This is a genomic window from Paenibacillus sp. J22FR21, assembly GCF_056269135.1.
The window spans coordinates 1-115,343 of the sequence record NZ_JBWDNJ010000001.1; the positions used below are offsets into that span (position 1 = coordinate 1).

At 51.2% G+C, this 115,343-nt stretch carries 96 protein-coding genes, 1 rRNA gene, 1 pseudogene, 1 riboswitch and 1 other annotated feature (1 of these 100 running past the window's edge); of the genes and pseudogenes, 87 read left to right on the forward strand and 11 right to left on the reverse strand.

The window, feature by feature from the left end; translation table 11 throughout:
- The 9 genes from AC0YNS_RS00005 to AC0YNS_RS00045 all read left to right on the forward strand — a co-directional run.
- Nucleotides 1–104, forward strand: a 23S ribosomal RNA gene (locus tag AC0YNS_RS00005); the annotation flags it as partial.
- Between the two features lie 217 nt (nt 105–321).
- Nucleotides 322–1,569, forward strand: coding sequence for an MFS transporter (locus AC0YNS_RS00010; protein WP_475779066.1), 1,248 nt, complete (start codon nt 322–324; stop codon nt 1,567–1,569).
- 188 nt (nt 1,570–1,757) lie between these two features.
- Nucleotides 1,758–3,569 carry a type 2 periplasmic-binding domain-containing protein gene (locus AC0YNS_RS00015; RefSeq protein WP_475779067.1) on the forward strand — a complete coding sequence of 604 codons (1,812 nt, stop codon included), beginning with the start codon at nt 1,758–1,760 and terminating at the stop codon, nt 3,567–3,569.
- 90 nt (nt 3,570–3,659) lie between these two features.
- Nucleotides 3,660–4,556: an ABC transporter permease gene (locus AC0YNS_RS00020; protein WP_475779068.1), complete on the forward strand. Its 897-nt coding sequence runs from the start codon at nt 3,660–3,662 to the stop codon at nt 4,554–4,556.
- A gap of 12 nt (nt 4,557–4,568) precedes the next feature.
- Nucleotides 4,569–5,447, forward strand: a complete 879-nt coding sequence (locus AC0YNS_RS00025; RefSeq protein ID WP_475779069.1) for a carbohydrate ABC transporter permease — start codon at nt 4,569–4,571, stop codon at nt 5,445–5,447.
- Nucleotides 5,448–5,492: 45 nt separating this feature from the next.
- Nucleotides 5,493–7,259 carry a histidine kinase gene (locus AC0YNS_RS00030; protein WP_475779070.1) on the forward strand — a complete coding sequence of 589 codons (1,767 nt, stop codon included), beginning with the start codon at nt 5,493–5,495 and terminating at the stop codon, nt 7,257–7,259.
- Nucleotides 7,260–7,266: 7 nt separating this feature from the next.
- A complete protein-coding gene (locus AC0YNS_RS00035; RefSeq protein WP_475780063.1) occupies nt 7,267–8,874 on the forward strand; it encodes a response regulator in 1,608 nt (535 codons plus the stop codon).
- Nucleotides 8,875–8,992: 118 nt separating this feature from the next.
- Nucleotides 8,993–9,949: a 3'-5' exoribonuclease YhaM family protein gene (locus AC0YNS_RS00040; RefSeq protein ID WP_475779071.1), complete on the forward strand. Its 957-nt coding sequence runs from the start codon at nt 8,993–8,995 to the stop codon at nt 9,947–9,949.
- Between the two features lie 76 nt (nt 9,950–10,025).
- A complete protein-coding gene (locus tag AC0YNS_RS00045; RefSeq protein ID WP_475779072.1) occupies nt 10,026–11,012 on the forward strand; it encodes a Gfo/Idh/MocA family protein in 987 nt (328 codons plus the stop codon).
- 64 nt (nt 11,013–11,076) lie between these two features.
- Here the strand turns inward: AC0YNS_RS00045 and AC0YNS_RS00050 are convergent, their stop codons facing one another.
- Complete coding sequence (locus AC0YNS_RS00050) at nt 11,077–11,949, reverse strand: helix-turn-helix domain-containing protein (protein WP_475779073.1); 873 nt, start codon at nt 11,947–11,949, stop codon at nt 11,077–11,079.
- Nucleotides 11,950–12,104: 155 nt separating this feature from the next.
- Between AC0YNS_RS00050 and AC0YNS_RS00055 the strand changes: the two genes are divergently transcribed.
- The 5 genes and pseudogenes from AC0YNS_RS00055 to sigK (AC0YNS_RS00075) all read left to right on the forward strand — a co-directional run bounded on the left by AC0YNS_RS00055 (nt 12,105) and on the right by sigK (AC0YNS_RS00075) (nt 15,842).
- The gene (locus tag AC0YNS_RS00055) at nt 12,105–12,431 is read left to right on the forward strand and encodes a UxaA family hydrolase (RefSeq protein ID WP_475779074.1); all 327 of its coding nucleotides are present in this window, start codon (nt 12,105–12,107) and stop codon (nt 12,429–12,431) included.
- Complete coding sequence (locus tag AC0YNS_RS00060; RefSeq protein WP_475779075.1) at nt 12,428–13,591, forward strand: UxaA family hydrolase; 1,164 nt, start codon at nt 12,428–12,430, stop codon at nt 13,589–13,591. The genes AC0YNS_RS00055 and AC0YNS_RS00060 overlap by 4 nt, the downstream gene beginning before the upstream one ends.
- A gap of 23 nt (nt 13,592–13,614) precedes the next feature.
- Nucleotides 13,615–14,721, forward strand: coding sequence for a Gfo/Idh/MocA family protein (locus AC0YNS_RS00065; RefSeq protein WP_475779076.1), 1,107 nt, complete (start codon nt 13,615–13,617; stop codon nt 14,719–14,721).
- Nucleotides 14,722–14,892: 171 nt separating this feature from the next.
- Nucleotides 14,893–15,090 (forward strand): annotated as a pseudogene (locus AC0YNS_RS00070) (RNA polymerase subunit sigma-70); the annotation flags it as partial.
- Nucleotides 15,091–15,140: 50 nt separating this feature from the next.
- Nucleotides 15,141–15,842 carry an RNA polymerase sporulation sigma factor SigK gene (sigK, locus tag AC0YNS_RS00075; RefSeq protein ID WP_475779077.1) on the forward strand — a complete coding sequence of 234 codons (702 nt, stop codon included), beginning with the start codon at nt 15,141–15,143 and terminating at the stop codon, nt 15,840–15,842.
- A 61-nt stretch (nt 15,843–15,903) separates the two neighbouring features.
- Here the strand turns inward: sigK (AC0YNS_RS00075) and AC0YNS_RS00080 are convergent, their stop codons facing one another.
- Entirely contained in the window at nt 15,904–17,439 is a 1,536-nt protein-coding gene (locus AC0YNS_RS00080) for a sulfatase family protein (protein WP_475779078.1), read from the reverse strand.
- Between the two features lie 106 nt (nt 17,440–17,545).
- On the opposite strand from AC0YNS_RS00080, the gene AC0YNS_RS00085 reads away from it, so the two are divergent.
- From AC0YNS_RS00085 to AC0YNS_RS00140, 12 genes are all read left to right on the forward strand, one after another.
- Nucleotides 17,546–18,424, forward strand: a complete 879-nt coding sequence (locus AC0YNS_RS00085; RefSeq protein ID WP_475779079.1) for a helix-turn-helix domain-containing protein — start codon at nt 17,546–17,548, stop codon at nt 18,422–18,424.
- 63 nt (nt 18,425–18,487) lie between these two features.
- Complete coding sequence (locus tag AC0YNS_RS00090) at nt 18,488–18,646, forward strand: hypothetical protein (protein ID WP_475779080.1); 159 nt, start codon at nt 18,488–18,490, stop codon at nt 18,644–18,646.
- Between the two features lie 73 nt (nt 18,647–18,719).
- Nucleotides 18,720–20,321: a recombinase family protein gene (locus AC0YNS_RS00095; protein WP_475779081.1), complete on the forward strand. Its 1,602-nt coding sequence runs from the start codon at nt 18,720–18,722 to the stop codon at nt 20,319–20,321.
- 136 nt (nt 20,322–20,457) lie between these two features.
- Nucleotides 20,458–22,224, forward strand: a complete 1,767-nt coding sequence (locus AC0YNS_RS00100) for a sensor histidine kinase (protein ID WP_475779082.1) — start codon at nt 20,458–20,460, stop codon at nt 22,222–22,224.
- Between the two features lie 4 nt (nt 22,225–22,228).
- Complete coding sequence (locus AC0YNS_RS00105; protein ID WP_475779083.1) at nt 22,229–23,803, forward strand: response regulator transcription factor; 1,575 nt, start codon at nt 22,229–22,231, stop codon at nt 23,801–23,803.
- A 151-nt stretch (nt 23,804–23,954) separates the two neighbouring features.
- Entirely contained in the window at nt 23,955–24,833 is an 879-nt protein-coding gene (locus tag AC0YNS_RS00110) for an ABC transporter permease (RefSeq protein ID WP_475780064.1), read from the forward strand.
- A 19-nt stretch (nt 24,834–24,852) separates the two neighbouring features.
- Nucleotides 24,853–25,758, forward strand: a complete 906-nt coding sequence (locus AC0YNS_RS00115; RefSeq protein ID WP_475779084.1) for a carbohydrate ABC transporter permease — start codon at nt 24,853–24,855, stop codon at nt 25,756–25,758.
- Between the two features lie 67 nt (nt 25,759–25,825).
- Nucleotides 25,826–27,424, forward strand: a complete 1,599-nt coding sequence (locus tag AC0YNS_RS00120) for an ABC transporter substrate-binding protein (RefSeq protein WP_475779085.1) — start codon at nt 25,826–25,828, stop codon at nt 27,422–27,424.
- 122 nt (nt 27,425–27,546) lie between these two features.
- A complete protein-coding gene (locus AC0YNS_RS00125) occupies nt 27,547–29,985 on the forward strand; it encodes a family 78 glycoside hydrolase catalytic domain (protein ID WP_475779086.1) in 2,439 nt (812 codons plus the stop codon).
- Between the two features lie 6 nt (nt 29,986–29,991).
- Nucleotides 29,992–30,522 carry an RNA polymerase sporulation sigma factor SigK gene (sigK, locus tag AC0YNS_RS00130; protein ID WP_475779087.1) on the forward strand — a complete coding sequence of 177 codons (531 nt, stop codon included), beginning with the start codon at nt 29,992–29,994 and terminating at the stop codon, nt 30,520–30,522.
- A 319-nt stretch (nt 30,523–30,841) separates the two neighbouring features.
- Nucleotides 30,842–31,945, forward strand: a complete 1,104-nt coding sequence (locus tag AC0YNS_RS00135) for a polysaccharide deacetylase family protein (protein ID WP_475779088.1) — start codon at nt 30,842–30,844, stop codon at nt 31,943–31,945.
- Nucleotides 31,935–32,159, forward strand: a complete 225-nt coding sequence (locus AC0YNS_RS00140; protein WP_475779089.1) for a hypothetical protein — start codon at nt 31,935–31,937, stop codon at nt 32,157–32,159. The genes AC0YNS_RS00135 and AC0YNS_RS00140 overlap by 11 nt, the downstream gene beginning before the upstream one ends.
- A 164-nt stretch (nt 32,160–32,323) precedes the next feature.
- Here AC0YNS_RS00140 and AC0YNS_RS00145 read toward each other — a convergent pair whose 3' ends face one another.
- Nucleotides 32,324–32,956 carry a hypothetical protein gene (locus tag AC0YNS_RS00145; protein ID WP_475779090.1) on the reverse strand — a complete coding sequence of 211 codons (633 nt, stop codon included), beginning with the start codon at nt 32,954–32,956 and terminating at the stop codon, nt 32,324–32,326.
- A gap of 57 nt (nt 32,957–33,013) precedes the next feature.
- Nucleotides 33,014–33,164: riboswitch (SAM riboswitch) on the reverse strand.
- Nucleotides 33,165–33,295: 131 nt separating this feature from the next.
- On the opposite strand from AC0YNS_RS00145, the gene AC0YNS_RS00150 reads away from it, so the two are divergent.
- Nucleotides 33,296–34,273: an aldo/keto reductase gene (locus AC0YNS_RS00150; protein ID WP_475779091.1), complete on the forward strand. Its 978-nt coding sequence runs from the start codon at nt 33,296–33,298 to the stop codon at nt 34,271–34,273.
- Between the two features lie 68 nt (nt 34,274–34,341).
- Here AC0YNS_RS00150 and AC0YNS_RS00155 read toward each other — a convergent pair whose 3' ends face one another.
- Entirely contained in the window at nt 34,342–35,280 is a 939-nt protein-coding gene (locus AC0YNS_RS00155; protein WP_475779092.1) for a helix-turn-helix transcriptional regulator, read from the reverse strand.
- A gap of 95 nt (nt 35,281–35,375) precedes the next feature.
- Here AC0YNS_RS00155 and AC0YNS_RS00160 point away from each other — a divergent pair, with 95 nt between their 5' ends.
- From AC0YNS_RS00160 to AC0YNS_RS00195, 8 genes are all read left to right on the forward strand, one after another.
- A complete protein-coding gene (locus AC0YNS_RS00160) occupies nt 35,376–36,152 on the forward strand; it encodes an SDR family NAD(P)-dependent oxidoreductase (RefSeq protein WP_475779093.1) in 777 nt (258 codons plus the stop codon).
- Between the two features lie 49 nt (nt 36,153–36,201).
- Nucleotides 36,202–37,209, forward strand: coding sequence for a sugar phosphate isomerase/epimerase family protein (locus AC0YNS_RS00165; protein WP_475779094.1), 1,008 nt, complete (start codon nt 36,202–36,204; stop codon nt 37,207–37,209).
- Nucleotides 37,206–38,012 carry an SDR family NAD(P)-dependent oxidoreductase gene (locus AC0YNS_RS00170; protein WP_475779095.1) on the forward strand — a complete coding sequence of 269 codons (807 nt, stop codon included), beginning with the start codon at nt 37,206–37,208 and terminating at the stop codon, nt 38,010–38,012. Before AC0YNS_RS00165 ends, AC0YNS_RS00170 begins: the two co-directional genes overlap by 4 nt.
- A complete protein-coding gene (locus tag AC0YNS_RS00175; RefSeq protein ID WP_475779096.1) occupies nt 38,009–38,770 on the forward strand; it encodes an SDR family NAD(P)-dependent oxidoreductase in 762 nt (253 codons plus the stop codon). Before AC0YNS_RS00170 ends, AC0YNS_RS00175 begins: the two co-directional genes overlap by 4 nt.
- A gap of 51 nt (nt 38,771–38,821) precedes the next feature.
- Nucleotides 38,822–39,814, forward strand: a complete 993-nt coding sequence (locus AC0YNS_RS00180; protein WP_475779097.1) for an aldo/keto reductase — start codon at nt 38,822–38,824, stop codon at nt 39,812–39,814.
- A 134-nt stretch (nt 39,815–39,948) separates the two neighbouring features.
- Nucleotides 39,949–42,000: a molybdopterin-containing oxidoreductase family protein gene (locus AC0YNS_RS00185; protein WP_475779098.1), complete on the forward strand. Its 2,052-nt coding sequence runs from the start codon at nt 39,949–39,951 to the stop codon at nt 41,998–42,000.
- Nucleotides 42,001–42,015: 15 nt separating this feature from the next.
- Nucleotides 42,016–42,903: a helix-turn-helix transcriptional regulator gene (locus tag AC0YNS_RS00190; RefSeq protein ID WP_475779099.1), complete on the forward strand. Its 888-nt coding sequence runs from the start codon at nt 42,016–42,018 to the stop codon at nt 42,901–42,903.
- Nucleotides 42,904–43,002: 99 nt separating this feature from the next.
- Nucleotides 43,003–43,881 (forward strand): phytanoyl-CoA dioxygenase family protein, encoded by an 879-nt coding sequence (locus AC0YNS_RS00195; protein ID WP_475779100.1) that lies wholly within the window; start codon nt 43,003–43,005, stop codon nt 43,879–43,881.
- Nucleotides 43,882–44,330: 449 nt separating this feature from the next.
- Here AC0YNS_RS00195 and AC0YNS_RS00200 read toward each other — a convergent pair whose 3' ends face one another.
- On the reverse strand, nt 44,331–45,197 hold the full coding sequence (locus tag AC0YNS_RS00200; protein WP_475779101.1) for a helix-turn-helix domain-containing protein: 867 nt from the start codon (nt 45,195–45,197) through the stop codon (nt 44,331–44,333).
- A gap of 124 nt (nt 45,198–45,321) precedes the next feature.
- Here AC0YNS_RS00200 and AC0YNS_RS00205 point away from each other — a divergent pair, with 124 nt between their 5' ends.
- The 3 genes from AC0YNS_RS00205 (at nt 45,322) to AC0YNS_RS00215 (ending at nt 48,028) form a co-directional block, all read left to right on the forward strand.
- Nucleotides 45,322–46,386: a Gfo/Idh/MocA family protein gene (locus tag AC0YNS_RS00205; RefSeq protein WP_475779102.1), complete on the forward strand. Its 1,065-nt coding sequence runs from the start codon at nt 45,322–45,324 to the stop codon at nt 46,384–46,386.
- Nucleotides 46,387–46,407: 21 nt separating this feature from the next.
- Nucleotides 46,408–47,247, forward strand: coding sequence for a sugar phosphate isomerase/epimerase family protein (locus tag AC0YNS_RS00210; protein ID WP_475779103.1), 840 nt, complete (start codon nt 46,408–46,410; stop codon nt 47,245–47,247).
- Between the two features lie 208 nt (nt 47,248–47,455).
- Nucleotides 47,456–48,028: a nitroreductase family protein gene (locus AC0YNS_RS00215; protein WP_475779104.1), complete on the forward strand. Its 573-nt coding sequence runs from the start codon at nt 47,456–47,458 to the stop codon at nt 48,026–48,028.
- A gap of 48 nt (nt 48,029–48,076) precedes the next feature.
- Here the strand turns inward: AC0YNS_RS00215 and AC0YNS_RS00220 are convergent, their stop codons facing one another.
- Both AC0YNS_RS00220 and AC0YNS_RS00225 read right to left on the reverse strand, forming a co-directional pair.
- A complete protein-coding gene (locus tag AC0YNS_RS00220; RefSeq protein ID WP_475779105.1) occupies nt 48,077–49,342 on the reverse strand; it encodes a helix-turn-helix domain-containing protein in 1,266 nt (421 codons plus the stop codon).
- A gap of 184 nt (nt 49,343–49,526) precedes the next feature.
- Nucleotides 49,527–52,697 carry a beta-galactosidase gene (locus tag AC0YNS_RS00225; RefSeq protein WP_475779106.1) on the reverse strand — a complete coding sequence of 1,057 codons (3,171 nt, stop codon included), beginning with the start codon at nt 52,695–52,697 and terminating at the stop codon, nt 49,527–49,529.
- 151 nt (nt 52,698–52,848) lie between these two features.
- Between AC0YNS_RS00225 and AC0YNS_RS00230 the strand changes: the two genes are divergently transcribed.
- The 17 genes from AC0YNS_RS00230 to leuS all read left to right on the forward strand — a co-directional run bounded on the left by AC0YNS_RS00230 (nt 52,849) and on the right by leuS (nt 69,981).
- The gene (locus tag AC0YNS_RS00230; protein WP_475779107.1) at nt 52,849–53,955 is read left to right on the forward strand and encodes a LacI family DNA-binding transcriptional regulator; all 1,107 of its coding nucleotides are present in this window, start codon (nt 52,849–52,851) and stop codon (nt 53,953–53,955) included.
- A 381-nt stretch (nt 53,956–54,336) separates the two neighbouring features.
- The gene (gene spoVAC / locus AC0YNS_RS00235) at nt 54,337–54,804 is read left to right on the forward strand and encodes a stage V sporulation protein AC (RefSeq protein ID WP_475779108.1); all 468 of its coding nucleotides are present in this window, start codon (nt 54,337–54,339) and stop codon (nt 54,802–54,804) included.
- Nucleotides 54,791–55,807 carry a stage V sporulation protein AD gene (gene spoVAD / locus AC0YNS_RS00240; RefSeq protein WP_475779109.1) on the forward strand — a complete coding sequence of 339 codons (1,017 nt, stop codon included), beginning with the start codon at nt 54,791–54,793 and terminating at the stop codon, nt 55,805–55,807. Before spoVAC ends, spoVAD begins: the two co-directional genes overlap by 14 nt.
- A gap of 26 nt (nt 55,808–55,833) precedes the next feature.
- Nucleotides 55,834–56,184 carry a stage V sporulation protein AE gene (gene spoVAE / locus AC0YNS_RS00245; RefSeq protein WP_475779110.1) on the forward strand — a complete coding sequence of 117 codons (351 nt, stop codon included), beginning with the start codon at nt 55,834–55,836 and terminating at the stop codon, nt 56,182–56,184.
- A gap of 184 nt (nt 56,185–56,368) precedes the next feature.
- On the forward strand, nt 56,369–57,325 hold the full coding sequence (locus AC0YNS_RS00250; RefSeq protein ID WP_475779111.1) for an AAA family ATPase: 957 nt from the start codon (nt 56,369–56,371) through the stop codon (nt 57,323–57,325).
- Between the two features lie 5 nt (nt 57,326–57,330).
- Complete coding sequence (locus AC0YNS_RS00255; RefSeq protein ID WP_475779112.1) at nt 57,331–58,587, forward strand: DUF58 domain-containing protein; 1,257 nt, start codon at nt 57,331–57,333, stop codon at nt 58,585–58,587.
- Nucleotides 58,587–60,824, forward strand: a complete 2,238-nt coding sequence (locus AC0YNS_RS00260) for a transglutaminase-like domain-containing protein (protein WP_475779113.1) — start codon at nt 58,587–58,589, stop codon at nt 60,822–60,824. The genes AC0YNS_RS00255 and AC0YNS_RS00260 overlap by 1 nt, the downstream gene beginning before the upstream one ends.
- A gap of 104 nt (nt 60,825–60,928) precedes the next feature.
- On the forward strand, nt 60,929–61,483 hold the full coding sequence (locus AC0YNS_RS00265) for a YqeG family HAD IIIA-type phosphatase (RefSeq protein ID WP_475780065.1): 555 nt from the start codon (nt 60,929–60,931) through the stop codon (nt 61,481–61,483).
- The gene (gene yqeH / locus AC0YNS_RS00270; RefSeq protein WP_475779114.1) at nt 61,480–62,604 is read left to right on the forward strand and encodes a ribosome biogenesis GTPase YqeH; all 1,125 of its coding nucleotides are present in this window, start codon (nt 61,480–61,482) and stop codon (nt 62,602–62,604) included. The genes AC0YNS_RS00265 and yqeH overlap by 4 nt, the downstream gene beginning before the upstream one ends.
- 44 nt (nt 62,605–62,648) lie before the next feature.
- Complete coding sequence (gene aroE, locus AC0YNS_RS00275; protein ID WP_475779115.1) at nt 62,649–63,509, forward strand: shikimate dehydrogenase; 861 nt, start codon at nt 62,649–62,651, stop codon at nt 63,507–63,509.
- Between the two features lie 125 nt (nt 63,510–63,634).
- Nucleotides 63,635–63,925: a ribosome assembly RNA-binding protein YhbY gene (gene yhbY, locus AC0YNS_RS00280; protein WP_090980029.1), complete on the forward strand. Its 291-nt coding sequence runs from the start codon at nt 63,635–63,637 to the stop codon at nt 63,923–63,925.
- Nucleotides 63,926–63,963: 38 nt separating this feature from the next.
- A complete protein-coding gene (gene nadD, locus AC0YNS_RS00285) occupies nt 63,964–64,551 on the forward strand; it encodes a nicotinate-nucleotide adenylyltransferase (protein ID WP_475780066.1) in 588 nt (195 codons plus the stop codon).
- On the forward strand, nt 64,541–65,116 hold the full coding sequence (gene yqeK, locus AC0YNS_RS00290) for a bis(5'-nucleosyl)-tetraphosphatase (symmetrical) YqeK (RefSeq protein WP_475779116.1): 576 nt from the start codon (nt 64,541–64,543) through the stop codon (nt 65,114–65,116). Before nadD ends, yqeK begins: the two co-directional genes overlap by 11 nt.
- A complete protein-coding gene (gene rsfS / locus AC0YNS_RS00295; RefSeq protein WP_475779117.1) occupies nt 65,113–65,460 on the forward strand; it encodes a ribosome silencing factor in 348 nt (115 codons plus the stop codon). The genes yqeK and rsfS overlap by 4 nt, the downstream gene beginning before the upstream one ends.
- The gene (locus tag AC0YNS_RS00300; RefSeq protein ID WP_475779118.1) at nt 65,457–66,395 is read left to right on the forward strand and encodes a CvfB family protein; all 939 of its coding nucleotides are present in this window, start codon (nt 65,457–65,459) and stop codon (nt 66,393–66,395) included. Before rsfS ends, AC0YNS_RS00300 begins: the two co-directional genes overlap by 4 nt.
- 2 nt (nt 66,396–66,397) lie before the next feature.
- The gene (locus AC0YNS_RS00305) at nt 66,398–67,159 is read left to right on the forward strand and encodes a class I SAM-dependent DNA methyltransferase (RefSeq protein ID WP_475779119.1); all 762 of its coding nucleotides are present in this window, start codon (nt 66,398–66,400) and stop codon (nt 67,157–67,159) included.
- Between the two features lie 68 nt (nt 67,160–67,227).
- Nucleotides 67,228–67,458 (forward strand) — a binding site (T-box leader).
- Between the two features lie 81 nt (nt 67,459–67,539).
- Nucleotides 67,540–69,981 carry a leucine--tRNA ligase gene (leuS, locus tag AC0YNS_RS00310; RefSeq protein ID WP_475779120.1) on the forward strand — a complete coding sequence of 814 codons (2,442 nt, stop codon included), beginning with the start codon at nt 67,540–67,542 and terminating at the stop codon, nt 69,979–69,981.
- Nucleotides 69,982–70,053: 72 nt separating this feature from the next.
- On the opposite strand, the gene comER is transcribed toward leuS, so the two are convergent.
- Nucleotides 70,054–70,893 (reverse strand): late competence protein ComER, encoded by an 840-nt coding sequence (gene comER, locus AC0YNS_RS00315; protein ID WP_475779121.1) that lies wholly within the window; start codon nt 70,891–70,893, stop codon nt 70,054–70,056.
- A gap of 177 nt (nt 70,894–71,070) precedes the next feature.
- Between comER and AC0YNS_RS00320 the strand changes: the two genes are divergently transcribed.
- The 3 genes from AC0YNS_RS00320 to AC0YNS_RS00330 all read left to right on the forward strand — a co-directional run bounded on the left by AC0YNS_RS00320 (nt 71,071) and on the right by AC0YNS_RS00330 (nt 75,156).
- Nucleotides 71,071–71,610 (forward strand): ComEA family DNA-binding protein, encoded by a 540-nt coding sequence (locus tag AC0YNS_RS00320; RefSeq protein ID WP_475779122.1) that lies wholly within the window; start codon nt 71,071–71,073, stop codon nt 71,608–71,610.
- Nucleotides 71,611–71,826: 216 nt separating this feature from the next.
- Nucleotides 71,827–72,357 carry a deoxycytidylate deaminase gene (locus tag AC0YNS_RS00325; RefSeq protein ID WP_475780067.1) on the forward strand — a complete coding sequence of 177 codons (531 nt, stop codon included), beginning with the start codon at nt 71,827–71,829 and terminating at the stop codon, nt 72,355–72,357.
- A gap of 150 nt (nt 72,358–72,507) precedes the next feature.
- On the forward strand, nt 72,508–75,156 hold the full coding sequence (locus AC0YNS_RS00330; protein ID WP_475779123.1) for a ComEC/Rec2 family competence protein: 2,649 nt from the start codon (nt 72,508–72,510) through the stop codon (nt 75,154–75,156).
- 71 nt (nt 75,157–75,227) lie between these two features.
- Here AC0YNS_RS00330 and AC0YNS_RS00335 read toward each other — a convergent pair whose 3' ends face one another.
- Nucleotides 75,228–75,545 carry a hypothetical protein gene (locus tag AC0YNS_RS00335; protein WP_475779124.1) on the reverse strand — a complete coding sequence of 106 codons (318 nt, stop codon included), beginning with the start codon at nt 75,543–75,545 and terminating at the stop codon, nt 75,228–75,230.
- Nucleotides 75,546–75,694: 149 nt separating this feature from the next.
- On the opposite strand from AC0YNS_RS00335, the gene AC0YNS_RS00340 reads away from it, so the two are divergent.
- The 4 genes from AC0YNS_RS00340 to holA all read left to right on the forward strand — a co-directional run bounded on the left by AC0YNS_RS00340 (nt 75,695) and on the right by holA (nt 79,929).
- The gene (locus tag AC0YNS_RS00340) at nt 75,695–76,654 is read left to right on the forward strand and encodes a D-2-hydroxyacid dehydrogenase (protein WP_475779125.1); all 960 of its coding nucleotides are present in this window, start codon (nt 75,695–75,697) and stop codon (nt 76,652–76,654) included.
- A gap of 332 nt (nt 76,655–76,986) precedes the next feature.
- Complete coding sequence (locus AC0YNS_RS00345; protein WP_475779126.1) at nt 76,987–77,535, forward strand: RNA polymerase sigma factor; 549 nt, start codon at nt 76,987–76,989, stop codon at nt 77,533–77,535.
- Nucleotides 77,532–78,659, forward strand: a complete 1,128-nt coding sequence (locus AC0YNS_RS00350) for an anti-sigma factor family protein (protein ID WP_475779127.1) — start codon at nt 77,532–77,534, stop codon at nt 78,657–78,659. The genes AC0YNS_RS00345 and AC0YNS_RS00350 overlap by 4 nt, the downstream gene beginning before the upstream one ends.
- Before the next feature lie 253 nt (nt 78,660–78,912).
- Entirely contained in the window at nt 78,913–79,929 is a 1,017-nt protein-coding gene (holA, locus tag AC0YNS_RS00355) for a DNA polymerase III subunit delta (protein WP_475780068.1), read from the forward strand.
- 65 nt (nt 79,930–79,994) lie between these two features.
- Here the strand turns inward: holA and rpsT are convergent, their stop codons facing one another.
- Nucleotides 79,995–80,267: a 30S ribosomal protein S20 gene (gene rpsT / locus AC0YNS_RS00360; protein ID WP_090980003.1), complete on the reverse strand. Its 273-nt coding sequence runs from the start codon at nt 80,265–80,267 to the stop codon at nt 79,995–79,997.
- A gap of 189 nt (nt 80,268–80,456) precedes the next feature.
- Between rpsT and gpr the strand changes: the two genes are divergently transcribed.
- From gpr to AC0YNS_RS00460, 20 genes are all read left to right on the forward strand, one after another.
- Entirely contained in the window at nt 80,457–81,464 is a 1,008-nt protein-coding gene (gpr, locus tag AC0YNS_RS00365) for a GPR endopeptidase (protein ID WP_475779128.1), read from the forward strand.
- Between the two features lie 234 nt (nt 81,465–81,698).
- Nucleotides 81,699–83,030 (forward strand): stage II sporulation protein P, encoded by a 1,332-nt coding sequence (gene spoIIP, locus AC0YNS_RS00370; protein WP_475779129.1) that lies wholly within the window; start codon nt 81,699–81,701, stop codon nt 83,028–83,030.
- 25 nt (nt 83,031–83,055) lie between these two features.
- Nucleotides 83,056–83,538, forward strand: coding sequence for a hypothetical protein (locus tag AC0YNS_RS00375; protein ID WP_475779130.1), 483 nt, complete (start codon nt 83,056–83,058; stop codon nt 83,536–83,538).
- 66 nt (nt 83,539–83,604) lie between these two features.
- Nucleotides 83,605–85,422: a translation elongation factor 4 gene (gene lepA, locus AC0YNS_RS00380; RefSeq protein WP_475779131.1), complete on the forward strand. Its 1,818-nt coding sequence runs from the start codon at nt 83,605–83,607 to the stop codon at nt 85,420–85,422.
- Nucleotides 85,423–85,536: 114 nt separating this feature from the next.
- Nucleotides 85,537–86,694 (forward strand): radical SAM family heme chaperone HemW, encoded by a 1,158-nt coding sequence (gene hemW, locus AC0YNS_RS00385; RefSeq protein WP_475779132.1) that lies wholly within the window; start codon nt 85,537–85,539, stop codon nt 86,692–86,694.
- Nucleotides 86,695–86,802: 108 nt separating this feature from the next.
- Complete coding sequence (locus AC0YNS_RS00390; RefSeq protein ID WP_475779133.1) at nt 86,803–87,264, forward strand: N-acetyltransferase; 462 nt, start codon at nt 86,803–86,805, stop codon at nt 87,262–87,264.
- Nucleotides 87,265–87,456: 192 nt separating this feature from the next.
- Entirely contained in the window at nt 87,457–88,389 is a 933-nt protein-coding gene (locus AC0YNS_RS00395) for a C40 family peptidase (RefSeq protein ID WP_475779134.1), read from the forward strand.
- 276 nt (nt 88,390–88,665) lie between these two features.
- On the forward strand, nt 88,666–89,691 hold the full coding sequence (gene hrcA / locus AC0YNS_RS00400) for a heat-inducible transcriptional repressor HrcA (RefSeq protein ID WP_475779135.1): 1,026 nt from the start codon (nt 88,666–88,668) through the stop codon (nt 89,689–89,691).
- Between the two features lie 63 nt (nt 89,692–89,754).
- Nucleotides 89,755–90,321, forward strand: coding sequence for a nucleotide exchange factor GrpE (grpE, locus tag AC0YNS_RS00405; protein WP_475780069.1), 567 nt, complete (start codon nt 89,755–89,757; stop codon nt 90,319–90,321).
- A gap of 57 nt (nt 90,322–90,378) precedes the next feature.
- Nucleotides 90,379–92,223 (forward strand): molecular chaperone DnaK, encoded by a 1,845-nt coding sequence (gene dnaK, locus AC0YNS_RS00410; RefSeq protein WP_475779136.1) that lies wholly within the window; start codon nt 90,379–90,381, stop codon nt 92,221–92,223.
- Between the two features lie 125 nt (nt 92,224–92,348).
- On the forward strand, nt 92,349–93,491 hold the full coding sequence (dnaJ, locus tag AC0YNS_RS00415; RefSeq protein ID WP_475780070.1) for a molecular chaperone DnaJ: 1,143 nt from the start codon (nt 92,349–92,351) through the stop codon (nt 93,489–93,491).
- Nucleotides 93,492–93,573: 82 nt separating this feature from the next.
- Nucleotides 93,574–93,726, forward strand: a complete 153-nt coding sequence (locus AC0YNS_RS00420) for a YfhD family protein (RefSeq protein WP_475779137.1) — start codon at nt 93,574–93,576, stop codon at nt 93,724–93,726.
- Nucleotides 93,727–93,742: 16 nt separating this feature from the next.
- Nucleotides 93,743–93,934, forward strand: a complete 192-nt coding sequence (locus AC0YNS_RS00425; RefSeq protein WP_475779138.1) for a hypothetical protein — start codon at nt 93,743–93,745, stop codon at nt 93,932–93,934.
- 136 nt (nt 93,935–94,070) lie between these two features.
- Nucleotides 94,071–94,406: a cupin domain-containing protein gene (locus AC0YNS_RS00430; protein WP_475779139.1), complete on the forward strand. Its 336-nt coding sequence runs from the start codon at nt 94,071–94,073 to the stop codon at nt 94,404–94,406.
- Nucleotides 94,403–95,428, forward strand: coding sequence for a Gfo/Idh/MocA family protein (locus tag AC0YNS_RS00435; protein WP_475779140.1), 1,026 nt, complete (start codon nt 94,403–94,405; stop codon nt 95,426–95,428). The genes AC0YNS_RS00430 and AC0YNS_RS00435 overlap by 4 nt, the downstream gene beginning before the upstream one ends.
- 138 nt (nt 95,429–95,566) lie before the next feature.
- Nucleotides 95,567–96,547 carry a 50S ribosomal protein L11 methyltransferase gene (gene prmA / locus AC0YNS_RS00440; RefSeq protein WP_475779141.1) on the forward strand — a complete coding sequence of 327 codons (981 nt, stop codon included), beginning with the start codon at nt 95,567–95,569 and terminating at the stop codon, nt 96,545–96,547.
- Between the two features lie 93 nt (nt 96,548–96,640).
- Nucleotides 96,641–97,291 carry a site-2 protease family protein gene (locus tag AC0YNS_RS00445; RefSeq protein ID WP_475780071.1) on the forward strand — a complete coding sequence of 217 codons (651 nt, stop codon included), beginning with the start codon at nt 96,641–96,643 and terminating at the stop codon, nt 97,289–97,291.
- A 143-nt stretch (nt 97,292–97,434) separates the two neighbouring features.
- Complete coding sequence (locus tag AC0YNS_RS00450; RefSeq protein WP_475779142.1) at nt 97,435–98,214, forward strand: 16S rRNA (uracil(1498)-N(3))-methyltransferase; 780 nt, start codon at nt 97,435–97,437, stop codon at nt 98,212–98,214.
- Nucleotides 98,215–98,219: 5 nt separating this feature from the next.
- On the forward strand, nt 98,220–99,605 hold the full coding sequence (mtaB, locus tag AC0YNS_RS00455) for a tRNA (N(6)-L-threonylcarbamoyladenosine(37)-C(2))-methylthiotransferase MtaB (RefSeq protein WP_475779143.1): 1,386 nt from the start codon (nt 98,220–98,222) through the stop codon (nt 99,603–99,605).
- Nucleotides 99,606–99,725: 120 nt separating this feature from the next.
- A complete protein-coding gene (locus tag AC0YNS_RS00460; protein WP_475779144.1) occupies nt 99,726–100,163 on the forward strand; it encodes an NUDIX hydrolase in 438 nt (145 codons plus the stop codon).
- 1 nt (nt 100,164) lies between these two features.
- On the opposite strand, the gene AC0YNS_RS00465 is transcribed toward AC0YNS_RS00460, so the two are convergent.
- Nucleotides 100,165–101,148 (reverse strand): Na/Pi cotransporter family protein, encoded by a 984-nt coding sequence (locus AC0YNS_RS00465; protein WP_475779145.1) that lies wholly within the window; start codon nt 101,146–101,148, stop codon nt 100,165–100,167.
- Nucleotides 101,149–101,251: 103 nt separating this feature from the next.
- Here AC0YNS_RS00465 and AC0YNS_RS00470 point away from each other — a divergent pair, with 103 nt between their 5' ends.
- From AC0YNS_RS00470 to AC0YNS_RS00490, 5 genes are all read left to right on the forward strand, one after another.
- Nucleotides 101,252–102,667: a class I SAM-dependent rRNA methyltransferase gene (locus AC0YNS_RS00470; RefSeq protein ID WP_475779146.1), complete on the forward strand. Its 1,416-nt coding sequence runs from the start codon at nt 101,252–101,254 to the stop codon at nt 102,665–102,667.
- 356 nt (nt 102,668–103,023) lie between these two features.
- Nucleotides 103,024–106,563: a helicase-exonuclease AddAB subunit AddB gene (gene addB, locus AC0YNS_RS00475; protein ID WP_475779147.1), complete on the forward strand. Its 3,540-nt coding sequence runs from the start codon at nt 103,024–103,026 to the stop codon at nt 106,561–106,563.
- The gene (addA, locus tag AC0YNS_RS00480) at nt 106,563–110,693 is read left to right on the forward strand and encodes a helicase-exonuclease AddAB subunit AddA (protein WP_475779148.1); all 4,131 of its coding nucleotides are present in this window, start codon (nt 106,563–106,565) and stop codon (nt 110,691–110,693) included. The genes addB and addA overlap by 1 nt, the downstream gene beginning before the upstream one ends.
- Nucleotides 110,694–110,717: 24 nt before the next feature.
- Nucleotides 110,718–111,932 (forward strand): exonuclease SbcCD subunit D, encoded by a 1,215-nt coding sequence (locus AC0YNS_RS00485; RefSeq protein ID WP_475779149.1) that lies wholly within the window; start codon nt 110,718–110,720, stop codon nt 111,930–111,932.
- A protein-coding gene (locus AC0YNS_RS00490; protein WP_475779150.1) for an AAA family ATPase crosses the window boundary here: on the forward strand, nt 111,929–115,343 show its 5' portion. The gene runs 44 nt beyond the window's last position; the window shows 3,415 of its 3,459 coding nt (coding positions 1–3,415); its start codon is at nt 111,929–111,931; its stop codon lies off the right edge, out of view. The genes AC0YNS_RS00485 and AC0YNS_RS00490 overlap by 4 nt, the downstream gene beginning before the upstream one ends.

Below are 115,343 nucleotides of genomic sequence, written 5' to 3' on the forward strand. Positions count from 1 at the left end.
CCAGTATGTAAGACCCCTGGAAGACGACCAGGTTGATAGGTTCGAGGTGGAAGTGCAGCAATGCATGCAGCTGACGAATACTAATCGGTCGAGGGCTTATCCTACGAACATTCGCTCGGATGTTCAACTTCGGACAACAATCAGCTAATGATGACCTTCGCAAAGGTTCGTATCCAGTTTTCAAGGCGCAATACGCCATACATAATGAACCGACCAGAAGCAACTGGTCGGTTTTTTGTTGTGCAAAAATGAAGGATATGGTACCTTGATCTTCGAATACATGACGTTATGGAGAACGCTTACAGACAATAGATCAAGGGGATGCTGCGTGTGTGGAGAAGGATTCAAGGGAATGCAAGAAACTGCTTGCTCTATGAGCCGCTGTTTCTGATCCCATTTAACATGTACATGACCTACGCCTCGATCTATATGCTTGAACTGGGGGTAAGCGAAACTCAGATTGGGCTCATTACATCAATCGGGATGACGATGCAAATCTTCACTTCTTTAATCAGCGGTCATTTGACTGACAAAATGGGCAGGCGGCGTGCGCTGCTCGTTTATGATGTCATTAGTTGGAGCGTCGCGACCTTGATCTGGGCAGTTTCACAGAATTTCTGGTTCTTCCTGGTGGCCGCGGTCGTGAACAGTTTTCAACGTGTGCCGACTACCGCTTGGTACTGTCTGCTCGTGGAAGATACCGATCCAAAGGATCGTTCCATCGTGTTTACCATTCTTATGTTTATCGGCGTTATTGGAGGGTTGTTCGCGCCGCTTGGCGGCTTGTTTGTGAGTCAATTCACATTAGTGCCGGCAATGCGCATTATGTATGTGATTGCTTTTGTAGGGATGACTATCATGATGATTGTCCGTCATTTAACTACGCATGAAACTGCAATAGGCATTAAGAAGATGGAAGAAAGCTCGACAGTCAGCCTTTCGGATACGATTACCGAATACAAAGATGTCATGAAGATGATCGTAGCGAATAAAGCACTGATGATTATTTTCGGCGTGTACATTCTATTCAATTTTCAAATGACTCTCCGGAATACGTACTTGTCTGTATATTGGGTGGATGCCCTGCATATCAATGATTCGGTGATCTCGATTTTCCCGGCGATTTCATCTGCTGCTATGATCTTATTCCTGATGGTGGTTACACCAAGACTTAAGGAGCGCCTCGCCAATCGATACATGATCGTGGGTTTTCTGATTTCAGCGGTGTCGTTCGTCATGCTGTTGACAACCGGGCCTGAGAACATTACGGCGACGATTATGAGTACGGTTCTGATGGCCATCGGCGGACTGCTGGCAAGCCCTTATTTGGAGTCTTCCATACAGAATGCGATCGATGACCATAACAGAGCGAAAGTCTTCTCCATTCTTGGTGTACTCATTCTGATTTTCACGTTTCCTGCAGGTATACTTGGCGGATGGACGTATACGATCAATGCAAAGTTTCCGCTAGTCTTTATCGTCGTGGCGTTTCTGGTTAGTGTAATTATGATGGTCCTTTATGCAAGAAGAACCTCGCGTACAGCCGTTCACAGCTCCATCTCTGGTTAGTAATATTTGTTAGTAAAAGGAAAAACCGTGCTGCTGATGAGGAGTCAGAGCATGGTTTTTTATGTTTTTGCGCGAACAGTGTCAATGTACAATTTGCGATATGAAGTAAAGAATGGAATATATAAACATCAAATGGCCGCCTCTATAATTAGCCTTGTAAGCACCACTACAAAGTAAAGGGGTAGGACATGAAACGGTATGCAAAGCTAGCAAAAGGCGTTACGCTCTCACTCGTCCTTGGCATGCTTCCAACGCTTGCTGCTTGTTCCGACAACAACAACAGCAATCAAGAAGCATCGAACACCAAAGCAACGGCGACGAACAATCAAGCTGCAAACAATGGTGCAGCAGCAACCGATGAGAAGCCGGCGGCTGATATTTGGAACCAGAAATTCGATCCTCCGATTACGATTACAACTGCGGTTGTAGATGATGGCGCTTCCAGGGGGAATGCCTTCAAGCCCGGAGAGTCGATGGAAGACAACGCTCATACCCGCTGGATGAAGGAAAACATGGGGATCGACATTAAGTTCGATTTTATCGTAACGAAACCGGAAGATTATGATACGAAAATTCGACTGCTGCTCTCCAGCAACGGCAAGCTGCCGGATGTATTCTCGGCACCAGGCGATTCGGTTCAGAATCTGATTTCTGCAGGTCGGGTAATGCCGCTTGATGAAGCGATAGAGAAATATGCGCATCCGGAATATAAGAAGATTCTTGAGAAATACAACTATGCACTGGGTGGAGTAAAACGTGACGGTAAGCTTTACGGACTCCCAAGCTTCTTCATGGGCGATGAAGGAACGGTCATGTGGGTGCGTAAAGATTGGCTGGATACACTTGGTTTGCAGCCGCCTAAAACGATCGCTGAACTTGAAAACGTTCTCAAACAATTCACCGAGAACGATCCGGACGGCAATGGCAAGGCGGATACATTCGGCTTGGCAGTACCGTTAAAAGAAGGTCCATGGACGTGGATGGGTCAAACGGACGCGATTGTCGGCGCATTTACGAAGCAAATGATCAATACGTACGACGTGACAAGCTACTGGAACTTAGGCGATGACGGTAAACTGAGCTACGGTGCGATTAATCCGGATGCGAAGAAGTACCTGACAACGATGAGAGATTGGATGAGCAAGGGCTACATGGATAAAGAAGCTGGGATCAAAGATCCAATGAAAGCTTCCGAGATGGCTGCAAGCGGCAAAGCAGGCGTAATGTTCGGACCGTTCTGGATGGGCGACTGGCCGCTTAGCGATGTAACCAAGCTGAATCCAAAAGCAGATTTCGAGCCATTCGAGCTTCCGGCCGGCGCTGACGGAACGGTTGGCCGCGCTGAGAAATCGATCACGGGCGGCTTCACGATGTTCAACAAAGACTTCAAAGATATCGAAGCATGGTTTGCATACTTCAACAAAATCTTCGCTAAAAACCTGGAGCAAGAAGGGGATCCGTACTTCGATCCACGCTTCAAGGACGGTTATCACGAAGGTTACGATTATGTGAATATGGACGGTAAAATCATCAAAGGCAACTACAAGGACGAAGGCGTTCCGGAAGACAAATGGCCGCTGAAAGACGGCAGCCGGATGGATATGCGTTTCATGATCGCAAGCATCATTGGCGGTACGACAACAATTCCGTTCTCCAATGACGCTCCGATCAAGAAATTCCTTGCAGATCCGAACGCAGAGCCTCTGACAACAAGAGAGTTCGACGTGAAACAGATGGCGAAGAAACAAATCGTTGCCGCAGGTGTCCGGATGAACCAAGGCATCGAAGAAGGTAAAAACTATTTCACCGGTCCGATGACAGCTACGATGAAATCCAAGGGCGAGCTGCTGAAGAAACTCGCTACGGAGAGCTACTTGAAAATTATTTACGGCGAGAAGCCGCTCGAGTTCTTCGATGAGTTCGCTAAGCAATGGCTGGACAATGGCGGCGAGAAGATTACCGAAGAAGTGAATGAATGGTACGCCGATAGTATCAAATAACGAGCATGAAGTGACAGAGTACAAACGGGGGAGAGGCTGCTGCAAGCTGTCGCCGATCCCCCGTTTTTCTATGGAAAGGAAGGATGCAGCGTGGCGTCATATTGGAGGAAGACATGGCCGTTTCATTTACTGGTGTTGCCTGCGTTAGTGTTATGTATCATTTTTAATTACATTCCGTTATTCGGCGTCATCATAGCCTTTGAAGACTATCAGCCATGGCTTGGCATCACCAAGTCGGCATGGGTCGGACTGGAGCATTTCCGCACCTTGTTTGAATATCCGGACAGTAAGCAGGTCATCTGGAACACGCTAATAATTGCATCGTTTAAACTAGTCATTAATTTGTTTATCCCGATTATTTTTGCGCTTCTGCTTAACGAAGTTGCCAAAACCTACTTCAAACGAATTCTACAGACACTTGTTTATTTGCCACACTTCCTATCTTGGGTAATTCTTGGCGGGATCATGATCGATATCCTATCTACGGATGGCGGGATCGTGAATAGGCTGATCGAAGCGTTTGGCGGCAAGAGCATATTCTTTCTAGGTAACGGCCAATGGTTTCGTTTTACGGTCATTGTAAGCGACGTGTGGAAGGAATTTGGCTTCTCGGCGATAATTTTCCTGGCTACGCTCGTTGGCATCAATCCGGCTTTATATGAAGCGGCAGAGATTGACGGGGCCACCCGTTGGCAGCAAGTCATTTACATATCCATACCACTCATACTGCCTATCGTTATCGTAGTAGCAACATTGTCCCTTGGGCGTATCTTGGATGCGGGATTCGATCAAATCTTAAATCTCTACAATCCGCTTGTATTCTCGCACGGTGACATTATTGATACGTTTGTGTATCGCGTTGGCTTGAACAATGGGCAATTCAGCTTTGGTACGGCCGTGGGGCTATTCAAGTCGGTGATCGGCTTCATCTTGATTATTGTCAGCTACAGATTGGCGTACAAGCTAGCCAACTACCGAATCTTCTAAAGGAGGCCCGTAATGAAATTTCGCTCCCGAGGTTACGCTGCGTTTGCGATTTCTAATAACATTCTGCTGAGTTTACTTGGCATTCTCTGTATTCTTCCATTGATCCACGTCTTTGCGGTGTCCTTCAGTTCTCGTGCAGCTGCTACAGCTAATATCGTCAACTTCTGGCCGATCGGCTTTACATTGGACGCTTATGCGAAGACATTGGCCAATGAGAAATTTCTATTGGCGATGTGGATCGGCGCAGAGCGTACGATACTGGGTACGGTCATTTCCATGGCTGTCATAACGATGGCGTCCTACAGTTTGTCGAAAACAAGCCTTCGCTTCCCCGGGCGTCAAGTGTACACGTGGATCTTCGTCTTCACGATGTTATTCTCAGGAGGCCTCATTCCTTCGTATATCGTCATCAGCAAGCTTCATCTGCTAGATAGCATCTGGGCGCTCGTATTGCCCGGAGCGGTAAGTGTGTGGAATATGATCCTCATGCTCAACTTCTTCCGAACCATTCCACAGGACCTTGAAGAAGCGGCCTATATCGATGGTGCAGGTCATTTACGCGTACTATGGAGTGTTTATTTACCGGTATCCATGCCATCTATCGCTACATTGTCACTGTTCACGATGGTATCGCACTGGAACTCTTGGTTTGATGGCATTATCTATATGTCGAAGCCGGATGGCTACCCGCTAGCCTCGTATCTGCATTCCATGATTGTCAGCGACAACTTATCCCGTATTGGCGTATCGACGGAGTCGATTGCCAACTTCTCGAACCGAACGGTCAAAGCAGCGCAAATCTTCATCGGCGCACTGCCGATTCTGATGGTGTATCCGTTCCTGCAGAAGTATTTTGTCAAAGGGATCGTGCTCGGTTCTGTAAAATCTTAATCGATATTCAGGCCAAAGAGGAACGGAATCGGACGGTGACCATGCATGATGCGATTCAGACGTGTCGTAGGCGGCAGAATTAATATTTTTACCAAGATTATGATCGTCATCGTGCTCCTGCTTGTACCGATCGTGATGATGTACAACTCCTCTAACAAAATAAGCACAGGCGTAGTGGAACGAGAGCTGCTTCAGGTTAACCTGAATCGGCTCCGTTTCTTTGTCGATCAGATGGATACGGAGGTAGATCGGCTGTGGAGGGCGGCATTCGTCATCGCCAGAGAACCGGATGTGGTTCAGTTGCAGTTCCGATCCTCAAACGTGCAAACCTATTCGAGGCTTGAAGCGAAGAAGCTGCTGCAGGAGAAGCTCGATATGCAATCGACCACCTTAGCCTGGACCAATAAACTGACTGTCTTCTCACCGCCGTCCGGTGTAGCAGTATCGACCAATTGGATGGAAGAGTACAATGAAGCTTATTTCGAGAATGCGGTTCAAGACTATTGGGATTATCGACTTATTGAAACGGAACGGGGAGAAGAGAAGGCGTTCGTGCGCCATTTGATATTGCCCTTTACCCCGCAGGGAAAACCCGAGAATCCGAATTTATATGTGGAAGTAACCTTCTCGACGGAGAATCTAGTCCACATGCTGGAGCGGTTCATGCAGGGCAGCGGCGGCAAGCCTTTCTTATATAATCCGTCATTCGAGACGATTCAAACGCATGATTCGGATAAGCAGTTGATCGGGGAGATGACTCGTCAATTCGCCGTCCTGAAACAGAATGCGCTGAATAAAGAAGGCTCCATCAAGATTACGTTTCACGATGAGCCATACCTGGTTAACTATGCGGCATCTGCTGCATTAGGCTGGTATTTGGTTGATTTTGTGCCGATGAAGAAGGTGCTGCAGCCGATTGATCAGAGCAAACGGATTTTCTATGGGGCAGGGCTGCTGCTTCTGGTGCTTGGTGTTGCAGCTGCGGCACTGCTGTATCGGAATGTACAAAGGCCGATCTATGAGTTAATTCGTGCGGTGAAGTCGCTGCGCCGTGGTGAATATGGTCATCGCATCGAACGCGAGCCGCAGAATGAATTCCATTATTTAATCGAGCAGTTTAACTTGATGTCAGACGATATCCAAACGTTAATTGATAAGGTTTATATCGAGGAGCTTCGCGCGAAGGAATCCTCGCTGAAACATCTGCAAGCGCAGATTAATCCGCATTTCTTATACAATAATTTCGCTTATATCCAAAGTATGGCGCAGCTGGACCGGACGAAAGCGATTGTCGCTTTCACTCAGCATCTAAGCCAATATTATCGCTATACGACGAAGACGGAGCAGCAGCTGACCTTCCTCGCGGAAGAGATGGATCTGCTTCGCAATTACTTGGAAATTCACCGGATGCAGTCGGAACGGCTTCGCTACGATGAACATATTGAAGAAGGCATGATGCAGCTGCTCCTGCCGCGGCTTCTCCTTCAGCCGCTTGTCGAGAATGCGATCGTGCATGGTATGGGTGGAAGGAAAGGCGAATGCCGGATTATCATCTCCGGCTATCGGACCGAGAACGGCTGCGAGCTTGCGGTTGAAGACAATGGAATCGGCATGAAGCAGGAGGCGATTGCGGCTCTCTGCAGCTCCCTTCAGCAATCCAGTGCGTTGCAGAGTCTCGGATTATGGAATGTGCATCAGCGATTGCGGCATTATTTTGGCCCACTATCGGGTTTGCATATCGATCACTCTGCTTTAGGCGGATTGCGTGCACGGCTCGTAATTATCAAAGAGGGAGGCGATTCCCATATTTGAAATACTGATCGTCGACGACATCCCTTCTCAGGTGGATAGCATCGCGGCAACGATACCGAAGGATGAGCTCGGTATTGTGCGTATTCATAAGGCGTTCTCAGGCGAAGAGGCGCTCGCGATATTCCGAGAGCATTCCATTCAGCTTGTCATTACGGATATTCGGATGCCGGAGATGAGTGGCGTTGAATTAATCCAAGAGATTAGAAGAACGAATCAGAAAGTGAAATTGATCGTTCTGTCGGGGTATGCGGATTTCGAATACGCGCAAAGTATCGTACCGTTTAACACTTCAGGCTACCTCATGAAGCCGGTTAACCCGGAACAGCTGCGCTCGAAGCTGGAAAAACTCGTAGACGAGATTGCGGACGAGCTGAAGGTGCATAATCAGCAGCAGCGCAGTGTGTATGCTTACAGAGAGAACCTGCCAACCTTACGCAGCGAGCTGCTGGGACGGTTATTAAGCGAGGGACGCGTAGCAGATGCGGAGCTTGAGCGGAAACTATCCATGTTGGAGCTGCCTTTCTCGACTCAACAGGATACCGGTATGTTCGTCGTACGACTGGAAGGGCGAATGCAGGACTATAAACGAATGGATCGAGCACTCATTGAATATGCGGTCATGAATATGGCGGAGGAAGTGTTTCATGATGCGTTCCATCTATGGTTCTGCTTGGATCAGAATGAATATCTTGTATGTATCGCCTCGCCAATCGGGAGCAGAGACGGCATATTCACAGGGATGGACCGCTCTGCACTCGATTGCCGAGCAGCCAAGCTGAAGAAGAAGGCGGAATCGCTGCTAAACAACAGCTTGTCCGTTGCGGTGGCCGTGAAAGGGACAGCCTTTCCGGAGGGATTGCCCAAGCAATACCGAATGATCGTGAACGGGATGAGGACAATTGAGAAGGATAGCCTGCAAAGTGTATTTCTGCGCGTGGATGATGGGCCGGAGACGCCCGCAATCGGGAATATGACTTCCCTGTATAAGCCGCCTCTGCTGCTGCATTTGCTCGATACCGGGAATTGGGCCGGAGCAGACAAGAAGCTGAATGAAATTTTCGATGAATTGAGAAGTGTTCATTACCCGCCGGAGTATGCGAATGAAGCGTATTTTACGATCGCAGGGGCTTATCAGTATATGGCGCATAAGAAGGGGAAGCTGCTGAGTGAGCTTGGCAGCTCTACCTTCGGCCTTATGCCTGCCGCTCCTTCCTTAGCGCAGCTGGAGAGGTGGGCTTACTTCCTCTTTCGAAGTATTCAAGAGCTGTTCGGCGATCAAGCAGATAAGCAGAAGGTCAGCCTGATGGATAAGGTACATCTTTATGTGGAGCAGAATATGAATGGCAGCCTGTCGCTGCAGTCGGTTGCGGCGCACATTGGCTTACATCCGGCCTACCTGTCACGAGCCTATCGGGCAGAAACCGGTACAAATCTAAGCGATTATATTCTAAAATATCGGATGGAGCTGGCAACCTACATGCTGCGCAGCAGCGATAAGAAAATTTACGAAATTGCGCAGACGCTCGGTTATCAAGCTGTGCCGCATTTTATCAAGCTGTTTAAGGCTCATTCCAATATGACCCCACAGGAGTATCGGGAACGGGCGGTACTATGATCGGATTTGCGGCACAAGGATCGATTTCATAGGAAAAAATGTGCTTATTAAAGGATTTTGCCATGACCCTCCCGAAGTTCTAGGTGTCAGGTTGTCGAATAGGTGGAGGGAAATGTGCATGACGATTGTCAAAGATTTACGAGATGGCGAAGAATTTATCGGTTTCTATCTCATTAAAGAGAGTGAAGTGAAACAAACCAATACGACGCCTCCTAAGGATTTCATGAATATTGTGCTTTCGGATGCCAGCGGTCATGTGGCCGGGAAGCTGTGGGACGCGACACCGTCGGATAAAGAAAACCTAGTACCGCTTACCCTTGTAAAGGTGCAAGGTATGGCTCAGCTCTACCGGGAGAAGCTGCAGGTGAAGATCGTTCGCATTCGTAAGACGACCGAAGCCGACGGCGTTCAGTTAACGGATTTCGTAAGATCGGCACCGGTTCAGCCGGAGGTGCTGCTTGCAGGTATTCATAAGGCCAAAGACAGCATAGCGGATACAGAGATTCGCGGCGTTGTAGACTATTGCTTGAACAAAGTCGGGGATAAGCTGCTTCATGCGCCTGCGGCCAAATCACATCACCACGCGTACTATGCCGGTCTTGTGTATCATATCTCACGGATGCTGGAGCTGGGAGAGTTCATCTGCATGCAGCGGCCGTTCTTGAATGCGGACCTGCTGAAGGCCGGCATCATTCTGCATGATATCGCGAAGCCGGTGGAGATGGTTTCTGAGCTTGGCATCGTGTCAGACTATAGTAATGCGGGCAAGCTGATCGGGCATATCTCGCAAGCCTCGCTGTGGGTAGCGGAAGCGGCAATGCGTCTCGCCATCGATCCGGATTCAGAGCGCATCATGGCTCTGCAGCACCTTGTGCTCTCCCATCATAATCTTGGTGAATGGGGAAGTCCTGTTCAGCCGCAGCTGGCAGAAGCGCTGGCACTGCATCATATCGATTCAATCGATGCGAAGCTGCAAATGATCGAGGATGCTTTCGACACTACAGGCAGCCATGAGGCATGGACGCCGCAAATTCGTGGCTTGGAGAATAAAGCCTTCTACCGGCTTACATTCTAAAAGCTACTTGCGAAGGATGGCGGCAGCCGATTCTTCTTGCTACAATAGAACGTATCACCTTTGTCGGAGGATTGTTATGATTAGATTTGGCGTTATTGGAACGAATTGGATTACGGATTCTATGATCGAAGCAGCAAGCGAAGTGGAAGGGTTCAGCCTAACCGCAGTTTATTCCAGAACCGAGGAGCGGGCGGAGGCGTACGCAGCCAAGCATAACATCCCATTCACATTCACGGATGCTGCGGAGATGGCGGCAAGCAGCGAGCTGGATGCGGTCTACATCGCCTCGCCAACATCGCTCCATGCCGAGCTGGCTATCTTGTTTATGAGCAAAGGGAAACATGTACTGTGCGAGAAACCGGCAGCATCGAATACGCGCGAGCTGCAGCTGATCGTTGATGCGGCGAAACAGTATGACGTTGTTTTCATGGAAGCGATGAAGAGCACGCAACTACCTGGTTTCACGTCGATCATCGAGCATCTGCCGAAGCTTGGGAAGGTCCGGCGGTATTTTGCAAGCTACTGTCAGTATTCTTCGCGCTACGATGCCTACAAAGCAGGACAAGTATTGAATGCGTTCAAACCTGAATACTCCAATGGGGCATTAATGGACCTGGGTGTATATTGCATCTATCCGCTTGTGGTTCTGTTCGGTCAACCGGAACAGATTCGGGCGAGCGGCTACCTGCTGGAATCAGGCGTAGATGGACAAGGAAGCTTGATTGCGAAGTACCCGGACATGGAAGCTTCCATTATGTATTCCAAAATCAGCAACTCCTCGCTGCTGGCGGAAATCCAAGGGGAGGAAGCGACTATGACGATCGACAGCATTAATTTGCCGATCCACATACGCATCCATTACCGGGACGGACGTGTGGAAGATGTGTCCAAACCGGTTGAACGCCACACGATGAGCTATGAGGTGGAAGCCTTTATCGAATTGGTTCAGAGCGGAGAACGGGAATCCAAGCTGAATTCGCATGCGAATTCCATAGCCGTTATGAACATCTTAGATGAGGCACGTCGTCAGCAAGGTTTGGTATATCCAGCTGATCTGAAATAAAAGGAAGAAGCTGCAGTCGCATGAGTTTGATACTCATAGGGCTGCAGTTTTTTTGTGCGCGCAATTAGGGACTTCGATCATCTACACGTTTATAATGTGCGGGGGTGCTGCCCGCCACTTTCTTGAACATGCGGTAAAAATGCGGCAGGCTCTCGAAGCCGCACATGGTTGCGATTTCAGCTACCGTATAATCGGTGTCAGCAAGCAGCTCCTTGGCATGCATGATTCGTTTGGCGATGACATATTCCGTTACATTTAGCCCGGTCATCTGTTTGAACATTCTGGAGAAATAGGAAGGACTGACGGCTGCGCGCGCCGCGAGTGCGGACAAGCTTAAGCTCTCTACCAGATGTGCGTCGATGTAGTTCAGCGCGGATTGCAGCCATACCGGTCGTGATCCGCCATGTTGCTGCTTAGGCTCACCGGGGTTCATTTTGCGATTCGTATGGAGAAGTACGGTCTGCAGCAGCAGCAGCACCGCTTGTCGGTAACCGGGCTTTCGCAGAAGGAACTCCTCGTTCATCTCGTCGATGATGGATTCGATCCGAATGCGTTCAGCCGGGAGCAGCTCAAGGCGGTAATTGCGTAGCGTCTTGGCCAAATCGAAACTGCGCAAGAAAGAGTACGAATCCTTGCCGATTGCGGTCGTTTGCACATATTGTCCGCTGAAGAACATAGCTGATGACGTGAGCGGTTCATCCGAATGAGGGAGTGTACGATGTATCGTATTGCCAGGGATCAGATAGAGATCTCCGGCCTGCATCTCATAGAAGGTATGATTGATAAAGAACGAGCCGGCGCCGCTGTGAACATAGATAATCTCATACCAATCATGAAGATGATCCGGCAGCTCCGACTGCAGATTCTTCGTACTGTGCAGGGCGAGCTCAATTGGCAGCGAGGAGTCGGGATCAAAATGTTTGCGAAGCGGGTTCAACGGATTGTCACCTCCAGGATGTGAATAGTGCAAAAAAAGGTATATTTTCAGCGATATTGATTATTTATATTCTGTTTCTTAGTTTCTATAATTGAACTATATCGAAGCTGAAGAAGATTGTCTATCATTCTGTAACACCGGAAGGCGGAGCTTACGTGGAACACCGTATTGAAACAGGCGCAGACGCATTGTACATGGACGAGCGCGATCATGTAGCAACAGCGCTTCGCGATATGAAAGCAGGAGAATCGATTCATTACCGCAATGCAGCCGAGCTGCAAATGATTACACTCGCAGAGGATATTCCTTTTGGCCATAAAGTGGCGATCTCGGACATTGCTTCCGGAGAAGACGTTCGCAAATACGGAGAAGTCATCGGACGGGCTGTGAAGCCGATTACGCTTGGCTGCCATGTGCATGTACACAATATTGAAGGCATCCGCGGCCGCGGGGACCTGGGGATGAAGGAGGCAGCGCAATGAGTAAGACATTCATGGCGTACGAACGCCCAAATGGAGATATCGGAATTCGCAATCATCTGCTGATCATCCCGACCGTTATTTGCTCGAATCAGGTATGCAGCCGGATTATGCAAATGGTACCAGGCAGCATTGCGATTCCGCATCAGCACGGATGCAGTCAAATCGGCGCAGATAAAGAGCGTACGTTCGATGTACTTGCCGGTACAGGCAAGAATCCTAACGTTGGCGCCGTTATCATCATCAGCTTAGGATGCGAGGTTGTAGACCCGATTGCATTAGCTGAGGAAATTCGCAAAACAGGCAAGCCTGTCGAGGTGTTCGACATTCAATCCGTCGGCGGTTCGGTTAAGGCGATTTCATATGGTACGGAATTGGCGAAACGGATGATGGCTGAGCTGGAGAAAGAAGAGAAGGTGCCGGTTCCGCTTAGCAAGCTTAAAGTAGCAGTCAAATGCGGCGGATCTGACGCCACTTCCGGACTTGCATCCAATCCGGCACTCGGTGCGGCTGCGGATTCGCTAATCGCTGAAGGCGGTTCTATCGTAATTGGCGAGACGACGGAAATTATCGGCGCTGAGCATTTGCTGGCTGAGCGCTGCGTAACGGAGGAGCTCTCTGACCGACTCTACTATATCGTTAGCCGCTTTGATAAAGAGGTTGAACGGATGGGCGCAGACATGCGCGGCGGTAACCCGAGCCCGGGCAACATTGCCGGCGGATTGTCTACGATCGAGGAGAAGTCGCTGGGTTGCATTAGCAAATGCGGCAAAGCGCCAATTAAAGGTATCATAGAATATGCGGAGTATATCCCTGAGAACGGGCTTTATTTTATGGATTCGCCGGGTAATGATATTGAATGCGTATCGGGTATGGCCGCCGGCGGTGTTCATATCGTCTGTTTCACAACAGGTCGCGGCACGCCGACAGGCGCTGCAGTCGTACCGGTCATTAAGATTACCGGTAACAAAATGATGTTCCAGCGGATGGAAGATAATATGGATATTGACGTCAGCGATATGCTGGACGGAACGGCCAGCCTAGAACAAGCGGGCGAGCGGATCTGGCAGGAAATCGTTGAGGTTGCGGAAGGCAAATGGACGAAAGCGGAAGTACTGGGTCATCAGGAGTTCAGTATTAACCGGATCGGACCAAGCTTGTAGAATGGATCGGAGGTGCGTAAGGCGTGAGTGCGATAAAAGAGAATTGGCTGGATCTAGAGTATCGCCCGGCCCTGCCTGCCAATAAGGAAATGGGCATCGGCATTATCGGTGCAGGTGAAATTGTGGATGCCTGCCACCTGCCGGCCTATCAAATGGGCGGTCTACGCGTTGTCGGCATATATGACGTGAATACGGAGCGGGCAGAGAAGCTTGCAGCTAAATTCGGCATTCCGAAAGTCTATAAGGAACTCGATGAGCTGCTTGCAGACCCGGAAGTTCGAATAGCGGATCTCGCAATCCCTGCGAAGATTCAACCGGAGATTGCGGAGCGGGCAGCAGCGGCAGGTAAACATATCCTTTGCCAGAAACCATTGGCAGAATCCTACCCTGAGGCTGTGCGAATTCAACAAGCATGCGAGCGTTATGGAGTCAAAGGTGCCGTCAACCAGCAGATGCGCTGGTCGCCAAGCATTCGCGCGAGCCATACGATCATTCAGCGCGGATGGCTCGGGGAGCTGCTGCAGGCTTCGATTCAAGTGAATGTGAAGCAGGACTTTGCCAACTGGGGCTGGCTGCGTGAAATGCCGACGCTGGAATTCATGTACCACAGCATTCACTACATGGATGCGATTCGTTTCTTGTTCGGTACGCCGGAGTATGTGTACGCCGATGGAGCACGTTTCCCGGGACAGCGCACGATCGGGGAGACGCGCACGCTGCTGCACATCAAGTTTCCGGGAGAAGCTCGCGGCATCATTCATGATAATCATAACCATATCGCTGATGAAGATGACTGGTATGCGACGTATCGCTTCGAAGGCACGGAGGGGATTATCAAAGGGACGAACGGATCGCTTTACAACTATCCGATTGGTCGTGAAGACACACTCAGCTTCTATACGAAAGCGATCCATGAGGATTACTGGTTCACGCCGAAGCTGCATGGCAAATGGTTCCCGCATGCCTTCATGGGGACGATGGGCGAGCTAATGCGTGCCGTGGAAGAAGAGCGCGAGCCAGAGAACAGCGTAGCGGATAATTTGAAGACGATGCAAATGGTGTTCGGGGCGTATTTGTCCATGAAAGAGAACCGTCCTGTGACGCTTCAAGAGATCGCGGATAACGTATAAGTTGGGAAGAGTCTTGTCATGTGCGATGACAAGGCTCTTTTTGTTGTGGCCGTACAGGCACGTATAGGCCGCCGCCTACATACACTGTAGAACAGTCTTCACTGTCGGTAATAGGAGAACGGCTTCGTTGTCTTCCTGTTAGAGGCGAAATTGTATGGAGGTGGCTTTTCGATGCCCGGATTGTTTGCGGCGATCGCATTGTTTATCAAACAGCTGTCGCTCCTTGTTTCTTACGTCAAGAACAACGCATTTCCTCAGCCGCTGCATGAAGAAGATGAGCTTAAGCACCTTCAGCTCATGGCGGAGGGAAATCAAGTTTCGCGCAATCTGCTCATTGAGCATAACCTTCGTTTGGTTGCCCATATCGTCAACACGTTGTGAACATAACCCAACGTCACTACCATACGGGAGGGATAGGAATGTCTGGATTGTTTGCTGCTATTGCGTTGTTCATTAAACAGTTATCGCTGCTTGTTTCCTATGTGAAAAATAATGCTTTTCCGCAGCCGTTGCAGGAGGAGGAAGAAGCGAGGCATATTCAGCTGATGGCAAACGGCGACCAAAAATCCCGGAACCTCCTGATTGAGCACAACTTGCGATTAGTCGCTCATGTCGTGAAGAAGTTCGACAACTCGAAGGAAGATACCGAGGATTTAATATCCATCGGCACGATCGGGCTGATTAAAGCGATTGAATCCTATTCGCCGGATAAGGGCACGAAGCTGGCTACATTCGCTGCGCGATGCATCGAGAATGAAATTCTCATGCATTTCCGTTCCAAGAAGAAATCCAGCAAAGATATCTCGCTGAATGATCCGATCGGCACGGATAAAGAAGGCAACGAAATCTCGTTAATCGATATTTTGGGAACGGAGCAAGACGAAGTGCTAGAGAAGGTGCAGCTGAGCATTGAGAAATCAAAGATCTATCGAAATCTCGATATACTGGATGCTCGGGAACGGGAAGTCGTTGTCGCGAGGTTCGGCTTGGAAACCGGCGGGGAGGAAAGAACGCAAAGGGAAATTGCTAAGGATTTGGGAATATCCAGGTCGTACGTATCTCGTATCGAGAAACGAGCTTTGATGAAGCTGTATCATGAATTTTATAAGGCGAAGCGATAATAGTCGGTTTAAGGCGGCGAGGGATTAATGAATCCCTTGCCGCCTTTCTGCTGGTAAAAGCTTATGCTCCCGATATACGCGGCATCGGCATCACTTCTTTACCTAGCTCCGCCCAAATGTACTTGAGCATCAGCTTGGATTTCAACGCTGCATATTCGGGATCGTCCCATAAGTTATTCAGTTCCTTCGGATCTTCCTGCAAATCGAAGATTTCACCATAGGTTTGATTGTAATAAACGGTGATTTTGTAACGCTTATCCACGTAAGTTTTCTGATGAATCGTCGTGGGCTCATGACGGAATTCGCAAATCGCATGATCTCTGGCGGAAGAAGCAGCTCCTCTCCATACCAGGCTTTGGTCTACGCCTGTCATCGCAGACGGAATCGGAATACCGCTTAGCGACAGGAACGTTGGCGCCAGGTCAACGAGCGACTGTATGGCATCGGATGTTGCCCCTGCGGGAACATGTCCCGGATAACTCACAATAAACGGGAGACGAATCAAGTCCTCGTAATGGAAGCCGCCTTTGGCCTGTAAGCCATGCTGGCCGAAGAAGTGACCATGATCGGTAGTAAATACGACAATCGTGTTGTCTGCGATTCCGAGCTCGACCAGTTTGTCCAGTATAGTACCGATATATTTGTCCATTAGGCTGATCATGCCATAGTAGACGGCAATAAGCTTCTTCTTGTCGTGTTCGGTCAGCTTCTTCCGCTCTCCGTATTCGTAATAATGATGCGAGCGGTAGCCGTGAATGCCTTTGCCGGTTTCAACCCAAGGCGAGAAGTCCGGAGCGTGTTCTTGGGTTAAGCCGAAATGAGGCGGGTTCTTCTCATGCTCGCCCGGCACGAGCGAAGGAACAGTGAGCGTGTCCGGGTCGTACATCGCATCCCATGGCTCCGGTGCCAAATATTCCGGATGCGGATCGAAGAAGCTGGACCACAGGAAGAATGGCTTGTCTTCCTCCTTGTACTGCTCCATAAGCGCATTCGTGCGCTCGGCAATCCATGTGTTGTAATGGTATTCTTCCGGGATGGGCCATTTGTACGTGATGGCAGGATCCATATTCCCGGTAGGGGGAAGGAAGTAGTCACGCCAATTGGTGCAGCCTTTCTCCTCTAACCATAAGGCATAGTGCTGACCGACATGTGCTTCGTTTGTATGGTTGCGCGTGAGCTCAACATGCTCGAAGCCATAGAAAGGTCCATGGAAGCTTTTCCATTTATCCAAATCCTGCAAAATCGGGTAAGCCTCCACCGAAGGGTATTGATCCGTTGACGAGAGAGGCTGAAAATGAGCTTTGCCAACAAGGGCTGTACGATAGCCGGCAGCGCTGAAGTCCTCTCCTACACAGTGACGGTCTTCCAATAGCTTCGTTCCAAGCGTCCATGCGCCGTGCTGGCTAGGGTATTGCCCCGTAATAATGGATGCCCGGCTTGGCGTACAAGTCGGATTCGGGCAGTAGGCTCTGGTAAACGTTGTGCCTGAACGAACAAGCCGATCTAGATTAGGTGTTCTTAATTCGCTATTGAAATAACCCAGCGTGTCCCAATGCTGTTGATCGCTTGTAATTAACAAAATGTTTGGTTTCGTCATGAATGATACACCTCCGTTAATAAATTGTATTGCAAAGCAAGAAGTTGTAAAATAGCGTCGTGTATGGTTTGCTTTATCAAATTGTCAGGTCGGAAGGCGGAGCAGAATGGATACTCTGGTAACAGGCGTCAATGAATCGGCTGCGTTTATCTATTACGCTTTGAATGAACTGGACAAGCAATGTTCCATCTGGCCGGTACGCGGCGGGATTACGGAGACGAAGCCTGGATACTACGTTGGACCCAAGCGAATCGAAAGCTATAGCTTGCACATCGTGAAGGAAGGCTTGCTTCGTGTAGATTGGGATGCCGGACACCACGTGACGTTATCGGAGGGCGATGTCTTTTGCTTATTCCCTATGCGTACTTATGCTTATTATTCGATCGAAGGCGAAGCGCCGCCGAAGATGAGTTGGATCGTGATTGACGGTCCGCGAGCTGCAGAAATGATAGCACTGACCGGGATCAAGAGCGAGTACCCTTTCCTGCATGGCAAATGGACTCAGGAAGCGGGGCTGGCGCTTCATGATCTTCTTAGTTTGATGCGTGAAGCCGAGAAGGAAAACGCCTTTGTGCGCTCGCTTGACATGCAAAGTTTGCTTTATCGTCTCTTTGCGGCACTATGCCGGACAATACCGAAATTAGCTGCAAGGGAGCCTGCGGATTGGGTTGAGCAAAGCATTTCCTATATCCGGCAGCACGCCTCGGAAGGCATTACCGTCGAACAAGCGGCAAGGGCGGCGGGGCTGAACCGCACCTATTACTCGGTCGCTTTCGCGAAGAAGGCGGGAATGCCGCCGAGCGATTTCATTACGCAAGTACGTATGGATGCAGCCAAGCGGCTCCTCGCAGAGACGGATGCCTCCATTACCGAAATCGCTTATACGACGGGGTATTCGTCCTTATACGCATTTACCAGAACATTTAAGAATCGTCTTTGCTTGTCGCCGACGTCCTATAGGGAAGCCGTAAGGAAAGGAATATAGGGTTTTTATTGAATCGGACTAAGTCAAGCCGCTTTTCGAATACATCAGTATTGAGGTGGTTAGATGGAGAAGACAGCCTATGTGTTCACCTATGTATCCATGGCCAACACTGAAGCAAATAAGAGGAGTACTGAATCATCGAGCGTCAATACAGCTGCGATTGAAGCCAAGTGGCGCGTCATTGACTACATTCTCAAGCAGTTCATCATCCAAACCTGCTGAAGTTCTTCAGTCGGTTTATTCTAGTAGGCATGATACCGGCGAAGGAGCCTCTGCAAGAAAGGAGGTCAATCAGATGTATACCGCTGTTTACGTGCGGGTGTCGACTGGCATGCAAGCGATGGAGGGAACGAGTTTAGACGGCCAAGTGGAGCTTTGTATCAAGAAAGCTAATGAGCTCAATGTAGCAGCTGCAGCTATTAAAGTGTATAAGGAAGAGGGGGTTAGCGGCGAGGATATCGATCGTCCGGCTATGAACCTGCTTAGACAAGATATTGGGGCAGGGCTGATTTCACAAATCATCATTACGCATCCGGACAGACTGTCGCGCGATCTAACCGACAAGTTGTTCATTTGCCGTGAGTTCGAGGCCAAGCATGTGCAATTGACGTTCGTGGACACTGAATATAAGAACACTCCGGAAGGGCAGCTCTTTTTTAACCTGATCAGTGTTATTGCGCAGTATGAGTTATCCCTGATTAAGAAGAGAACTGTTCGCGGACGGCTAAAGGCAGTCGAGAAGGATAAAAAGATCATGCCGATGCGAGTCCCGCCCTATGGGTATGATCGGATCGGAAGCAGTTTAGTGATAAATGAGAGCGAAGCAAGGTTTGTGAAGCTCATTTATCAATGGTATATCCATGACAATCTGACGATGAGGGCGATTGGAAATCGATTAGTCGAAATGGGAGCAGAACCGAAAAGGGCAGAAAGCAAAACATGGAATGCCAGTTCCATACACCGAATATTGAGAAGTGAAATTTATGTCGGGAAGTATTATTACAATCGCAGATGTACGCAGAAAGTCAAAGGGGAACGAACAACAAAGGGAGCACCTAAGAAGACCTATTCTTATCGCGACGAAAGTGACTGGATCCTTGTCGAGGTGCCGGCCATCATGGATGACCGTTTATTTCTGTTGGCGCAAGAGCAGCGCGTGAAGAACACCAGAAATGCAGGCAACCAGAAGCACGAGTTTTTACTTCGTTCGTTGTTAAGATGTGGACATTGTGGCCGTAAATGGGAGGGAACCACATATTCAGGACGAGTCAATAAGTCTACGGGGACTAAGGAGAAATACAAATGTTACCGGTGTCCGAACAGAAATCCAAGGAGGTTTGGCACATCGGTAAAGCTTTGCCCCGCTCCATCCATACGAGCTGAGCTGCTTGATGAATATGTCTGGGGTTTAGTGATGGAAGTGGTTGCCGATCCGGCGGAGTATAAGAAACGGTTAAATCAAAACAAAGAGTCCGTGATGGACGAGTTCGTTATGATGTCAGATTCCCTGCAGAAGCTGCATTCTACCAAGCAGAAACAAGCGGATAAAATCAAAATTATGTTTACAAAGGATCTCATCGATGAAGAGGAGATGGAGTCGGAGTTCCGATCGTTAAAGGCTGAGATGGCTGAATTACAGCAACGATATGCGTCATGCCAAGAGCAAATGCGATTATTGAAGCAGGAAGCATCATTAACACTAGAGAACCGATTGGTCTTAGATCAAATAAATGCGTTTATTGGGAGCAAAGGGGAACACTTAGCGTTTGAAGTGAAGAGACATATGCTCCACTTACTGGTTGATGAATTGATGATTAGCGTTGAGGATACGGCTATTCATATTACGGCTATCGGTCACTTAGACACACTCCTGTCCCCAAAAACGCCAATCCAATAGGACCGGCATGCACAGGACAAGAGTTGCACTTCGAAATGAGCACTGCTACTATAACGGGGATGCCTGGATAAGGCGTCCTCGTTTTTTTTGGACAAATCGATCTACTACTACTACATGTGAAATAGGTGACCCCTACATGACTCGTCTTTTTCGAATCCGCCATTATTTGCCCTTCACTTACAAAATGATGATCCCCTATTTGCTGCTCGTTCTCGTCACAGACCTTGTAATCGGTTACGTGTCTTACAGCATGCTTGTAAAGTCTCGCACGGAGGTGACCGAAACCGGAATTCAGGCGGCACTAGAACAAACGAGGAATAACGTGGATTATCGGATGACCGAAATCCAGCGTATATCCGATCAGTTATTTGGCAATTTGGCGTTTCAGAAGGCGCTGCAGAAGCACGGCGACCGGCTGGAAATCTACTACACCATGATCGACGATATTTTCCCGCAGTTGAGAGCTCCGCTGGATCTGTATGGGAGTCCGCTGCGGTTGACGTTATATGCCGTTAATCCGGATATCGGTGATGCAGGGAACTCCTACGATAATCTTGGTGCCTTCAAGAGCAGCGAATACTTCGTAATGCCCTACTCCCTTCTCGAAAGCCGACCGTGGTTCCAACAACTGAGAGAAGAGAAAGATACGAACATCTGGATCCAGGCCGACACGGATCATGAGCTCGGAAACGTATCCCATTTGCGAAAGCTGGTCTCGTTCGTCGATTATCAAACCGTCATTGCTTACATTCGGATTACGGTTAATTTCGATGATCTCTTGAGCAATCTAACGAAATATCCGGAAGAACTGGGAATAGGCATCCGTATTCTGGATCGGAACAGCAATAAAGTGATGTATTCGCGAGACCCAATCGGTACGGAGGAGGAAAATGACGAAGGGTTTCTGAATTTGCGCGAGGAACTGGATGAATCGCCATTCATTATCGAAATTCAAGTGCCTCATCATTATTTGAACAAAGATGCTAAACGACTTCAGGTCACGATCGGTTTAATTTGTGCTATAAGTTTCGTCGTCATGGGTGCAATCGGTCTCGTCGTGGCTGCATTATCAGGCAAACGAATGAAGCGAATCGTCTCCCATGTTCGATCCTTCCAAGATGGCAATCTGGAACGAAGGCTCGTTATGGGCGGCAACGACGAGTTTGTGCTGATCGCGCATTCCTTTAATACCATGGCTACAAGCATTCAGAGCTTGATTCAGGACGTATACATGCAGGGCATCCAGAGGAAGCAGGCGGAGCTTGAGGCGCTGCAAGCGCAGATCAATCCTCATTTCTTATACAACACCTTGTCTACGATTAGCAGCTTGAGCAATCTCGGCAAGACGAAACAGGTCACGGAGACCGTAAAGCAGCTGTCGCGGTTTTATCGATTGACGCTTAACAATGGGCAGGTGCTCATACCGCTATATAAAGAATTGGAACAGATCATGGCTTATTTGGACATCCAGAAAGTCAAGTATGCCGATTCGGTTCATGTCTATGTGGACGTGGATCCCGAAGTCCGTCATGCCGAGATTATCAAACTGCTCTACCAGCCTTTTGTCGAGAATGTCTTTAAACATGCCTGGTACGGCGAGACGATCGACATCCGTCTAACCGCTAAGCTCGTGGACAACAACAACCTGGAACTGAAAATTATCGACACGGGCATCGGCATGCGGCGCGAGACGATCGATCAAGTGCTTCGAAGTACTGCGCAGTCGAATTCGTACGGCTATAAGAATGTGGAAGAACGAATTAAACTCAGGTACGGCCCCGAATATGGCGTGCAAATCGCGAGCGTGTATGGCGGCGGTACCACGGTACGGATTCTGCTTCCCATGCAGATGGAAGGTCAGGAATCGATAGACGATGGCAAACCGCCTTGGGAGAAGGAGTAGAACGATGATGGAGATTACGATACTGCTTGTAGACGACGAAGCGATTGATTTGGAATGGCTGCAAGTCAGAGTCATCAATAGCGGAATTGCAGGTTTAAGTACGGTAAGAACGGCAAAGAGCGGATTCGCCGCGTTAGCGATATTAAAGCAGGAGAAAGTAGACATCATCTTGACGGATATCCAGATGCCCATTATGTCCGGACTCGAATTTGCGCGACAAGCAAAGGAGCTCCAGCCTGATGTCAGCATTGTAATCATCAGCGGCCACGAAGATTTCCACTATGCGAAGGAAGCGATTAAGCTCACAGCTTATGCCTATTTAATCAAGCCCGTGGATGATGGGGATCTGGTGGCAACCTTGTCCGGTTTATGCGAGAAGCTGTGGGAAGAGCGGCGCAAACGTTCCACCGTGATGGAGGCGCTCCCTTACGTACAACGGGAATTGCTTCTTCGCTGGTTTCGAGCGGTGTCTCCCGGAACGGCCGAGCGGCGGATAGCGGATTATCTTGCCCCTTATCTGGCCAAAGGGGTTTCTACCGCATTAATCGAATCGGATGAATTTGACCGCAATGCAAAGGATCTGACGATTGAACAGCGGCGGGAACTGTGGCAGAACGTGGAGGCATTCCTGAGATCCTTCGTTCAGGAAGAGGAGCTCGGTGAATTCATAACCGGATTCGATAACCGGTTCGTGCTGCTTACGCCAAATGAGGGGAATAACGATCTCGCGCTTGAACGATTGATTCAAGCGTTCCAAGCGGAATTCCCGTTTACGATTACGATCGGCACCGGAGACCGTGCATTTGGCGAGGAAGAACTCCATGATTCATATCGACAAGCCGAGGCGGCATTAAGCATTAAGTGGATCATGGGCAGAAATCGCGTCATCCGCAATGCATCGTCCATGTCGCCGGGCAAGCCGGCCGGCGCAAGCGTGGTCAAGCTTGTGGACGAGATGCTGCAAGCCATTCTAGACTACGATCTGGTGAAGATCGATGATTGCCTGCTTGCTCTATTCTGGCAGGACCATGGGCAGCTTCGCAAGAGCGAGGCGTATGACCTCATCGTACGCATAACGTCCAAGCTGCACAGCGATTTGCAGCTGCTCAATGAGAGTTTGTACGAGCTGCTAAACTGGGATGCCAACCAACCGAATGAATTATTCGAATTCGAGACGATGAACGATCTCGTATCGTGGTTGAGAAGGCGGTTCTTCGAGCTGTCCGAGCTGTTGGTTACGAAACGTCGGAAGCAAGATCGCAAGCTGATCGCGGATATTATCCGCTACATGGAGGAGCATCTGGTCAGCAAGGTCACGCTCAAGGAGGTTGCCGCACACTTTCATTTTACGCCGAACTATCTTGGCTTTCTCTTTAAAGCGGAGACCGGAATGGCATTTAGCGACTACCTGAACGATACCCGAATCAAGCAAGCTCGCATGATGTTAGGCGATCCGAAGCTGAAGGTGTATGAAATCGCAGAGCGGGTCGGGTACAAGAACGTCATCTATTTCAACCGCATGTTCAAACAAGCCTTCGGCATGACGCCGGGCGAATATCGGAAAATGATAAAAGTTTAGTCACGATCGTAGATTTGTATTAGTTTTAGTTGCACGGCTTGCTTATGTCGAATCCTGCGAATTTCTTATAATGGAGCCAGACATAAGAAAGGAGCAGAGCATAGTGGCAGAAAGAAGAACTACCTTCTGGCGCGACCTTGTGAAATACAGGATGTTGCTGTTCATGATAGCACCGACAGTACTGTTGTTTCTGTTATTCTCGTACGTGCCGATGGCGGGAATCATGATCGCGTTTAAACAGCTGAATTACACGGGCGGTGTGTTCGGAAGTCCGTGGGTCGGGTTCGATAACTTCAAATTTTTCTTCGAATCCGGAGATGCTTGGCGAGTAACCAGGAATACGGCCTTATACAACATTGGCTTTATGGCAATCGGTAATGTACTGCAGATGACGGCAGCCATCCTGTTGTTTGAGGTCGGAGGTAAATGGTTCCGGAAAATCATTCAATCGGCGCTTTTCCTGCCCTATTTCATTTCGTGGGTCGTCGTCGGTTCCATTGCTTACAATTTGTTCAGTTACGATTTCGGAACGATAAACAGCGTGCTGACTTCACTTGGATTGGAACGGATCGATATCTACAATACGCCGGTATATTGGTCGTATATCTTGTTATTCTTCCATACATGGAAAGTGCTTGGTTATGGAACGGTCATGTACTTGGCTGCGATTACAAGCATAGATACGGAGATGTACGAAGCGGCAGAAATCGATGGAGCTAACGTGTTCCAGCGGATTATGAAAGTGACGGTACCGAACTTGCTTCCGACTTTCATCATTCTCATGCTGCTCGCAGTAGGGAATATATTCCGCGGCGACTTTGGGATGTTCTACAACATGGTCGGGAATAATGGCATGTTATTCTCTGCAACGGACGTCATCGACACATTTGTCTTCCGTATGCTCATCAATACGAATGACTTCGGCATGTCTTCGGCAGCAGGCGTATACCAATCGGTGCTTGGATTTATCACGATCTTAGCGGTGAATTATGCCGTGCGCAAATATGACAAGGATCGTGCTTTATTCTAAATCGAGAGGAACTTGCCTTATGAAAGAGACAATCGTAAGTCGGGGCAGTCAGAAGGATCGGCTCCTTCTTGCCATCATCGCATTCGGATCATTGACGATCCTGGCACTGATTTGCATTCTGCCATTCGTGCTCGTGCTTTCATCATCTTTATCTGACGAAGACTCCATTCGCATGAATGGGTATACATTGATTCCGAAAGTGTTCTCCCTGGAAGCCTATCGCATCATCTTCGAATTTCCGGATGACATCATCAGGGCTTACGGCGTTACGCTTATTGTAACCATTATCGGTACGGCTCTAGGTTTGTTCTTGACCGCGATGACTGCTTATGTGCTCTGCCGCAAGGATTTCAAGTGGCGCAACTATTTCGCGTTTTACTTCTTCTTCACGACGCTGTTCAGCGGAGGGCTCGTCCCCTGGTACTTGTTAATCGTGAATTATCTGGACATGAAGAACACGCTCGCTGCATTGATCCTGCCGTCGCTCGTGAATGTCTTCTATATCATCGTCATGCGATCGTTCCTTTCAGGTATCCCCGATGCGATTACGGAATCCGCCAAAATCGACGGGGCCGGAGATTTCCGAATATTCACAACTTTCATTCTTCCTCTATCCAAACCGGCTCTGGCTACAGTAGGTCTATTCCTCGCGCTTGGCCACTGGAACGACTGGTATAGCGCGTTATTGTTCATCTCCGACGATAAGTTAATGCCGCTGCAATATTATCTGTATCAAATGCTCGGCAACCTTGAAGGCATGCGAACGGCCATGCTGGGAGCCGGCGGAGATATCGCAGTCGATATCCCGGGCGAAAGCTTGAAGATGGCGATGACTGTCGTGGCATGCGGTCCGATATTGTTCGCGTACCCGTTCATTCAGAAATATTTTGTGCAGGGTCTCACGATTGGCGCAGTCAAGGGATAAACACAGGAAATCCTGGTTTATTATAAAGCTTTCAATCATTCATACGAATTAGGGGGAAGGCACGAAGATGAAGAAACAGAACATGAAGAAAAAACTGAGTTTTACGTTGACCGGCGTATTAGCAGCTTCCATGATTTTAAGCGCATGCGGAAGCACGACCAACGATTCATCCACGAACACGGGGAATAACACTGGGAATAATGCAGGAGCGGGAAACACGGCAAGCAATAATGCCGGCAGCGATACGATCGACACAAGTGAGGCCGTCAAGCTGAATATGGTCATGCTCGGACCGAAACCGGCTGATTATGACCAAGTTTTCGGCGAGATTAACAAGCAGCTTGCGTCCAAAGTAAACGCGACAATCGATGCAGAGTTCCTTGACTGGTCGGACTGGTCTCAGAAATATCCGTTGAAATTCGCTGCGGGTGAAGATTTCGATCTTATCTATACCTCCAACTGGGCGCAGTACAATGCGCAAGCCGTTAAAGGCGGGTTCCTTGAACTGACGGACGAACTGTTGTCCAAATACATGCCTCTGACATCGGCTGCGATGCCGAAAGTCAAATGGGATCAAGCGCGCATTAACGGCAAGGTGTATATGGTACCGCAGAACCAAAGCAAAGAGTTTACGGATAAGCTGATTCTGTACCGTGAAGATCTTCTTGAGAAATATAAGCTTGCGCCAATTGACAGCCCGGAAACTTACAAGGCCTACTTGGAAACCATTGCTAAGAATGAAAAAGGAATGACGCCATATGGAGTGGAATCCAGCAACAGCAAACTCCATAATCTGGATACGCTCCTCCTGAAACAGAAGAATAACTGGAACATTCTCCAGGATCTGCCGCTTGCTTTCAAAGTGGATGATGTCAAAGGACAAGTCTTCAACGTTTACGATACGCCTGAGTTTAAGGATCTGCTGGCTTACTATAAGGATCTTGCCGACAACGGCGGTTGGTCGCGTAACGCACTGACGAACAAGAGCAGCACGACGGACGACTTCAAGTCAGGCAAAGTAGCATCGATGTCCCATAACGTTACTGCACTTGGCGGCATTATGGCTCAGGTTAATAAAGATCATCCGGATTGGAAAGTGGCGCTGGCAGATCTTTCTCCTGCTAGCAAAAAAACGGCCGCGATTTCCACGCAGAACGGTATTGCCGTTCATGCTTCTTCCAAACATCCGGAACGCGCGCTTATGGTGCTTGATTTGCTTCAGAACGATAAGACACTTCATGACTTGATCATGTATGGAATTGCCGGGACGAACTATGAGCCTAACGGCGATGACAAATTTACGAAGACAGATAAATACGGCAATTTCAACACGTTCTCGAACTGGGCATGGAATTCTCCGCTTAACCGTATTGACACGACTTACCCGCAAGCTGCACAAGATGTCGAGAACAAATGGATCGGTCAAGTATTCCACTACCCGCTCGAAACTTTCGTCTTCGACAACTCGAAGGTGCTGAACGAAGTCACGAACGTAGGAAATGTGATGCTGCGCTACGGAACACCACTTGAATACGGTCTCATCCAAGATACGGATAAAGGTCTTGCGAACTTGCAACAACAGCTGAAGGCAGCTGGCATCGATAAAATTCAAGCAGAACTGCAAAGTCAAATCGACGCTTTCTTGGCTGCACAGAGCCAAGGCTAGGATGATATTCAAACAGGATGCAGAGCGGATTGTGCTTTGCATCCTGTTTGAATTTTCGAAAAGACAGAGGAGTGGGAAGAGTTGCATTCTCATATACGCTGCAAGGGAGGAAGGATTGAGCATTGGCTAATTCACGATTTGTTCGAAAACGTCCGGTGGGCATGTCATGGGGGCAGGGGACCGGGATAATCTGGCATCCTGCCGAGGTAGAAACGCATTATGAGCATCCTTATCAGTCTTTCTGTTATTTCCGCAAAACCTTTGAGTTAGCAGAGGATAGCCTGACATCAGGTAAGCTGAAGATATTCGCAGATTCCAGATACATTCTTTATGTGAACGGCAGGTATGCGGGGAGAGGACCTTGCAGGAGCGATCCCCGCTGGCAGTATGTGGACGAAATCGAGGTATCGGGACTGCTCCGGAGCGGGCTTAACACCATTGCCGTCATGGTGTTGTATTATGGCTACGGTACCGGCCAGTCCATCGACCGTATTCCTGCCTTGGTGGCGGAGTTGCAGGTAGCTGCCAATGGGAAAGAGCCGTTGCTCATCGGGACAGATGCCACCTGGTCCTGCCGCAAATCCGATGCTTACGATAGCGGAGCTCCCCGAGTCAATGGCTGTCAAGGGCCGGTTGAGATCTTTGATGCCAGAGAAGAATTGCAAGGATGGCAGCTTCCGGATTTCATTGAAGAGGATTGGCAGCAAGCTAAGCAGCGGGGAATCGGACTATCGCCTTTCTGGAATTTTATCGAGCGACCCATACCGTTAATGGAAGAGAACGAAATCGATGCTCTCAGGTTGGTAAGCCGGGGCAGCGTCCGTAAGTCGGCCGAACCCTTGGAAAGACTGCACCTGACTATAATAGAAGAAACGAATGCCATTGAAGTGTCGGAAGTGACTTCTGAGCCGTTTGATATTTGGTCGCAGCCATCAGATCCGGATCATGCGGAGATCCTGACCTATGACTTCGGGCGGATAGAGCCGGGCTACTTGCAGCTTGACGTAACGGGAACTTCAGGTACCATCGTGGATGTTGTATATGCCGAAGAGTTGTGGAATGGCAAAGCCTATCTAAACGTCAATAATAACCGTTCCATGGATCGGTTTATTCTGCAGGAAGGCCGGCAACAAGTTGAGGTTCGCTTTGGCTGGAAGGCAGGCCGGTATATGCAATTGAGGATAAGGCATGCGGATGACCGCTCTATTATCCTGCACCGCGTCGGATTGCGGACTCGCAGATATCCGGTCGAACGTCCGGCTGCTTTCCGATGCAGCGATGAACGGCTGCAGCAGATATGGGACATTTCCGAGCATACGATTCGGATCTGCATGCAGGATGCTTTCGTCGATTCTCCAAGCCGCGAACAGCAGCAGTGGATGGGGGACGGGCGTTGGCAGGGCATTTATCAGACCTATTATTCCGGGGATGGAAGATTGCATCGCAAGCTGCTGGAGCAGATCGGCCAGTCGCAGGATTGGCAGGGGATGACCGCGCAGCGTTATCCGGACGGCCATCATAATTATCCGCCCATTCCATCCTTCTGTCTTCATTGGGTCAGCTCGTTTGGTGAGTACGTGTCCGCTTATGAAGATGATGGCCTGCTGGCCCAGTGGTGGCCTAACATCGTCCAGGCTCTCCGCTGGTTTTCCGGCTTCGAGAATGAAGAGGGTCTGCTCGAGAATGTACCGTACTGGGCTTATATCGACGCCGGCGAAGCCCCTCTTGGCCGATGGCCGGACGTAGAACGCGGAGGCATCGTATCGGCACTTAACCTTCTTTATTTAGAAGCCATTCAGCATATGGTAAACTACGCGGCACTTCTCGGAGATCATGAGGCGCTTGCGTATTACAGCGAAGCTGCCGGCCGACTGGCAGCAAGCATCCGGAATAAACTGTGGGTTCCTGAATGGAATGCCTACATGGAATGTCTGGTTGACGGACAACCAAGCAGCCAGTTCAGCGAATCAGCCAACGCATTGGCCATACTTGTACTGCATGAGGCCGGGGAAGAACGAAGCGAAGCGATTTACCGTAGTGTATTCGCGCCGGATGCTGAAGGAAAGGCCATTAAAGCGAGTCCTTTTTTTATGATGGTTGTCTACCGAGCTATGCTGAAGATGAAACGGGAAGATCGAATGCTGGAGCTTGTACGGGAGAGATACGGCAGCATGTTGGATGCCGGCGCGACTTCGGTCTGGGAATGGTGGGATCTATTCTATCGGGATGAACACTCCGCAGAGATCTCTTTTAGTTCCGCTTGCCATGCATGGGGCAGTATGCCGGTCATGTTGTTCCTTCATTCTATCGTTGGTATACAGCCTCTGGAAGCCCATAACCGGTCGGTTCGGATTCAGCCCCGTTTATTAGGCGAACTGAATTGGGCAGAAGGGTCCATTCCCACCTTAGGAGGTCCTTTGCAAGTACGAATAGAACGCCAACCGGAAATGCCGGAGGTCGCGCGTATAAATTTATCCGTACCGGAAGGAGTAACGGCTCTCTGCGGGGATTCATCGTATGGTCCCGGTGATCACGTCGTGCTGAATTGGCCGTTATACTAGCAACTAATGACATCCGGTTGCGTACACAACGTCAAGAAGTTCGACAACACCGGTGAAGATCTGGAAGACCTCATCTCGATCGGTACGATCGGGCTTATTAAAGCGATTGAAAGCTTCCAGACAGGAAAAGGGACGAAGCTCGCGACATTTGCGGCTCGTTGTATCGAGAATGAAATTTTGATGCATTTGCGGTCATTGAAGAAGACGCGTAAGGATGTGTCCCTCCACGATCCGATCGGAACGGATAAGGAAGGCAACGAAATCACCTTGATTGATATCCTCGGCACGGAAGCCGATGATGTTGCGGAGAAAGTGCAACTCAAAATCGAGAAGAGCAAGATTTATAAAAATTTAGATATATTGGATGACCGCGAGAAGGAAGTCGTCGTCGGCCGATTCGGCCTGATCGCAGGCGGCGAGGAACGGACGCAGCGGGAAATTGCGAAGGAGCTCGGCATCTCGCGTTCGTATGTGTCGCGCATCGAGAAGCGGGCGCTGATGAAGCTGTATCATGAGTTTTATAAGGCGAAGAAGTAATAAGGGATACAAGCACAAAAGATAAGGCGTTAATGCCAATATAAACAGCCACCGCTGAATGACTTATTCGGCGGTGGCTGTTTTGTTGTCCGGGAATCGCTGACAGGAAGTGCGGAAAAGTCAGTCAACGGATTACAGTAGTCGGGGCAGATGAAACGATTTTATAATGAACCTGACTCGGTGGTATGACATGCCGCCTTTTCTTTGTTTTCTTAGGACTGAATAATAGCTTAGGCAACATTTGTCGAATTAGCTTCGTTGAATAAATGAAAGTGCGATTAGTTGAATCACCTTTACATTGAACTACGGAGTTGATCCTATGTCATTAAAAACCAGATACATGGTGCTCACATCCCTGCTGCTGGGATTGACTGTTATTTGCTGTGTATTGATCATCCAAACCTATCATGCTCGCATGCCGCTGGTCGGACGATTGTTCTATGGAGCGGGGAGTGCCGCTGGTAACAGTGATTTAAGGCCGGGCCAGAATGAACCTCATGGCGAGTATTATAAGGATCGCGTGATTGTACTCATGTATCACGAAGTCATGAAGAATCCGCACAATGATGCCGGAGCGCTATCGATAAGCAAGTTTGAGCGCCAGCTTGAATTAATGAAGGCCAACAATTTTCACTGGATAACGATGGATCAGTACCGCGGATTTATTTTGCGGGGAGACCCGGTTCCGGATAATGCGGTACTGCTCACGTTCGACGACGGTTATGAATCCTTCTATCAGGATGTCTATCCGGTTCTGAGCAAGTATGAGGCACCGGCGACCAACTTTCTAATCGTCAACACGATTGGCAACCCTCGTCACGTCGGGGTTTCCAAGCTGAATTGGGACCAGGTAAAGGAGATGAGCCGGACCGGCATTTCATTTTACAGTCACTCGTTTGATTCTCATCGCTATGTGCCCACGGATGCGAAGGGCAAGCATCGGATTGCTGCGTTGACCGGACCTATTTACTTGAAAGATAAGGGCAGAAGGGAGACGAAGGAGGAATATAAGGAGCGGATAAAAGCCGATTTAGAGCAAGCGAATACCATATTGGAGCAGAAGCTTGGCACCTCGAACCATGTGCTCGCTTTCCCGTACGGAGCGTTCTCCAAGCCATTGCTCGATATTTGCGCGCAGCTGGGCATTGATGTGACGCTGACTGTAAAAGATGGTCTCGACAGCCCCCGCCAGAGCAACGGTTTCCGTCTTAACGCCGGAGGCGCGCAGAATGATCCCGATCTGCAGGTGGCGCTGATGAAGCAAGCGGAGCAGCGGCTTGGCCATGCCCACTTCGACCGCGCGCCGGAGCGTAAACGCGAGGCGTTATGGACATTGGCCGCGATGATGATCGTCGCCGCGTTGTTGGCGGAATCGGCGTTCAAGCTGCGGCAGGAGAAGAGGCGCATGAGCAATGGTTGGTGAGATGGACCGTACGGGAGCGAGTATGAGGTGGTGGCAAACATGGAAACCCGGTGTCGTGGATGAGGACGCGGTGGGAGATGCGAGCGGATGGAGGAGCTGGGCAAGCACCAGAGACATGATTTGCCCAATGCTGCATGCCGTAATAAGCATGTTCGAAATTCTAACGAATCGTACGGGCCTTATTTGGCCGGAATTCTGGGCTTTGAAATTCTAACGAACCACGGCGGCCTTATTTCAGGAAAATCGCTCAAAACGACCCATTCGCAGCCAGATAAGACCGCTACGGTTCGTTAGATTTATTTTGCTGGTGTTATCGTCAAAATAAGACCTGTACGGTTCGTTAGAGCGTTCTGTATGCCTGGTGCCGCTGCTACTCGTCTAGAACGAAACATACGCTTGCGTATTGCGAAGCAGGTACGAACGATCCCAAAGATACCGTTTATCCTCATTCTGCAATACAGCCGGTTCAGGATTCCCGTTCAGCTTCAATAGCGCTGATGCAACGAGCTCGGACCTTACGGGTCCCCAAGAATCCGTCTTGCTCTGAACGTAGCTGAAGCTCTCGAGCAACGTCTGCTCCTTCATCCGCTGAAGCGGGGAAGCCCACATGACCAAGTCACAATTGAGACTCTTGCGTGGGAGGGCAAACTCCGCCAGCCCGACTGCTCCCGTTGTCGTGGTAATCGCAACTAAACCACAGAAATAATCGCGGCCATGGCCGGGCTGCAGCTTCTCTGCAAGCTCGCTTTCGAATTGAAAACATTCAATACGGCTAATTTTGCACTGCTGCATAAACTCGAGCGAATAGCCAATGACCGAATTTCTCAAATTGAGCAAAGCAATCAGCTGGGGCAGCGTATCCCGTTGATACTCGGCCGATTCATCTATCGTCGTATGGTCAGGAATCGTGTTTAGCATCATGATCCTCCTTCGCAGATTGGTTTGCGTTCGAGCCAATGCTTCGAATGCAGCATTCTGCGTTACATAAGTGTTGTAGTTTATAGAAAACAAAAATGACCTCCTCTGGAATCAGAGAAGGTCATAGGAATGTAATGTCATTGATCCTCGCTCTTATCTCCCAGATTCGCTTAATTAAGCGTTCCGCAAGAATTAGCACCGTGCATCCCATTGATTATGACGATAAGCATTCGCCAGTTACAAAGGTTTGTCGGTTGCCGGGTATCATCGGGCTTGTCCCTCCACCTACTCTTGATAAGAAAAAACATATTAAATTTTTACCATTATGCTACATAAACAGGCTTGATGTCAAGGGATACTTCATTTGGCGGCGTCTCCATTTAAGGTATAATAAGTTAATAGACTCGTCATGAAGGAAGGGGCTCAGCAGCTATGAAATATCGTTATCTCGGAAGAAGCGGGCTGGAAGTATCCGTATTAGGATTGGGAACCAATGCATTCGGGAAACGTGCCGATCAGAATACATCGATACGGATTATCCATCACGCCATGGATAAGGGCATTAATTTTATAGATACGGCTAATATTTATGCAGGCACAGAATCGGAACGAATCATAGGGTTGGCATTAGAGGGGAAACGGGACCAAGCCGTGCTGGCTACGAAGGCGGGGTTAGTGAGTGGCGCAGGTCCGAATGCTAGAGGATCCTCTCGCCGCCACCTCATGCAAGAGCTGGAGAATAGCTTGAAACGTCTCCGAACCGACTACGTCGACCTGTATCAAATTCACACCTTCGATCCGAACACGCCGCTCGAAGAAACGTTAAGTGCGCTCGAAGATATGGTTCGTTCAGGGAAGGTTCGCTATATCGGCGCTTCCAACTATGCAGCATGGGAGCTGATGAAGGCGTTCGGGATTAGCGATTCTAAAGGAACTGCGCGGTTTGTTTCCACTCAGACCAGCTACTCCCTTGCAGATCGGACACCTGAGCAAGAGCTTGTCCCGGTGTGCTTGGATCAAGGCGTAGGCATCATTCCGTATTTCCCACTGGCGGGCGGTATTCTGACCGGCAAATATGGCTTAACGGCTGAAGAAGCACCGACAAGCTCCAGAGTGATTACGGACCCGAGCTTTATTCGCTTCTTAGACGAACGCCGAGTTACGTTGGGGCAACAGGTAAGCAGCCTCGCGGCTGACAGCGGACATAGTGCGAGTGCAATGTCGCTGGCTTGGCTTATGGATAAGCCCGCAATCTCGACTGTCATTGTCGGTGCGACACGAGTCGAGCAGCTCGAAGATAATTTGAACAGCGTAGAAATGAATCTCGGCTCGGAATTGACGGATACGCTGAATGAATGGAGTGACGCATTCCGTTACGGCAAACCGTTCGCGCTCTACCGATTACCTTAAGGAAAAGGACAGTCTCCAATCATCCGACGGATCTGGCGATACAGAGGCTGTCCTTCTTTGTCAATCTGCTATATCGTCCGCGACAGCTTCCTGAACTGCATGGCAGACATCCCTTCCCAGCGTCTGAAAATACGGCTGAAATAGTGGAAATCCTCATAGCCGACCGCCTCTGAAATCCACTCGATCGTCTGATCCGTTTCCCGCAGAAGCCGTTTGGCTTCCTGATGGCGCACCGTCTGCACGAATTTATTGGGACCGACACCCATCATCGCTTTAAACTGCCGGCTCATATAATCTTCGTGGACGAGCAGAAACTTCGCCATATCCGTGCTCGACCAGCGACGGCTGCAGTCGTTGCGAATCTCTTGTACCAGCTCGAGCAGACGCTTCTCATATTTCGGATGCGGCGTGCCTCGTCCTTCGTTCTGCTGACGGAGCAGCAATCCGATCAGTTGGATCATCAGCCCTTTGCACACACTGTCGTAATCCTGCTGCCGATCATTCCATTCTTGAATGACATTTTCAAACAGGGAGATGATTCTCGGCGACACGTTCGTCAGCAGTGATTCGGTTATGATCGGTCGATCTGCCCCCAAATAAGGCATGTCGCTGAATGCATCCGGGTCCGGATTGTACTCATCGGCGATGATGGTATGACTATTAGCCGCGCCATCGAAAAAGTCAAAATGGATGCCGAGCAGCTCCGCATGCGGCGCTGTCAGCACTTCAATTCGATGATGCTGCCAAGGTGCCAAGATGAGCAGACTGCCAGCACGAGCCTCTATGAGCTCACCTTCGATCGTAGCCCTGATCTCACCATGCTTCACATAAATGAGCTGAAAATCATAGATTCGACGGCTCCACCTGAAATCCGGAGTACGGCAATGCTGCCGCGCCCAATGAATAACAGGAGAAATGTCCCGCAAAGTGGTTTGCCTAATTCGAGGAAATAGAACGTTGTCCAATTGTTCAGCACCGCCTTGTACGCCGAGTTCGGAAAAGTCCAAAAAACGATCACCTTTATGTAAAGCCTTCCAGATACTGAAATGGTAACATGTAAGCGCATTCCTTAACAAGGATGAAAGGACCAGGTGATCTCCAGATGAATAGCAGCCATAGTCAATTATTTCAATTAACAGGTAAAGTTGCTTTACTTACAGGCGGGACCGGCGGACTTGGTATTGTGATGGCACAAACCTTGGCACAAGCAGGGGCAGCAGTCGTCATTACAAGTCGTTCGGAGGAGAAAGCAGCTGCGATTGCCAAGCAACTATCTATCGATACAGGCAGTGAAATCACAGGAATGGCAGCAGAGCTAACGGATGCCGACCAGGTAGAGCGGCTGGTGCAAGCCGTTAAGGAGCGCTTCGGACGCATCGATATTCTAATTAACAATGCCGGAGTCAACGTTCGCAAGCCGATCGAAAGCTACGACGAAACAAGCTGGGATCTGGTGATGGGCACCAATTTGAAAGCTCCGTACCTGTGCATCCGCGCCGTTACACCGCTCATGAAAGAGCAGCAATCCGGTCGCATTATTAACGTAGCCTCGATGCTGGGGATGGTTGGACTGCCGGAGAGAAGTGCCTACTGCGCGAGTAAGGGCGGCGTCATTCAGTTAACCAAGGTGCTGGCACTAGAGCTTGCCCCCTTCAACATTACCGTGAACGCGCTATGTCCCGGACCGATCGCGACCGAGCTCAACACGGTTGTGATGAACAATCCCGAGGCAAATCGTTTCTTTGTAGATCAAATTGCGCTGGGTCGGTGGGGGAGACCGGACGAAATTGCGGGTCCGACTTTATTCCTCGCCTCAGATGCATCCAGCTTCATGACAGGCTCTACGTTAACGGTCGACGGCGGTTGGACGGCCAAATAACCGGGCTTCATCTCCTAGCTGAATAGCTGGATACGAAAGGGTGATCGGGATGCGTTTTGGCTTATCTGTATTTGGCACGACTTATGCAATGGGATTGCACCCACGTGCAGGAAGGCCGAAGATTTCGGCGGAAGGGGTCATTAACCTAGCGCTGCAAAATGGCCTTCAAGGCGTCGAGCTGCCCCTCTCGATGCTGGCAGACTGCGACCACAGAGCTATAGCAAGCAAAGTCGAGGCGAATCAGCTTTATATCACGATCGCTTCTGATGGCTTCGACGCGGCACGGCTAGGTGAGGCTTTCGATACGGCAAAGTCCGTGGGAGCAAAAGTAGTACGAACGGTGGCAGGCGGAGCGAAGTTCGGCGGAGATCGCCGTCACTTAGTCGGGAAGTGGCAGTCATTCCTGGAGGAGGCACGCGCCGGTCTTACTGCAGCGACTGCTCTGGCGGAAGAAGCAGGCGTCATTCTGGCGCTGGAGAATCATCAGGATCTCTGCTCCGAAGAGCTGATTTGGCTGTGTGAGTCCATTGCATCGCCGAACTTCGGATTAACGCTGGATACCGGCAACCCGCTTGCTACCGCAGAGGAGCCGGTCGAATTTGCCAAACGAATCTCTCCTTATCTCAAACATGTCCACTTGAAGGATTATTGGATTTATCCGAGTGCGGAAGGCTACATGCTCGTCCGTTGTCCGATTGGACAGGGAGCGGTGGACTTTCCTGCGCTGATGGAGGTTTTTCGCGCCAGCCAAGCAGCGCAGACGCTGTGCATGTCCATCGAAATCGGAGCATTGGAAGCGAGGCATACCAGGGTCCTTGCGGATGATTATTGGCCGGAATACCCGAATCGATCCGCCAGAGAGCTGGCGGAGCTCCTTCGTTGTGTCCAGCGCAATGCCAGGCCGACAGCGGATTGGCGTACGCCGCATGAACGGGGCGAATCGGCGGCGATCATTGCAGCCTATGAGCAGTCACAGCTCATGTCGAGCATCGCATATGTACAGCAGCTGATGAACAGCTGGAACACTTCGAGACCAGAGGAGGAGGCATTCTCATGATCATCGATTTACAAGGAAAAGTAGCCATCGTTACCGGTGCGGGCAGAGGAATTGGACGTCATATCGCACTGACGCTTGCGAAGGAAGGCGTCATTACGATTGGAACAGATATTAAGCAAGAGCTGCTCGATGACCTGGCTCTGCAATTTGCGGAGGAACAGCTTAACGGAGCGCAATTCATCTGTGATGTGCGAGATTCGGCAAGAATCGCTGAGGTTGTGGAGGAGGTACGGAGCCGATTTGGGCGAATAGATATCTTAATCAACAATGCCGGAGTGGCCAGCGGCGGCACTGTTGAGCTGCTCAAGGAAGACATTTGGGACGCCAATATGGATATTAATTTGAAGGGCACCTTCCTGATGTGTCAAGCAGTAGTCCCGATTATGAAAGCACAAGGCTCAGGCCGCATCTTAAACGCTGCTTCCTTCGCTGCCATCGTACCGTCTTACGGCAGTGCTGCTTATGCATCATCCAAAGCGGCTGTAAAACAGTTCACACGGGTGCTTGCAGGCGAGCTTGGCCCTTACGACATTACCGTGAATTGTTATTCGCCGGGGATGATTCCGACGGAGATGAACCATTTTGCCGAGCAGCCGGAGGAGCGGCAGCAACGGCTCCTAGATACGCTAACACTTCGGCGCTGGGGCAGCAAGGAAGATGTTGCGAACCTGATCTGTTTCCTCGCCTCTAACCTTGCCGGTTACATTACCGGTACGATGATCGATGTGAGCGGCGGCAAATTCGCGACGCAGATTCCGAGTATCGCCTATGAGGCGGCGCGGAAGGATGCGCTGCGGACATGACGGCGCCGCTCATTACGTTTGAAGGGAAGACGGTCGTAGTCACAGGCGGGGCGAAAGGCATTGGCCGTGCGATAGTTAAGCGATTCCTAGCGTGTGGGGCAAGGGTCGTCATTGCCGATTACGACGAGAGCGGTGCAGAGACGGCGAGGCAGCTTGCGGATACGGGAGATGAGGTTCATTTTATCCGCTGCGATGTTTCCAAGCGGAGTGAAGTGCAGTCGCTCGTTGCCGAGTCGATCCGCCAATTCGGCGGTTCAATTGATGTGCTCGTCAACAATGCCGGGATTTTCCCAAGAGCAGATCTACTGGATACGGATGAAGCGTTCTGGGATAACGTGCTCGGCATTAATCTCAAAGGCGCCTATATGCTGTGCCAAGCCGTCGTGCCGGGCATGATCGAACGGGGCAGCGGCGTCATTATCAATATTGGCTCCAATCACGCGACAGCAGGCGAGCCGGCTACGATGGCTTATGCGGTTTCCAAAGGCGGCATCGTCACGTTGACGCGAAATCTCGCAAAGGCGTTTGTGAAGCACGGCATTCGAGTGAACTGTGTGCAGCCGGGCTGGGTGGCCTCGGAGGGCGAGGTCGCAAGGTGGAAAGCGAACGGAATGGATGAGGAGCAAATGGCCGCATTAGCCGGGCGATTGCAAACCGGCGAGGATATCGCGGATGCCGTCTTGTTTATGGCGTCCGGCATGAGCAAGCAGATTAACGGCCAAGTGCTCATTGTGGACGGTGGAATTACTTTAAAGTAACTTGTCGAGCATGCGGCTGGCCGAAAATGAATGCGGGGAGGAATTGAATTTATGCGTTATCGCAACATACCGGGAACACCTTTAAACGCTGCCGTCATCTGTATGGGGACAGCCGGATTTGGCGGCGGAATGCCGCGCGAGGATGCATTCCGCCTGTTTGATCTTTACGTCGAACAGGGCGGAAATTTTATTGATACAGCGCTTGTATATGACGACTGGCTCGGACGGGAGAGAAGCTTGACCGAAATCCGGATCGGTGAATGGCTGAAGGAACGAGGTCATCGCGAGCAGCTCATTCTGGCAACGAAAGGCGCGCATCCTGAGCTTGCAACGATGCACATCCCTAGGCTAGGACGAGCTGACATCGAAGCGGATATCGCCAGAAGCTTGCGCCAGCTGCAGACCGATTATATCGATCTCTATTGGCTTCATCGCGACGATGCGAGCGTCCCTGTTGATGAGATCATGGAGACGCTGCATGACGAAGTGAAAGCCGGCCGCATCCGCAGCATCGGTTGCTCCAACTGGACGGTGGAGCGGATCAAGCAAGCCCAAAGTTATGCTGCCGATCATGGCTTGACGCCATTTGCTGCAAGTCAGCCGCTCTGGAATTTAGCCGTATGCACGCCGGGCTCAGTCGGAGATCCGACACTCGTGGTGATGAGTGATGCGGATCGGAATTATTTTGCGGAGACGGGGATGACCGTAATTCCGTATTCTTCGCAAGCGAACGGCTTCTTCAGCGGTCGCTATGCACGGGGCAAGGATGCAGGCACGCAAGGCAGTGCGGCCGGCGTGCAGAAGATGTATTTCAACGACGCCAGCTTTGACCGGCTGGAGCGTGTACAGCAGCTGGCATCGGAGCTCGAAACGACCAGCACCGTTATAGCGCTGTCGTATTTGACCTCGCAGCCGTTCCCGGTGTTCCCGATTATCGGCGCTTCGAAGCCGGCATATGTGCTGGATAGCTGCGCTGCAAGCGAGGTTACGCTCACACCGGCGCAATTGCGATTCTTGGAGACGGGCTCCTACGTTTCCGTATAACAATGGAGAAAGGCTTGCACCCTACAGTACAGGGATGCAGGTCTTTCTTGCTTTTCACGCAACGCTGCGCTCGATATAATAGATTCATGTGTACTCGTGGAAGCGAAAGCGAAAGTGAAGGAGTGACTTACAGTATGACAGCATCGGCTTATTTGGAATCGGCGAATGGCGTTTTTCCATCGGTCTGCTCATTGGATTGTCCCGATCAGTGCGGACTTCTTGTTCATAAAGAGAACGGTCGAATTGTGAAGATAGAAGGTGATCCCGAGCATCCGGTTACGCAAGGGGCGATTTGTAATAAAGTTCGGAATATGACGGAACGCATCTACGATAAGGATCGTTTGCAATATCCGCTTAAGCGCGTCGGTCCCAAGGGGAGCGGGCAGTTTGAACGCATTACCTGGGAGGAAGCAATCGGTACCATAACGTCGCAGTGGAAGAATACGATTGCAGCCGAAGGGCCGGAAGCGATACTGCCTTATAGCTTCTATGGCAACATGGGCCGAATTGGAACAGAAGGTTTGGGCCGCCGATTCTTTAACCGGATGGGTGCGAGCAAGCTGATTTATTCGATCTGCGAGGCTGCTGGTACAGAGGGCTACGGCTATACGATGGGTGGCAGCTACGGTACAGATCCAGAGGAAACCGTCCATGCGAAGCTCATTATCATGTGGGGTATCAATGCGGTAAGCACGAATATGCATCAAGTGACGATTGCCGAGAAGGCGCGCAAGAACGGTGCGACTGTTGTCGTGATTGACGTACATCGCAATCGGACAGCGAAGTGGGCTGATTGGTTCATCCCGGTTATGCCGGGTACGGATGCTGCGCTGGCGCTGGGAATTATGCATATTTTGTTCGCTGAGAAGCTTACGGATGAGTCGTTCATGGAGCAGTTTACGATAGGCCATGAGCAGCTTCGTGAACATGTGCAAACGTACACGCCGGAGATCGTCTCCTCGATTACAGGCGTGCCGGTCGATGATCTCTATAAGCTGGCTCGGATGTATGGAGGCAGTGAAGCCGCGTTTATCCGTATCGGCAACGGTCCGCAGCATCATGATAACGGCGGCATGACAACTCGAGCGATTGCCTGTCTGCCTGCAGTAACAGGTCAATGGCTGAAGCGGGGCGGCGGCGCGATCAAAGGAAATGGCGGCTATCTGGCGCTGAATAAGTCCGCGCTCGAACGACCGGATCTGCGGGCTAACAGCGGGGCTCGCGAAGTGAATATGAATCTGCTGGGCAGCGTGCTGATGGATTCGGAACAGCCGCCGATCTCCTCTTTGTACGTGTTTAACTCGAATCCAGCTCTCGTTGCGCCGAGTGCAACCAAAGTAAGAGAAGGCCTCATGCGCGAGGATCTGTTTACGGTCGTGCATGATTTGTTCCTGACCGAGACGGCTGCTTATGCGGATATTGTGCTGCCGGCTACGTCCAACTTAGAGAATACCGATCTGTACCTGTCCTATTGGCATCATTATGTGCACCTGCAGCAGCCGGTTGCAGCGCCATATGGGGAAAGTAAGTCAAATTCCGAGGTGTTCCGGCTTCTTGCGGCGGCGATGGGATATGAAGAAGAAGCGCTTCAGGATTCGGATGAAGCCATGATCGAGCAGGCACTGAACAACCCGAATAATCCGAATTTGGCCGAAATTTCTCTGCAGAGACTACAGGAGCACGGTGCGATGAAAGCCAATGTAAAGCCGCTATTCCCGGGCAAGCTGCGGACGCCGAGCGGCCGGATCGAGCTCTACTCTGCGGCGATGGAACGCAAAGGCTACCCGCCAATGCCGACGTACACGCCGCTTGTAGAGGACGGTCCATACCCGTTCCTGTTCATACCGACGGCTAACCATAATTTCTTGAATTCGACGTTCTCCAATAACGAGAAACATATCGCGATGGAGAAGACACCTAAGCTCTACATGAACCGAGCGGATGCTGAAGCTCGGGGCATCGAAGACGGCGATGTGTTACGCGTCTGGAATGATCGCGCCAGCTGCGAGCTGACAGCGGCAGTAGGTGATGATGTGCTCGCAGGTGTCGTTGTCAGCCAGGGGTTATGGGCAGACGGGAGTGGTAGCGGCAAGGCAATGGTCAATGCACTGACCCCAGACCGGGTGGCAGATATGGGGAGAGGGGCAACCTTCTTCTCCGGACGTGTGCAAGTCGACAAACAGTAATGAGGTGGCAGGTGCATGAGCTTACGACTGGTGATGCAGGGGCAGAGCTTACGTCCGGAGCATGTTACGACTGATCGACAGCAAGGCCGTAAAGGGGTGTTAACGACAAGGCACCAACACCCGGTTTTTCATTTGATGTATATTACCGGGGGAGCGGGCAACTTCCTCGTTAACGACAGGAAGAGCCGGGCTTTGCCCGGCTTCTTGTATGTAATCAACCCGAATGAATGGCATCAATTTCATGCTGATGATGACATTGGACTACATAATTTGGAATGTACGTTTCTACTGCGTGATGAAGAGAGTAATGAGCCTGCACAAACGGTGAACTTATTCGATTGGATGGAAGAGCAGAGAGGTTATTTGCTGCCTGCCGTTTTTCGTAACGAGCCCATTCTCGTACCGCCTGCACTCAGGCCTTTTCTGCTTGAAGGATTTAATCGGCTGCTTGATCCCAGCAATCGATATTTCACAGCAGAGCATCTGTCACTGCTGGTGATCGAGTTAATGCTTCGCGTAGAACAAACGATAGGGAAGCTTAGTGAGCAGGTCGTCGATTCGACGTCGACGGAACGACAAGCCAGTGCTCTAACCGGTGCAATCAATGCGCTCCAGCAATATATGCGTGCACATATCGGAGAACAGCTCAAGCTGGAGGAGCTGGCCCACCATGTACATTGGACGCCGAATTACCTGTGCCGCGTATTTAAAGCGCATACATCGATGACGCCAATGGCATATCTGCAGCAATTGCGTATGATTGAGGCAGAGAAATTGCTGCTGTACACTGATTTTCCCGTATTCAGCATTGCTGAGATGCTCGGCTACGAGGATGCTTCTTATTTTGCCAGACTGTTCCGCAGACATCATGGGCGTGCACCTAGCGAATATCGGATAATATAGTCCGCATTCCGTGTGAGATTCTACCTTCCTATCAACTGGCGGCACCGCTATGATGAAGAAGAGAAGAACAATCCCAGATCAAAGGCGGTCGGTGGGCAAATGCGATTAACGCTTGAGCAAATGATCCGATATCAAACCGAAGGATATTTGATTGTGCCGAATGTTTTTACGGATGAGGAGCTGCAGCCCGTTATCGACGAGCTTTCGGCGGAGCTTGATGCAAGAGCCAGGCAGCTTCTGGCTGAGGGCAAGTTGACAGAGCTGCACGAGGATGAGCCTTTTGAGAAACGTTATACGAGGCTGTATGAGCAGAATAAGGAAATCAGCAGAGGTTTTGATATCAACGGCTATTTGGGTGAGGCCATCTTCCGGTTCATGGGCAGCGAGGGTCTGCTTGATCTCGTAGAATGCCTGTTGGGAACGGAGCTTAGCTGCAACCCGATTCAGCATATTCGCGCGAAGCATCCTGCGAAGTCGACACAGTCAGAACCGGATTATTTTCAAAATGTCCCTTGGCATCAGGATTGCGCCGTCACCTCGCCGGATTCGGAAGCGTCGGAGATTATTACGTTCTGGCTGCCGCTTGTGGATGCAACCGCCGAAACCGGCTGCATGGAGATTATGCCGCATGTATTCAAGCAAGGCTACATCAACCATCGCGCAGAAGGCGGCACAACGATCGTCCCGGAGAAGCTGCCTGCGGTAACGCCTGTGTTTGCGGAGTGCAAGAAGGGCGGCCTCGTCATCATGAACAAGTATACGCCGCATCGGGGCATCTCGAATCGTTCGGATATCATCCGCTGGTCGATCGATTTGCGCTATCATAAGACAGGCGCTCCGTCCGGACGTTCGATGCATCCTTCCTTCCCGGTTCGGAGTGCGTATGACCCGGCAAGCGTGCTTACAGATGTAACGGAGTGGCGCAAATTGTGGCTTGAGGTAAAAGAAGAGAAAGGGAAGAGCATGCACCGCGTGTAGCTTGTTTATTTTTGTCCGCACCGCGCGCGCCTCCCGGCGGGCAGTGCCATCCCGGCACGCGGTGCTCGGTCACACGTCGACGATACGAAACGGACCCCATTACGGGGGGCCGACAGTATGTCGGGAACCGCGTTGATACAACTTCGGTTGTTTCAACGCGATGCGTGCATGCTTTGTTGCATGCCAACTTTAACGGTTGTGAAAGTGGTTAAATGGCCTGAAATTACACTTTTTATTTTCTAACGGTTGCCAGCGAGCTTATTTGCACGTTTTCCACTGGGAATCGGTCGATTTGCTGCAAATAACGCCTGTCACAACCGTTAGCGTTTCAAACAGGCTTGTTTTCATGAAATAGCCACTCTGACAACCGTTAACATTTTATTCATGATGTCTAGACAACAAACTGGTTGTCTGTTGACTAGACTTTCTCGGACAGCCTGACGGCCTCATTATTGGGGTCGTTTTGCTTTGCGATAGGCCATCGGCACCATGCCTTTACGTTCACGGAAAATACGGACAAAGGTTTTGTAGGAGCCGAAGCCGACCTCAAGTGCGACATCGACGACGCTGTAATCGGTTGATACCAGCAAGCTGCTTGCATGCCGCAAACGCAAATCATGAACGAAATGAACGAAGGTTTGGCCGGTCGTTTCCTTAATCACCTCACTAATGCGAGAGACGCTCATACCGAAACGATCCGAAAGCTGCGATAATGTCAGCTCTTCGCGGTAGTTGCGGTGAATGTAGTGGATGATGGGCCAGATCGACGGGTTTGTTTTGGCTGTCGAGGTTATTGGAATGTTTTCCGGCTGATTGGCTCTGCGCTCTCGGTCAAAGCAAACGAGCAGCTCCTTCAATCTGGCCTGCAGCAATGTTTGCCGCCAAGGCTCGTTCCCGGCATACTCCGTCAGCATGTCTTCCATGAGAAAAAGCATTCTCTTCTGCTTCGAGCCGGCAAATGTCGTATATGGCTCTAGTAGGCTTGGTTCAATTAAGTCTGTGAGACCGTCGCCGTGTCCGGAATCGATGAGCAGATCCATGCTGAAATTGCAGTTATAGAGCACAAGCGTGCTTCCGGGTTCGGTGAAGATCTCGTGGACTTGATAAGGCTGCACGAACGTAAACGTGCCCGGGCGCATCTCATGTTTCTCGTCGTTGATGCTTTCCCAGCCTCGACCTTCTATGACATAAGAGAACTCAAGGAAATCGTGGCGATGCGCACGAAATCCTTGTTTGAGTGTGTTTAAGCTCATATGAAGCGGGAAAGCGGTATCCATATTCGGGTATGTTTTCAAGTAATCCGGAAAAAAGGTCATAGAATAGGAGGCCTCCGAAGAAATGGGACGTTTATCGAAATATAAGTCACGCTTTTTTCTCTGTACTACTTTATCATAGAAATGGTGGAAGTAGTGATGGATCCGAGGAGGCAGATGGATTAACATGGCGATTCGAATTGGTATTATTGGTGCAGGAAATATTGGAAGCGTTCACGCAGCACAATTCTCGCAGCTTGGCGAGCTCTGCCAAATAACCGCAATCACAGATGTGTTTCTGCCTTTGGCTGAGCAAAGGGCCAAGGAATACGGCATTGCCGAGGTGCTGGCATCGCCCGAAGCATTGATTCAAAGCGATAATGTGGATGCTGTTGTAATCGGCGTTCCCAACCAATATCATGCGGAGCTCGCGATTCAAGCGATTGAAGCCGGCAAGCATGTGCTGCTGGAGAAACCGATGGGGATCAATGCCGATGCAGCCAGACAAATTCTGAAAGCGAGCCGCTCCTCCGATCGTGTCGTCATGATCGCACATCAGATGCGCTGGGAGTCGGTTCCGATGCAAATCAAGGAACAGATCGACCGCGGCGAATTGGGGCATATTTATACAGCCAAAACAGGCTGGTATCGCCGCAAAGGTATACCCGGCTGGGGCACATGGTTTACGCGAACCGATCAATCCGGCGGCGGTCCTCTGATTGATATCGGTGTTCATATGCTGGATCTTGCGCTGTACCTCATGGGCAATCCGAAGCCGGTATCGGTCTATGGTGCCACCTATGCGGAGTTCGGTCCTAAGCGTAAAGGGATTGGTACGTGGGGCAAACCGAATTGGGACGGTATCTATGATGTCGAGGATCTGGCAACCGCTTTGATCAAAATGGATAACGGCAGCACGCTGTCCTTGGAAGTCAGCTGGGCCGTTCATATGGACACGGACAATACGCCATTCGTGCATTTGATGGGTACGGAAGGCGGGGCAAGCTACCGTGGTGCTAAGGGTAAGCTGCTCACGGAGAAGTTCAATCAGCCGATGGAAATTGCGCTCGGCAAACCGGAGAACGACGAGAATGAGCGCTTGCGTCTCAGCCGCCATTTCTTGAGCTGCATTAAAGAAGGCAAGCAGCCGATTACGTCTGCGCTGTCCGGGTTTACGAACAATCTGGTGTTGGATGCGATCTATGAATCCTCCCGCACAGGTAACGAAGTGAAGCTGGACTGGAATCTATAAAACAATTGGAGGATCATTCCTATGCTAAGAGGATTATCACATGCCGGACTCGGCAATATCGGAAGCGATGAGAATCTAATCGTCGCAGCAAGTCAGTACGGATTCCAAACCGTAGATATTAATGCGAAGGGACTTATTGAGCGCAATGGTTTGGAAGGCGCAAAGGCGCTTCTGGCGAAACATGAAGTTGCCATTGGTTCAATCGGCCTTTCCGTAGAATGGCGGGACTCGGAGGAGAAATTCCGTGAGGGACTCAGCAAGCTGGCCGAGGAAGCCGCAGCCGCAGCCGCTCTTGGCTGCACGCGCTGCTGCACGTATGTGCTGCCTGCTACGAACTTTAAAGCAGCGCATTTCACAGTGCTCGCAACGCGCAGACTGCGCACATGTGCACAAATTCTAGGTGCGTACGGCATTTCCTTGGGGCTCGAATTTGTTGGCCCGCATCATCTGCGCAGCGCGTGGACGAATTCGTTTCTATGGACGCTGGAGGAAACGCTCGATTGGATCGCCGCGATTGGCGAACCGAATGTCGGCCTGTTATTCGATGCGTATCACTGGTACACGAACGGCTTGAGCCTTGCCGATATCGAGGCGCTTACGCCGGATCAGATCGTTCATGTTCATATTAACGATGCGCCGGATCTGCCGGTAGAAGAGGTACGCGATAATGGCAGACTCTATCCGGGCGAGGGCGTAATTGACCTGGCCGGATTCCTTCGTGCGTTGAGTGCGATTGGCTATAAGGGTTCGGTAACGCAGGAGATCCTCACTGCTGAACCGCCTGCACAATCGCCGGAGGAGCTGCTTGCACGCTCCAAGGCAGGGTTCGATCGCGTGTATACTGCGGCTGGATTGGCATAATCGAGATAGAGAATCCCGCGGGGTCGGCTGTGGCAGCCGATTCTGACGGGATTTTTTTTGTCCGGAGGACCGCTACTAACAAATCGTACAGGGCTTATTTGCATCGGCGCGTTGTAGCTGGGAACTTCTTGCATGGCATCCGTGGATCAAATTCCGAGACGAAATATGCTACAATTATAGTATCACTTACTAGAATAGGAGACGGTCCATGAATATTCACGAGGCAATTCGAACTAGAAGAAGTATTGGCAAAGTAACGCAGGAGCCAATCGATAAAGCGGTTATCGAGCAGATCTTGGAAGCAGGCGTTTGGGCGCCGAATCATCGCTTAACAGAGCCTTGGCGGTTCTTCGTCCTTCGCGGGGACGGACGTAAGCAGCTCGGCGATGCACTTGCAAGTATAGCGCTTGTAGGCGAGGCTGATCCATCATCACCTGAGAATGCGCTCAAAGCAGAATCAGCGATCAAAAAAGCGTTCCGCGCACCTGTCATCATCGCGGTTGCCGTCTCGCCGGCTGAGAGGCACGATATTATCGAGCTCGAGGAATACGGAGCCGTAAATGCAGCCATCCAGAACATGCTGCTTACTATACACGCTCTCGGCCTTGGTGCTGTATGGCGCAGTGGAGAGCCATGCTACCACCCGCTGATGAATGAAAGTTTCGGCCTGCGTCCGCAGGATAAGATGCTCGGTTTCATCTATCTTGGTGTACCGGATATGGCTCCGCCGCAAGCGAAGCGGGCAGCAGCTGAGCTCAAGACGACCTGGATTGACGGCTAGATTAACGAGCAGCCAGCTGAGAACAACAAAAAAGAGATGGTTCCCGGATCAACCGGGAATCATCTCTTTTTTGTTCAGCGGCGGCTTGTCTTTATTAATTAAGAAACTAGCCGTTTCCAGCGCCAGCTCCGGTTGACCGGTTGTCATATAATAGTTGAATAACTCCTTCTCGCACCGTTCTACCAGCATCGCATCGCCATGTTTACGGATTACGGACAGCGCACTGTTGCGCAAATAACTATAATATTGCTCGTGCTGCTCTTCGATCTTATAGAGGAGGAGCTGAAACCGAATTTGCAGCATGTGGTCATGAATTTCTTTCGCGGAACGGAGTCCGCCTTCCGTAACTCGCAGCAGCTCTTCTTTGTCCAGTAGTTTCCCCTGCAGGGAACAGCGGATATAACCTTCGAGCGAGAGCAGGTACAGCATCGTCTTCGGGTTATTCAATGCCATCGAAGCTTGATAATTCTTAGCTGCCATCTCGTAATTGTTCTGTTCCAGATATTCATAGGCTAGATTATGCAAGGCAATCCGTTTACGCTCAGGCGTGTTACAGATGTCGCAGGACTTGATCAAATTCTCGAAACGCACGATAATATCCGCATGGTTACGATTCTCGTCGAACACAACTTGCAACAACAACAGCATCTCTGCATCGATGGTGCGCACGAAGTTCCGGCTGTCTTTGAAGAAACGCAGCGATTTCTCCCCGTAATAATAGGCCATCATGTGGGACCCGATCCAATGATAAGCCACAGCCATATGATAGTAATATTCCGGATTGTTATATTCCTCATCGTCAATTTGCTTCAAGGTATCAATTGCAGATCGATAGTCTTGTCTGGCCAGATAACAGATTCCCGTGATGTGAAGAAGCAGGTTGCTCTCGTAGGTTGGGAGTTTGGAGTGGCTGCGCTGCATCTTCTGAACGATGGCATAGGCAGGGTCCGACTGGGAATGAACCAGATAATAACGAGCCTGAATGAGCTGGTATAAGGCGGTGTAATCGGAAATTTGAATCAGCTGCTCATTCGCAAGCTCCAGCTTTATCGTTTCCATTTCATCCAGCAGCAGCATCACGATCGCCTCATGCCAGGCAAATAATCGCTTCTTAATGGTGTTTAGTTTAATGAGCTCATGGTCGAGGCGGATATTCAACCGTTCAGTGAGAAGTGCAATCACCTCAGGTGAGAAGTCCGTCGAGCCGCGCTCGATTTTACTGATATGCGTATCAGAGCAAATGCCTTTTCCCAGCTGTTCTTGGGTCATACGTGCTTGTTCGCGATAAAATTTGATAATTTTTCCTACATGCATGCGTGATTCCTCCAACTGCAACTTCGTTTCCATAACCTTACATTCCTGGTGGGACGAAGCCTAAGAATGATACGATTTCACCATTATAGCATGACCTTGAAGACGGTATGACAAAAAGAAAAGACAAGCAGGGAGTTCATTTTACTCCGGTCTGCTTGTCTTAGCCCTTAGCCCTTAGCCCCTATTAAAGGGAAACGTCGATTTGAACTTCATGCGGACGATAAACCGCAAGAAGTTTGCCGGCAGCATCAGCAGCGAACATCACAGTCCGCTCCTGTGGAAGTGTAAAGGCGTACACGGCGCCAGTCTGCGGATCGCGGACTTCAATAGCCGTATCGCAGCCGAATTCCGATACGAAGATATAAAGCGAGCCGGAAGCGAAGGCCATCTTACGGCCATAAACGCCAGGCAGCTCCCCGCCATGCAGCCATTCGAGCTCATCAGCCACGCCGGCTTGCGCCAATGCAGCACCGTACACCGCTTGCAGCGGCTCAAGGCGTTCATTCAGCTCAAGCGGAAGCGGGCACCACAGCAGGCGACCAGCGCCAAGCGCAATATCCGTTACTTTGGCTGGGCCTTTATCGGCGGAAGCGAGTACGCCTTTGTTGCTGTCCGTAATGCGATCGCCGCCGAAGGAAATCGGATGCAGCACACCATCGCCGAGCTCTAGCAGCTCTTCACGAAGCAAATTGCTGACTGCGTTCTGTCCCAGCTCGCCTGTCAAACGCTCAACCGGGCGCCAGTACTCGTCCAGCCCAAGCGGGCCGGTAAAGAGAAGCGTACCGCCATTGGTCTTCACGTGCGCGAGAAGCTGATCCAGTGCTTGGCTGCTGAAGTTATGCGCGCTTGGCACGATAATGAGCTTCGGCTTCGTAACCGCAAGCGAATCCAGCTGATATTCGCCAAGGCCGAATGCATGAACATTCATCGTGTAGGACAGTGTCCGAATCGCGCGAGTGGTTGCTCCATAGGCAAGCTTACGGTTCGAGAAGTCGTTGGAATAAGGGAAAATAACAGCAACCTCTTCCAGCTTGCGATCCACGAACAAGTCGCGAATTTGCTCCATGAATGCGCCGAAATCATACGATACATTGGCTTCGGGCTTCTCCGTACCATCTGCGCGCAGCGCTCCGATATGGGACTCATTGATATTGTTCATGTAGAAGTTAATGTTCCAGATCCACTGAACCGCACCGGCTCCGCCTGTAGAGAAGGCATAAGCATATTTGCGCTCCAAAATGTTGCGAAGCTCTTCCTCGCTGCGTTTAGCGCGACCGTCAGGCGTCTCTACATACATAATACCGGTCTCTTGAATGAGGTTCGGTTTATCCGGTGCTTTGGCGAAAATACCATCCCACACGAGATTGTCCATCAGCCACCACGAGTGAACCGTTGTATAATCGACCTCTTGCGCATAGAAGAACGGCGATGGACGCTGAGCGCCAAGCCCTTCATCCTGGCCGACGGTCACCAGCTGCTTCGGCTGGATCGCTCGAATCGTAGCAACTAACTGGGAAGCCCAGCGGTTATGCATATCCATTGTAAACAAGGTATAGTCAAGCCAAGGACCGCCAAGTTTCTTCAGCGTATTAGTCGTACCGAAGGCGATTTCGCTCTGCTCCGGCAGCTTCACGGATTCAAAGGAAGGCAGCTCCGAAGTTGTCATATTCCAGCGCTCTTGAAGCACGCGAATCGAGCCATGGCGCTCCCGCAGCCATTTGACATAATGTGTCTTCTCGAACTGATCGTGAGCGGATCGTGGTCCCGAGAAGATCCGTGTCGGATCGAACATGGATGGTTCATTGATCAAATCCCAATGGACATGCTTGGATTCAGCATGGCGGGACACGATTGCCGCGATGAAACGCTTCTGTGCTTCAACACTGCGCGGATCAAGGTAAGGGTTAACGCCTTCCCATGCTTCCGGTGTGAAAGCAAAGAAGTTAAACGTAACTTCAAGGTCATATCGCTTAGCTGTAAGGAAGAAGGCATCGATTGCGCGCAGCACTTCTTCATAGGGATGACCGTCTACAAACATGACACTGCGATACGCTGTCCAGATCCCGGTACGAATGGAGTTGATGCCCGCGCGTTTCATTTGGGCCATGTCGCGATCCCATACAGCAGCATTCGGCAGGAACAAATATTTACGCGCCACGTCGCTCGTCATGTAAGTCATGCCGACAATCGGAAGCGGACGGCCGTTCTTCCAGAAATAGTCCCGGTCGCAAGTAATCATCTCTCCGGAATTGAGCAGTGCCTCATCCATACCCCAGAAGCCTTGGCGGAGCAAGCGACGCTCGCCCGCAGGAGAAACAGCCTCGCATTCTACGATATAGAAGCCTGCTTCTACGTTAAACGGCAATACGATACGTTTAATGCTCAGCTCACGACCAATCGCAAGCTCTGCATCGCTGCGCCATACTTCTGTGAAATCCGCTTCCTCATAGACAAAAGAAGGAGTAGGCTCGCTGACCGTATTGCTGTTTGCTTTGCGCACGCGCATAGTAAACGACCATGCTGCCGCCGTGTGATTGCTTGTCCGCTCGTCACGAGCCAATTGCAGCTGTTGACCTTGCAGCATCAAGACCGGACGCTCGCCAAGCTCATACGAGCCGTAATTCGGCTTCAACCAGAGCTCTGTAACGCCTTGCGATGTGAAGCCCGCCCACTCGGAGAGTGCGGCAGCGCCATTGCCCGACCAGAACGAGCTGCGCAGCGGCTGATTGATAAGAATCCAGCGGCCGCCGCTGAAAGGACCTTTCGTGTGCTCAAGCAAGATAGCAGGCGCTGACAGCTCACGCGCAAGGCCGTCTCCGCTGATCCCGCGAAGCAGCGGGTAGATGTGAGCGTCGATTGGGCCGGCAGAGCCGCCTTCGCCCGGCGCGTCATCCGCTCTTGTGACATGCAGCGCAAGACCGAATGTGGACTCGATCGTAAACAACGATTCGTACCCTGCGAAGAGAGGAATATCGCGTAAATGCTGAAGTTTGGCAACGCCATCCACTGTAACCGGCAGAGCCTCATGGATATGCAGCTGTTGGTGATAAGCCGTTTGATCCGGTTCGAATTGCCACTCGCCGTTCTCTTCATATACAGGTGTTTTGAATGGTGCGCCGCCTGCTACAAGCAGCCCTTTACCTTCATTAGCATGCGCCAGAATGGCGGGCCAAGCTGATTTAGGGAAATAGGAACCGTGAAGATGCACATATGTAGAAGCGCCTGGCAAACGATCAGCAAGCTCAGCTGCTGTTACGATTTGGAAGCTTTCACGCAGCTTCGCCAGCGTCCCGGCATCCAGGCGATCTCCTGTATAGGGGAAACTTTCATCATAGAACAAAATAGTGCTGCTCATTCTCGTGTCACTGCCTCTCATTATTGGTTCGTCTTGTTCACATATTGTTAGGTTTGTTAGGTTGATTCACTCTTTATCCGGGGCCAACTTTAGAGGTAAACTAAAGAAAAGTCAATCGGAATTATAGCGAGTTCGAAGGGGTGAAGCAGCCGTGGCACAGAAAATATCGATGCAGCAATTAGCCGACCGTTTAGGTGTGTCCAAGTATACTGTCTCCCAAGCGCTTGCAGGCAAACCAGGCGTCAGTGAGTCGACCCGCAGGGAAGTAACAGCTCTGGCCGGCGCACTGGGGTACAAGATGCGTCCTGTACCTGCCGGGCCGGAAGATGAAGTACATGGGGCACGAATCGTTCATATCGGTTTAGATGAACATCATGCGAAGGAGCCGCATTTCTGGCAGCGCGTCAGAGAAGGGCTGGTGGCAGGCTGCCGGATGCATGGGCTAACGCCGAAGTTTTTTACATTCGGAATGGCGGGTAATCGGACTGCTAAAGATTGGCTGGAGCCAGAACGGGAGTCTGAGCATACAGCAGCCAGCACGGTGTCAGGGTTCATTATTGCCGGCAAATGCCCGCTGGACACGCTGCTCAAGCTGAAGCGCCTTGGACTTCCCATTGTGCTGGCTGATCACGAAGAGCCATTGATCGGGGCAGATGCCGTGCTCAATGCGAATACGGACGCGGGCCGAATGGCCTGCCATCATTTGTTGACGCAGGGCTGCAAATCCCTCGTTTTTGTCGGTCGTGACAGCTTTGCCGTAAGCTTCCGAGAGCGATGGTGGGGATGCAAGCTGGCGATGGACGAAGCAAAAGAAGGACGACGAGGCGGAGAACCTGAGAAAACAGTCGCTCAACTGAAGAAATGGACCGTTCCCTATGGAAGCGCGCAGTGGAGTTCGTGGCAAACTGCTCTTGTACGGCGATTAGATGCGATGTATAGCACAGTGATGGACGCAAAGGAAGGAACTTACCAGCCTGACGAACAGCCGGATGGATTCATTTGTGCGAACGATGATATCGCGTTATACCTGCTCCAGCTGCTGCATCAGAAAGGTGTCATGAAGAAAGTGAGAGTTGTCGGGATTGATAATACGGCTCCCGGGATGGATGCGGTTATTCCGCTGACAACAGTGGATCTGGCGAAGGAGTGGCTGGGAATACGAGCCGTGGAGCAATTTGCGCGCAAGCTGGCTCAGTCCGAGGCGCAGCAGGAGAAAATCATCCTTTCTGCCAGATTGGTGATGCGAAATTCAGGCTGATCTTTTTAATCACGGCTGGACAAATCTCGTATCCGCATTAGCCCGCATAAGATAGCGCAGAAGCCGTTTCAGGCGGAGAGGAGCCTCCCCACATGCAAATGGAGCAACATGCCCGTAGAGTCTCGATGCTGCTTGCGCTTGTGCTGTTCGTGCTGCTGGTTGTTTTGTTGTTTATCGCGTTTCTATAAGCTTCACTTCCGGACATTGCTGTGTAAACCTTTGGTTGCCATACCGAAGGTTTATTTGCATTGGACGGATTACCTGTCTCCTCTTCCAAATTCGGCATAATGGACGGCAATTTAACACATACTCCAGAAAGACGAACCCAAGGAGGCAACCATCATCGCAACGAAAAGCGCAGGACAAGGCAAATACCAAAAAATGTCGATGTCACCCAAAGAATATCAGGCCTATGCCAAAAAACGCGAGCCGGCTCGATCCGTACTGGCTAATTGCGTTCGGGCCTTCATTGTCGGTGGCTTTATATGTGTACTTGGACAAGCCATAACGGAAGTGTTCATATATGGGCTCCATATGTCCAAAGAAGATGCGGGCAATCCGACGGTAGCTGTACTCATTTTCATCTCTGTCATTCTGACTTGTCTTGGCGTATACGACAAGATTGCGCAGTGGGCAGGAGCGGGCACAGCGGTTCCCGTTACAGGCTTCGCGAATTCGATGTGCTCGGCGGCGCTTGAGCACCGCAGCGAAGGACTCGTTCTCGGCGTAGGCGCCAACATGTTCAAGCTCGCAGGCTCTGTCATTGTATTTGGCGTCGTTGCTGCATTTGTTGTCGGTATCGTCTACTTAGTGTTCGGAATCGAGGGGAGTTTCCATGCTACGCGGTAAACAAACATGGTGGTTTGATCAACGGCCGGTCATTATCGGCGCCGCAACGGTCGTCGGTCCGGACGAAGGCGAAGGACCGCTGGCAGCGGATTTCGATCTTGTTCATCCGGAGCTTGATATGCAGCAGAAGAGCTGGGAGAAGGCAGAGCGTCTGCTCCTGGAGCAAGCGTCTGAAATGGCGTTGAAATATGCCAAAGTAAACAAGCAGCAGCTGCAGTTCTACGTTGGCGGCGATTTGATGAACCAAATTATTAGCAACAGCTTCGCGGCCCGAACAATCGGTGCTCCTTATCTTGGGGTATTCGGGGCTTGCTCAACGTCGATGGAATCGCTCGCCATAGCATCGCTTATCGTCAATTCCGGCTCGGGCGAATATGTGCTTGCAGGTACTTGCAGCCATAACTGCACAGCGGAGAAACAATTCCGTTATCCAACGGAATACGGCTCCCAGAAGCCGCCGACGGCGCAATATACCGTAACCGGAGCAGGAGCGGTCGTTGTAGCCCCGTCGGGCGACGGTCCTATAGTGGAATGCGCGACAATCGGACGAATCGTTGATCTGGGCATTACGGATCCGTTTAATATGGGAGCGGCAATGGCTCCGGCTGCCGTTGACACCTTGAAGTCGCATTTTAACGATACGGGCAGGCAGCCGAAAGACTATGATTTGATCGTGACAGGGGATTTGGCAACGGTCGGTCATGGCATTGCGAAAGACTTGCTCAAGCGGGATGGCGTGCCGATGGAAGATACGGTATTCGGTGATTGCGGCTTAATGATCTACGATGTGCAGAAGCAGAAGGTACAAGCCGGGGGGAGCGGCTGCGGCTGCTCGGCAACGGTTACTTATGGCCATCTGCTCAAGCGGCTGAAACAAGGGGAGCTGAAACGAATTCTCGTCTGTGCGACAGGCGCGCTGCTCTCGCCGCTGTCGTTCCAACAAGGCGAATCGATCCCATGTATTGCGCACGCTGTGGCGCTTGAAAGTCCGATGCACAACTAATACGGAAGGAAAGGAGCAGAGCTTACATGATCTATTTATGGGCTTTTATCGTAGGCGGGGGTATTTGCGTTATTGGCCAGCTTATGTTTGATATCGCGAAGCTGACGCCTGCGCATACGATGGCAACGCTCGTTGTTGCAGGAGCAGTTGTGGACGGGGTCGGCTTGTACGAGCCGCTCGTCAAATTTGCCGGAGCAGGAGCAACAGTACCGATAACGAGCTTCGGCAACGCGTTAGTGCACGGCGCGGTAACCGAGTATCAGAAGGATGGCTATATCGGGATCATTACCGGTATATTCAGCATCACGAGCGCAGGGATTTCCGCCGCGATCATTTTCTCCTTTTTGGCAGCGCTGGCGGTTCGGCCTAAAGGGTAAACTAAGCTGATCACAACCCTGTGAATTAGCGGAAAATATAGACAGTTCTACTGAATTGGAGGGTCCCTGTGGGATTCTCCAATTTTTTTTGGCGGATATGTTGCTATACGAGTTGTTGTATTTTTTGTAAAATAATAGAATCACCACTCTCATATCCAACTATCATCATCCGGGAGGAATTGTCATGGACAATCGTACAACTGAGTATCGTTTATGTAAGGAAATTCGCCGTAATTTAGGCAGTTGTATATTGGGTAAAGATGTCGAAATCGAGAGATTGCTTACAGCGCTGCTTGCCGGCGGCCATGTTCTTATCGAGGATGTCCCGGGGACAGGCAAGACACAGCTTGTCAAAGCACTCTCCCGTACGATAGGCGGCCAATTCCGACGGATTCAATGTAATCCCGATCTGCTTCCAACTGATATAACCGGCGTTGCAATCTATCATCCCAAGAATGAAACTTTCATGTTCCGGCCCGGTCCGGTAATGACGAATTTGCTGCTCGTAGATGAGATAAACCGTGCCACCACGAAGACGCAATCGGCACTGCTGGAAGCGATGGAAGAGCATCATGTTACGGTAGATGGCGAATCTCATGAATTGCCGGTACCGTTCACGATGATTGCCACGCAGAACCCGATAGAATTCGATGGCACGTATACACTCCCAGAGGCACAGCTTGACCGGTTTATGATGAAGCTTACTCTAGGCTATCCGGATGCCGTGACGGAGAGACAAATGATTATATCTCCTAATGCTTCTTCGCCGGCGGATAAGCTGGAGCCTGTAGTAGATGTCGAGCAAATCGCCGTTATGATGGAAGCTGTTAAACGTGTACATCTCGACGAAGCGGTTGCCGATTATATCGTTCGAATCGTCCGTGCAACTCGTGCTCATAGCGGCGTGCAGCTGGGTGCGAGTCCGCGTGCTGCCATTTCGCTGACGGCAGCGGCCAGGGCCAATGCCTATCTGCAAGAACGTGATTATGTCATACCCGATGATGTGAAGCTGCTTGCTTCCTCGGTGCTTGCTCACCGGATTATTATGCATACGGAATCCAGAATGAACGGTTTGAAGCCCGAGGACGTGATACAGTCCGTCATCCGTGACACGAATGTCCCTGTCCGAATGGAGCGCTGACGCTTATGCTTACGGCTAAAGCGACAATGTTCAGGTGGCGTTTTATCGGCCTTGTCTACGTGATTTCGCTCTTATTTTTACTATTTCAAGGCGGCAAGACGTCTTTCATGTTGTTCTGTATCTTTAATGTCCTTCTTATTTATCTGGTCTTTGGCAGATGGAGCGGTATTGCGTCGGTGACCGGTGTTCGGAGGCTGAGCAATGGTACGAACTCGATTAGCGAGCAGTCGTTGTCCGCCGGAACCCGGCTTGAAGTCAGCTTAACCATGCAAATTCCTGGCGTCTGGCCCATCCCTTATGTACTCGTACGTGACCGTTTGAAGAGTATAAGCGGAACCGTGATTCCGATTGAAGCTTCCTTCGTGCCGAACTATCGCAGAAACGGCGTCGTTCAATATGTAACACCGCCGCTTGAACGCGGTGTTTATCGGTTCGATTCAACAGAATGCTCAACGCGGGATATATTCGGTTTATTCGAGCATAAGGGGTCGTTCGAATCGTCCGAGCCGTTCACGGTTTATCCCCGTATCGTCGAGATTCGGCAGTGGAAGCAGATGAAACGCGGTTCGAAAGGGCCGTATTCTACCTCAGCCTCCCGTTTATCAGCGAAAGAAACGACACAGATCAACGGTGTCCGCGAGTATATTTATGGTGATCGGCTGTCTAGGATTCATTGGAATGCTACGGCCAAGACGGGGCAATGGAAATCGAAGGAATTCGAGCGTGAATCGCTTCCGCGAACCGTCGTCATGTTGGACCGTTATGCCGGATCCTACGAGAACAAGGACCAATTTGAGCTGGCGGTTTCGGCTGCTGCCTCGCTGCTGGAATTCGGTCTTCGCAGAGCAACGGCCGTCGGGCTGATATCCGTCGGAGCGAAGAGTGACGGGTATACGCCCAAAGCGTCGGCTGAGCAACGCGAGCTGATGATGAACCATCTGGTCCGCGTGAAAGCGGACGGGGAACAGCCTCTTTATCGCGCAATCCGGCAGTCAGGGACACTTACAGCGGCTGGCTCCTTTGTAGTCATTGTCAGTCCCCAGGTTGGCGAAGAAACCATTCGTGCCATGGAATGGCTGAACCGAACAGGCGTCGTGCCTGTCCTCATTCATTTGCAGTCCAAAGCTGCTGCAGGAAGAACCATCGCCGGTGATATCCGCGGCAACGAATGGATGAAGCTGCTGCGTAAGAGCGGCTTCGCGGTGCATACGATCAGTTCGCTGCAAGAGCTGCCTGATGCCCTTGAAGGAGGTCAGCTGTAATGAGAACCTTCAATCGTGCGGCGATCAAATGGTTTTCCGCAGACGTTTATCGTAAACTATCGGCTATTTTCTCCGCACTTATTGTCTATCAATGGATTCGATGTCTGGGTGACTACTGGTGGTCAGAGACCTATACGATCGTCAATGGCATTCTGTTCGCGGCAGTTGCCGCTAATCTGCTCATTCCATCCAAGCTGCTTTCCGGCACCGTACAGCTCATTTCGCTGGTAGGCCTTAATGCAGCTTACTCCGGTTACATGTGGGTAGCATTCGAAGGAGATAAACGGTCCGCCGCGCAGTGGCTGGATTGGTTCAAGCTCCAGTACGACCAACTGACTCCATTTATCTGGATTAGCCTTGGCGTATGGGCAGTCTTCCATGCGATTGTGCTCCTGCGTCATAAACGTGCTTATATGATGATAATAGTGGGGCTTGCGATTCTTTCGCTGGCTGCAGCAGATTCCTTATTTACACCGATTCACTTGTGGGATGAGATCGCATGGCTTGTGTTCATCGGACTTGGCTGGCTGGTTGCGAGCCACTTCTCTCGATTCAAGGAACGTCATCCGGAGAATTGGGCGCAGCTGCTTGAATATCCGCTCAGTTTGTTTCTGCCGATGCTGCTTATTATTACGCTCGTTATGGGTGCCGGATTGTTTGTGCCGGCTGTTAAGCCGATCTTGACAGATCCCTATACGGCGTGGAAAGAAGCGCGTGGCGAGTCCATACCGAATTTGGTCGGCGACAAGGCGATCATTGTTCCTGCCGCCAAGAACAATGCAGATGGGAAATCCGGCTACAGTCGTGATGACAATGAACTCGGCAACGGATTTGAATTCGACTACACGCCGGTCATGACCGTCACGACCACCAAACGCAGCTATTGGCGCGGCGAAACCAAGTCGCTCTATAGCGGGAAGGGCTGGTCGGAAGCGCCGCAGGAGAAGAAAGAGAAGGCGCTCGGCTCCATCGAAAGCAAGCAGGAACTGGAGCCAAGCGGCATTGCCGAAACGACTAATACAGAAGTTGTCGATCAGACGGTAACGATGCTGAAGAAGGATAAGTATCCGGTCATATTCGGAGCAGGTCCGATATCATCTGTCATTGCGGTTAATGGGAAGAATACATCACTGCCTAAACTGAATTGGATGTCTGATTCCTGGGAGCTTCGGCTTTCTAAGTCGACCAGCTCGGCTAACTATCCGGAGAGCTACATTATTCAATCGAAGATTCCGATTCTTGATGTGGCTGCAATGGAATCCGGAGCACCGGCATCCCTAAGCAAGGACATCGATCCTATGTATTTGCAGCTGCCGGATACGTTGCCGCTTCGCGTAAAACAGCTCGCTCAGAATATAACGTCTACAGTGACAACGCCTTACGATAAAGTGAACTTATTGGTCTCCTACTTGCAGGCCACCTACTCTTATACCAATACACCGGACTTGTCGAAGCGAGTGAGCGATGATTTCGTCGATTCCTTCCTATTTGAAGTGCGCGAGGGCTACTGTGATTACTTCTCCACTTCGCTTGCCGTGATGTCACGCACACTTGGCATTCCTGCCAGATGGGTGAAGGGGTATTCTCCGGGCTCCAAGCCGGTTGATCCGGACATGCAGCGTCTCCAAGGGATGACGGGCATCGAACCGGAAGAGAGCGATGCGGGTACGTACACCGTGCGAAACGCAGATGCGCATTCTTGGGTTGAGATTTATTTTAATGGGTATGGCTGGCTGCCTTTCGAAGCGACTTCCGGATTCGCATTCCCTTATGCGGTACCGAAGGACGCGGCTGAACCCGTGCTTGCACCAGTTCCGGTTCCGGAGCTGGACAACGAAGCACAGCCTGCAGAAGATAATGGCTTTGAAGTGAAAGCTTGGATGTTCTGGACCGCTGCCTCTGTACTTGTGCTGTTGATCGGAGTGCTCGGCTTCCGTCCACTGCTAACGCAATTCAAGCGCTATCGCGGCGGCTCCGCCACGATTAATGAGCGCATTGTAAGAGAAACGAACCGTCTGATCAAGTATTGCCGCAAGAAGGGACTCGACTACAACGAGTATGAGACGGTCCGGGAAACGATGTCACGCTGGTCGGGAAGGCTCTCTTCGCTGCAGACGCATTTCCGTGATGTTCAAGTGGCATTCGAGCAAGCGATGTACAGCAATAAAACGATGACAAGAGAAGAAGCAGATCGTTTGTCGCTGACGATGAAACATATTCGTGAGCATTTGGGATAAATGAGCTTCATGAGCTTACAAGTCGCTAAAGATGTGAGTTTACGCATCTTTAGCGGCTTTTTTGCAACAAATTCACTAATTATGGTATAGTTTGCGTGATAGCGATAAGCAGGGGAGTCGAAACTATGTTTGAACGGCTGTTGCCGCACATGCGCGTCAATACCATTTATGATATCAATTTGCATGCCTTGAAAGAGCAAGGGATGAGAGGCATCATTACAGACCTCGACAACACACTCGTGGGAGCAAGAGAACCGCTGGCTACGCCGGAGCTTGTCCAATGGCTCGACGATGTGCGCGATAATCTTGGCTTCAAGGTTGTCATCGTATCCAACAATAATCAAACACGTGTCGGGAAGTTCGCGGATCCGCTGAATATTCCGTTCGTTCATGCTGCCCGGAAGCCGGCCGGAAGGGCGTTCACTCGCGCGCTTAATGAGCTTGGATTGTCTGCGGAGCAAACGGTCGTAATCGGTGATCAAATGATGACAGATGTGCTTGGCGGAAGAAGGATGGGATTGTTTACAATTCTCATTCGTCCAATCGCACCACATGATGAAGGAATCATGACCCGTTTCAATCGGTTTCTGGAACGCATTGCCCTGTCCCGTCTGCGGAAGAAAGGGCTATGGCCCGAGGAGGAACATAAGAAATCATGACTACTTACCATCAAGAAGACAAACTGGCTTGCGCGGGCTGCGGCGTTAAGCTGCAAACCGAATCATCGGACAAGCTGGGGTACATTCCGCAAGCAGCGCTTGCTAAGGATCCGGCCATCTGCCAAAGATGCTTCCGAATCAAGAACTATAATGAAGCAGCATCAATTGCCGTGGATCAAGACGACTTTCTGCGGCTGCTAAGCGGGATTGCGAATACGCAAAGCCTAGTTGTACATATTGTCGATTTGTTTGATTTTGAAGGCAGCTTGATCTCCGGCTTGCAACGATTCGTGGGCAACAATCCCGTATTGCTGGTCGTGAACAAGATTGACCTATTGCCGAAGAGTATCAACCCGAACCGTATTCTTAACTGGGTGCAGAAGCAAACGAAAGCGCAGGGCTTGAAGGTTGTCGATGTCGTGCTTTGCTCCGCGAAGCGCAATATCGGCTTTGAACGCGTTATCGAAGCCATCGGAACACATCGCGGGAAGCGGGATGTGTATGTTGTCGGCGCTACTAACGTAGGTAAGTCGACGCTAATCAATAGACTGATTCGCGACTACAGCGATCTGGAGCGAGAGCTGACAACATCCCGTTACCCGGGCACAACGCTTGATGCGGTTCATATCCCGCTGGATGACGGGAATGAAATTATTGATACACCGGGTATCGTATATTCGCACCGAATGACAGAGATCGTGCCGCGCGAGGTGCTTGGCGCTTTGCTGCCGGATAAACCGATTAAGCAGCTCGTTTACCAGTTGAATGCGGGACAGACCTTGTTTGTCGGCGCACTGGCGAGATTTGATTTCATAGAAGGGGATCGTCAATCCTTCTCCCTCTATGTCTCAAATGCGCTGCAGGTGCACCGGACGAAACTCGAGCGTGCAGACGAGCTGTACGAAACACATAAAGGCGAAATGCTCGCGCCTCCTTCTAAGGAGCAGCTAGAGGAAATGCCGGCGTGGACGCGTCATCGGTTGACGATCAAACGCGGCACGGATACGGATGTGTTTATCTCCGGTCTGGGCTGGATTCATATCAATGGCAGCAGCGGCGCATTGGTTGATGTATTCGCACCGAAGGGGATTCGAGTGCTGCAGCGTGATGCGCTGATCTAATCGAATAGGCCGATTCATCTTGCATGGGGAGAGTGAACAGAAGGATGGGCAACGCAGTGGACAGCCATACCGTGCTCTACAGTGTGATCGGGGATCCGATTCGGCATTCGAAATCGCCGATTATGATGAACAGGGCATTTCGTGAGACCGGAATCAATGGCATTTACACCGCTTTTCATATTACCGGTGACCGACTTGGCGATTTCGTAGCAGGGGTACGTGCGATGGGGATTCGGGGCGTTAACGTGACGATTCCGCATAAGCTTGATATTATGCCTCTGCTCGATGAAATCGACGAGAGCGCCAAGGCGATTGGTGCTGTGAACACGATCGTGAATACGGGCGGTCATCTGACAGGCTACAATACCGACGGTCTTGGTTATGTTCGGTCGCTTAAAGAAGAGGCGAAGTCGGATCTTACCGGCGCGAATGTGCTTATTATCGGTGCAGGCGGCGCTACACGAGGCATTCTGTATGCACTGGCCCGTGAAGGAGTCGGCTCCATCACGATCTCCAACCGTACGGTCGCTCGTGCCGAAGAGCTTGCAGCTGCATTCCGAGCATTGGTTCCTTCGATTCGCGCGATTGGACAGGATGAGTTGCAGGAAGCCTGCGGCTTGAATGATATCATTATTAATACGACTTCGCTTGGCATGTATCCGAATGTGGAGGCTACACCGATAGACAGTACTTGGCTGAAGCCGGATACGGTTGCGAGCGATTTGATTTATAACCCGCTGACGACGAGATTTCTCGCGGAAGCGCAAGAACGAGGCTGCCGCATTCACGGCGGGCTAGGGATGTTTATTTATCAAGGCGCATACGCCTTTGAATATTGGACGGGCCGTCCGGCTCCGGTTGCCGCGATGCGGGAGACCGTGCTGGAAGCGCTGCTCGAAATATAAGGAAGTATATCGTTTTTTATACTTCGCTTATATTTTTAACGAGAAGAAACTTACTGCGCCGCCAAAGTATGGCGACAGCCGTTTCTTCTTACTTCAAGCTAATTTGACGAGAGAAGGAATCACACATGCTAACAGGTAAACAAAAACGTCATTTGCGCTCGCTTGCGCATCATTTACAGCCGATTTTTCAAGTAGGCAAAGGCGGCACAAACGATCATCTCGTTCGCCACATCGAAGAAGCGATTGAGGTTCGTGAATTAATTAAAGTCTCTGTACTGAACAATTGTATGGATGACCCCAAAGAAGTAGGCCAATGGATCGCGGAAGAATCCGGCTCCGAGCTTGTTCAAGTCATCGGCAAAACAATCGTATTGTACAAAGAATCAAAAGATAACAAAACAATCGAGCTTCCTTAAGGGCAGGTTCGGCTAAGGCGAGAGGAGTCATGTCGTTGATTAAAGTGGGATTTATGGGCGGAACGTTCGACCCCATTCATTATGGCCATTTGCTTGCTGCCGAATCGGCACGTGAAGCTTGCGGACTGGACGAGGTATGGTTTATTCCTGCCGGTCATCCGCCTCTCAAAGAAAACGGACCTCTTGCTGACGGACAAACTAGGCTGGAAATGGTGTACCGTGCCATTGACTTCCAACCTCATTTCCGCGGGATGGACGTTGAGCTGGAGCGCGAAGGCACCAGTTACACGATCGATACCGTCAAATCGCTCATGGACCTGTATCCCGGCAGGGAGTTCAGCATTATCATCGGCTCGGACCGCGTCAATGACTTGCCGCAGTGGCATCAAATCGCAGAATTGGCAGCGCTGGTTCGCTTTATCGGTGTACGCAGAGCCGGTGAAGAGCTGAAGGCAGACGAACTTCCCGCGTTTCTGCAGGAGAGGCTGACTATGATTGAGATGCCGCAGATTGGTATCTCATCGACAGATATCCGGAATCGACGTGCGCAGGGTCGGTCGATTCGATTCCTTGTTCCGGAGAAGGTATATTCGTTCATCAGAAGGAACAATCTCTATGAATCGTGATGAGATGATTGCCAGGGTACAAGCCGAGATGCCGGAGCGGAGATGGACACACACAGTTGGCGTAATGGAGACTTCCGTTATACTTGCTGAGCGGTTTGGCGCCGATCCCATAAAGGCAGAGCAGGCAGCTATTCTGCATGATGTCGCCAAATATTGGGCCACCTCCCGCATGGAAGCGATCATTCGGGAAGAAGGACTTCCCGCAGATTTACTGGCGTTTGATAAAGAACTGTGGCATGCGCCTGTAGGAGCGTTCGTCGCCAAGCGCGATTATGGTGTCACAGACCTTGAAATTCTGGATGCGATTCGTTACCATACCTCCGGTCGCGAGGGGATGACTTCGCTGGATAAGGTCGTCTGTTTGGCTGACTATATGGAGCCGGGTCGCGATTTTCCCGCTGTGCAAGCCATTCGGGAATTAGCAGAGCATAGCGTGGAACGCGCGCTTGTTGCAGGTTTTGATTCAACGATTACGTATTTGCTGCAGCAGGGAAAACGGATTTATCCGCTGACAGTTGCTGCGCGCAATGATTTACTACTAAAGATACGGGAGGCGGGGCTATGACGGTTCATTCCGACGAGCTGCTCAAGCTTGTAGTTAAGGCTGCTGACGATAAGAAAGCGCAAAATGTAATCGCGCTTGACTTGAAGAACATCTCGCTTGTAGCGGACTATTTTGTTATCTGTCACGGGAATTCGGACGTGCAGGTGCAAGCCATTACAACGGAAATTCGCAAACAAGCGGAATCGCGCGGCGTACGTGTTCGCGGGATTGAAGGCGCGGATACAGGAAGATGGATATTGGTAGACATCGGTGATGTTGTCGTCCATGTGTTCCACCGCGAAGAACGCGAATATTACAATATCGAACGTCTATGGTCCGATGCGAAGGTCGTGGAATTCGCATGAGTTTAATAGCCGGTACTACGATGAAGCTTAAGCTGGCACGAGAAGTTTCGCCTTATGGTTATTTCATGACCGATGGCGAATCGGAAGTGCTGCTGCACTATACCGAGCTTGTCGGACATCGTCCGCAAATCGGACAGTCTTATGATGTATTTCTGTTCTTCGATTCGGAGGATCGCATTGCCGCAACGATGAAGACGCCTCTTATTCAGCTCGGCACCGTGGCGAGACTCGCGATAGCGGATATTCATCCGCGAATCGGTGCGTTTCTCGAGATGGGCCTTGGCCGTCAGCTTCTGCTGCCATTGTCTGAGCAGCCGGAACTAAAGGAGCTTCGACCGAAACGCGGTGACGAGGTTCACGTCATTCTTGCCCATGACAAAATCGGCCGTCTTGTTGCTAAGGTAGCCTTCGAGGAAGAACTCTCGGAGCTGGCCTTCCATGCGCCGCAAGCTTGGCATAACACCTGGGTTGAGGGTTGGGTAACGAAGACGCTTAAGATCGGCTCGTTCGTGATGATTGACGGCGGCGTTATCGGTTTTGGCGCATACGGCTTTATCCCTGCGGAAGAGCGTACTCGATTGCTTCGACTCGGCGAGCGTGTAAAAGCACGCGTCACTTTCGTTCGCGAGGATGGACGTGTGAATTTGTCCATGAATCAGCGTAAAGAAGTGGGTCGGGTTGAAGACTCGGAACGGATTCTTGCCTTCTTGAAGGAGCGTCCAAAAGGCGCAATGCCATATTCGGATGAAACGCAAGCCGAGATCATTAAGGAGAAATTCGGCATCAGCAAAGGTGCGTTCAAACGAGCGATCGGTAAGCTGATGCGCGAAGGACTCGTAGTCCAAGAGGGAAGCTGGACGAAGCTGACTGAACAAGCAGCGACGGCGGCGGTTACGACGCATTCTGCGGCAACCTCGGAAGACGCGGGGGAATAGAGATGGAAGCCTATCGGCATTTCGCCTCCGTATATGACAGGCTGATGGAAGAGATGCCGTATCCGCAGTGGTTGAAGTTTGCAGAGGATTGCTGGACGCGGTACGGAACGCCGAAGACCGTCGTTGATCTGGGATGCGGAACAGGAAGCATTGCGATTCCTCTGGCACGAAGCGGTCACCAAGTCTTCGCGATTGATCTTTCCTCCGATATGCTGACTATTGGGCAAAGCAAATGGGGGGATGAACCTTCACGCAGCGGCGGCACGATTACTTGGCTTCAGCAGGATATGACCGAGTGGGAGATTGGCGAACAGGTCGACTCCGTCATCTCATTCTGCGATTGTATCAACTATCTGACGGAGGAAGATGAAGTTCAAGCTGCTTTCCAAGCCACCTATGAGGGCTTGAAGACCGGGGGGTTGTTCCTCTTTGATGTTCATGCGCCGAAGACGTTAGCCAGGTATGCTGCGGAGCAGCCGTTTGTACTCGATGAACCGGATGTGGCTTACATCTGGACGTGCGAGCTTGATGAAGAGCGGGTAGAAATCGAGCATCGGCTTACGATATTTGCGCAGGAGAGCGGCTCGCGAGACAACAGTTATTCTCGCATCGAGGAGATACACGTCCAGCGGGCGTATGACGCGGAGTGGATTCGGGAATCACTGCTAATGGCAGGCTTCAGCCGTGTAGATCAATTTGCGGATTTTACGATGAATGAGGCTGATTCGGAATCAGAACGGCTGTTTTTTGCGGCAATCAAGTGAATATGACCGATTCCGGGCGTTCTATGCCTTGACATGACAGGATTCGCTTCATTATAATCGAACTATCTATTTAGGTGTTGAAGAGGAGCAGTAGCTTTAGCAGCGTTTGGAACAGAGAGCCGGCGGTAGGTGCAAGCCGGACCAACGTGAAGTGAACTCGCCTTGGAGCCGCGCGTGAACACGATTGCAGTGGTAAACGTGCCGTTTCGCCTGCGTTAAGGGCAAAGAGTGAGCAGCGACAAAGCATGTCGTTTGCTAACTAGGGTGGTACCACGGGAGAATAGTCTCCCGTCCCTAGCGTTGTCGCTAGGGACGGGAGTTTTTTTGTTTTCTGAGAAAGACTGGATTGGCATGGAAGAGAGAATAGGGAGGCAATTCGTATGACACAGGAACGCCAAGAGCAGGGGTATAACCCTTTAGTCATTGAACCGAAATGGCAGAAGCATTGGGATGAGAACAAGTCGTTTAAGACGACCGAGGATGCAGGGAAACCGAAATTCTACGCGCTTGATATGTTCCCTTATCCATCCGGAGCGGGACTTCATGTCGGCCATCCGGAAGGTTATACCGCAACAGATATCGTCTCGCGTTATAAGAGAATGCGAGGCTATAACGTGCTTCATCCGATGGGCTGGGATGCATTCGGCTTACCGGCTGAGCAGCATGCACTGGATACAGGTGAGCATCCGCGTGAGATTACGGTCAAGAACATCAACAATTTCCGCCGTCAAATTAAATCGCTTGGTTTCTCTTACGATTGGGACCGCGAGTTCAGCACAACAGATCCGGATTACTATAAGTGGACGCAATGGATCTTTATCCAGCTGTTCAATAAAGGGTTGGCGTATGTAGCTGAAGTGCCTGTTAACTGGTGTCCGGCGCTTGGAACGGTTCTTGCCAATGAGGAAGTGATCAACGGCCTCAGCGAGCGCGGCAACCATCCGGTTATTCGTAAGCCGATGCGCCAATGGGTGCTGCGGATTACGGAATATGCGGAACGTTTGCTTGAAGATTTGGAAGAGCTGGATTGGACCGAGAGCATTAAAGATATGCAGCGCAACTGGATTGGTAAATCCAAAGGTGCGGAAGTTACATTCGCGATCGACGGACATGATGCTTCGCTTGTCGTATTTACGACACGTCCCGATACCCTGTTCGGTGCGTCCTATTGCGTACTTGCACCGGAGCATGAGCTGGTAGATGTGATTACAACTTCTGCGCAGCAAGCTGCCGTGAAGAATTATCAAGAGACAGCCGCGCGCAAGAGCGATCTTGAACGTACGGATCTGAATAAAGACAAGAGCGGCGTATTCACGGGTGCTTATGCAGTCAATCCGGTGAACGGTGCGCTTGTTCCGATCTGGATTGCCGATTACGTCCTTGCCGGTTATGGCACGGGTGCAATTATGGCCGTTCCGGGACATGACCAACGCGACTGGGAATTCGCTAAGCAGTTCGATCTGCCGATTGTTGAAGTTGTTCAAGGCGGCGATGTGCTGGCTGAAGCTTATGCAGGCGACGGTCCGCATGTGAATTCCGGATTCCTGGACGGTCTCAGCAATGAAGCTGCGATTGCACGCGCTATCGAATGGCTTGAAGCCGAAGGAAAAGGTCAAGGAAAAGTGACGTACCGCCTTCGCGATTGGCTGTTCAGCCGTCAGCGCTACTGGGGCGAGCCGATTCCGATTCTGCATTTGGAAGACGGCACAATGAAGCCGGTACCGGATGATCAACTGCCGCTGCTGCTTCCTGATGTTGAAGCAATCAAGCCATCAGGTACAGGCGAATCTCCGCTTGCGAATGTTACGGAGTGGGTAGAAACAATCGATCCGGAAACGGGTTTGCGTGCCCGTCGCGAGACGAACACGATGCCGCAATGGGCCGGCAGCTGCTGGTACTACCTGCGCTTCATCGATCCGCATAACGATAAGGAACTGTGCTCCAAAGAGAAGCAAGCCGAGTGGCTTCCAGTCGATTTGTATATCGGCGGCGCTGAGCATGCCGTGCTTCACTTGCTGTATGCACGCTTCTGGCATAAAGTGCTCTACGATATCGGCGTAGTCGATACCAAAGAGCCGTTCCACAAGCTCGTCAACCAAGGGATGATCTTGGGCACCAACAATGAGAAAATGAGTAAATCACGCGGCAACGTAATCAATCCGGACGATATCGTAAACGTATACGGCGCAGACACCCTGCGCATGTACGAAATGTTCATGGGTCCGCTTGAAGCGACGAAGCCTTGGAACACGAACGGCGTAGAAGGCATGTACCGCTTCTTGGCTCGCGTATGGCGCTTGTTCGTAACGGATAGCGGCGAGCTTGCCGAGAAAGTCGGCGGCAGCGGTGAAGTTACCGAGGCGTTCAAACGTACTTGGCACCGTACCGTGAAGAAGATCACCGATGATTACGAGAACCTTCGCTTCAATACGGCGATCAGCCAGTTGATGATCTTCGTCAATGATGCTTACAAAGCGGAATCCTTGCCTCGTGAAGCCATGGAGAGCTTTGTTCAAATGCTTTCACCGCTGGCGCCGCATATTGCGGAAGAGCTGTGGTCGAAGCTGGGCCGTACGGATGTTTTGTCTTATGCGGCATGGCCGACTTTCGATGAAGCGTTGACGGTTGACCAAGAAGTCGAAATCGTCGTACAAGTGAACGGGAAGATCGTAGAGCGTATTTCTATTGCTGCGGATACAGAAGAAGCAGAGATGGAGCGAATCGCGAAGGAGTCCGAGAAGGTCGCGGAAGCAATCGCCGGGAAGACCGTTCGTAAGCTAATCGTCGTTAAAGGCAAGCTGGTTAATATCGTAGTAGGCTAATTAGGCGTGGGTTCTATCCGAATTCACTAATAATAAGAAAGAGGTGAGCGACCTCTTAACGCAAAGCATGCGTTAAGGGCCGTTCACCTCTTTGCCGTATAAGGATACTTTCACACGTTCTAAATCTTCGTTGTATTTGGCATGTGTTGCACGAATAAGTCGGTTGAACACGCCGTCCATCTCACGATTGAGCAGCGCGAGTGCTTGTGCGGTAATTCCGCCAGGCACGGATACACGCCGTTGCAGTTCCTCCGGAGACATACCGCCTGCCGTCAAGAGCTGGCCAGTACCTAAGAGCATTTCGCTGGCAACGATACGCGCCTCTTCACGCGGGATGTTGGTTTCCTCTACAGCTGCGTCGATGAAGCGCTGAAGGAGGTACGACATGATGGCTGGGCCGCAGCTGGATAAATCCGATACGATGCGCGTATGCTGCTCGCTGACCGGCATTGGCTCACTGATATAGGAGAGCAGATGATTTAAGCGATTCTTATCGGCATCGGTCATCCGGTCGCCGAACATACACAAGGATACACCGCTGCACATATAGTTTGTGATGCTCGGAATGACTTTCGCTATTTTGCAAGGAAGCGACTCTTCCAACTGCTCAATCATGACCGGGCTTGTGATCGAGATGATAATCTGCTGCGGCAAGATGACATCGCGAATTTGATCGATGACGTTCTTGAACTCCATAGGTTTGATACAAAGAAAAATCAGATCCTGATCGATGACGGCGTCGCGGTTCGAAGGGACAGCCTGAAGACCGGGATGGCGGTCAGCTAAGCAGATTGCTTTTGCTAGAGTGCGGTTGCTGGCTGTTATTTGCGACGGCTTCAAAGCTCCCGATCCGATAAACGTATCGATGAGCAAGCTGCCCATGCTTCCAATCCCGATAAATCCGACATTCATCGCAATCCCTCCTATGCGCTATAAGGCGATCAGCGCAGCTTTAACACAGTAATGGGTAAATGGCTCTATAAAGTCGTTGTGGTGCTCTTACTACGTTATGCCGGGAAGCAAGGCCATCATGACCAGCAATAACGTTAAAAATTACAAAGTTTTCTAAATCGGGGAGGGAGTATTGGTATGCTGCATACCAAATCAGGCCGATTGGATTGGCAAAAGCTGCTGATTCTCGTTTTGATTCTAGCCGCAATCCTATTGGCTGTGACAGCTATTTTACATCCGAAGGCTGAGGAGCCGCCGGGCTGGGTTTCGGTTAACGATGAGGTGGATTTGGCATTAAAGCCGCTTGAGCAACGAATAGCCGACAAGCAATTGCACAGTGTGAAGCCTGCACCTGAGGTGACAGCTCCACAACCAGTTAACTCGAATATTCGAGAGACAGTACCGGAAGCGGTATCTGCTGATGCAAAGCCGGCTGTTGTGGGTAAGGAGGAAGAGGTGCGTTCATCCGAGACGACTGGCGGGAAGATTGATATCAACCACGCGACGGTTGGCGAGCTGGATGCGATTCCGGGTATAGGGGCCGCCAAGGCCAAATCGATTATTGAGGACCGTGAGAAAAACGGATTGTATAGCAGCGCGGACGACCTGCTTCGCGTGAAAGGCATAGGCCCCAAGCTGCTTGAGAAAATGAAATCTTCCATTGTTCTCCATCCGTGATTATGCGACAATAAGAGAAATATCGGGAAGTTATTGCTATTATTGACGCACGAAGAAGGCAGTAAGTATTCGCTTATTAATGATCATACGTTCCCAAGCCCGTACTTGTGCCCCCGGAATGTATGAGAGGCATAGATGATATTTTGCATGATAGGAATCAGCGTGCAGCTTGCGGATGCAGATCGCATGGATGCACAAGGAGGAAGAGCTACAGAAATGGCAGAAGAGGTTCAAGACAGCGCCAGAAAAGACTGGGATACTTATTTTATGGATATTGCGTATATGGTTTCTACCCGCTCACGTTGTCCGCGCCGACATGTCGGTACTGTGTTGGTACAAGGAAAGAAGCTGCTTGGTACGGCTTATAACGGCGCGCCTATGGGGGTTGCGGACTGCTCAGAGGATGGCTGCATGATCGTTGAGGAGTTTGAGATGACGCAAGTCGGTGAGGTCGAGCAAATGGTGAAGAAGCAGCGCTGCATTCGTACGATTCATGCCGAGCAAAATTTGCTTCTCTTCACAGATCGGATTGACCGTGAGCGTTCGACCGTTTATGTGACGGATCAGCCTTGCTGGACTTGTGCGAATATGCTTGCTAACAGCGGTGTGCGCGAGATTGTATATCATCGTGCATATGCCAAGGACAGCGATAAGGTAGCTTCACTTATGAGTTTGAAAGGGATTGTATTTCGCAATCTTGCTGCTTATGAGCCGCCGGCTCAGGCAGGTATGAATGTGATTGGTTAATCAACAGCACAAGTGGGGAAGAACCTTCGAACTGTGCCTAAGGAAGAGAGCTGTGTGGTGGTCCTCTGTGGATGATCTTAATCGGCTGCTTTCGCGGGTATGGGCGGAGGTTTTTTGTTGTTTGCATGATGTGGAAGGGGGGATGGGCGGATGATGGCGCGAAGACCGCTCATCTGGTTTACGGTGTGTTGGGTGCTGGGAGCAAGTGCAGCTGCGGGATTAAAGGACAGCGGCGTTTATTTGACCGCTGCCGCGTTGCTTGCTGCCATGCTCGCGCTGGGGCTGCTGAAACGTGCATCATGGCCGCTTGCCGCAGCATGTTTGGCAGCTTATGTGGCTGCTGCAGGAGAGCGGATATGGATGGATTCGCGGAATGTCACTGCGCTGCCAGAACTGCAGGCTCTTGCTTATGAGGCTATTCCTGTGGGCTCCGCCATGTTCGGGGCGGAGATCAGAGGGATTATTAGTTCACCGGTGGAGATTGACGGTGATCAGGTTCGGTTCCGCGTTGCTGTGGATGAGGTTGTGCAGGGCGGCGGAGGAAACAGTCCTGTGCAGCTCGGCGGTGAAGGAATGCAGGTTCAAGTACGATTAGCGGCTGAGGCTGAGCTTGTTAAGGCAGCTTCGTGGAAGCGAGGGCAGCAAATGTCGGCTGCCGGTGAGCTGTCCGCGCCTATGGCTGCCACGAATTTCGGCGGCTTCGATTATCGCAGTTATATGAACAGCCAGCGCATCCACTGGCAGTTCAGCGTGGATGGGGCTGCCTCGGTGCAGATAAGCGCCGGACCACGCTGGTCGGCTGCTGCGCTGCTCCGTTATGTCGATGACGTGCGCGCCGCGCTTGGGGCGCAAATGGACAAGCTGTATCCGGACCTCCAGTCCGGTTACATGAAAGGCCTCGTCCTCGGCATAAGCGACGATCTCGATCCCACTGTGTACCGCCGGTTTGCGCAGCTGGGACTCACGCACATCCTGGCCATATCCGGCCTGCACGTCGCCGTGTTCCTCTATATGCTCGGCGGCCTGCTGCGCTTAGCGCGAATGACCCGGGAGCGTATGCTGCTGCTGCTCATGGCGGCGGTGCCGCTGTACGTGCTCCTCGCCGGAGCCTCGCCGTCGGTCGTACGCTCCGGCATTATGGCCGTGCTCGGCCTAGGTGCAGCCCGCCTGCACAAGCTCGGCGACGGGCTGCACCTCCTGGCCGCCGCCGCGCTGCTCATGCTCGCCTTCGACCCGTACATGCTCGGAAACGTCGGCTTTCAGCTGTCGTTTCTCGTAACGGCGGGTCTCATTCTCGGCGTGCCGCCTGTGCGCGGCTGCTTGCCTGCCGGGAAGCGCTGGTGGGCGCGCTCCCTACTTGATTTGCTCACGGTCACTGTGGTCGCACAGCTCGTTTCGCTGCCGGTCACCATCTACTATTTCAACGCGGTACATCTGCTCTCGATCGGCGCGAACCTAGTACTTGTTCCTTTCATCAGCTTCATCGTCATGCCGCTTGGCGGCGCTTCGATGCTGCTCGGTGCGTTATGGCATCCTGCCGGTTCGCTGCTGTCGCAGGTGACAGCCATTGGCAACGAATTGACGTTTGCATTTGTTACAAGGCTGAGCAGCTGGAACAGCTTTCGAATGATTTGGGCAACCCCGCCGCTCGGGTGGGTGGTAAGTTACTACGGCATGTTATGGATCTGTTTTGTATGGCTTGGCAGGTTGAAGCGGCGTCTTCAGCAGCCAGAGTCGGAAACAAGTTCGTCAACGGGTTTAGGATCGGATTCGGATAAGCTGGTAGAACTGCAAGCAATCCCGTTCATAGATATGTCTTCATTCGAATCGCCGCATTCTCACCGCAGAAGGTTCGTTCTGCTGTCTCTCACGGCCGCAGGCTTAAGTTTTCTTCTATTATGGGCCTATTTCCCTGATTTCAGAGACCGCCATGCGTATGTCGATTATATCGATGTCGGACAAGGCGATGCGATTTTGATTCGTACTGCGAAAGGAAAACATATTCTAATTGATGGGGGAGGAGCCGTTCAATTCGGCAATAAAGAGGCCTGGCGGATACGAAAAGATCCCTATGAGGTTGGCCGCAAGCTTCTCGTGCCGCTGCTGCAGAAACGAGGCGTGCACCAGCTGGATTTGCTCGTCCTATCGCATCTCGACAGCGACCATATTAAAGGACTGCAGGCGGTGATAAGCGAGATCAAAGTAAAGGCGATCATGTGGAACGGCACATTGAAAGCTTCCGAGGATGCGGTAACGCTGCTGCGGACAGCCTTGGAGGCGGACATTCCGCTCTACAAGAGTACGACGGGCTTGGAATGGCGGGTCGACTCCGGCACAACAATCCAAGTGCTCGGTTTGGCGTCAGGCTCCGACCAGGCTATCGTGGAGGAAGACGAGCAGAACGGGCAGAGCGCAGCTTTACTCATCGAACTGTACAACCGCAGGTTCCTGTTCGCAGGAGATGCCGACGTGCAAGAAGAGGAGCTGCTCTTGGAGCAGCTTCAATCCCATGATGTTGAATCGTCGTCGCCGCTTAATCCCTTCATAGACGTCATGAAAATCTCCCACCATGGCAGCAAAACTTCGACTTCCGAGCTGTGGCTGAACTATTGGAGGCCGAAGTGGGCAGTCGTCTCCGTCGGGAGAACCAACACCTACGGTCATCCGGCTCAAGTTGTGATGGATCGGCTGGCGAGTGCAAATATCCAAACAAGCCGCACGGATCGGAATGGCGAGATCCAATTTCGAATCAGCCCGGATCAAGCAATCACCCGAAGAGAAAAAATCCCCGACTCCTAGCAGACAAGCTGCAAGGCACCGGGGAAACGCATTTATTTTGTATTTAATTAGTCTTGTATCTATTTAACCGATTAGTGAAGCGATTTAATTTTCTTCGCCAAATCCATGCGCTGAAGCTTCAAGGTTCCGATCAGCTCGCGTATCGTGCTTTCTTCGGCGGGATCGCTGCTCTGCTTCATTTGTGCAAGCAGATCCATCATTTGATGGTTGATCGTATTGAACTTATGCCACAGCTCTTCTTTGGCACTTCGTACAGCCTCTTCGCGGTCCAATGCATCCTTGTGACGCATCGCTTCGAGCAGCTCTTCCTGCCACTGCTGATCGCCGAGCTGCTTGGCAAAGTTATAGAGGTCCAAATAATCGTCAAACCAATTGCTGGTCTTAGTCATCGTGGAGGACTCCTTTCGTGCGCTTGTCTACCTCATATTATACTGAGATTGGGCTGAGAATCAAACCTTCCCGAACTTTATCCGTTTGACATCGACTTCGGAGCGGTGGTAATCTGTGGCAAAGAACGGTTTGGGAAGGGGATCATCGCATGGGAACGATTGTGTCCGTACATCCTTTTGACGAAGTACAGGTGAAGGCCATACAACAGGCTTGTCCAAGTCTGGATTATTTATCAGTTAGCGGCTTAGACGCCGATGAAGCAAGAGCGGCTCTAATGAAGGCAGAAGTGATTTTGGGCTGGAATCGCGATGTGCTCAAAATCATTCATGCGGAGGACATTCCACTTCGGTGGCTGCAAAACTTAGGTGCGGGTGTCGACCACATCCCGCTGGATCGGCTCCAATCGCTCGGCGTCACATTGACGCAGGCTTCCGGTGTTCATCCGAACGGGATATCGGAATCGATCTTTGCCATGCTGCTCTCCCTGACAAGAAGCGTACATATCGCAATTCGCAACCAGCAAACGCAAACATGGAAACCGTCGAAGCGTATGGGGGAAGCACATGGGAAAACCATCGCTATACTCGGTACCGGCGCGATTGGACTTGAAACGGCTAAGCTGGCTCAGGCGTTCAGCATGAACGTGCTCGGTGTTCGCAAGTCTGGCGAACCGGCCGAATGGGTAGATCGTATGTACACCATCGAACAATTAAATGAAGTTCTCGCACAAAGCGATTACATCGTCAATTGCTTGCCGCTGACTTCGCAAACGAGGCATATCGTAGGCAAGGAACAGTTTGCGGTGATGAAGCCATCCGCGATTTACATTAATATTGGCAGAGGCGGCACAACGGATACAGCAGCCCTGGTTGATGCCTTACAGCTCGAACGGATCGCGGGAGCGGGACTTGATGTATTTGAGCAGGAGCCCTTGCCGCGGGAGCATCCGCTGTGGAACATGGAGAATGTTGTTCTAACCCCGCATGAAACAGGCAATACGCCTTATTATATGGATCGAGCATTATCGATCGTGCTCGATAACTTAAAGCACTACAGCGCTCATGGAAAACCTTGCCGAAACTTGGTTGACTGGCAAGCGCAATACTGATTTTCGTTACGTAGTCCTATAGCCGTACTCCCGCTGGTAATTTCTAGTAGGGTGTACGGTTGTTCTATTTTCTGCTATCATTTTGAATAGTATGTTTTCCTTCATGATTTCTCAAAAATTGAAGCGAAATGCATCGTTCTCCATGAATTCTCGTAGTAAGATGTGTGCCGATCGGCCCAGAAACGGCGATTATCCGCACTTTTTCGGCACTTGTCCATTTCATTTCATTTGGTTTTATGACAACAGCTTAAATTTTTATAAAGAATTGTTTAGGCTTGGTGCAACATTATAACGAACCTTTCCGTCTGAAAGGTTGCAAGGGGGGATCCTCCGTGGTAGAGCCAGGCCTTATTAAAGCCGCACAAGCCGGCGATGGCGACGCTCTTATTTCTCTATTGCGCGAGATTGAGAATCATGTTTACCGGACAGCCTATTATATTGTAGGCAATGAGCAGGATGCGATGGATGCGGCTCAAGAAGCACTTATTCGTATTTATACGAAAATCGGCAGCTATGAAGAGAAAGCCCAGTTTAAAACTTGGGTACAGCGGATTGTCACTAATATATGTATCGATAAGTTTCGTCGAACCAAACCGACTGTGTCCATTGACGAGCATGAAATGGTGTTCAAGGATAATCAATCGGTTGAGGAGGAAGTTCTTACTTCCTATGCTGTGCAGGATATCCGCAAAGCGATCGACAAACTGCCTGAGCATCATCGGGCCGTTGTTGTTCTTCGCTATTTGCAGGATTTCTCGTACAACGAAATCGCCGATTCACTTGATCTGCCGCTGAATACGGTCAAATCTTATTTATTCCGGGCAAGACAACAGCTGCAAACATACCTGCATGATTATCAGAGAGGGGGTGTCCGAGGATGAATTGTCAAGAGGTGATGGACTATATGCAAAGGCAGCTTGACGGCGATCTGGATGAGCAGGAAGCCGAATTCTTGATGACTCATACACGGCATTGCCCGGAATGTGCAGCCATGCTTGAACGGCTTGAATTGCTTTCCTCCGGACTAACCAACCTGCCGAGGGTCACGCCGAGCTACAGTTTAGTGGATGCGATACTGCCACGACTGGCAGAGCTTCAAGTCGCTCAAGATACCATTCAAGGCGATATTCCAATGCAAGACCGTGATGTGAACCAATCGGCAATGCCAAGACGAATTGCGCCAAGCACGGAGAAGAGAAGATGGACGGACCGATTCTCGATTCGTGCAATTGGCGGCATTATAGCAGCAGGTATCATAGCGGGACTGTTTATCGTCAACTACGACCCAAGCCGCTCGATGAACGATTCAGCAAAGGACATGGCCGCAGATTCTTCGAATACTTATGATACGGCTCAGAATACATCTTCAGCCGATTCTTCAGCCAGTATCAGTCAGTCGGAAGAGACGACGAACGATGCAGCTACAATCAATGAGATTACGACTGAAGCTGCCGCGCCGCTGGCTTCCGTGTCCGATGAGAAGCCGCTGATGAAGTCAGAGAGCCGCAACGTGGATCCGAATGGTGAAACGATGCCTCCGCTCACAACCGATACGGATGATGGAGCACCTGCTGTGAAGGGCCAGTCACCTAACTACGAGGTATCCGGTTCAAGTGATTCTGACTCGGGTTCCGGTTCCGGTAATACCGCTGCTACGGACAGTGCTGCCGAGGATCGGAGAGATAACAGCAAGTCGGATAATGCGAATACGTCGGCAAACAATAAGAGCACTGATTTTGGGGCTTCCAGCATGATCATGGCTTCGCCAATCTCGCCGGACGATATGTACCAAGCTTTTATTGTGGAGGATACCGTTCGCATTTACACCGTTCAAGACAGCTTAATGATTTTCCAAGGTGTGAAACGTACCGGCATTTCGAATTTGAAGTGGTCCGATGACAGTTCGGTGTTGACGTATGAGGCAGCGGACGCCGACGGGGTTAAACAGGTTTATGCCGTAGATCCCAAGAAAGCAACCGAGCAACAAGTACAATCTATTAAATAATATGGCGGTTGATTGCACACTTTACGGGATGTTCGCGTATGGTGTAGGGAGCAGGAAACCAGTCATAGGACGGCACCTTGACGTCGTATGACCATTCGCAGCCGGTACCATGGACCGTTTGCTAGCGAGTGTTTATATAGATGTTCGGGGACAAAGGGATGAGTCGCAAGCTGACTTCATCCCTTTGTTGCGTTTTTTGCAAAATGGCGCTATCGTAGGGTTGGTGGTTTAAAGGGGGACTTATGCCGTGGAAATGAAGGATGTCATGAAGGAACTGAAAGCGGGAACGATCCGCCCCGTCTATGTGCTGTACGGGAAAGACAGATATCGCATGCGGCAGTTTGTGTCGACCTTGACGGACAAGCTGCTGCCGGCTGAAGAGCGAGAGCTTGGTCTTGTTAAATTCGATACGTCGGAAACACCTATAGAAGAGGCTGTGGCAGAGGCCGAAACATTGCCTTTCTTCGCATCGCGCAAGCTGGTGCTTATTCGGGATTCCTCCGTTCTCGCTGCGGCTCAAGGCAAAGAAGGCAAGCTTGAGCATGGGACAGACGCGCTGATCGCTTATTTGAAGCAGCCCTGTGAGAGCAGTGTCATCGTGTTTCAGGTGATGGCCGAGAAGCTGGATGAACGTCGTAAGGTTGTGAAGCTGCTGAAGGAGCAGGATGCATTAATACCGTTCCAAGAGCTTCAAGAAAATGAGCTTCTGCAATGGACGGTTAAGCGAGCGGAGGAACAGGGTCGTGGCATGAGCCGTGATGCCGCACAGCTGCTTCTGGCGCGCACGGGGACCAATATGCAGCAGCTGGCGCATGAAGTGGACAAGCTCTGTTTACATGCCGGCAGCGGCGGCTCCATCAGCAGCAGTGATGTCGAGCAGTTGATTGCCTCGACGGTAGAAGAAGACGTCTTCGCGCTTATTGATGCTATGGCATCGCTGCAGGTGGACCGAGCGCTTAAATTATATGGAGAGCTGCTGCTGCGCCGTGAGGAGCCCATTAAGATCGCAGCGTTAATTGCGAGGCAATTTCGCATTATGCTGCAGGTGAAGGAGCTGGAGCAGCATAATTATTCTCCTCAGCAGATGGCAGGGCAGCTGGGCTTGCATCCTTACGTCGTCAAGTTAGCCGCTGAGAAGGCCAAACGGTTCTCCACTCAAACGCTCGGCAAACATCTGAACAAGCTGGCAGAGCTGGATTACGGCATGAAGACAGGTCGTATTGATAAGACGCTGGGTCTGGAGCTGTTCCTGCTCTCGCTTGCCGCATAAGAAGAACATAAAAAAAGTCCTGCTTTTACGCACAAGGCGTAAGAGCAGGACTTTCGTTTGATTGATTAGGCTTGTGCGCTAAGTGCGTTAAGCTTTTTAGCCAGGCGCGACTTCTTGCGAGCAGCTGCATTTTTATGAATCAGGCCTTTAGTTACAGCTTTATCCAGCTTTTTTGTAGCATTGATCAGAGCTGCTTTAGCAGCATCGACATCAGTAGCAACAACAGCTAGATCAGCAGTTTTAACGGCCGTGCGAAGAGCTGATTTTTGCGAAGCGTTCAAAGCGCGGCGTTTCTCGATCGTTTTAACGCGTTTGACTGCGGATTTAATGTTTGGCATTGCATTCACCTCCTGTAAAAAGGGACAATCCCTTTGTAACAACACAACTTGACATAGTGTATCACGGGCAAAACCAAAAAGCAATAGCTCGCGCATGACTGAATCCATGTATTCCGGGCCGTAACCGCATAATTAGAGGTTCTCTATCGCAAACTAGACACAAACGGATGGAAGGAGCGCCCTTATAACATGAGTGAGCTTGATCTGCAAGAGTTTAACGTGGGGATCGATTTGGCGCTTGAAGCGAAGGAATATGCAGAGGCAGCAGGGAACGGTCCGGTACCCGGTGTTCTCTCCGAAGTATCGGAGGATGACGGTATTACCATCACGAGACTTGAAGTAACAACTGAGGAAGGCTCCCGCATTATGGGCAAAATGATCGGTCACTACGTGACCTTCGAAGTGCCGGAGCTGCGCAAGCAGGACACCGTGCTGCAAGACCGCGTGGCTACGAAGCTGGCACAGGAATTTGCGGAGTTTCTTCTGCGGATTGGCATTAGTAAGACGGCGAACGTCTTAATCGTCGGACTTGGCAACTGGAATGTTACGCCGGATGCACTCGGTCCGATTGTGGTTGAGAATGCACTTGTGACTCGTCACTTCTTCGAGCTGATGCCTAATGAGGTCGCGCCTGGCTACCGAAATGTAAGCGCGGTTGCGCCTGGTGTGCTAGGGATAACCGGAATTGAGTCGAGTGACATCGTACAAGGAATCGTAGATCGCTCGAAGCCGGATCTGATCATTGCGATTGATGCGCTGGCGTCCAAAGCACTTGAGCGGGTTAACACGACGATTCAAATTGCGGATACCGGTATTCATCCCGGTTCAGGCATTGGGAACAAGCGGCGCGGCATTACGAAGGAAATTCTGGGAGTGCCGGTTGTGGCGATCGGTGTTCCGACCGTGCTGTATGCATCGACAATTGTCAGCAACAGCATTGATCTTATGCGGGAGCATTTGAAGAAACATGCGGCGGGCAAAGCGGACGGTTTCCTAGGTTTGCTGGATTCGATTGACGAGAATGAGCGGCTTCAGCTTGTCCGTGAAGCGCTCGGGCCTCTTGGCCATGATCTGCTCGTAACACCCAAGGAAATTGACCAGTTCATTGAGGATATCGCCAACATCGTTGCCAGCGGGCTCAATGCTGCACTGCACGAGGCAGTGGATAAGTCGAATGTAGCAGCTTATACACACTAAGTTATTGAATCGAGCCACTCGCGTTGCGTGAGAAGGGCACTCAGGTGCTCTTCTTTTTTTGTGGTCCGATGATCCTTCACCAACTCTATTCATTTGCTATCACTCTACTAATCTAGCAATGCTCCAAACTCTATTAAACTTTCGGTTCTATTAAATCGGCTTGCCTCATAAAGTGATACTAGCCTAGTGCGCGATGAACCAATGCCACAATTGGAACTGGGAGGAGTACACGGAATGAAACGATGGATTGTGACCCTGAACCTTGCTAAAGGCAGCATGCGTTTGCGTCAGCTGCTAGTAGCAGGCCGTACCTTTGCGTTGTTGTCATTGGGATCGATGATCCTTGTCCTTGTAGTAGGAATTGGTGCGATTGTGCATCAGAACGCCGCGTCATCGCCGGTATCGTCGATGAAAGGTTTCGCGGCAGCGGTATCCGGCGGATTATTCAAAGACATGCTGTCGATGGAATTGCCGGGCACAAGCGACGGTTCACCGAGAACAGCCATTAACGGCAGACAGATCAGTACGTTTCTGTTCCGGCTATTGACCGACATTAATCCGGAGGATCCGAGGAGCTTGCTGGCAAGCCAATATCCCGGAATGAGCGGCGACACGACAGTCATCCTGCGACCGGGAACAGGTACAGATGCAGTTGTTGAATCGGGAGATCACGATTCGATTCCGGGCCAAGAGGAAGTTACCGGTGAAGGATCGGGTCTGCCGGTTACGGATTCGGGCAGGCCGGATCATGAAACAGGCAACACGCAGCCCGATCAAACCGAACCTGATGACAGTGAGGCAGGAACAGGTGAACAGCCGACGACGCCTGTGAAGACGCCGGGTGATACGAAGCCGGATTCAGATCCGGAGCAAGTCGAGCCGGTTAATCCGGCAACTCCGACAACCGGGGGTAAGAAGGTCGTTTTTATCTACCATTCTCATAGCCGCGAATCCTGGTTTCCGGAAATCAGCAGCAAGAAATACGCCGAATCGCCCGTGAAGAACATTACGCTGCTGGGCAAACGTCTTGCTTTTCAACTGGAGAAAAGCGGCATTGGGGCACAACAATCTTCCACGGATTATGTAACGGCGATTAAAAATTACAATTGGCTCCTATCCTATAAGTATTCGAAGAAAACGGTCGTCGATGCGATGGCCAAAAATAACAATCTCCAATTCTTCTTCGATATTCACCGAGATTCCCTGCGACGGAAGAATACGACCATCACCATAAACGGTGAAACCTATGCAGAAGTTTTCTTCATCATCGGGCTGGCCAATCCCAATTGGAAGCAGAATGAAGCATTGGCGAACCGTATGCATGAAGCGCTGGAGAAGAAATATCCGGGACTGTCGCGCGGGATTTTGGGTAAAACGACTGCCAGCGGCAATGGGGAATATAATCAATCGCTCTCGCCGGACAGCGTTCTGATCGAAGTTGGCGGAGTCGACAACACGCTCAAGGAATCCTATCGGACCATTGATGTGCTTGCGAAGATCATCTCAGATATCTACTGGGATTCAGCGAAAGTGTCAGCGCCGCCGGTATCGAAATTGAACAAATAGTTTAATCATAGGGGAGAGAATCTAAATGCGTCGTCAATCGATGAAGATGGCTCTGGTTGGAGGAGCGGTTGCGCTCATCATTCTGTTTGGCATAGATATGGCCTCGAGCGGTATTGAACGTGTTTATGGTCCGGTTGAAGGAGGCGTTCAAGCTGTTAACCCTGCTGGTTACTCCTCTTCTATGCTGACCGACAGTGAAGATGAATCCAGTGTATCCGGTGTAACGGACACAACTAAAATCGACCAACTCCCTGAGAATCAAGTCGATCAAACTACACAACGACGCACCGTTGCGGATGCGCAGCATGGGAGAACAGAAGAGGAAATCCGTTTGGAATACGAGCGCAAACTCCAAGAAGAGCTTAATAAACGACTGACAGGCTTGCCTGATTTGCGCAGCGATGCGACGGTTAATAAAGTTGCAGACGGGACGGCAGGGGTGCTTCAAACGGTGTCTGCGAAGGGGATTCGAATGGTCGTTTCGTTTTTTGAATCGGTAACGGATTGATGGTGACCCCTCAAGCTGTTATACTTATAAGAATGATTAGCAATTAGGTACCTCTGGGGGTTTAGCATGGCGGACGTACGAGACAGACAAAAACGAATTCGCAACTTTTCAATTATCGCCCATATCGATCATGGGAAATCAACGCTGGCAGACCGGATTCTTGAATTTACCGGCGCGTTGTCATCAAGAGAAATGCAAGAACAAGTGCTTGATCAAATGGATCTGGAGCGCGAACGCGGCATCACCATAAAGCTGCAAGCCGTTAGACTCGGTTACAAAGCCGATGACGGTGTTGAATACATTTTGAATTTGATTGATACACCGGGACACGTAGACTTTACGTACGAGGTTTCGCGCAGCTTGGCTGCTTGTGAAGGCGCTTTGCTCGTTGTCGATGCCGCTCAAGGGATCGAAGCGCAAACGCTTGCCAACGTGTATTTGGCACTCGATAACAATTTGGAGATTATTCCTGTACTGAACAAAATCGACCTGCCAAGCGCAGAGCCAGACCGCGTCAAACAGGAAATTGAAGATGTTATAGGCCTTGACGCCAGCGAAGCTGTTCATGCTTCTGCGAAAGCGGGCATCGGCATTAAGGAAATATTGGAGCAGGTTGTCAGCAAAGTTCCGGCACCTACCGGTGACCCGGACGAGCCGCTTAAAGCGCTTATTTTCGACTCGCACTATGATCCTTATAAAGGGGTTATCGTTTATGTGCGCGTTATCGACGGCGTCATCAAAGCAGGCAAGAAGATTCGCTTCATGGCAACAGGAGCGGAGTTTGAAGTAATCGAAGTCGGAGCTTTCATGCCGCGTATGGGAATCGTTAATGAGCTGGCTGTTGGAGACGTTGGTTTCGTCGTAGCAGGCATTAAGAACGTGAAGGATACCCGTGTAGGGGATACCGTTACCGATGCTAAGAAACCAGCTCTGGAAGCACTGCCGGGTTACCGTAAGATCAATCCGATGGTATTCTGCGGCTTGTATCCGATCGAAACGCAGGATTATAACGATCTTCGCGATGCGCTCGAGAAATTGGAGCTTAACGATGCGTCGCTTCGTTATGAAGCGGAGTCGTCTACGGCGCTTGGCTTCGGTTACCGCTGCGGATTCTTGGGCTTGCTTCACATGGAAATCATCCAAGAGCGGATTGAGCGCGAGTTCAACATTCCGCTTATTACGACAGCGCCAAGCGTAGTTTATCGCGTCACATTGACAAACGGCGAAATCTTGGAGATCGACAACCCGTCTAATTATCCGGATGTCGGTAAGATTGAATATGTTGAAGAGCCATTCGTAAAAGCGGCTATCATTGTACCGAACGATTACGTTGGGGCGATTATGGAGCTTTGTCAGAACAAACGCGGTGAGTTCGTCAACATGGAGTATCTAGACACGAACCGTGTAACGATCACCTACGATATGCCTCTTTCTGAGATCGTTTATGATTTCTTTGATCAATTGAAATCAAGCACGAAGGGCTATGCTTCCTTCGACTACGAGCTGTCCGGCTATCGCCAGTCCAAGCTCGTGAAGATGGACATTATGCTTAACAACGAGCAGGTGGATGCCTTGTCCGTTATCGTCCATCGTGACCGCGCTTATCATCGCGGACGGATCATTTGCGAGAAACTCAAGGAACTGATCCCTCGTCAAATGTTCGAGGTGCCGATTCAAGCATCGATCGGAAACAAGGTTATCGCTCGTGAAACCGTTAAAGCGATGCGGAAGAACGTTCTTGCCAAGTGTTACGGCGGTGATATCAGCCGAAAGCGGAAGCTGCTTGATAAGCAGAAGGAAGGTAAGAAACGGATGAAGCAAGTCGGCAGTGTTGAGGTGCCGCAAGAGGCATTCATGGCCGTTCTTAAGATCGACGAGGATTAGAATCTTAGAGACGTTGTTCTGGGGAGGGAGCCATCGTGCTCCCTTTCTTTATTAGTGGAATAGGTTTCTCCTTGATCAAACGAAATTCCCGTACTATGGAGGTGACAATCGCTTATGTTTACCCACGCGCCGAAGGCGCTTTATATTCATATCCCGTTTTGCACGAACAAGTGCCACTATTGCGATTTTACGTCTTATGTCCTTCGCGGACAGCCTGTAGATGCCTATCTGGATGCGCTAGAGAGCGAGATGGCGCGGACTGTAGAGGCGCTTCCTCCGGAAGAAATCCTTACGGTATTCGTTGGTGGAGGAACGCCTACGGTGCTCACACCGCCGCAGATGGAGCGTTTTCTGACATCTGTTAAGAAATATTTCCCCATTCATCCGGATGCGGAATTTACGATGGAAGCTAACCCGGGGACAACGGATCTGGACAAGCTGACGGCTATGAAGGCAGGCGGCGTAAACCGGATCAGTTTTGGCGTACAGTCGTTTGATAACGGGCTGCTGGAGCGGATCGGCCGCATTCACAATGTCGAGGATGTCTACCGCAGCATCGAGAATGCACGTACGGCCGGCTTTAGTAATTTATCGATCGATTTGATGTTCGGACTCCCGGGACAGAGCGTAGAACAGCTTTCAGACAGCGTCAACCGTGCGCTGCAATTAGGGCTTCCGCATTACTCGCTCTATGGTCTTAAAGTTGAAGAGAACACGTTGTTCCACACATTATATGAACGCAATGAGCTGCCGCTTCCTCCGGAAGAGGATGAGCTTGCGATGTACATGCTGCTGATAGACAAGCTTAAAGCGGAGGGGTTTCATCATTATGAAATCAGCAACTTCGCGAAGCCCGGCCACGAAAGCAGACATAACATTACGTATTGGCGCAACGAGCCTTATTATGGGCTTGGTGCAGGCGCGCACGGTTATGCCAGAGGCGAGCGGCATGTCAATATCAAAGGGATTCAGCCTTACATTGATGCTGCGGCAGAGCGGCTTCCGCGCCTTGAAACGAACCCGGTTCCCGAGCATGAAGCGATGGAAGATTTCATGATGGTTGGACTTCGTATGCTCGAAGGTGTGAACAATGATCGTTTCTCGGCTCAATTTCCCGGTCAAACGATTGAAAGCGTGTTTGGTGAGGCGCTTCAAACGGTGCTCTCGCAAGGTCTGATTGAGCACACGGAAGGCAGTGGAGGCGGATATCGATTGTCTGAGAAAGGGATCCCGCTTGGCAATGAAGTATTCGGAGCCTTTATCAGCGGATAAGTCAGCAAATCCAGTCAAATTATTCTTGTGTTAACATTCACGATGTTGTATATTTATTCGTGTTAAAAGCAGTTTACTCTAGAGTTTATGGATGCGGAGGCGAGTGAGATGCAAGCGGTATGCAGAAAGGCGACCGAGAATGATATCGAAACATTAGTGGATTTAATAGCAGGGTACGCCGAGAAGGGAATTATGCTGCCGCGATCTCGCGATATGCTGAAGCGTCAAATTCATACATTCGTTGTGGCGGAGGTTTTGGGTGAAGTAGTCGGCTGCGGTTCGTTAACCCAGCTTGGCGCTGACCTCGTCGAAATCCGTTCGCTAGGCATATCGGAAGGCTATAAGGGTTTAGGCATCGGCAGTAAGCTTGTCGATCAGCTGCTTCATGAAGCGAAGGAACAGAACATCCCTAAAGTGATGGCGCTGACTTACGAAGTGAATTTCTTCGAGAAGAACGGCTTCACGATCGTGAACAAGGAGATTTTTCCCGAGAAGGTGTGGACGGACTGTATCCACTGTCCGAAGCAGCATGCATGTGACGAAATCGCCGTACTAAGAATGCTGAACTAATACAGCTATAATGAACAACCATAACTCGATGAATAGCTCCATATTTCTAATAAACCACTGCGCCTTTCGATAAGGTTGCAGTGGCTTTTTTGTTTCTTCCAGCACGTAATCAGCCATAATAATGACCTGAATGGGAACAATACAAGCTGTCAATGAGATGATCAGCAACCCTTACAGGAGGATACGCAAATCATGAAACGCTTACTGATCTTCATCTCCCTGGCTCTTATTCTGGCCTCTTGTTCGGCTAAAGAGAATGCGCATGTAGGGAAGAACAATGCAAGCGGCTCACTCGTCAATTTGCAAATACAAGGTCATCAAGGAACGGTAACGACCCCTTATAAGTTGAGAGATGGGAAGGTTTGGATTCCGGCGGATCAAGCGGCAGAGCTATTCGGGTATCGGTACGAAATGGAACCTGCAAACCAATCGGCATCGATGGGCTATACGGATCCCATCTATAGATTCAAGCTGAATGAGAAGCAGGCCCACGTCGGTGATGAGTCGGTTATGCTGCATGAGGCTCCTCAGCTCATGGATCGTAAGGTGTATTTGGAAATGAGCTCCTTGTCGCAGCTCTGGCAAACGCCTCTGGATTGGGATGCGAAGCTTAATTCAATCGTGGTGACCCCTCCTGCTGTAGAACAGCCCAATAGATTATCGGCAGCAAGCTTTCCCACAAGAAACGATTTTAGAGCAAAGGCGCTCGACACAGAAGACGGAAATGCGGAACCCGGAGCAGATGCGGAGAAGGTCATTTCTTATGCTAAACAGTTTATGGATATTCCTTACAAATTCGATGCAGCGCCGTATGCACAAAGCCGAAAGTTCGATTGTTCGTCGTTTGTGCAGCATGTATTTAATCATGTAGGCATTGACATGCCGCGTTCATCTAGAGCACAGTCAAATATTGGTAAATACCTGGCCCGGAAGGATTTCAAACCGGGAGACGTGGTGTTCTTCTATACACCGGGCAGATATAGCAGTAACAAAATCGTCGGACATGTAGGGATTTATATCGGGAACAACAAAGTCATTCATACGTTTGGAGATCCCGGCGTTACGATCTCCGAGCTGGATGGGATCTGGGAAGATCGGGTCTTGTGGGGAAGAAGAGTGCTTTAAATCTTAGCATATGATTCGTATGAAATGGCTGTCTCGAACGTGTGCAGACGCACACTGCTTTTGAGATGGCTTTTTCTTTGGGGACGCGATGGCGATGGGATGTGTTGTCTTCCGGCCCAAAATATCGAACTGACTTGACAATTGGCAAGCGATTTTGGTATTTTTGTAGTAATGATTAGCACTCACCGATAACGAGTGCTAACGGTTGAAGGATGACCGTAATAAAGGGAAGCAGCTTTAGCATGAAACGATCTTAAGAAACCGGGAGGGACTGCGATGTTAACTGAACGGCAGCGTATGATTCTGAATGTCATCATAGACGATTATATCCGCTCAGCAGAGCCAATTGGTTCACGCAGCATTTCGAAACGAAGCGATGTCAGCTTTAGCCCGGCAACCATTCGTAACGAGATGGCTGATTTGGAAGAGCTCGGATTTCTGGAGCAGCCTCATACCTCGGCAGGTCGTATTCCATCGATTAAAGGTTACCGCTATTACGTCGATCATCTTGTAAGACTGAGTCAAGTTAATGAACAGGATGCGCAAACGGTTCGGTCCTTCTTCACGGAGAAGGTGAACCAAATGGAACAGATTATTCAACATGCAGCCATGATATTGTCCAATCTGACGAATTACACGAGCATCGTGCTTGGGCCGGAGACGTTTACGAATTCGCTTAAGCATTTCCAGCTCGTTCCAATCAGTGATGACACGGCCGTAGCGATTATTGTTACCAACACCGGTCATGTTGAGAACCGTACGATTTCCTTGCCGGATGATATGAGCATGGAGGAAATGCAGCAGGCTGTTAACATTCTTAACAGCAAATTGATCGGAGTGCCGATTGCGCGCCTCAAATCAAAGCTGTATTCCGAGGTCGGTCAGGAGCTTGGCCGTTATGCGGACCAATGCGAGCGACTGCTCGGTGTACTCGACGACGCGCTAATGAGCGAAGACGATCACCGGGTGTTCTTAAGCGGTACGACGAACATGCTGACGCAGCCGGAGTTCAAGGATGTCGACAAAGTGAAGACGCTGCTCGACCTGCTAGACGAGACGCCGACCATTATGCAAATGTTCAGTACGCTGCCAAGCGGTATTCAAGTTCGAATCGGTACAGAAAATACGCATGAGGCGATTAACAATTGCAGTTTGATTACGGCGACTTATTCGGCACAAGGCAAACAGCTGGGCACGATTGGGATTTTGGGACCGACACGAATGGATTACGGTAAAGTAATCGGCTTGCTGGATTTACTGTCCAAAGATATGGCGGTTCTGCTGGGTCGATGGTACAAATGACGTTAAATTTGCATGGGTTAAGGCATTAGGGATTACTTTCAGGAGGTGTAAGCGCTCGTGTCTGTGAATGAACAGCATACAGATGAAGAACATAAACATGAAGAGAACCTTGCTGCTGAAGAAGCGCAGGAATCGGTGAACGAAGAATCGGCAGCTCCCCAAGAAGAAGGAAGCGCAGGAGATTCCCGCGTGGAAGCACTTGAGAAATTAGCCGAAGAGAACCAACAGCGCTACTTAAGAGCACAAGCCGACTTTGACAACTTCCGTCGCCGTACGATGAAAGAGAAGGAAGAGCTTGGGCAATATGCTTCTATGAAGCTAGTCGGGCAGCTTCTGCCGGTAGTGGATAACTTTGTCCGTGCCATTGAAGCTGCGAAGAACGGCGGCGATGGTGAATCGTTCTCCAAAGGCGTCGACATGATCTTCCGCCAGCTTGAGCAAGTGCTTGAAGCTGAAGGGCTGAAAGCGATGGATGCGGTTGGACAGCCGTTTAACCCGGATTTCCATCAAGCGATTATGCAAGTGGAATCCGATGAGCATGAAGAAGGCATTGTCGTTGAAGAAGTGCAAAAGGGCTATGTCCTGAAGGATAAAGTGCTGCGTCCCGCTATGGTGAAAGTCAGCGGTTAACGATCAGCTTGCCTATAGATGATTTCAATTATATCCCTTTGAGGAGGAACTTTAATTATGAGTAAAGTAATCGGTATCGACCTTGGTACAACAAACTCTTGCGTTGCGGTAATGGAAGGCGGCGAAGCTGTCGTAATCCCGAATCCGGAAGGCAACCGTACAACACCTTCTGTTGTTGGTTTCAAGAAAGACGGCGAGCGTATTGTCGGTGAATCGGCAAAACGTCAAGCAATCACAAACCCAGACCGTACAATCATGTCCATTAAACGTCACATGGGCTCCAGCCATAAAGAAGTTATTGATGGCAAAGATTTCTCCGCTCCTGAAATTTCCGCAATCATTCTGCAAAAGCTGAAATCAGATGCTGAGGCTTACCTTGGCCAAACCGTAACGCAAGCCGTAATCACAGTACCGGCTTACTTCAATGACAGCCAGCGTCAAGCGACTAAAGATGCAGGTAAGATCGCTGGTCTTGAAGTGCTGCGTATCGTCAACGAGCCGACAGCTGCAGCACTTGCTTACGGTCTTGAGAAAACAGAAGATCACACGATCCTCGTTTATGACCTTGGCGGCGGTACGTTCGACGTTTCCATCCTTGAGCTTGGCGATGGCTTCTTCGAAGTAAAAGCAACCAGCGGCGACAACCGTCTGGGCGGCGATGACTTCGACCAAGTGATCATCGACTACCTGGTATCCGAGTTCAAGAAAGAGCAAGGCGTTGATCTTTCCAAAGATAAAGCGGCTGTACAACGTTTGAAGGATGCTGCTGAGAAAGCGAAGAAAGAGCTTTCAGGCGTAGTAACTTCGACGATTTCCTTGCCGTTCATCACAATGGCAGACGGCGTTCCACAGCATTTGGAGCTTAGCCTGACTCGTGCAAAGTTTGAAGAATTGTCCCAAGCCCTTGTAGAGCGTACGCTTGGTCCTACTCGTCAAGCATTGAGCGATGCCGGCATGTCCCCAAGCGATATCGATAAAGTTGTTCTTGTCGGCGGATCGACTCGTATCCCGGCTGTTCAAGAAGCGGTTAAGAAATTGATCGGCAAAGATCCACACAAAGGCGTTAACCCGGATGAGGTTGTAGCTCTTGGTGCAGCGGTTCAAGCGGGCGTACTGACAGGCGATGTGAAAGACGTTGTATTGCTTGACGTAACTCCATTGTCCCTTGGTATCGAAACAGCTGGCGGTGTGTTCACGAAGATGATCGACCGTAATACAACAATTCCAACAAGCAAATCCCAAGTGTACTCCACTTATGCGGATAACCAACCAAGCGTTGAAATTCACGTGCTTCAAGGTGAGCGTCAAATGGCTGCAGGCAACAAAACACTGGGCCGCTTCACTCTTGGTGATATTCCACTGGCTCCGCGCGGCGTACCGCAAATCGAAGTTACCTTCGATATTGATGCCAATGGTATCGTAAACGTGTCTGCACTGGATAAAGGCACTGGCAAGAGCCACAAAATCACGATCACCTCTTCCGGCGGTTTGTCCGATGAAGAAATCGATCGCATGATGAAGGATGCGGAATTGAACGCAGAGGAAGATCGCAAACGTCGTGAGCTTGTTGAAGCGAAGAACGCGGCTGACCAACTGGTCTATTCCGTTGACAAAACAATTAAAGATCTTGGCGATAAAGTAGATGCAGGCGAAATCGCAAAAGCGAACGAAGCCAAAGAGAAAGTGACTGCAGCGCTGGCAACAGACGATGTAGAACAAATCAATGCAGCTGCAGAAGCGTTGACTGAAATCGTGCAACAGCTTTCCGTAAAGCTGTATGAGCAAGCACAAGCTGCAGGCGGCGCTGAAGGCGCTGGCCCTGAAGCAGGCGGCGAATCCTCCTCCAGAGGCAAAGATAACGTAGTCGATGCCGACTATGAAGTTGTAGACGACAAGAAGTAAGACTTGTTGTATAGTGATACGTAAACGGTGTGCCGTCCGAAAAAACTTTGGACGGCGCAGCCGTTTTTCGTGTGTCTGGATAGATAATGATTTTTGCAGCGTAAATAGGAGACGGGGTGACGGAGTTGGCTGACAAGCGGGACTATTATGAGGTGCTCGGCGTCGGGAAAGACGCAGGCGAGGACGAGATCAAGAAAGCGTATCGTAAAATGGCGCGCCAATACCATCCGGACGTAAACAAAGCGTCGGATGCGGAAGATAAATTTAAAGAAGTGAAGGAAGCTTACGACGTTCTTAGCGATGACGGAAAGCGTGCTACGTATGACCGACATGGTCACGTGGATCCGAACCAAGGCTTTGGCGGCGGTGCCGGTGATTTCGGCGGCGGCTTCGGCGATATCTTCGACATGTTCTTTGGCGGTGGCGGCGGTGGCGGACGACGTGATCCTAACGCTCCGCAGCGCGGTAACGACCTGCAGTACACGATGACAATCGAATTCAAGGAAGCGGTATTCGGTAAGGAAACGGAAATTACGATTCCTCGCACCGAAACTTGTGACACTTGTGTAGGTTCTGGAGCGAAACCGGGTACGAAACCGGAAACTTGTTCGGTTTGTCGTGGTACAGGTCAGCAAGAAGTGGTTCAAAATACACCGTTTGGCCGTATGGTGAACCGGAGAGCTTGTTCCAACTGTAATGGCGCAGGCAAAATCATCAAAGAAAAATGCACGACTTGCCACGGTGCAGGCAAAGTGAAGAAGCAGCGTAAGATCAATGTGAAAATTCCTGCCGGTGTCGATGAAGGCGCGCAAATCCGCTTAACCGGCGAAGGTGAAGGCGGATCACGCGGAGGCCCATCCGGGGACTTATATATCGTAATTCGAGTGAAGCCGCATGATTTCTTCGAGCGTGAGAATGATGATATCTACTGTGAAGTACCGCTAACGTTTGCGCAGGCGGCACTTGGCGACGAGGTCGAAATACCGACGCTGACTGAGAAAGTGAAGCTGAAGATTCCTGCAGGCACGCAAACCGGCACTTATTTCCGATTGAAGGGAAAAGGTGTTCCGCGCCTTCGCGGTTACGGTCAAGGGGACCAGCATGTTAAAGTAACGGTCGTAACGCCTACTGCCCTGAATGAAGAGCAGAAGGAATTGCTTCGTCAGTTCTCCGGTGTCGGAGTAGCAGGCGACAGCACGGATGGTGGGCAGCAAGAACACCATGAATCGATCTTCGAGAAGATGAAGAAAGCATTCCGCGGCGACTAATGGGTTTAAAGCATAAGATCGCAGCCACTTGTTTATGCTAACTTTCGTGTCCAAATCAATCTCTACATGAAGGAGCATAACCATGAGCGATCAAGACTTGGAGAAACAAAATTTCGCAGAGCTGCCGATCAGCAAAAATGAAGATGTTGAATTCTCAGAGGAGCTAGCTGACGAAGCGGATAAGAAGGCGATGCAGCGGGCCGCCGAGGCTGACGCCAGAGCGCAGAATAAATGACGAGTCTGTCTGCTGTATGACAGTCATTCATGCCACGTTTCAAGACAGGGATGGAGCACGTGAGGCGCAGCTTAAGCTGATGGCGCTGCGCGTGCTGCAAGTGGATGGCGGCGCCGACGGCGCATCGCTTACTGCCACTGTCGGGGATGAGCTCGTTGATCGTGCTCTTCATTTGATTGAACAAACCGGAGGAACAGCTGACTTGTGAAGCAAATGAGATTGAATTTGGGGATGCCATACCTGCAATGTACTATTGCGGTATGGTATCTTTTTTTTATCCTTGTGAAACGTTTCAACGTGTGGCAAAATTAACGTTAGTTTAACGTATTGCGAGGGGGATTTTCATGCCGGTTAATTTCAAGAGTGCAACGCAAGTGTATCCGGAGTGGAGTGAGCTTAGCCATTATGGTATTAATTATCTCAAAGTCGGTGATGTTGTTCAGCTGCATTATCATGATGCGAATGAATACTGGATTATTATAAGCGGCAAAGGAAATTGTACGACTGAAGGGGACGCCTACGAAATCGGTCCCGGAGATATGGTCCTTACGAAGCGAGGAGACGAGCACTCTCTTGTTGTTACGGAAGACATGATTGCTGTATATATTTATGGCATTATGCCAGAAGGCGGCCGAGTGGGTTACCTATTCAAGGATAAAGGAGATGCAGCACAATCATGACATTAAAAATCATTCAAGTCGGCCTAGGTATGCATGGGTTTGGCGTTGCGCTCCATTTCGTGAAGCAGTCCGTAGATTTCGCCTATGCAGGTGTAGTAGAAATCAATCCGGCTCGTCTGAAAGAATGTGCGGCAGAGCTTGGCGTTTCGGAAGAGAATTGTTACACGGATTATTTGGAAGCGTTCGCATCCTGTGAAGCGGATGCCGTGTTTGTGACAGCAGCTTCTCCCTATCATTATGCGATTTGCAAAGCTGCCTTGGAACAAGGCCTTCATGTACTGGTTGAGAAGCCATTCGTGCTCGATATCGGCGAAGCTTGCGAGCTGGTTGAGCTTGCTAAGCAGAAGCAGCTGATTCTGATGGTCAGTCAGAACTATCGCTATCAGAATCATGTCCTGTCGCTGAAGAAAGCCATCTCCGAAATGGGGAAACCGCTGTTTGTGCAGGCTCAGTTCTTCTATGATCATTTTGGCAAGGACTATCAGCAGGTAATGGAGAACTTCATGCTGCTTGAGATGGCTGTCCACCATGTGGACATGATTCGCTACTTACTGGAATCCGATATTCGGACCGTGTCGGGCAAAACGTGGAATATCGAAGGAAGCATGTACAAAGGACATCCGAACGTGCAGGCAAGTATGGAGCTGGACAACGGAATTCCTGTCTTCTACTTAGGCAGCCTCGTATCCAAAGGTCTATCAACACCTTGGGAAGGTGACTGGCGCATCCAATGCGAGAATGGCTCGATTCATCTGGATGATCTCGGTCAAGGTTATGGCGTGTATATCGTGGACCAAGAGCAGAACAAACGATTTATCTCGTATGCGGACGGTCCGCTGCCAGACGACAAACAAGGCATTCACAGCGTATTGTCCGAGTTTGCCGCACGAATAAAGGACGGTGCGGAGCCATCGATTTCGGGCCGCGATAATTTGCGTACCTTAGCTGCGCTTATCGCATTCAGTGATTCCTCGCGAACCGGTGAAGTCACCTATCCGAAAAGTTATATTGATTCGAAATAATGCCGTGATGACAAGTCTCTGCTGCCGATAGGCTGCGGGGGCTTGTTTTTTGTGTGCAGCCCTTATCTGGTGTAGAATAGACAAGATAGGTTAAAAATGACTACTAGAAATGATAACGCGATCAGGGGGATTTACAAAGTGAAATGGCATGAACTTACAATCTCGACAACCGAAGAAGCGATCGAGATGATTTCCAACTTCTTGCATGAAATGGATGCCGACGGCGTATCCATTGAAGAATCAGGTACGCTGAACAAACAGCGGGACACATCGCTCGGACAATGGTATGAGCATCCGCTTAACGATATTCCCGAAGGCCAAGCTGTTATTAAAGGCTACTTCTCGGAGCTGGATTCGGACATCGACGCACTCATGGCCATATTGCCTGAGCGTATCGATCAGCTTCGTGAATTCGATATTGATCCAGGTGACTACAAGATTACAAAAGCACTTGTAGACGAAGAAGACTGGGCTAACGCATGGAAGCAATATTTCAAACCGATCCGCGTGTCGGAGCGTTTGACGATTAAGCCGACTTGGGAGGAGTACACGCCTTCACCGGATGAGCGAATTATTGAGCTTGATCCAGGCATGGCATTCGGTACAGGTACGCACCCAACAACTGCGCTCTGCTTGCGTACACTGGAGACGGTTATCAAAGGCGATGAGGAAGTTATCGATGTAGGGACAGGTTCCGGCATATTGGCTATCGGCGCGATTCTTCTTGGCGCTCGCCGCGTGCTTGCACTTGATCTGGATCCGATTGCAGTTACCTCTGCTACGGAGAATACAAAACTTAACAAGCTGGAAAATGATATTCAAGTGCATCTGAGCGACCTGCTAGGAGTTTTGAATACAGAAGGCAATGCAACGGATAAGCCTCTGAACGTGACGGTACCGGTTGATGTAGTTGTAGCTAATATTTTGGCGGAAATCATCCTGCTGTTCATCGACGATGTTTACGCAGCGCTGAAGCCGGGCGGCACCTATATTGCATCGGGTATTTTTAAGAATAAAGAAGATGCCGTTGCGGAAGGTCTTGAGCAAGCCGGCTTTACGATTATCGATCGTCAGCGTGACCAAGACTGGCTCGCGTTCGTCGCGACGAAACCGGAGTAAGCTGAAGCTCCGCAAATATGCGTAGGAGGGTGAACGGTGTCGGACTTTTTGTGGTATCCGCTCAAAGATTTACCATTTATCTTTCTAGTACTAATGATTGCGTTCACGCTGCATGAGTTCGCGCATGCGTACAGCGCTTATAAGTTTGGAGATCGAACCGCATATGATGCCGGCAGGGTGACACTGAATCCTCGTGCCCATCTGGATGTAATGGGAACCATATTGCTGCTTGTAGCGGGTTTTGGCTGGGCCAGACCCGTTCCGGTTAACCGGAGCCGCTTCAAGTATCCTCGATTGATGGGTATCGTCGTTTCAGCTGTTGGTCCGCTTAGCAATTTGCTGCTGACCTTTATCGGCATTCTGGCCGTTTATGTGCTGAACCAGATTGGCTTACTCAACGCAGGCTCCTTTGGCGTACATAGTGCAATCGTTCATTTTCTTAACTACTTAATTACGCTGAATGTCATGCTGTTTATATTCAATCTTATCCCGGTACCGCCGCTTGACGGATACCGAATTATTCAGGATCTCGCCCCGACTCCGCTGCGTATGAAGATGGATCAATATGAGACTTGGGGGATGTTTCTCTTCCTGCTGATTGTATTTGTTCCGCCGCTTCGCGCAGCAACGCTCGATCCGCTGTTCGCCAACTCCGATGCGATTATTTCCGGCATTATGAAATTATGCGAATTGTTCTTTGACGATGTGGATTGGGCGCAGTTTGTAGCGGATTTCTACAGGTAAGCTTGGCTAGCGGTATCGCTTCTGGAAAATGTTTAACGACCCTAGCGGAGCGAGTGTAAACCGTGTATGATGTAGGTTGGAGTTTTGACACAGACCTTGTAGATGAGTGGGCCTGTGATTTGACTGGAAAGGTTCTACCTAAGATGCAACGATATTTTGTTACGTCCGAGCAGTTTACTGACAATTCGGTTGTTCTTACAGGCGACGATGCTCATCACGTAACGCGAGTGATGCGGATGGAAGCGGGAGATACCATTATTGTAAGTGACGGCCGCACGCGTGTCGCGGAAGCGACAATAAGCGCCTTATCACCGGGCAAAGTGGAAGCTGAAATTTCCGAATGGCTGACCATGAGCGGTGAACCGACTTGGTCGGTGACGGTAGCCCAAAGCTTGCCGAAGGGCGATAAAATGGAGATTGTCATCCAGAAGGGGACCGAGATCGGCGCAGCAAGCTTCGTGCCGTTCCAATCCCAGCGGATGATTGTTCAATATGATGACAAGAAAGAAGCCAAGCGACTTGACCGTTGGGGCAAGATTGCGAAGGAAGCTGCTGAGCAGGCACACCGCAGTCGTATTCCGGTTATTGAACCGGTTGCGTCATGGCGGGAACTGGTCAAACGCATTCCGGAGTACCACTTGGCGTTGTTTTGCTATGAGAAGGAAGGCGGTGGACTTGGTTTGCGTGATGCAATCCAGGCGCGCCGTGGAGCAGTAGAAGGCTGGAGCGACTATGAAGAGCCGCGCAATATTCTGCTCATCGTTGGACCAGAAGGCGGCTTCACTGAACGTGAAGCTGAGGAAGCAGAAGAGGCCGGTGCTGTCATTATCGGTCTTGGCAAGCGAATCTTACGCACGGAAACCGCTGCGATGGTTGGACTCGCCTGCCTCATGTATGAATCAGGAGAAATGGGAGGCGTTTAACAACTATGCCATCGGTTGCTTTTTACACATTAGGCTGCAAAGTTAACTTTTACGATACGGAAGCGATCTGGCAGCTGTTTAAGAAGGAAGGCTACGAGCAAGTCGACTTCGAAACAACTACTGCTGATGTCTATCTAATCAATACATGTACGGTAACGAATACAGGGGACAAGAAGAGCAGACAGATTATTCGTCGTGCGATTCGTCGTAACCCGGAAGCGGTTATCGCTGTAACGGGCTGTTATGCCCAAACTTCACCTGCCGAAATTCTGGCTATTGAAGGTGTCGATCTTGTCATCGGAACGCAGGATCGGGACAAGCTGATGAATTATGTTACGGATCTGCAAAATGAGCGTAAACCGGTTAACGCGGTTCGTAATATTATGAAAACACGTGAGTTCGAGGAACTGGATGTACCGGACTTTGCCGAGCGTACTCGTGCGTTCCTGAAGATTCAAGAAGGCTGCAACAACTTCTGCACCTTCTGTATTATTCCGTGGTCACGTGGATTGTCCCGCAGCCGTGAAGCAGAGAGCGTCATTAACCAAGCTCGCCAGCTGGTGGAATCCGGTTACAAAGAAATTGTACTGACAGGCATTCATACCGGCGGTTATGGTGATGATATGGAGAACTACCGTCTGTCTGACCTGCTGTGGGATCTGGATGCCATTGAAGGTCTTGAGCGGATTCGGATCAGCTCCATCGAAGCGAGTCAGATTGACGAAGCGATGATCGACGTGCTGAACCGTTCCAGCAAAATGTGCCGTCACCTTCATATTCCGCTGCAATCCGGCGATAACGACGTTCTGAAGCGGATGCGCCGCAAGTATACCGTGGAACAGTTTGCTGAGAAAATCAAGCTGCTGCACGAAGCGATGCCCGGTGTTGCGATTACAACGGATGTTATCGTTGGATTCCCCGGCGAAACGCAAGAGATGTTCGAGAACGGCTATGCGTTTATGGAACAAATGGGCTTTGCTGAAATGCATGTCTTCCCCTATTCCAAACGGACGGGTACGCCTGCCGCGCGCATGGAAGATCAGATCGACGATGAGCTGAAGAACGAGCGCGTTCATAAGCTGATTGACTTGTCTGAACGGATGCAATTGGACTATGCGAAGAAATATGTCGGTGAAGTGCTTGATATCATTCCAGAGCGTGAGCACAAAGGCTCAGAAGGCTCCGGCCTGATTATGGGCTACTCCGACAACTATATCCAAGTCGTATTCGAAGGTTCGGAATCGCTGATTGGCGAGCTGTGCAGAGTGAAAATCACGGAAGCCGGCGTCAATGAGTGCCGAGGACAGCTTGTACGCGTATTGGATAATAACCATACCGCGTCCACTGCCCGTATCGAAGCCGACTCACAGGCACAAGCGATGCAGGCATAAGCTTGTTCGAATTCAATAGCTTGAAGCGAGGATTCTAATGCGGCCGGGACAGGGCTGCAAGAGAGTCCTTGCTCTACATAAGAGCTTAGGTATCCAAGAAACGCGAAGGGGGAACGCAAAATGAAGGAGATTTCAGCAGGTGGCGTCGTGTTCCGTAAGGTTGGCAATGAGCTGCAGGTGCAGTTGATTCAAGACCGTTACGGCAAGATATCGCTGCCTAAAGGCAAAATGGAACCGGGCGAAACCATTGAGCAAACAGCCCTTCGCGAAATCGTCGAGGAGACGGGTATGGAAGGCGTCATCGTCTCACCGATTGATCAGATCAAATACAAATACAATCATGAGTCTAAAGGGCTAGTGGATAAGGAAGTTCACTACTATCTCGTGGAAGCAGTTGGCGGTAAGCTTCAGGCGCAGGTGGAGGAAATTCGCGGCGTGGAATGGTTTGAGCCGATGGAAGCATGGCGCAGGCAGAAGCAATCCGGCTACAACAACAATGATCGCATTCTAGCCGGAGCACTGCGCCTGCTTGGATTGAATGTACAGAGCAGCAGCTAATTCAAGTTGCCGACAGTTTCCTTAAACGTGGGAGATAACAAATCGGCAGGGCAATTAACGAGCACAGAACATTAAAGATCGTCTGAGCATGGGCAATTTGGCTGGCAGGCGATGAAGTTAATGAAGCCGCTATGGAGCCGAGTTCACCTGCGAATGGTGCAAATAAGGCAGCTCCGCCGACGTTAAGCAGCACGTGAGCCCAAGCGACGAAACGGCCGGATGGCGTTCCTCCAAGTGCTGCGAGTACGGCAGTAATGCATGTACCGACGTTAGCGCCGAGGACAATCGCGATGCCAACGTCCAGGGGCATGGCGCCGGACTGAGCGAGTCCCATAACGATGCCGATAACGGCGGCGCTGCTGTGCACGGCAGCAGTTAGCACGACGCCTGCTGCAAGTCCCCACAGTACGCTGTCTTCTGCACGGCTCATGAAGCCTTGGAAGAAAGGTGTAGCTTGTACGGCAGGTGCAACGGACTGCATGAGCCCAATTCCAATAAGCAGTAAGGAGAACCCTCCTGTAACGACGGTGCCGTTGCGGAATGGCCTCAGGAAACGGCTAACCTTCTGCCCTGCGCGCGTGCCGCTGCCAAGGCCGACCTCGCCGAAGAGGGCGGTCAGCAGCCAGATGGCGAGCGATAGCTTGAGCAAGGGCCAGCCGAGACTGCCTAGATTAAGGCCGATCAGCTCGGTCGTCAAGCAGGTGCCGATATTGGTGCCCAGAATAATGCCGAGCGTGCGCGGGAAGGTGAGCACACCGGCGTTGACCAGTCCTATTGCAATTACGGTAACGGCTGTGCTGCTCTGCAGCACAGCCGTTGTTGCTGTCCCCACGAGCAATCCGTGCAGCGGCGTAGCAGTGGATTTGCGCAGCACATCCTGCAGACGGTGGCCGACAGAACGATGCATGGCCAGCTCCATCGCCCTCATGCCGAGCATGAAGACGACAAACCCTCCGAGCACGCGGGCTACGATCATGATTAGCATGGCAGTACGCTCCTTTAACAAGAATAACGATACATATGCAACAGACCGGACGAGCATGACAAGTTCGGACCAGGTCAGCTAATGGAAAAGGATGAGGATGAACATGGAACGCGTGAAGGCGAAGGCGATATTGCAGCGTGACCGCAAGAAACGATTGGAGGCCGGGCACCCATGGGTGTTTGCAGGCGAAATTAACCGTATCGAAGGAGAGGCGACTCCCGGAGATCTGGTTGACTTAGTAACGCATCAAGGCAAGTATTTGGCAACAGGCTATTGGAACCCGAAGTCCCAAATTACGGTTCGGGTAACATCCTATAAACCGATCGAAGCCATGGATGAGGCGTTCTTCCGGGAACGTTTCATGCAGTGTGCACAACATCGGAGCCGGTTCGTGCAAGGGCATGATTGCCGGATGGTTTACGGCGAGGCTGATTTTCTGCCGGGACTTATCGTAGATCGTTTTGGAGCTGTGCTTGTTGTACAACTGCTGACGCTTGGCATGGAGGTTCGCCGTGAAGCGATTGTTGCCGCATTGGTTGCTGTATTTGCTCCTCAAGGCATTTACGAGCGCAGTGATGTATCCGTTCGTGAATTGGAAGGCGTCGAGCAGCGGACAGGGGTACTCTATGGGGAGTGTCCGCGTATCGTTGATATTTTGGAAAATGGCTTGCAGATGGAAGTGGATATCGTTGAAGGCCAGAAGACCGGCTACTTCTTCGATCAACGCGAGAACAGAGCTTCTATTGCACCTCTGATGCTCGGCTGGGGTACGCGCAGCGGCATTCAATTGAAGTCTGTCGCAGATGGCGAACCATCTTCGGCTCCGTCAGACGATACCGGCACATTGGCGGCTCTTAACGAAGAGAAGCTAGTCCCCGTCAATGCGAATGGCAAAGTAGTCACGTTCCCGTATTGGGATGGCGCTACAGTGCTTGAATGTTTCGCGCACACGGGCAGCTTCACGCTGCACGCCTGCAAATACGGTGCCAAGAAAGTAACCTGTCTCGATGTATCCGAGCATGCCATCGAAACCGCACGCCGCAATGTCGTTCGTAACGGCTTCGAGGAGCGAGTAGAGTTTGTCGTAGCGGATGCGTTCGAATATCTTCGCAGACAAGTGAAGGGAATCGAAGAGCGTCAAGAGCGCGGCAGTGCGAAGGCAGTGGATACCTCCAAGAAGATGGGGGAAGCAGGCCGTAAATGGGATGTGGTCATACTTGATCCGCCGGCGTTCACGAAGTCGAAGAACGCAATTGAAGGCGCGGTACGCGGCTATAAGGATATCAACCTTCATGGAATGAAGCTCGTGAATGAAGGCGGCTACCTGGTTACAGCCAGCTGCTCCTACCATATGCGTCCCGAGCTATTTCTCGAGACGATCCAAGCGGCTGCCATTGATGCAGGGAAGACACTTCGCTTAATCGATTGGCGCGCAGCGGGCAAGGATCATCCCCAAATCGTCGGCGTCAACGAAGGGCATTATTTGAAGTTTGGCATATTCGAAGTGCGAAGCCGCTAGCAGCATTTGATATTCGTTTTTAACGCTCCCTTACTTAAGTGATCGCTTAAGTAAAGGGGGCGTTTTTTATTGTTTATTAGGGTTGCTGAACCAACACCAACAAAACCGGTGTCATACCACCGCCACCGCCGTCGTGATGATCTCCGCCATGAACAATACTGCTCAAAATACAACATTTGCTCCATGCATCGGGTTGATAAAGAGATATGATGCCGAGAATGCAACATTTCAGCCAAAAGGGACAAAGAACAATTTACCTCCGCTCAAAACGAACAAATGTTTGTGTTTTCAGATGAAACAAGCTGGGGCGTATGGTAGAATAGGAGAATCGAATAACGAGAAGAGGTTGGCGGATTATGACGCTCCGATTTGTAATTGGCCGGTCAGGGTCGGGTAAGACCCATTATTGTTTGGATCAAATTCGCAGCAACGTGCTGGCACAGCCGGACGGGCCGCCGATTGTCATCTTGGTGCCGGAGCAGGCAACCTTCCAAACGGAATATGCATTACTGAACCATGCAGAGCTGAATGGTTCTATAAGGGCGCAGGCACTCAGCTTCCGCCGTCTTTCGTTCCGGATTATGCAGGAGACAGGCGGTACTGCACTGGTTCCTATTAGCGAGAACGGCAAGAATATGCTGCTTTACAAAATCGTCCACCGCCTTGAGGAGCAACTGCAGCTGTTTAAAGGCAGCGAGTCCCAGCATGGTTTCATCGAGCGTCTTGGCGAGCTGATGACGGAGTGGAAGCGGTACGGGATCGGTACAGATGAGCTTTCCACATTTGTCGAAAGCCGCATGCCTCAGAAGGGCAGCTCGCTGCTTGGGAGAAAGCTTCACGATCTGCAAATGATTTCCTCAGGCCTTGAACGTGAACTGGACGGGCTCTATGTCGATGCCGAGGATTATTTGAGCTGGCTTGTCAAGGGTTATCATCAAGCGCCTTCAATGGCAGATACAGAGATTTGGGTAGATGGGTTTCACGGCTTTACACCCAAAGAATTCGACGCGCTCGGCACCTTAATGAAGTACTCCAAAGGGATGACTGTAACGTTATGCCTGGACAAGCTTTACGAGCAAAGCGAACAGCCGCATGAGCTGGATCTATTCCGGCCGACTGCGGAGACCTATATGAAGCTACGTGATTTGGCAATCGAGAACGGTGTGGAGATCGAGGAGCCGGTATTCCTCGACGGAACGCCGTACAGGTTCAAGGAGAATCCGATGCTTGCGCATTTGGAACGCCACTACGGCGGAAGGAAGCCGATTCATCTAACGGAGACTGAACTGGCGCAAGGGGGCGTTTCGCTTCATGCTGCAGCCAATCGCCGGGCAGAAGTTGAGGCGGTCGCTCGCGATATTACGCGCCGAGTACGTGACGAAGAGCTGCGCTATCGGGATATGGCCGTTATGGTACGTAATGCGCCGGATTACAACGATTATATTAAAGCTGTATTCGCTGACTACGGCATCCCCTTTTTCCTCGATCAGAAGAATGGTGCGCTACATCATCCGTTCGTCGAGTTTATTCGTTCTGCGCTGGAGATCGCGACACACGGCTGGCGTTATGAAGCCGTATTCCGCTGCATTAAATCAGAGCTTCTCATCCCTGAGGACGGCAGTATAACGCGGGAAACGTTTGATTTGCTAGAAAACTATGCACTTGCATCAGGCATGAATGGCAACAGATGGACGACGCTCAGCCAGTGGAAGCCATTAATGCGTGATACGCTGGATGGCGATCCCGTTCAAGCAGGCGAGAATGAGCTGCGGGAATTTGAAGCCATTATGGCCGCAAGGGAAGCGGTTGTACCGATTCTGCGCAAATTCGGCAGAGAGATGAAGAAAGCCGGCAGCGTCAGACAAATGTGCGAGGCCATGTACAGACTGCTGGTTACCATTGAAGCGCCGGATCGTATGGAGCGCTGGAGCCGCAAAGCCATTGCGGAAGGCATTCCCCTTCGGGCGAGAGAGCATCGGCAGCTGTGGGACGGCGTTATGGATTTGCTCGATCAGCTGACCGAAATGACGGGAAGCGAAGCGATGCCGCTAGAGCTGTTCACAGGTATGGTAGAGACAGGTCTTGAGAGTTTGAAGCTAGCATCCGTTCCGCCTTCACTTGATCAAGTACTGATCGGAAGCATGGATCGTACGCGCTCCGGCCAGATCACAATCTGTTATTTGCTTGGCGCGAATGACGGCGTCATGCCGCAGCGCATGCAGGAAGACGGCGTATTGACCGAGCAAGAACGCGAAACGTTGGAATACGGCGGTCTTGTCATGGCGCCTGGAGTACGGCGCAAGCTGCTCGATGAGCGGTTCATGATCTACAATGCGCTTACGACACCGAGCGAGCATCTGTGGATAAGCTGGCCGCAATCGGATGAAGAAGGGAAGAGCTTGCTTCCTTCGGAAATTATCCGCCATATTAAAGGACTTTTCCCCGGCATGATGGAGAAAGGAATCGCAGGCGAGCCTGTCCCGGCTATGCCAGAGTCTGAGCAGCAATCGTTTATGGCACATCCGGAACGAACGCTCTCCTATCTGATTACGCAATTGCGGCTTTGGAAGCATGGAGGCGACATTGCTCCGCTATGGTGGGAAGCTTACAACTGGTTTGCCGTTCGGCCGCAGTGGCAGGACAAGCTGCAGCGTCTTGTATCTTCCTTGCAATATACCAATGAAGAAGTGAAGCTCTCGGCGGAAACCGCTGAGCGATTATATGGAACGCTGCTGCGAGGAAGCGTGTCGCGGATGGAACGATTCGTTTCGTGTCCGTTTCAACATTTTGCGATACATGGACTGCGTCTTCGTGAGAGAACCCTCTACAAACTAGCCGCGCCGGACATCGGACAGCTGTTCCATGCTGCTCTAAACCGGCTGACGGAATCGCTGGGCGACAGCTGGGCTTCGCTCACACCGGAGCAGCTGCGTGAGGCATCGACGGAAATCGTAAACGAGCTGGCTATGAGGCTGCAATCACAAATTCTATTCAGCAGCAACCGTCATCAATATGTAGCGCGCAAGCTGCGCGATATTATTAGCCAAGCTGCGGTTATTCTTGGCGAGCATGCGAGGCGAGCACAGTTTAAACCGGTTGGACTTGAGATCGGCTTCGGGCCGCAAGGTCCTCTGCCGCCGGTTACGATTCCGCTGTCTGATGGCAAAATGCTGGAGATGGTCGGTCGAATTGACCGCGTTGACGCCGCGCAGACAACAGATGGACTGCTGCTGCGAGTTATCGACTACAAGTCTAGCGCGAAACAGCTTCGCTTAGAGGAAGTTGCCTATGGCATGGCGCTGCAAATGCTAACTTACCTGGACGTTCTGCTTACGCATGCGCCGGAATGGCTTGGTCAGCCTGCGAAAGCAGCCGGTGCGTTGTATTTCCACGTGCATAATCCGATGCTTTCTACCTCTAACGGTATGCCCCCTGCAAAGGCGCGCACGGAAATATTGAAGCGGTTCAAGCTTAAAGGGCTGGTACTCGCAGATGAGGAAACGGTCAGAATGATGGACGGAGCGCTGTCGACCGGTTATTCCGAGCTGTTGCCGCTTGCGCTGAAGCGTGACGGCGGCTTCTACAGCAGCTCTTCGGTCGTATCTGATGAGCAGTGGGGAACACTGCGTCGTTCGGTTAGAGGAACACTTCGCCGAATCGGTGATCGAATCGCTGGTGGAGATGTTTCGATTACTCCGTATCGACTGGGCAATAAGACGCCATGTCAATTTTGCGCGTATAAGCCGGTGTGTCATTTCGACCCATTGGTAGAAGGCAATTGCTATACAAGGTTGAACAAGCCGGGTAAAGATGAAGTCTGGGAGCTGCTTGCGAGCGGTGAGGATGCAGGCGATAACATGGATGTGCAAGAGGATACAGGGAAGGAGCAAGAGTAATGACGACAACGTTACCCGAGGGTTCGACAATTCCGCCAAAACCGATTGGCAGCACATGGACGGATGATCAGTGGAGAGCTATTGTGACAGGCGGCAGTAATATTCTGGTAGCTGCGGCAGCGGGCTCAGGTAAAACGGCGGTTCTGGTCGAACGGATTATCCGCAAAATATCGGCTGATACCGATGTCGATCGGCTGCTTGTTGCTACCTTTACGAAAGCAGCGGCCGCAGAGATGAAAGAGCGTATTCGAATTGCGCTTGAGAAAGAGCTGGATCGACATCCGGGTTCTGATCATCTGCGCCGACAGCTTGCCTTAATGGGGCGTGCCTCCATTACGACGCTGCATTCCTTCTGCCTCGATGTCATACGTCGCTACTATTCGCTCATCGGGCTCGATCCCGGATTTCGCATCGCTAATGAGACAGAAGCGGAGCTGCTTCGCATTGACGTGCTTGATGCCATATTCGAGGAGCGTTATGGGGAGCCGGAATCAGAGGAAGGTCAAGCATTCCTTCAACTGGTAGACAAGTTTGGCGGGGAACGCGGCGATGAACCGCTCTACGCGCTAGTAATGAAGCTCTATCACTTCTCGCAGAGTCATCCTTGGCCGAAGGTATGGCTGGAGGAAACAGCGAATGCATTCCAAGTTCAGGATGCGGAAGAGCTCAGTCAAACCGAATGGGTGACGAGCTTGACGGATGCCGTATCGTTGTCTCTGCAAGGCGCAGTTAGCCTGCTGGAACAAGCAGAAGCTTTATCCTACCAGCCCGGAGGTCCCGATGCTTATGGAGAGACGTTTCGAGATGATTTAGCGCTTGTTCGCTCGCTTCTTCATCGTGTTGAAGGTCAGCCATGGACGACATGGCATGAGGGATTTACGGCTGCAAGCTTCGGGAAACTGAAGAGCCAGCGCGGAGATGCATGTGATAAGGCGCTGCAGGAGCAGGCCAAAGATTTGCGTGACCGGGCCAAAACCATTATCGCCGATTTAACAGACGAGCTGTTTACTCGCACGCCGGAGGAGTTTGCTGCGGAGCTGGCTGAGATGGCACCGCTCATGAAGACACTGGCTTCGCTGGCTGATCAGTTCGGCAGCAGGTTCGAAGCGGCGAAGCTGGAGAAAGGTCTAATTGATTTTGGCGATATGGAACACTATTGCCTGCGAATATTGCGGGATGCTGAATCCACCGCCACATCGTTAGTCCCATCAGCTGCGGCTTTAGAGTATCAGCAGCAGTTTCAAGAAATATTGCTCGATGAATATCAAGATACGAATATGGTTCAGGAAGCGATCGTATCGCTGATCTCGCGTTCAGGCAGAGGGAACCGATTCATGGTTGGCGACGTTAAACAGAGCATCTATCGATTCCGCTTGGCGGAACCGGGATTGTTTCTGCGTAAATATAAGAGTTATGGCATGGCTGGTGAAGTGGACGCTGCAGCTTCGGAGATTGTACCTGACGAGCAAAGCAGCGGAGAGTTTGGCGTTCGGATCGATTTGGCGCGGAATTTCCGCAGTCGGCAGGAAGTCGTGGACGGCGTTAACAATGTGTTTCGCGCCATCATGCGCGAGAAAGCAGCGGAAATGGACTACGACGCACGTGCAGAGCTGGTGTGCGGCGCCACGTATCCGTCATCAAGCGAAGGTGGCCCAGCGGAGCGGTATTCGGTAGAGCTTGCCGTACTGGACCGTGGCAAAGGGGAAACGGCAGACCATTCCGCTGAAGCGCAAGAAGAGACAGACTCAGAAGGCGAAGGAATGTCGGCGGCTGATTCTGCGGAAGATTTGCAAACCGTTCAGCTTGAGGCGCGTTATATTGCAAGTCAAATTGTTCGGCTGAGAGGCATGCAGGCAGATGCCGCAAACGCAGAACCGTTCGAGGTGTACGACGGCAAGAAGGGGCGCAAGCGGCCGCTAGCTTGGCGAGACATCGTTATTTTGCTGCGGGCAGATAAGCAGTGGGCGCCGGTCATCATCGAGGAGCTCCAACATCATGGCATTCCTGCCTATGCAGAGCTCAGCAGCGGTTACTTTGAGGCGACAGAAGTCGAGACGATGCTCTCGCTTCTGCGCGTCATAGACAATCCTTATCAAGATATTCCGCTTGCAGGTACGCTTCGTTCACCGCTTGTCGGGCTGACGGGGGAAGAGCTTGCACTTATTCGTATAGCAGCGGGTCGCGTTTCCTACTTTGAAGCGGTCAGGAATGCTGCGGATGATCCTAATATGCCTGAAGAAATGCAGCGGAAACTGCAAATTTTCTTAGCATCGCTTGAAGTGTGGCGGGGAGAGGCTCGGCAGGGATCACTGGCCGATTTACTATGGCGAATCTATCGCGAGACCGGCTATTACGACTTGGCAGGCGGCATGACAGGCGGCCTTCAGCGACAAGCGAATTTGCGCGCGCTTCACGACCGGGCCAGGCAGTATGAAGCGACAACGCTCAGAGGATTGTTCCGCTTTCTCAGATTTATTGATCGGATGCGCGAGAGCGGCGGTGACCTCGGAACGGCAAGAGCGCTCGGGGAGCAAGAAGATGTCGTGCGCATTATGTCTATCCACAAGAGTAAAGGGCTGGAGTTTCCGGTCGTCTTCGCCGCGGGTTTAGGCAAGCAGTTCAATAAACGTGATCTTAGCAGTCCGTTCCTCATGCACAAACAGCTGGGATTCGGGCCGCGTTATGTAGACACAGAGCTCAGAGTCAGTTATCCGACATTGCCGCAGCTGGCGATCAAACAGCGTCTGGCGATGGAAACGTTGGCAGAAGAGATGCGGATCCTGTATGTAGCCTTAACACGGCCAAAGGAGAAAATGTTCCTTGTCGGAACGGTCGCAGACGCATCGAAGCAGCTGCAGCGCTGGGAGTCAGCACTGGATGCGGACGGCGGATTGGCGGATTTCCGTATCGCCGGGGCGTCGAGGTTTCTGGATTGGCTCGGACCGCTTGCAATGGGAGCGGGAATTCCGACGGTTATGGTGAGCGAGAAGGATGATTCCCCAACTGATGAAGTCGTAGAAGATGATGCAAAGATTATCTCTTTCCGAGATTGGCGGACTGCTGTCGTTCCGGCTTCAGTGCTAGGGCTTGAAGCGGCGGCCGGTACAGTGGAAGAAACCGAAGAGGAAGCAGCATTCGCTGAGCGGATGCAGGCCGTTCAGGAGCTTGTTCCATTGCCTGAGTCGCCGGAGGCGGCAACCGAGATAGAAAGACGACTAGGCTGGCAGTATCCCTATACTGCGGCTACGATGACGGCAGCCAAAACATCCGTAACCGAGATGAAACGGCTGCATGCCGAAGCCGGCATGGATGAGGCGGCGTTTCTGCTGCCGGAGCTGGCGGGAGACGATGGCTTGGCCGGCTTTGGATCCGCGGAAGAAGCTGAACTTCATGAAGCCGTGTCTGAGGTCGAGGCGATACCATCACCACCTGGGATTGAGGAGCAGGTAGAGTTTCTTTTTGACTTGGAAACGGAAAGTTTGGTTCATGAAGAGCCGAAGGCAAGGCGTCAAGTAGATGAGACATTAGATAAGGGACAGCAAACCGGACATCGTGATTATACCTTCCGATTGCGCCGTCCGAAGTTCATGGAGGAAACGGCTTTAACGCCAGCCGAACGGGGGATGGTCAGCCATCTTGTCATGCAGCATATTCAGCTGGCGGATGAAATATCGGAAGATACGGTTCGTGATACGGTCGCAAGTCTTCGAGAACGAAATATGTTGTCTGCTCAGCAGGCGGCGGCTGTGGATATTACGGGTTCGGCGGCATTTTTTCTAAGTGATGTCGGCCTTAGACTGCTCCGGGCGCAATGGGTGCGACGTGAGACGCCGTTTAGCTGCACGTTTCCTGCGGATCGTGTGTATCCGAATGCATCTCATGTGCTGAGTGACGAACCGATCCTCATTCAAGGGGTTATCGACTGCTTGTTTCAAGATGAAGAAGGCAGACTTGTGCTGCTCGATTATAAGACAGACCGAATTACGATGAAACGATGGACGGAAGCGGCGGAGCGTCACCGTTTCCAGCTCACGCTGTATGCGGAAGCGATTCAGTCTATTATTGGACGCAAGATTGATGAATGTTATGTGTTTTTCTTCGATGGTGGAGAAGCGGTTAAATTGTTTTAAACAGAAGGGACGGGGAAACAAGCGATGCGTATACTGCATACGGCAGACTGGCACTTCGGGCGGTCGCTCGAAGGCCGCAGCCGACTAGAGGAACAAGCGGCTTTCGTTGATGAGCTTGCCTCTCTCGTCAAGGAAGAAGAGATTGATTTGGTGCTGCTTGCAGGTGATGTCTATGATTCAGTCAACCCGCCGGCAGCGGCGGAGCAGCTGTTCTACGAAGCGGTTGCCAGATTGGCCGAGGGTGGGAAGCGGACCGTTGCGGTTATCGCTGGCAATCACGATCATCCGGAGCGGGTGTCCGCATCTGCTCCGCTTGCAGCTCGAAGCGGCATTCGACTGGTCGGCATGCCGACAGACCAACCGATCATCGTCGATGTTGCCCGTACCGGGGAGCAAGCGGTTATTGCAGCATTGCCATATCCATCGGAATCCAGGCTGCGCGAGCTGCTAAGTGAAGCGACCGATGAGGCGCAGCTGCGCACGGCTTACTCGGAACGAGTAGGGCGACTAATGACGCAGCTTGGCGGTGCTTTTCGAAGCGACACGGTGAATTTGGCGATGAGCCACATCTATGTACTTGGCGGTTTGGAGACCGATTCCGAGCGTCCGATTCAAATCGGCGGTGCCTATACGGTTGATCCGTCCGCGCTCCGAATCGGCGCGCAATATGTAGCGCTTGGTCATTTGCATCGTCCACAGCGGGTAGCCGGGGATGAGACGATGCGTTACAGCGGTTCACCGCTTGCTTACAGCTTCTCAGAAGCAGGGCAAACGAAGTCGGTTACGGTATTCGATGCGGAGCCGGGTAAAGTGGTAGTGCCGCAGGAGATATTGCTTAGCTCAGGCAGACCGCTGGTGAGCTGGAACGCCAAGGGCGGTCTGGCCGAAGTGTACAGCTGGCTGGAAGAAGGACGCGATTCGCGTGCATGGATTGACCTTGATGTGTGGATGACCGAAGCGATGACGCTTCAGCATATCCAGCAGCTGCGTAAGCTGCATGACGGACTGATACATATTCGTCCCATCTATCCGGAGTCTGCCGAGGCGATGGAGTCAGGTGAGCGCTCACGTGAGCAATTGCCTGCCGAGGAGCTGTTCAGGCGATTTTTTGCCAAGCAGACCGGAGGCGGGGAGCCGGATGATCCAACCGTTCAGCTGTTCTTGGCACTTATTGCCGAAGAGGAAGATTTGCAGAGTGGCGCTATGCCGACAGATCTTGATGGAGGTGAGAGCGCATGAAGCCGATATCCCTTCGATTAAGCGGATTACAGAGTTATCGGGAACCGCAGGAGGTCGACTTCGAACGGCTGACCGAAGCCGGCGTCTTCGGTATCTTCGGTCCGACCGGCAGCGGGAAATCCAGCATTCTTGACGCGATTACGTTAGCGCTCTATGGCAAAGTTGAACGAGCTGCGAACGGAACACAAGGCATTATGAATCAAGCGGAGAAAACGCTCGCGGTGTCGTTCACGTTCGAGCTCTCCGGTGCCGGCGAGAAGAAGCGTTTCCGTGTTGAGCGGCAATTTAAGCGCGGCGGTGACGTGTCCGTCAGCAATACGGTCAGTCGTTTCGTGGAGATTACCGAAGCCGGCGATGTCGTTCTGGCGGATAAGCTCGTTGATGTTACGCGCTGCGTGGAAGCGCAGATTGGTCTTCATATGCAGGACTTCACGCGCGCGGTTGTTCTCCCGCAAGGGAAGTTCGCCGAGTTTCTGTCGCTGACCGGCAAGGACCGACGCTCGATGCTGCAGCGGCTGTTCCGCTTGGAGCGTTTCGGCGACGGGTTAGCGCTGAAGCTCAGCCAGCGCATGAAAGCGGCGGAAGCCGCGCTGAATGAGGCGGCGGCCGAGCAGCTGGGCCTCGGCGACGCCTCGGCCGAAGCGGTGGCTGCCGCGGAGGCTCGCTACCGCGAAGCGGCAGCCGCAGCTGCGGCGGCGCGCGCCGCGCTGGCGGAAGCGGAGCGGCTGCACGCGGAGCGGCTGCATGTGCGCGAGCGCCTCAGCGCGCTGCAAGACAAAGAGGCGCTGCAAGCGCAGCTGCTCGCGGAAGCGCCGCGCGTCGCGGAGCTCGAGCGCGAGCTTGCGCGCCTCGCCGCCGCGGAGCGGCTCGCGCCCGCGCTCGGCGCAGCCGCCGCGGCCGAGGCGGCGCTGCGCGCAGCCGCCTCGCGCCGCGAGGCCGCCGGGCTGGCGCACGCTGCCCGGCTGGAAGCGGCCACGGCCGCAGCCGCCGCGCGCTCGGCGGCAGCCGCCGCGGCCGCGGCGGGCGAGCCGCGCCTGGCGCAGCGGCTCGAGCAGCTCGCGCAGGCGCAGCGGCTCGAAGGCGAAGCCGCCGCTCTTGCGCGGAGCGTCGCGGCCGGCGAGCTGAGCGCCCGCGACGCGGAAGAGCGCAGCCGCAGCCATGGCGAGCAGGCTGCCAAAGCGCAGGAGATGCTCGGCAAGGCTGCGGCCAAGCAGGGCGAGCTGCGCCGGGAGCTGAAGGCGGTGGAGCTCACCGCCGAGGATCGGGATAAGCGTAATGCGCTGAGCAAGCGGCTGCAGCAGCACAACCACCTTGCTGTGCTAGCTTCGACTGCGCAAGATGAACGGAACGCAGCGGCGGAGCTGCACAATCAAGCGAAGCAACGGATGGAAACGGCGCAAGCGGAGCAGCGTCAAGCTGAGAAGGAGCTGCTTGGACAGCTTCAGCAGTTGAAGCCGGTACATGCTTCGTTGACAGGCTTGAACCGCGAGCTGAGCGAGTGGAGTCGTTCGCTGCCGCAATGGTTGGAGCGTGTCCGTAGTGAGCAGCGTGAACAACACCGGCTGCAGCTTGCCGCGCAATTACGGGAGGGATTAATCCAAGGGGAGCCATGTCCGGTGTGCGGATCATGCGTCCACCCCAGTAATCACGGGACTGCCACCGAGGATGAAAACTCCGCCGGTGATACGGTCATTGCTGCATGGGAGCTGGTGATTCAACAAGCGCAGCAGCTGCAGCTGCGATTATCGCCCCTGCAAACCAAGACTAGTTCAGCGATGGATAGATTGACGGATGCGATTGATTCCGGCTCGATGATGATAATGATGGATACGGCAATGCCAGAGGCTGCTGCTACAGCCGAGGTCACCGAAAGGCTTACATCGGATGCAACAGCAACAGCCTCAGCTGAAGCACTGGCCGCTCATCAATCGGCTTTTAAGGCAATTGCTGAGATGATAACCATGCATGAAAGCTGGCTTGCGAATGCGGAGAAAGGTTTTGCAAGCAGCCGATTGGGGTTTACAGATGCCAATCGCAGGAGTGAACAGATCTCCAACGACTACCGCACGCAAGCTGCACTCTCTGACCGCGCACAGGCTCAATATGTGCAATCCGCAAAGGAATTGATGCAGGAACAGGCTTTATGGCTGGAGCAGTTCGGAGCAGCATTGCAGCCGTCGCAAGGGGAAGAGCGTCTGCAAGAGCTGGAGCAGCGGGAAACGGCTGCCCTTGAATTGAGGAGCCGCCTCGAGCGGAGCGTCAGCTACATCGAGGAGACGACGAGGACCCAGCAAGAAAGCTCGAATCAGGCTCAGGCGGCACAGCTGGAATTCGCTGCTCTATCGGCAACGCTTGCTGGCCAACAGCAGCAGTTAGGAGAGAAGCGAAACCAACTGCAGGGGATAACCAACGGAGCTCCGGCGACTGGCTTAATTACGGAGGCAGAACAAGAACTGACTATGCTGCGCGCGAATCTTAAGCTGCTTACCGAGCGGCACGAAACCGCACAGGAAACGCTGTCGGAAGCGGCGCAGCAGCGAAGTGCTGCTGAAGAGGCGGAATTCGCGGCTGACAACAGAAATAAGGAAACGAGCACCGCTTGGCAGGAAGCCTTATCGGCCTCTCCGTTTGAGAGCAGCGAGGAAGTCACTGCTTTGCAGCCGATGCTTGTCCATCAAGCCCGAATCAAGGAAGATGTCGCTAAGTATCATGAAGCACAGCAGCAGCTTGCCGCGCAGGTTGAGCTGCTTCGGGATCAACTTCAGGGACGCAGCCAATCCGAAGAAGAGTGGGTAGAAGCGGTTACGCTGCTGGAGCAAGGCCGTTTGATGAATGAGAGCATGCTGCAAGCGGCAGCGAAAGCCGAACGGGATGTGGACGAGCTCAAAGCGAAACAGGAGCGGTGGAATGGCTTGGAAGCGAAACGTCTGGAGATGGAGCAGCTTTGCGGCAGGCTGAAGTCGCTGCAAACGGTGTTCCGCGGGAATGCATTCGTGGAGTATGTCGCAGAAGAGCAGCTGGTTCAAGTATGCCGAGCAGCTTCTGAACGGCTTAGCTTCTTGACGAAGCGCCGCTATGCGCTTGAAGTCGATTCCGGAGGCGGCTTTGTTATCCGAGATGATGCCAACGGCGGTATACGTCGACCGGTTTCGACGCTCTCCGGGGGTGAAACCTTCTTGGCCTCGCTGGCGTTGGCACTCGCATTGTCCGGTCAAATTCAGCTCCGCGGCAAATATCCGCTGCAGTTTTTCTTCCTGGACGAGGGATTCGGAACGCTGGATCCGGAGCTGCTGGATACGGTTATTACGGCGCTGGAGAAGCTGCAGAACGATACGCTGTCGGTAGGCGTAATCAGTCACGTACCGGAACTTCGGGCACGCTTGCCAAGAAGGCTTATCATTACGCCAGCCG

Excerpts from the sequence above, each read along its gene's own strand:
- rpsT (WP_090980003.1), bottom strand. The coding sequence starts at position 80,267 with ATGCCAAACATTAAATCCGCAGTCAAACGCGTTAAAACGATCGAGAAA.
- AC0YNS_RS00225 (WP_475779106.1), bottom strand. The coding sequence starts at position 52,697 with ATGAGCAGCACTATTTTGTTCTATGATGAAAGTTTCCCCTATACAGGA.
- hemW (WP_475779132.1), top strand. The coding sequence starts at position 85,537 with ATGTTTACCCACGCGCCGAAGGCGCTTTATATTCATATCCCGTTTTGC.
- AC0YNS_RS00040 (WP_475779071.1), top strand. The coding sequence starts at position 8,993 with ATGACGATTGTCAAAGATTTACGAGATGGCGAAGAATTTATCGGTTTC.
- AC0YNS_RS00100 (WP_475779082.1), top strand. The coding sequence starts at position 20,458 with ATGACTCGTCTTTTTCGAATCCGCCATTATTTGCCCTTCACTTACAAA.
- yqeK (WP_475779116.1), top strand. The coding sequence starts at position 64,541 with ATGAATCGTGATGAGATGATTGCCAGGGTACAAGCCGAGATGCCGGAG.
- AC0YNS_RS00190 (WP_475779099.1), top strand. The coding sequence starts at position 42,016 with ATGAGCTTACGACTGGTGATGCAGGGGCAGAGCTTACGTCCGGAGCAT.
- AC0YNS_RS00180 (WP_475779097.1), top strand. The coding sequence starts at position 38,822 with ATGCGTTATCGCAACATACCGGGAACACCTTTAAACGCTGCCGTCATC.
- AC0YNS_RS00395 (WP_475779134.1), top strand. The coding sequence starts at position 87,457 with ATGAAACGCTTACTGATCTTCATCTCCCTGGCTCTTATTCTGGCCTCT.
- AC0YNS_RS00165 (WP_475779094.1), top strand. The coding sequence starts at position 36,202 with ATGCGTTTTGGCTTATCTGTATTTGGCACGACTTATGCAATGGGATTG.
- mtaB (WP_475779143.1), top strand. The coding sequence starts at position 98,220 with ATGCCATCGGTTGCTTTTTACACATTAGGCTGCAAAGTTAACTTTTAC.
- AC0YNS_RS00010 (WP_475779066.1), top strand. The coding sequence starts at position 322 with ATGCTGCGTGTGTGGAGAAGGATTCAAGGGAATGCAAGAAACTGCTTG.
- AC0YNS_RS00305 (WP_475779119.1), top strand. The coding sequence starts at position 66,398 with ATGGAAGCCTATCGGCATTTCGCCTCCGTATATGACAGGCTGATGGAA.
- rsfS (WP_475779117.1), top strand. The coding sequence starts at position 65,113 with ATGACGGTTCATTCCGACGAGCTGCTCAAGCTTGTAGTTAAGGCTGCT.
- AC0YNS_RS00105 (WP_475779083.1), top strand. The coding sequence starts at position 22,229 with ATGATGGAGATTACGATACTGCTTGTAGACGACGAAGCGATTGATTTG.
- AC0YNS_RS00350 (WP_475779127.1), top strand. The coding sequence starts at position 77,532 with ATGAATTGTCAAGAGGTGATGGACTATATGCAAAGGCAGCTTGACGGC.
- AC0YNS_RS00255 (WP_475779112.1), top strand. The coding sequence starts at position 57,331 with ATGCTTACGGCTAAAGCGACAATGTTCAGGTGGCGTTTTATCGGCCTT.
- leuS (WP_475779120.1), top strand. The coding sequence starts at position 67,540 with ATGACACAGGAACGCCAAGAGCAGGGGTATAACCCTTTAGTCATTGAA.
- lepA (WP_475779131.1), top strand. The coding sequence starts at position 83,605 with ATGGCGGACGTACGAGACAGACAAAAACGAATTCGCAACTTTTCAATT.
- AC0YNS_RS00200 (WP_475779101.1), bottom strand. The coding sequence starts at position 45,197 with ATGACCTTTTTTCCGGATTACTTGAAAACATACCCGAATATGGATACC.
- AC0YNS_RS00485 (WP_475779149.1), top strand. The coding sequence starts at position 110,718 with ATGCGTATACTGCATACGGCAGACTGGCACTTCGGGCGGTCGCTCGAA.
- AC0YNS_RS00090 (WP_475779080.1), top strand. The coding sequence starts at position 18,488 with ATGGAGAAGACAGCCTATGTGTTCACCTATGTATCCATGGCCAACACT.
- AC0YNS_RS00445 (WP_475780071.1), top strand. The coding sequence starts at position 96,641 with ATGATTGCGTTCACGCTGCATGAGTTCGCGCATGCGTACAGCGCTTAT.
- AC0YNS_RS00175 (WP_475779096.1), top strand. The coding sequence starts at position 38,009 with ATGACGGCGCCGCTCATTACGTTTGAAGGGAAGACGGTCGTAGTCACA.
- AC0YNS_RS00210 (WP_475779103.1), top strand. The coding sequence starts at position 46,408 with ATGCTAAGAGGATTATCACATGCCGGACTCGGCAATATCGGAAGCGAT.
- hrcA (WP_475779135.1), top strand. The coding sequence starts at position 88,666 with ATGTTAACTGAACGGCAGCGTATGATTCTGAATGTCATCATAGACGAT.
- aroE (WP_475779115.1), top strand. The coding sequence starts at position 62,649 with ATGGGCAACGCAGTGGACAGCCATACCGTGCTCTACAGTGTGATCGGG.
- AC0YNS_RS00330 (WP_475779123.1), top strand. The coding sequence starts at position 72,508 with ATGATGGCGCGAAGACCGCTCATCTGGTTTACGGTGTGTTGGGTGCTG.
- AC0YNS_RS00140 (WP_475779089.1), top strand. The coding sequence starts at position 31,935 with ATGGTTGGTGAGATGGACCGTACGGGAGCGAGTATGAGGTGGTGGCAA.
- AC0YNS_RS00260 (WP_475779113.1), top strand. The coding sequence starts at position 58,587 with ATGAGAACCTTCAATCGTGCGGCGATCAAATGGTTTTCCGCAGACGTT.
- AC0YNS_RS00340 (WP_475779125.1), top strand. The coding sequence starts at position 75,695 with ATGGGAACGATTGTGTCCGTACATCCTTTTGACGAAGTACAGGTGAAG.
- AC0YNS_RS00195 (WP_475779100.1), top strand. The coding sequence starts at position 43,003 with ATGCGATTAACGCTTGAGCAAATGATCCGATATCAAACCGAAGGATAT.
- AC0YNS_RS00220 (WP_475779105.1), bottom strand. The coding sequence starts at position 49,342 with ATGCATGTAGGAAAAATTATCAAATTTTATCGCGAACAAGCACGTATG.
- dnaK (WP_475779136.1), top strand. The coding sequence starts at position 90,379 with ATGAGTAAAGTAATCGGTATCGACCTTGGTACAACAAACTCTTGCGTT.
- AC0YNS_RS00300 (WP_475779118.1), top strand. The coding sequence starts at position 65,457 with ATGAGTTTAATAGCCGGTACTACGATGAAGCTTAAGCTGGCACGAGAA.
- AC0YNS_RS00390 (WP_475779133.1), top strand. The coding sequence starts at position 86,803 with ATGCAAGCGGTATGCAGAAAGGCGACCGAGAATGATATCGAAACATTA.
- AC0YNS_RS00080 (WP_475779078.1), bottom strand. The coding sequence starts at position 17,439 with ATGACGAAACCAAACATTTTGTTAATTACAAGCGATCAACAGCATTGG.
- AC0YNS_RS00030 (WP_475779070.1), top strand. The coding sequence starts at position 5,493 with ATGATGCGATTCAGACGTGTCGTAGGCGGCAGAATTAATATTTTTACC.
- AC0YNS_RS00095 (WP_475779081.1), top strand. The coding sequence starts at position 18,720 with ATGTATACCGCTGTTTACGTGCGGGTGTCGACTGGCATGCAAGCGATG.
- AC0YNS_RS00425 (WP_475779138.1), top strand. The coding sequence starts at position 93,743 with ATGACAGTCATTCATGCCACGTTTCAAGACAGGGATGGAGCACGTGAG.
- sigK (WP_475779077.1), top strand. The coding sequence starts at position 15,141 with ATGTCTGGATTGTTTGCTGCTATTGCGTTGTTCATTAAACAGTTATCG.
- AC0YNS_RS00435 (WP_475779140.1), top strand. The coding sequence starts at position 94,403 with ATGACATTAAAAATCATTCAAGTCGGCCTAGGTATGCATGGGTTTGGC.
- AC0YNS_RS00170 (WP_475779095.1), top strand. The coding sequence starts at position 37,206 with ATGATCATCGATTTACAAGGAAAAGTAGCCATCGTTACCGGTGCGGGC.
- AC0YNS_RS00460 (WP_475779144.1), top strand. The coding sequence starts at position 99,726 with ATGAAGGAGATTTCAGCAGGTGGCGTCGTGTTCCGTAAGGTTGGCAAT.
- AC0YNS_RS00115 (WP_475779084.1), top strand. The coding sequence starts at position 24,853 with ATGAAAGAGACAATCGTAAGTCGGGGCAGTCAGAAGGATCGGCTCCTT.
- AC0YNS_RS00205 (WP_475779102.1), top strand. The coding sequence starts at position 45,322 with ATGGCGATTCGAATTGGTATTATTGGTGCAGGAAATATTGGAAGCGTT.
- AC0YNS_RS00250 (WP_475779111.1), top strand. The coding sequence starts at position 56,369 with ATGGACAATCGTACAACTGAGTATCGTTTATGTAAGGAAATTCGCCGT.
- AC0YNS_RS00450 (WP_475779142.1), top strand. The coding sequence starts at position 97,435 with ATGCAACGATATTTTGTTACGTCCGAGCAGTTTACTGACAATTCGGTT.
- AC0YNS_RS00150 (WP_475779091.1), top strand. The coding sequence starts at position 33,296 with ATGAAATATCGTTATCTCGGAAGAAGCGGGCTGGAAGTATCCGTATTA.
- AC0YNS_RS00325 (WP_475780067.1), top strand. The coding sequence starts at position 71,827 with ATGGCAGAAGAGGTTCAAGACAGCGCCAGAAAAGACTGGGATACTTAT.
- yqeH (WP_475779114.1), top strand. The coding sequence starts at position 61,480 with ATGACTACTTACCATCAAGAAGACAAACTGGCTTGCGCGGGCTGCGGC.
- spoVAE (WP_475779110.1), top strand. The coding sequence starts at position 55,834 with ATGATCTATTTATGGGCTTTTATCGTAGGCGGGGGTATTTGCGTTATT.
- comER (WP_475779121.1), bottom strand. The coding sequence starts at position 70,893 with ATGAATGTCGGATTTATCGGGATTGGAAGCATGGGCAGCTTGCTCATC.
- spoIIP (WP_475779129.1), top strand. The coding sequence starts at position 81,699 with ATGAAACGATGGATTGTGACCCTGAACCTTGCTAAAGGCAGCATGCGT.
- addA (WP_475779148.1), top strand. The coding sequence starts at position 106,563 with ATGACGACAACGTTACCCGAGGGTTCGACAATTCCGCCAAAACCGATT.
- gpr (WP_475779128.1), top strand. The coding sequence starts at position 80,457 with ATGAGTGAGCTTGATCTGCAAGAGTTTAACGTGGGGATCGATTTGGCG.
- AC0YNS_RS00215 (WP_475779104.1), top strand. The coding sequence starts at position 47,456 with ATGAATATTCACGAGGCAATTCGAACTAGAAGAAGTATTGGCAAAGTA.
- AC0YNS_RS00025 (WP_475779069.1), top strand. The coding sequence starts at position 4,569 with ATGAAATTTCGCTCCCGAGGTTACGCTGCGTTTGCGATTTCTAATAAC.
- spoVAC (WP_475779108.1), top strand. The coding sequence starts at position 54,337 with ATGTCGATGTCACCCAAAGAATATCAGGCCTATGCCAAAAAACGCGAG.
- AC0YNS_RS00135 (WP_475779088.1), top strand. The coding sequence starts at position 30,842 with ATGTCATTAAAAACCAGATACATGGTGCTCACATCCCTGCTGCTGGGA.
- AC0YNS_RS00470 (WP_475779146.1), top strand. The coding sequence starts at position 101,252 with ATGGAACGCGTGAAGGCGAAGGCGATATTGCAGCGTGACCGCAAGAAA.
- AC0YNS_RS00420 (WP_475779137.1), top strand. The coding sequence starts at position 93,574 with ATGAGCGATCAAGACTTGGAGAAACAAAATTTCGCAGAGCTGCCGATC.
- AC0YNS_RS00335 (WP_475779124.1), bottom strand. The coding sequence starts at position 75,545 with ATGACTAAGACCAGCAATTGGTTTGACGATTATTTGGACCTCTATAAC.
- AC0YNS_RS00320 (WP_475779122.1), top strand. The coding sequence starts at position 71,071 with ATGCTGCATACCAAATCAGGCCGATTGGATTGGCAAAAGCTGCTGATT.
- AC0YNS_RS00430 (WP_475779139.1), top strand. The coding sequence starts at position 94,071 with ATGCCGGTTAATTTCAAGAGTGCAACGCAAGTGTATCCGGAGTGGAGT.
- AC0YNS_RS00045 (WP_475779072.1), top strand. The coding sequence starts at position 10,026 with ATGATTAGATTTGGCGTTATTGGAACGAATTGGATTACGGATTCTATG.
- sigK (WP_475779087.1), top strand. The coding sequence starts at position 29,992 with ATGACATCCGGTTGCGTACACAACGTCAAGAAGTTCGACAACACCGGT.
- addB (WP_475779147.1), top strand. The coding sequence starts at position 103,024 with ATGACGCTCCGATTTGTAATTGGCCGGTCAGGGTCGGGTAAGACCCAT.
- AC0YNS_RS00015 (WP_475779067.1), top strand. The coding sequence starts at position 1,758 with ATGAAACGGTATGCAAAGCTAGCAAAAGGCGTTACGCTCTCACTCGTC.
- AC0YNS_RS00060 (WP_475779075.1), top strand. The coding sequence starts at position 12,428 with ATGAGTAAGACATTCATGGCGTACGAACGCCCAAATGGAGATATCGGA.
- spoVAD (WP_475779109.1), top strand. The coding sequence starts at position 54,791 with ATGCTACGCGGTAAACAAACATGGTGGTTTGATCAACGGCCGGTCATT.
- AC0YNS_RS00120 (WP_475779085.1), top strand. The coding sequence starts at position 25,826 with ATGAAGAAACAGAACATGAAGAAAAAACTGAGTTTTACGTTGACCGGC.
- yhbY (WP_090980029.1), top strand. The coding sequence starts at position 63,635 with ATGCTAACAGGTAAACAAAAACGTCATTTGCGCTCGCTTGCGCATCAT.
- AC0YNS_RS00110 (WP_475780064.1), top strand. The coding sequence starts at position 23,955 with ATGTTGCTGTTCATGATAGCACCGACAGTACTGTTGTTTCTGTTATTC.
- AC0YNS_RS00185 (WP_475779098.1), top strand. The coding sequence starts at position 39,949 with ATGACAGCATCGGCTTATTTGGAATCGGCGAATGGCGTTTTTCCATCG.
- AC0YNS_RS00465 (WP_475779145.1), bottom strand. The coding sequence starts at position 101,148 with ATGCTAATCATGATCGTAGCCCGCGTGCTCGGAGGGTTTGTCGTCTTC.
- AC0YNS_RS00160 (WP_475779093.1), top strand. The coding sequence starts at position 35,376 with ATGAATAGCAGCCATAGTCAATTATTTCAATTAACAGGTAAAGTTGCT.
- holA (WP_475780068.1), top strand. The coding sequence starts at position 78,913 with ATGAAGGATGTCATGAAGGAACTGAAAGCGGGAACGATCCGCCCCGTC.
- AC0YNS_RS00375 (WP_475779130.1), top strand. The coding sequence starts at position 83,056 with ATGCGTCGTCAATCGATGAAGATGGCTCTGGTTGGAGGAGCGGTTGCG.
- AC0YNS_RS00085 (WP_475779079.1), top strand. The coding sequence starts at position 17,546 with ATGGATACTCTGGTAACAGGCGTCAATGAATCGGCTGCGTTTATCTAT.